This window comes from Paenibacillus sp. fava2 (assembly GCF_058313675.1).
The window spans coordinates 685001-800343 of record NZ_CM177755.1 but is presented as its reverse complement, the minus strand read 5'-3'; the positions used below and the strand labels follow the sequence as shown (position 1 = coordinate 800343).

The following is a 115343-nucleotide window of genomic DNA, read 5'->3' as shown; positions in this document are numbered from 1 at the left end:
TTTCGGCATCGCATAAGCCCTCATTTTTTTATGAAATCAGTTCCGCTTGGCTTCTGTTTCGGCTGATACACAACCTGCTGTAGATTATTCAGGATCAGATTTTACTAAATACTTATTTATTTTCGCAACAAGATAATCCGTTGCTTCTCCAATTGTGAAATCAGTTGTATCAATTTGAATTTCTGGATGTTCTGGTGCCTCATAGGGACTTGATATACCTGTAAAATCTAGAATTTCCCCGTTGCGCGCTTTTTTATAAAGCCCTTTTACATCTCGTTTCTCACATTCGGCAAGTGGTGTACTAACAAATATTTCAATATATTCTTTGCCAATAATCTCTCTGGCATTAGTTCGTTCACTTTCATATGGTGAGATAAAGGCAGCCAAAACAATGAGGCCAGCATCATTCATCAGTTTGGCAACCTCTGCAACCCGACGAATATTTTCTACACGATCACTTTCTTTAAATCCTAAATCTTTATTTAATCCGTGACGAATGTTATCTCCATCAAGTAACATCGTATGATATCCCAATGATGCCAGTCTTTTTTCCACTTCATTGGAAAGTGTTGATTTGCCTGATCCTGAAAAGCCAGTGAACCATAATGTGAGTGGTTTATGCCCTTTCGGCCTTGATCGGCCCTCTCTGGAAAGAGATGTTTCATGCCACACAATATTCGAAGATCTACTAGGTTCACCGTGAAATATTCCAAACCCAGAATTCTCATTGCGATTGCCAATACTTCCGTTTTGTGATTCTGATAAATATCCCATTTCCGTCTCCTCGTCACCAACTTCAAAACTTTTATCGCAGCCTTTCATTTCAGCAATAAAGCAGGCCAATCCCTCCACTATGAATGGAAGATCGACCTGCCCTTTATCGGTTATTTCAACCTTACTCGTTAATTAAGTCAGATTTTTGTAACAGCCGCTGCATTATCATCGCCACTTCCGCCCTTGTGATATAAGCCTTAGGCACCAACAATTCTCCGCTTCTTCCCGTAAAAATCCCTGCACTTACACTGTCTGAAACACCGTTCAGTGCCCAAATGGATACATCGTTCGCATCATTGAAAATATCTAGAACGCTGCTCACGCTTTGATTTGGATTTCTTCCTGGTAATTCGGTAATTGTCATTGCTTTTGATAGAATCAGCATCGCTTGTTCACGTGTGATGTTATCGTTCGGACGAAATGTTCCGTCTTCAAATCCACTAATTAATCCGAATTCAAATGCTGTCTGAATCACACTACTGTACCATTCTGTCTCTTTAACGTCGGTAAATATGCTTTTACTGCTATCCAATCGGATACCTAAACCGCGGACAATAATAGCCGCAAATTCAGCACGGGTAATATTGCGGTCTGGACTGAACACGTCATCCGAAGTACCATTTACAACCATACGTGACCCCATGTCGTTAATCGCTGAACGCGCCCAGTGCTTAGAAACATCTTCAAATTCTAATGGATGCCAAACCACTGAATAGGTGCTGTTTGACAGACTATTAATTTCTGCATAATACGCACCGTCAATCTGTACAATCTTCGTAGGAACATGCCGTACCATGCCGTCCGGGTCTACGACGACACCTGTTGTAATTCGGCTAGGGTCAACGCCTTCAGGAATGGCCACAATACGTTCAACATAAGTTGTAAATCTTGATATTTCCTCCTTGCGGTCTCGATAAACTGCATACACTTTGAAATTGAGTGGCGGAATAACCAATGTAAGTCCTTCACGAACAACTGAATTATTCACTACCCCTATCATTTCCTCGAGAGGCTCTGCAATTTCGATCATCAGCCGGATATCTTGCAAATCCAGGCTTGCCCCAAATTTCTCGGAGATTGATGCAATATTAATTTGAGACGCTGGTAAAGTATAGGTAGCCTTTTTAGTGCGAATGGCTATGTCTGCTTGCTGATTCTCCATATATTGGACCACTCGTCCGTTTAGTTCGCCTATAACAACTGCACTATCCATTGTAACTGGGATTGTGATCACAGCTCCCATACCTTCCATAGCAATTCGTTCTTGGATCTTCTTCTCATCAATAGTAATAGTAGTTATCTTTTGACCATCTAAATAACGGATTGAAGCAGTCCCCGCATTTTCTATCTTGCCATTAACAAGAACATCGACTCCAGAATCGGCTTGAATCGGGGCAAAATACTCTTGGATGGCAGTGATAGTAACTGTGATCATTTGACTATTCGCTAACTCTCCATCGCTCGCGCTCACTTCCACCACGTACGTGTTGTTGGCATCACTGTCGCCTGGCGCTTCGTAGTTCGGCGCGGCCGCGAACGTCAATACACCTGTGGCAGCGTTAATGCTGAATTTCCCCTGATCCGCTCCCCCGATGATGGAATACGTCACAGTATCGCCTTCTGTATCCGTGGAGGTAACCGTGGTCACTGCCGTTGTGTTCTCATTCAAGCTAACCCCGGCGGTAGCCCCTCCTCCATTGGATGTAATCACCGGTGCTTCGTTCACATTCGTTACCGTTACGGTGATCGTCTGTACCGCTGTCCGCGGACTTCCTCCATTATCGGTCGCCGTCACTTCCACCACGTACGTATTGCTGCTGTCACTGTCGCCTGGCGCTTCATAGTCCGGCGCGGCTGCAAACGCCAATGCTCCGGTTGACGCGTTAATGCTGAATTTCCCCTGATCCGTTCCGCCGGTGATGGAGTAGCTCACACTATCACCGTCCGCATCCGTCGCGCTCACCGTTGTCACGGCTGTCGTTCCTTCCGCCACATTCACGCTGGCCGCTGCTCCTCCTGTGATCGCAGGATTGTTGTCATTCACATTGCTTACCGTGACGGTAACCGTCTGAGTGTCACTTAACACTCCATCGCTCGCGCTCACTTCCACCACGTACGTGTTGTTGGCGTCACTGTCGCCTGGCGCTTCGTAGTCCGGCGCAGCCGCGAACGTCAATACACCTGTGGCAGGGTTAATGCTGAATTTCCCCTGATCCGCTCCCCCGATGATGGAATACGTCACCGCATCGCCTTCTGTATCCGTGGAGGTCACCGTGGTCACTGCCGTCGTGTTCTCATTCACGCTAACCCCGGCTGTAGCCCCTGCTCCATTGGATGTAATCACAGGCGCTTCGTTCACATTCGTTACCGTTACCGTGATCGTCTGCACTGCTGTCCGCGGACTTCCTCCATTATCGGTTGCCGTCACTTGCACCACGTACGTATTGCTGCTGTCACTATCGCCTGGCGCTTCATAGTCCGGCGCGGCTACAAACGCCAATGCTCCGGTTGACGCGTTAATGCTGAATTTCCCTTGATCCGTTCCCCCGGTGATGGAGTAGCTCACACTATCACCGTCCGCATCCGTCGCGCTCACCGTTGTAACGGCTGTCGTTCCTTCCGCCACATTCACGCTGGCCGCTGCTCCTCCTGTGATCGCAGGATTATTGTCATTCACATTGGTTACCGTGACGGTAACCGTCTGAGTGTCACTTAACACTCCATCGCTCGCGCTCACTTCCACCACGTACGTGTTGTTGGCATCACTGTCGCCTGGCGCTTCGTAGTTCGGCGCGGCCGCGAACGTCAATACACCTGTGGCAGCGTTAATGCTGAATTTCCCCTGATCCGCTCCCCCGATGATGGAATACGTCACAGTATCGCCTTCTGTATCCGTGGAGGTAACCGTGGTCACTGCCGTTGTGTTCTCATTCAAGCTAACCCCGGCGGTAGCCCCTCCTCCATTGGATGTAATCACCGGTGCTTCGTTCACATTCGTTACCGTTACGGTGATCGTCTGTACCGCTGTCCGCGGACTTCCTCCATTATCGGTCGCCGTCACTTCCACCACGTACGTATTGCTGCTGTCACTGTCGCCTGGCGCTTCATAGTCCGGCGCGGCTGCAAACGCCAATGCTCCGGTTGACGCGTTAATGCTGAATTTCCCCTGATCCGTTCCGCCGGTGATGGAGTAGCTCACACTATCACCGTCCGCATCCGTCGCGCTCACCGTTGTAACGGCTGTCGTTCCTTCCGCTACATTGACGCTTGCCGCTGCTCCTCCTGTGATCGCAGGATTATTGTCATTCACATTGGTTACCGTGACGGTAACCGTCTGAGTGTCACTTAACGCTCCATCGCTCGCGCTCACTTCCACCACGTACGTATTGTTGGCGTCGCTGTCGCCTGGCGCTTCGTAGTTCGGCGCGGCCGCGAACGTCAATACACCTGTGGCAGGGTTAATGCTGAATTTCCCCTGATCCGCTCCCCCGATGATGGAATACGTCACCGCATCGCCTTCTGTATCCGTGGAGGTCACCGTGGTCACTGCCGTCGTGTTCTCATTCACGCTAACCCCGGCTGTAGCCCCTGCTCCATTGGATGTAATCACAGGCGCTTCGTTCACATTCGTTACCGTTACCGTGATCGTCTGCACTGCTGTCCGCGGACTTCCTCCATTATCGGTTGCCGTCACTTGCACCACGTACGTATTGCTGCTGTCACTATCGCCTGGCGCTTCATAGTCCGGCGCGGCTACAAACGCCAATGCTCCGGTTGACGCGTTAATGCTGAATTTCCCTTGATCCGTTCCCCCGGTGATGGAGTAGCTCACACTATCACCGTCCGCATCCGTCGCGCTCACCGTTGTAACGGCTGTCGTTCCTTCCGCCACATTCACGCTGGCCGCTGCTCCTCCTGTGATCGCAGGATTATTGTCATTCACATTGGTTACCGTGACGGTAACCGTCTGAGTGTCACTTAACACTCCATCGCTCGCGCTCACTTCCACCACGTACGTATTGTTGGCGTCACTGTCGCCTGGCGCTTCGTAGTCCGGCGCAGCCGCGAACGTCAATACACCTGTGGCAGCGTTAATGCTGAATTTCCCCTGATCCGCTCCCCCGATGATGGAATACGTCACCGCATCGCCTTCTGTATCCGTGGAGGTAACCGTGGTCACTGCCGTTGTATTCTCATTCACGCTGACCCCAGCGGTAGCCCCTCCTCCATTGGATGTAATCACAGGTACTTCGTTCACATTCGTTACTGTTACCGTGATCGTCTGCACTGCTGTCCGCGGACTTCCTCCATTATCGGTCGCCGTCACTTCCACCACGTACGTATTGCTGCTGTCACTGTCGCCTGGCGCTTCATAGTCCGGCGCGGCTGCAAACGCCAATGCTCCGGTTGACGCGTTAATGCTGAATTTCCCCTGATCCGTTCCGCCGGTGATGGAATAGCTCACACTATCACCGTCCGCATCCGTCGCGCTCACCGTTGTCACGGCTGTCGTTCCTTCCGCCACATTCACGCTGGCCGCTGCTCCTCCTGTGATCGCAGGATTATTGTCATTCACATTGGTTACCGTGACGGTAACCGTCTGAGTGTCACTTAACGCTCCATCGCTCGTGCTCACTTCCACCACGTACGTATTGTTGGCGTCGCTGTCGTCTGGCGCTTCATAGTCCGGTGCAGCCGCGAACGTCAACACGCCGGTTGCAGCGTTAATGCTGAATTTCCCCTGATCCACTCCCCCGGTGATGGAATAGCTCACACTATCACCGTCCGTATCCGTGGAGGTCACCGTGGTCACTGCCGTCGTGTTCTCATTCACGCTAACCCCGGCTGTAGCCCCTGCTCCATTGGATGTAATCACAGGCGCTTCGTTCACATTCGTTACCGTTACCGTGATCGTCTGCACTGCTGTCCGCGGACTTCCTCCATTATCGGTCGCCGTCACTTGCACCACGTACGTATTGCTGCTGTCACTATCGCCTGGCGCTTCATAGTCCGGCGCGGCTGCAAACGCCAATGCTCCGGTTGACGCGTTAATGCTGAATTTCCCTTGATCCGTTCCCCCGGTGATGGAATAGCTCACACTATCACCGTCCGCATCCGTCGCGCTCACCGTTGTAACGGCTGTCGTTCCTTCCGCCACATTCACGCTGGCCGCTGCTCCTCCTGTGATCACAGGATTGTTGTCATTCACATTGGTTACCGTGACGGTAACCGTCTGAGTGTCACTTAACACTCCATCGCTCGCGCTCACTTCCACCACGTACGTGTTGTTGGCGTCACTGTCGCCTGGCGCTTCGTAGTTCGGCGCGGCCGCGAACGTCAATACACCTGTGGCAGGGTTAATGCTGAATTTCCCCTGATCCGCTCCCCCGGTGATGGAATACGTCACCGCATCGCCTTCTGTATCCGTGGAGGTAACCGTGGTCACTGCCGTTGTGTTCTCATTCACGCTAACCCCGGCGGTAGCCCCTCCTCCATTGGATGTTATCACAGGTGCTTCATTCACATTCGTTACTGTTACCGTGATCGTCTGCACTGCTGTCCGCGGACTTCCTCCATTATCGGTTGCCGTCACTTGCACCACGTACGTATTGCTGCTGTCACTATCGCCTGGCGCTTCATAGTCCGGCGCGGCTGCAAACGCCAATGCTCCGGTTGACGCGTTAATGCTGAATTTCCCTTGATCCGTTCCCCCGGTGATGGAATAGCTCACACTATCACCGTCCGCATCCGTCGCGCTCACCGTTGTAACGGCTGTCGTTCCTTCCGCCACATTCACGCTGGCCGCTGCTCCTCCTGTGATCGCAGGATTGTTGTCATTCACATTGGTTACCGTGACGGTAACCGTCTGAGTGTCACTTAACACTCCATCGCTCGCGCTCACTTCCACCACGTACGTGTTGTTGGCGTCACTGTCGCCTGGCGCTTCGTAGTTCGGCGCGGCCGCGAACGTCAATACACCTGTGGCAGGGTTAATGCTGAATTTCCCCTGATCCGCTCCCCCGGTGATGGAATACGTCACCGCATCGCCTTCTGTATCCGTGGAGGTAACCGTGGTCACTGCCGTTGTGTTCTCATTCACGCTAACCCCGGCGGTAGCCCCTCCTCCATTGGATGTAATCACAGGCGCTTCGTTCACATTCGTTACCGTTACCGTAATCGTCTGTACCGCTGTCCGCGGACTTCCTCCATTATCGGTTGCTGTCACTTCCACCACGTACGTATTGTTGGTGTTACTGTCGCCTGGTGCTTCATAGTCCGGCGCGGCTGCAAACGCCAATGCTCCGGTTGACGCGTTAATGCTGAACTTCCCTTGATCCGTTCCCCCGGTGATGGAATAGCTCACACTATCACCGTCCGCATCCGTCGCGATCACCGTTGTAACGGCGGTCGTTCCTTCCGCCACATTGACGCTTGCCGCTGCTCCTCCTGCGATCGCAGGATTGTTGTCATTCACATTGGTTACCGTGACGGTAACCGTCTGAGTGTCACTTAACACTCCATCGCTCGCGCTCACTTCCACCACGTACGTGTTGTTGGCGTCACTGTCGCCCGGCGCTTCGTAGTCCGGTGCGGCCGCAAACGTCAACACGCCGGTTGCAGCGTTAATGCTGAATTTCCCCTGATCCACTCCCCCGGTGATGGAATACGTCACCGCATCGCCTTCTGTATCCGTGGAGGTAACCGTGGTCACTGCCGTTGTATTCTCATTCACGCTAACCCCGGCGGTAGCCCCTCCTCCATTGGATGTAATCACAGGTGCAGTGTTCGAAGGTGCGAATGAGATGATAAGATCATCGATCGCACTAAACTTGACCATGTTGTTAAATCTAACCTCGCTGAGTTCTGTAAATGCAGTTAAGTCACCCGATGTATACTGATGATTACGGACTTGTCGGTTCTCGGGAGCGAACATGCTAACATTTAATGTGGCATCGCTAGCCCCCTTTTCACCTATAACGACAGCATTCAGCTGATTTCCACCAATTATCTCATCAGCATCACTAACACCAATTCTGAAGCCCTCCAAATTAAAGTTGACTGGAACCCCATTTTTTTCGATTGTTAAAACTAACGAACTCCCGCCTGGTGTCATAACTACCGCTTCATAAAAAAGTGACCCGGCGGCATAGGAACCCTGCAAGATCATATCATTATAGCCTGTTGATTGCAGCGTATAAGTATAACCTCCTCCTAAATTACCGCTTAACGGAAGAGGCTGATAGTATTGAAACTCAGAAAAATCAATCGTATAACTCAACGAGCCATTGAATCTTTGTAAGATATCGCGAGATAACCGGGAAACTTCATCCACCGGACCTGTCAAATATTCAAGTTCCCAGTCTCCGCCACCATCTGTATTCCCTGTCAGATTAATAGAAGCTGCAACGTCTGCACTTGTGAGTTCAGCTAATCGCCTGACGAATGCTTTTCCCTGTTCGTCTTTAGCTACATTACAGCCAAATAGATAAATATCTCCATCCTCACTTAAAAGACTTCCTATCCTGCTCCACTGGTCTCCATAGCTCTCCAGGTGTTCAGCAGAAATCTCTTCGTAACCGAAATCGATGCTGCCGTTCGAACCATGCGAAATGATATGCAAGCTGTCGGCTCCACCCATTTCCTCTAACATCGCAGCTATCACGTTTAATGGATCATCTTTCTGTTCTAGAAGAAGAATTTCTCCTCCGGTAATGCTATCTCTTAAGATCTCCCAATCGTCAATAGATGTATCGATTACGGTTAGCGACCGGGTTTCTTTCGTTGTAACAGAAGAGAGATCAGAATCCATATCCATTAGCACATGTCGCTCTGAGATTTCGAACTTATTAGTTGCCAGGAGCTTCTTTGAGAATAGATGAATTGATTTGTCCTTGATTTCAAGCTGTTGTTTGTTTGCCAAGTCATCGAAATCACTCTCATCGTCCATCAAGACATTTGACTCTATCGAATGATTTGCAAATGGGCTGGAAGTTTGAGAGGAAGGTACGAAAGAGGATTCAGCATCTGCCATAACCGGGGTAGATTGCAAAATCATCATAAGCGCAGCAACTGTCATGCAAGAGGCGATTGTCTTATGCCATTCGGTACCTTTAAAAGCATCGACAATTTTCTTAATTAATCTCTCTTCATTCTGCACCTGATTTTTATCCACTTGTTCCAGCAATTCCAGACAAGCACGTTTTTGTCTACTCGTTTGAAGGTAGTTTTCATCAATCTCGTACTTGCTAAACAAGCTTTGCTGATAAGATGTGAAACTCATTCGCTTATTATTTCTTTTCATTTAATTCACTCCCTTATCGTTATTACTGCTGTTCTCTACCCAACTGCAGCCAAATGGCGTTATCAAAGCTCTTTGACGAAGAGATTGTTGAAAATTCAACAGATTGGCTCTATTCACACCATCCAATATGTGCACATCGTATAACTCATCCACATTATTATCATATTTAATTTCTCCAACGATCTCCCCCGTTTCAATATTTACAATAACAACTCCTGCCTGAAGCTTTTTTTGTGAGATTTCCAAATCAGAGAAGGTATGCGTGTTACGTAATTTACTCACTCCAATAAATGCGTATTTCCCTTTAAAACTTAACCCTCTTATGAATCCATCAATACGCGCAATCTCTGTAAAGGTATTATTATTAAGATCTGCTTTGACCAATTGTTCCGTGGCCGAAAGCAATAAATATACTTCTCCCTTATAGATTCGAGGAGAATGAGGCATCGGCAACCCTTCTAAAACGATTTCATTTTTTTGAACATCCAGCAAAATCCCGCCGCTCAGCTTGTTTTTTCTCCAGCCTTCTTTCGAAGTTGTTTTGCCAAATGCAGTAACATATTTAATAGAAGAATGTTCATCTACAGCCATACCGTTCAAATGACATAAATCTTCAGGAACATATTCTTCTATAAAATCGGGTCTCCAAATTGGTTCAAAAGAATATTTTCCGTCCAGTCTGGATAGACAACTATATGCCGTATTTACACCAACCAGCCCTCTATCCGTAAACGCAATATCATGAATATCAACGTAATCCGTTCTATACAGCATGGTAGGATAATAAAACGCATCGTATGTATTCGGTTTATCCGGATAGGTTTTAGCCAAATTCGCATCCGTCTTTAAAACAACAACATTCAATGCACAGGCAATGGCCATCATATCTTCTTCTAACGCGATACCCATCGGTCTAACAAAATCTCTTACAAGCTGATACATTTGGTTGCCATCGCTCGACAAAATAATGACTTTTCCCGCTTGATAAGTCGAAAGTATTATAGATATGCCTAATTCTTTCATAATGCTTAATGTTTCTCCATTGTGTGTGCATTGAAAAGGATTCATTAAAACACGCCCTATTCTGTCCGATTTCAAGAAAGGTGTTGATTGCTATTATAGATAGATATAACATTCGTCACAATAACAGATTTTCCTTCTTTTATTGACACTTCATTGTCGAATAACTTGCACAGTATTTGCGAACATGCGGCTCAATGAGCTGTACACAAAAAAAAGACGCCTATTCGGTTTCTCCGAAGGGACGTCGTCTTTTTCTCACCTATTTTTTTGACTTTGAAGTGTCCAAGCAAATGAAAATCACTTACTCTACAACGTCCCCCGCCGCAGCTCATAAAAATACTGCACCGCCGGATGCTTCAGCTCCATCTTCTCAGCCATGCTTAGAATCCGCTTTTTCCCGACCCGTCTGTCCAGCAGAGCCAGGATGTTCAGCATCATGTCGCTGCTCTCCATACTCTCCTCTATCGGAGTGACCAGAAACTTGTTAGCCACCACGATAAAATTCGACTTCGTTAATGCTGTCTGTGCCGACAAAAGCGCCTTGGCATGCTCGGTGCTTTTTCGGCTGCCGGCCATTACGATCAGGCGGTCCTCCGGCACAGGCCCCTTGACGGTTTGTCTAACCGCTTCAATGTCCTCACTTGTGACTGGAATCCGGATATCCGGATCATTTTTGATGTCCAGCTCTGTCTGATACCATCTGATCGGGTTACTTTTATCGCTCATGCTGAGCACATTCTTTTTATCGACTGAGATGTAACAGATCCCTGATTTATCAGGCAGGTAACGGTAGCCCGGCGCGCGGTATTCTACCCTTCCATTTAACGCAGGACTCAGAAAGCCCTCCAGCTGTTGCTTCAATTTACTCCAGGACATGTAATCCCCCCTATACCAAACAGAGGACAGGCTTGCTGGCTCCGGGGATTGTCCCCTCTCCAATCCGCCTATCCTCCACTTAGCAGCATAATATCTATTCGTTATCCGCCTCTTCAGGCTCCTTACTTGCAAAAGCATCAAGCAGCGCACGCACTTCACTCGTTGACTTAGTGTTCATTAAGGTATTTCTTAATTCACCGGCCCCGCGGAAGCCGCGGACGTAGATTTTGAAGAACCGCTGAAGCGGGCTGAACGAGCGTGGTGCCTGTCCTGAATATTGATCATAGAGGTCCAGATGCAGCCGCAGCAGATCCAGCAGTTCCGCGCTAGTGTGCTCCTTCGGCTCCTGCTCAAACGCAAACGGATTCTGAAAAATCCCCCGCCCGATCATAATCCCGTCCACCCCATACTCTTCAGCAAGCTTCAGACCGGTCTGCCGGTCCGGAATATCCCCGTTAATGGTCAGCAGGGTGTGTGGTGCAATCTCGTCGCGAAGCTTTTTGATCTCCGGAATCAGCTCCCAGTGGGCATCCACCTTGCTCATTTCCTCACGGGTGCGCAGATGAATCGACAGATTCACAATATCCTGCTGCAAAATATGGGTTAACCAGCCGCGCCATTCATCGATCTCGGTGAACCCCAGTCTTGTTTTCACGCTGACCGGCAGTCCCCCGGCCTTCGCCGCCTGAATGATCTCCGCTGCAAGCTCAGGACGGCAGATAAGCCCGCTTCCCTTCCCGTTCTCCGCTACATTCGCTACAGGACAACCCATGTTGATATCGATGCCTTTGAAGCCTTCCTCGGCCATCCCAATACTCATCTGGCGGAAATATTCCGGCTTATCCCCCCAGATATGCGCGACCATCGGCTGTTCATCCTCTGTAAACGTCAACCGCCCGCGCACCGCATGATGCCCCTCCGGGTGACAATAGCTCTCTGTATTCGCAAACTCGGTGAAAAACACATCCGGCCGGCCCGCCTTACTTACAACATGACGAAATACCACATCCGTCACATCCTCCATCGGCGCCAGTATAAAGAAGGGACGCGGCAAATCACGCCAAAAGTTAGTTGTCATATCTATAACCTCTCTATGGATATCAGGACCGAATTCATCCTGCGTATGTTATGGTGCTGCCCAAGTAGAAACGGCTGCGCCGTCCTAAACAGGACGGTATCCGTTTCTGCGAGAAAGATAAGGGTAAAGGATAGCGTGAAATATATACTTTCTTATCTTTTCAAAAAGAAATAGACCGCCCTGTCCAAAGGAAACGGTCTATCGCATGTTTTATTATAACATGGCAAGAGGAAAATTCAATAAATTCAATCCGCATTAATAAATGGCTATTGGACCGTAAGGCCCTTCCAGAATATCTATTTTCGTATCAAAAATAGCGGTCAGGATCTCCGGCTTCATAATCTCTGCTACGGTTCCAAAGGCGGCAATTTGTCCATTCTTCATCGCACAGATCCGGTCTGAATATTTGGCGGCGAAATTAATATCATGCATCACCGTCAGAATGGTTCTTCCAAATTCATTAGCAGCCTGCCGCAGATGCTCCATCATTTGAACCGAGCGGGCAATATCCAGATTGTTCAGCGGTTCATCAAGCAGGACATATTCCGTCTCCTGGCACAAAACCATGGCAACGTATGCTCTTTGCCTCTGTCCGCCCGACAGCTCATCCAGATACCGGTTTTCCAGATCCGTCAGATCCAGAAAGTCGATATATTTTGAGATAATAGCCTCATCTTCATTCGTTAATCTGCCCTTTGAATAAGGAAAACGCCCAAATCCCGCCAGCTGTCTGACAGTGAGCCTGGTTACAAAATGATTTTCTTGCCTCAGGATTGTGATAATCTTGGCCAGGTCCTTTGATTTCGATTCAGAAACATCCATATTAGCCACACTAATCTGACCCTCATCCAGCTCCAGCAGCCTTCCGATCATCATAAGTGTCGTAGACTTCCCTGCACCATTGGGTCCAATTAGAGAGGTAAAGCCTGCCTTGGGAATTTCAATATTGAGCGGTCCTATGGTGACCTGATCTGTGTACAGCTTTCTGGCATTATTTATCTTTATCATAGCGACCTCTTTCTCAGAATCACAACCAGGAAGGTTATTCCGCCAAACAGTTCAATAATAACGGATACTACAGCCCGTGAATCAAATACATGATACATTAAAAAATAGGCTGTCGTCAGAATGAAGAAGCCTATAGCAAGCGCCATGGCAAAAAGATACCGGTGATCATATGTCTGCGCCGCCTGATAACTCAACGTTGCAACTAAAAATCCATAGAACGTAAGGGGCCCCACTAGTGACGTTGAAATAGACATCAGAACGGAAACCAGTATGAGCGTATAAATGATGCTGGACTGATAGTTCACTCCAAATGTTGCAGAGACATCTTTGCCGAGCGACAATACATTCAATTTCTTGGAATAGGCTATAAATAATATGGCTATAAGGATAACCACAGGAATGACAACCGGAAAATATGAAGCATCCGCATTATTAACAGAGCCAAACAACCGGGACTGCAGCAGATCGAACTCAGACGGCGCAAGCAGCCTTCTCATAAAGGAGGATACCGAATTGAGTCCTGCTCCAATGATGATTCCAATCAGCAGCATCAGCTGCAGATTGCCGTATTTTCCGGATAACAGCCAGCCATACAGGATCAGGCTCATCAGGACCATAACCGTAACCTGAAATAAATAGGACCCAATACCGCTAAAGTTAACCAGGGCACCCGCCCCAAAGAAGAACATGGTACTTGTATGAATGGTGGAGTACAGCGATTCAAAGCCTAACAGGGACGGCGTTATAATCCGGTTATTCGTAATGGATTGAAAAGCCACGGTTGATAAGCTATGGCACACCGCAGCAATAATCATTGCAACCAATGCCACCACTCTCCTGGTAACAACAGGAATAAAGGATGGCGAATCTATCCGAACCGGGTTGTTATACATTAACAGTCCGTACGAGGAAAGTGCACCCAAAGCAATCAGCGTGATCAGGATGATCCAATAACGTTTTTCCTCTTTCCGGGAGCGGAAGGCGCTGGCTGATCTCTTGTCATGCTGGAGGCCATTACCGATTCCCGCATTTTCAATTCTCCGGTATTCCAATGCGTTCATCTTGACCTCCTTGGTCTTCTTTGTCTCAATAAAAGAGTAATGAATACGGCCGCTCCCACTGTACCCAGGATTAAGGAGACCGGCACTTCAAAAGGCATAATAATGACGCGGGAAATGATGTCACAAAGCGTTATAGCTCCCATCCCGATCACACAGACCCAGGGCAGATTGCTCCTCAGATCATCGCCTCTGTACATGGAGACAATATTGGGGACAATCAATCCCAGAAAAGGCAGGTTCCCAATAACAGCGGCGACCACTCCAACCGCAACAGTAATAAGACCATTAGCAAGCAGAAGCAGCCTGTTGTAATTCAGACCAAGGCTTGTGGCTACATCTTCCCCCAGCCCGGCTAACGTCAATCTGTTCGCACATATAAAAATAAGAATGCTGACGATAACGATGATCCACAAATATTCATATCTTCCCACTTGAACAGCTGCGAAAGAGCCAACAAACCAGCTTTCAATAATCTGCGACATTTGAAAATGGAGCCCCAGGAAAGTGGATAGTGCCGAAATCACAGCTCCAAGCATCAGGCCGATGATCGGGACAATTAAAGACGAACGCAGCCTGACCCTTCTTAAGAATAAAAAGAAAATCATCGTTCCTATAAAGGAAAAAAGGATTGCCCCCGTCATTCTGGCAAACAAAGTTGGTGCCGGAACAAATAAATAGACAACCAGGAGTCCCAGGCCTGCCCATTCCGTAGTTCCTGTTGTAGTAGGTTCAACAAACCGGTTCTGTGTAATCAGCTGCATGACGAGTCCCGTCATGGCCATCGCAGCCCCGGTAAGCATTAAGGCAACCGTTCTTGGAACACGGGTGATGAAGAACATCTCCATCCCATCCGCCTGCCCGCGTATATCATATACTCCGGTGAACAGCGAGATTATCCCCAAAATGATAACAACGATTACAGCCAGTATAAATGGTATTGTCCATATTCTATTGTAATTATAGAACTGGGGTTGAGAGTAGCTCTCAACCCCGGAAGTAATATGTTTTGACACTATTCCGTACCCCTTTACATTACTTGGCAAATGCTTCTGCAATGCTATTAAATACTTCTATAAAAGTCTGCAATGATTCATTTGTATACGTGTCATTTGGTGCATACACGATGTTGCCTGCAGTAACTGCGGTAGTGTTCTGAAGAGCAGGAGCCTTATCAATTACGTCCTGGGCAGGAACCTTCTCTTCTGTAGAATTGATGGCAGCATCGCGATCCAGTACCATCAGCCAATCAGGATTGCTCTGTGCAATAGCTTCAACGGAAATTTCATCTCCCTGATGATTTGTGGAGGATTCTGCAACCTCTAACGCCGGAGTCCATCCAAAAATATCATAAAGCGGTCCCCAGACGCGTCCGGAGTGAGGAGCTGAGAAGCCGATATCTCCGCCGGATACGATAATGCTCATCACTTTATCCGTTCCGTTATAAGCAGACTTGGCCTTTTCGATGGCTTGATCCAAATCAGCTGTCAGTTGCTTAGCCTCATCATTCTTATCAAAAATCTGTCCCAGCGTAGTCGTAGCCTGCTTCAGTCCGTTCACCAGATTTTCTCCAGGAGCACCGGCTTCTTCGGAGACATCGAAGGTAAGATCAATAACAGCGGCATTCGGTACCAGCTTCTTGATATCTTCATAAAAGCCGGAGAATCTTTGGCCAACAATGACAAGCTCAGGCTCTACCGCTGCGATGATTTCAAGCTTGGGCTCACCGTGGTTCCCGATATCCTGAACATTCTCATCCGCCACATATGGTGAATCCGCAGGCATTACCCCCTTAGGAACAGCAGCTAATTGAATATCCCAGCTCGCCAGCGTTTCAAAGGTTCTATTATCCAGAGCAACAACATTCTTAGGATTTACAGGAACCGTAACCGTTCCATGGGCATCAGTGATTTCAACGGTAGTAGCTTGTGGAGTATTGGTAGCCTCAGCAGCTGCGTTCGCATTCCCATCAGTTGCTGCTGTATTATTTGAGCTTGAGCAAGCCGCCAGCATCACAACCAAAACCACCATTATTACAGATAAATTTAACCTCTTCATTCCTTATACCCCTCTCCCTGTATGTATACTTTGTAGAAAATCTAATCATTTATCCTGCAAAAATATAATGATAATGATTATCAATTTCACTTACACAGTATACCAGCTCGAGAAATATAATCAACCCCTTTATTTCCTGCTTTACAGGGTATTAAGTTGCAAAGTTCCATAGTTTTTAATAAAATGCAATAAAAGGATTGGGATACAGGAGGGAATTATGTCAAATCATTTTCTGTCTACACAAGTTGGATATGTATATCTGCCTACGACCAATATCGAACGCACCACGCTTTGGTATACTCAGAACCTCAGGTTAAAGCTGATCGAAACCTTTGAAGACAGAGGCTCGCTAATCTCTATTCTTCACTTCCCCCATAAGCACGCCATTGCAATTGTCCTTGTCCAGACGACAGAGGATAAACCTCTTTATATCGCCAGAAACGGTTCCCCCTATCCCGTGCTTACTATAAATTGTCCGGACATTGAATATACCCATCAATATCTAAGCGATCATCAAGTCGAGGTTCAGGAAATCCGCACCTTAGGAAACGGCGAGGCCAAATACTTCTATTTTAAAGATGACCAGGGCAATCTCCTTGAAGCTGCGTGGTCCCAATGGGATGCTACGGATGAATTCAAAGATTCTTTTCTGAACTGAGTAGCTGTATCACAGATTAAATTAGGCAGCCAAAAACAAACATAATCAAACTTTACATAATTCCCTTAACAACAGATGTGCTATTGTAATCCCATACATTTGTACGAGGGAGTGACTCAACGTTGAATGAACATTTGAGTATCGCGATGGATGCATTAAATAGCTACTCGATAACCTGCAAATCGATAGAGTTTATAGCGCAAAGCGGAAATACGATCTATAAGGTCACTGACCCGGATAACAACAGTTACAGCCTCCGCCTGCATTTATCTAAAGGGGATGCCCTTGAAGGCTTTTGGAGTAAGCCGGAAGTGATCCGCTCTGAAATGGTCTGGCTTCAAGCCTTGGCCCTGGAAACAGATTTAACCGTGCCGGCGCCTTTTAAGAATAACCACGGGGATTTCATTACGAATGTGAACGATGTTAATTGTACTTTACTAAGATAGATGGGTGGACGGTGAGCAGAAGCCTTTTATTCCTACAGTAGAGGACGCGGCGGCTATAGGGGAAATGACCGGCAAACTACATAGACAAGCCTCGAATTGGAGCATCCCAAGTGTATTCGAACGCCCTTCCTTTGACAGCTCCCGTATATTGCAATCCTTGGACAAGCTTGGGGAGCGATCTGATGCAGGTATGCTTAACGCCGATGATACAGCGCTTCTTCAGCAAGCCGGTCAACGAGTCATTGCAATGATGAACACTATTGAAAGAACCGCCGGCAGTTGGGGAATGATTCATGCGGATTTAATTCCAAGTAACCTTGTGTTTCATGGAAAAGGAGTGCGGCCGATCGACTTTGGCGCTTGCGGGTTTGGTTACTATTTAATTGATCTTGGCTGGACATTTTCCTATATCCATCCTGCATTTAGAGACCAGCTGCTTCAGTCGTATGCACGGTATTATCCGTTGCCGGATAGCTATGTTGAGCTATTGGAGGGCTTTTTTATTGCAGCGCAGCTTGAAACCATGAATTTCTGGCTGGGTCTGCCTGACTGGCAGGAATGGCTGCCTGATCATATTGGTAAATTAGCCGGCAGAGAGGTTAGTGCGTACATGAACGGTCAATCGTTCCTCTTTAGCGGCAGACCTTACTGGGAATAAGCTGCAAAAAAGTTACTGAAGGAGCTGCAGAGCGGGTGAATTATCGTTTCAGCTTATGGCCATCACATAGATTTGGCATGGGTTCTGTTCACCCCACAGCGTCGGAAACACTTCAAGCTCCTTAAAACCAAGGCTTAAATAGAATCTGTTTGTATTATCATATTCTTCATATCGGCCCATCTGGACCGTTTTCACTTGTATAAAAGAATAGTGCTTATCTGCTGCATATTCTTTAGCTGCCTTAAATAATTCCCGCCCAATGCCATGACGATGAAATTCTTCTAGAACACCCATTACGGCAAGTTCTACTGTATCTTTACCTGTTTCTTTTAGACACAGAAATCCTATTGCTTGCCGGCTTTCTTTTGCCACAAAAAACGCTTGATCGACACTTTCTAGAATATAATCCTCCCTTGCTTCCGGAATCCCAAACCAGTCCGGCAGCGCTTCGAGTATTTCACGGGCTATAATCTTTTTATCATTATTATCACAAATCTGAGTGACCCTCTTGTTCCCCATGTTCATTTCACCCCTATGTAAATTATGTACTTGTAATCAGTTCTCCAAGCCCCGATCCGCGGCTATTTTCCCGGCTTCTTCCCTAGTCTGCGTATCGCAAAATCCCTTGTATCCCCGTAGCTGTCATGTACGCATTCTTCCAGTATTTCTTGGGAAAGAATTTTCTGCTTAAACATTTTGAGAATCAGTTTATGACGGCAATAGGAACACAGCGTTTGTCTGTACATATAGGTAAATAATGATGAATTCATTTTAAGCGATCGGTTGTCAAATAACTTCTCAGCGTCCATAAAGACACCATGCCATTCCCCATCCTCATACGTTACTGGGAGGCTTTGAATACCTTCGAGCAGAATCGTTTCATCCTCTGACTTAAAGCAATAGCATAGAAGACTTAGCGCATTTGCGAGCTCTTTCTTTTGCTTAATAAGGTTTATCGCATAGCCGTGAATCCGGTCTGACGGTAAATGCTGCAGCATCTCAAAAGCGGCGTCGCGTATCGCTTCATTATCACTTTCGGTTAGCTCGAAAATAAACTGCTCGTCCAGCGGAAAACGTACCTTTCTAAACGTCCACAACAGTTCCAGCTTTATTTCCAGATCGGTTTCCTGAACAGCGTATTCTGCTAATCTAAGCAGCTCATCTTCTGTAGCGGTCCTTGAAAAACAGAGTGCCAGCCCCCGGCTGCGGAACCCGCCCTGCTTCTCCTTGGCCGCTTCAATTATTTCCTCTAATGCCGGCGGCTCAGTACTTCGTTTCTCTTGAATTCCGGTGTGTGATACGGAGTTAAGAAAGGCTTTTACATAATCAGATTTAGCCGTATTGTTATGCAAAAATGTATCGACACGTTTAGCTCCGAACTTATTTTTCGCGTTTGAGTAGAACCAATCCATATTAGCAGCTTCACTGTTATTGAATGCATACTCTCCAAGCTGTATAACAATGCTCTTAAACGCAGGAAAGCCATCCAGAGAGGTTAGCCATACACATAGACATTCCAAATTTTCCTTTACAACAGGATTGTTATTGCGAGAGAGTGATCCGAGCAGTGCATTATATTTTTCATATAACGCCTCCCTCGCTTTATTGCTGCCATCTGCTGCAAACAGATATTGAAGCTCGCAGAGCTGACTGAATAGCCCTGTATCCAGATTCTTTTGCATAAACTTCCGGATGATTCCCTCTTCAAAATAGCTCTTATCCTCGTAAAGACAAATAGCCTGATATAAAAAGCTTCCACGCCCGCCCTCACTTTGCATATCATAGCAGGTATTACGAAGACAGCACCAAAGGACAATATCCATGTATTTATCACGGTTATTGCTCTCTTTTAACATGAGATATGAACTACCCAGTCCCCGTTTAAAAGCCTCTTTAAATTGAGTTTTGGTCCATTTCCTTCCCATCAATCGCTGACCTCCGGCGGCTGCTCCTCCAGCAAAATAATAGCTTCTCCCCGTTCCTGTCTGATCTGAATATTCTCTTTGCCCCAGGAGCACATCACGTCAATGATTCTATTGGCTGTAACGCCATATTCCGTCAGGCTATATTCGACTTTTGGCGGCATCTGCTGATAGACAAACCGTTTTACCAGCCCGTCCCTTTCAAGCTCACGAAGCTGCTGGATCAGCACCTTTTGCGAAATACCGGGAATACTGTGCTGTAGCTCGCTGGTTCTCTTCGTGCCGGACATCAGTAAACATATGATCAACGCTTTCCATTTGCCGCCGATAATCTCCAGAGTCGCCTCTATTCCCAGATGATATTGCTTCATTAAATCCCCCCGTCCATGCTGATCTACTAAGCCAGTTAAAAGATTTATTATCCCATTACTTGTCTGGTCGAGTCTAGTACACACTTTGAGGTAACCATCTTACTTTATTGTGTGTATTTTCATTTACCAAAGCCTGCAACATAATGTTGATATCAACTATACGGGGTTAAAGGAGATTTCATTATGAAGACACTGGTGATTCTGGCGCATCCCAATCTGGAGGGTTCAAGGGTAAACCTGAGATGGAAAGAAGAGCTGCTGCAATATCCAAACGATGTTACCCTTCACGAGCTTTACAAAGTGTATCCTGACTGGAGCATTGATGTTCCAGCCGAGCAACAACGATTAGAGGCACATGACCATATTGTCTTTCAATTCCCGCTATATTGGTACAGCTATCCGCCTTTATTGAAGAAGTGGTTTGATGATGTCTTCACTCACGGATGGGCCTACGGTTCAAAAGGCGACAGACTTAAAGGGAAGAGGCTGGGCCTCGCCATGTCCATCGGGGATAAGCAGGAAAATTATCTGCCTGAGGGCTCCGTTTCTTTTACCGTAGATCAGGTTACGACGCCTTTCAAAGCCAGCATAAAACATGTAGGTGCAGTAGCATTACCATATTTCGCCGTCTTCGGAGCTTCCTTTCAGGCCAGCGATGCGGAAATAGATCAAAGTGCAAGGGATTATATCAGCTATATTAATAAGTATAGATGGCAGTGACTAAGCGGGAGTAACCTGCTAACGAATGGCTTTGACTTCTTTGCTGTTCCAACTTTGCACAAATTACTCATGCCCCCTGTTCATGATTCATATAGAATAGCTCTTGTAAGCAACGAAAGGAGCTCATCAACTATGATATTAAATGTACAGGACGTATCCATACGTTACCATAAAGCCAACAATAATGCGGTGTCCAAAGCCTCATTCTCCATTGAAGACAACAGCATTGTATCCATTGTAGGGCATAACGGGGCAGGAAAAAGCACCTTGATTCAAGCCATTATGCAAAACTTAAACTATGCAGGCACCATTACATATGGTTTTAATAAAAAGGAGATCTATAAATACATCCGGGTGCAGACTCAGACATCCACGTTCGAAAAAAACGCCAAGGTGAAGGATATTGTACAGCTCTATATTGAACTGCTGGATAGCCGGGAGACGGTGGATGAGCTTCTGCAAAGTGTGCAAATGCTGCCCTTTAAGAATTCCTTTCTTGAGAAGCTGTCCGGCGGGGAAAAGCAAAAAATCGCGGTGCTGCTGGCGACTATCGGCAATCCTAAGCTAATTATTCTCGATGAGCTTACGACAGGACTGGACGTGATGTCCCGCAGAATGATTTGGGATCTCCTGAACAAAATCCGCAAGGAAAAAGGCGTCAGTATGCTGCTGACCAGCCACTTTTTAGATGAGGTGGAGTACTTGTCCGACTATGTGATTGTCCTTGAACAGGGTATGGTCAAGCTGCAGGGGACTGTTCCTGATCTGATCAATGATGCCTTTGCGGGGCATAAACTAGCGACCTGTCTTGTGGATTCCAGCTTCAGCTTCTCCTCCCTGAAATATGCGTATAAGCAGCAAAGCAATAAACTAATGATTGAATACAAAGAAGAAAACGAAAAGGCTGTATTCGATAACCTGAAAATATGCGGGGGATACGATATCCAGCTGCAGAAACGGACGTTTGAGGATGCTTTTCTAAAAATGATTGGCTATGAGCTGGACGAGAAAGGAGAAACCAAATGAAACCCGTAATAAGCTTAACCAAATATAATTTCAAGCTGTTGTTCAGAGATAAATCGTCTGTCCTTATGGCCTTCTTGATGCCGATCGGCTTTTATATTTTATTCGGATATATGCTGCAAAATGTGGAGTTCAGCGGCTCGTCATTATCTGACCTGCTTATCCCGCTGTACATTATCATTATTATAGGCAATGCAGTTATTAGTGTGTTCGGCACGTTTTATGTACAGGCGAGGGAAAGCGGCAACCTGCAAAAATTCAAGTTCATGGGTGTCAGCGAGCTCTGCTTCTCCTTCACTTTATTCGTGGCTACCTTTGCCTTTCAGCTGATCGTCATTGTCGCTTTCATTGTGTTTACTTGTTTCTATAAGGGAACCGTATTCCCGCTGCAAAATACCATCCCGGTCCTTGTTACCCTTGCCGTTATTGAGGTGTTTCATTTCGCCGTTACGTTCCTGTTAACCTCTATTCTCAGAAAGGCTTCGATCTATAATCCGATCTCCTTGGCTTTTTATATGTTCCAGATGTTCCTTGGCGGCTTAACGTTCCCGATTGAAATGTTCCCGCAGTTCCTGCAAAAGCTGGTGTATTATATCAATCCGGTCATCTACGGACGAAATGCTTTGCTGGCGGCTTGGACTGGCAACTCTGCATTCGGTAGTGTGGTTAAAGATAACGTGATCCTGCTCGCCATCTCTGCTCTGCTTGTCATCGCAGCGGTCTGTGTTCAGCGCTTTATTTTCTCCCAAAAGACATCTGCAGCATTGGCGCAATAAATAATAAAGGCATCCACAGCGGATGCCTTTTTCCTTTTCACCGATTGTTCGACAGCTTAATCACGCCCAGCTCGATCCCCTTCACAATAGCAGCAACGGTGGAGTTCACCATCAGCTTATCGTTGATCGACATCAGATGATTGTTTACTGTGCGCCTGCTGATAAACAGCTTATCGGCAATCACCTGCTGCGTATCCCCGTTGCTTGCATACTGCAAAATCTCCTTTTCGCGCGGGGTCAGCTCCTCAATCACATCATCATCCTTATTTTCCATAAAGATGGTGCCGCCCTGCTCGAGCTGCTTGATGCTGTCGATCAGATGTTCAACGGACATATTTTTATCTAAAAAGCCCTTGGCCCCCATGCGCTTCGCTTCCAGATTGTATTCATGCAGATTGTATCCGGATAAAAAGGCGACCTTCTGCTCAGGAAAATGGTATAGCACCTCCCGGCACACATCGAGTCCGCTATAAGTGCCCATATGAATATCCAGCAGAATCAAATCGGGCTTTTCCTGCTGCACAATTTCCGTTATGTTGTCCGGTGTCTGGAAGCACAGAAATTCATCGATATGGTTCGCCATGACAATTTCCAGGCTTTTTGCAAACAGCTTATGATCATCAAATAAGAGTACCTTCATGTGTTCTCCTTGGAAGTCGTAGTGTGAACAACTTATAATCCTCGTGCTGGGCCCATTCAAAAGCGCCTCCAAGCGAGCCCGCCTGCTGCTTCAAGCTGGATATCCCCAAATGCTTAATTTTACCCTCCATGTCCTCCTGCACGAGTGGCTTGCCATCCTCTTTCACTTCCATAATCCAGTGGTCCGCGGTATACAAATGAATCCAGATCTGATTGGCCTCCGCATATTTACAGGTGTTCGTCAGGAGTTCCTGCAACGTACGGTACAATAAATACGCAGACTGCTCATCCATCCGCTCGAAAATTTCATACTGAATATGGGGATTTGGAATGCTGCCATACCGCTTACGCATCTCATCAAGCAGGATATGAATATTCCGCTCAAAAGACAGATCAGCAAGGGTAGACGGATAAATCTCATGCATTTGCGAGCGTATCGACGTATTCAGTTCACCCAAGGTTTCTACCGCCAGTTCCTTCAGCGCAGACTGCTCTGTTGGTAAAGTGGCTACGATATTTTTGGTCGCAATGATGTTTTGCAGAATGTTATCGTGCAGATAATACGTGACCTCTTTGCGGAATCTAAGCTCCTCACTGAAATTCTCGCCTTGTTCAGCATCCGGCAGCTTCATCCTGCCCATCTCTTCCCATTGGCTAAGCTTGTCCTGCATATACCGGGTTAAGGCGTATGCCGTATAGTAGTGCCTGGGCGTGAAGGACTGGTGTGTATGGGTTTCGTGAATCAACAGCTGGACTTCTCCTGCATAAAGCGACTTGCCTGACTTAAACTCAGGTTCAAGAAAGACGCCGCTGGTGTACATGACCTCGTCCTGATATAAGACTTTGATGCCGTCATTCGGAAACATAGGGGCCAGCTTGGAATCAAAACCAGACCAGGACAATCCCTTCTCCTGCTGGCTAAGTGCATCCTCCCATTGCTTCACGAACCAGTCACCCAGCCCGTCCTGGAGTGTTGCATACTTAGCTTGGATTACCCGCTGTATATGGAAGCATACTGCAAAGGCGATCACTAATAACATCAGGCTGCCTGCTAAATAAACTGCGAACGGGCTGCTGTCACCTGAATAAACCCGCTTATAGCTGGCTATGGAGTAGCCAAACAACATACCTGTCATACATAGGAAAATAATAGCTTCAGAGTAAAGTATGCGGAATAACACCTGTTGTATTGTCGCTGACACCACATACATAACAAAGATCAGAAAGCTCACCGGCAATGTGAAAATGGTATTTTCCTGATAAGGAAAAAGAACCGGGGACACGCAGGCTGCAATCGCTAAGCTATGTAGTAACCCTAATATAATCACGTTCCATTTTTGCATCGTATTCAGCTCTGCATGCAGCACCATCACAATGGCATATAGAGTGCAGACCGTAAATAATAGGACCGGATTTAGCGCAAATGCCGCCACTATGCTGGCTAACAGGGCGATATAATGTAGCATTTTAATCCAAGGCTGAATGGCCTTTCGCCTCATATAATAAATAGACACTGTGATAAAAATAAAAGCTGAGCTATAAATTAAATAAGGGTGGCTCTCATAAAACAAAAACATCCATAAAAAAAGATGAATGGGAATATAGTATTCCGGCTTTGCACCATTGGCAAAAAACAAATAGATGCACAGCAGTACGTTACCGATCACAAACACAAACAGGTAATGCGCCGGAAGAACGATCACTTTATTTTGAAATAGGCAAATTAACACTAAAACAACGGAGTAAATAAAAAATAGCATTTTGGTGCTGGCGTGCATGTGGGTTCCGGATATTTTATGCGGCATTGGATGGCTCCTGCTCTTCTGGCTGTGCTTTCTTCATTATTTTACATAGTCTGCTTTTAAAATACTGTATATTTCTAAATCGATAATACCTTTACCCGCCCATAGTGCGGCTTGCCTCAATGTTCCTTCCTTGATGAATCCATTCTTTAACAATACCTTCTTTGAAGCCTCATTTAAAGGCATCACTTCTGCCTGAATTCTATTGATGCTGCCATCCTTAAACAAATAATCGATCAGAATACGCACTGCTTCAGCAGCAATCCCTTTTCCCCAGTGCAATTCGGACAAAAAGTATCCAATAGTCACTCCGTTCACCTTTTGATTAAAGTCGAACGCTTCGATAATTCCCAGTAACCGTTCGGGTTCAGCATATGCAAAGATCCCCCACTTGACCTTTGACCTTTTATTGTAGTCTCTCTCAAAATGGCCAATCATATTGTTAACAGTGTCTTTATTGTGTTTGGGTATAATACCACAGTATTTAAATACCTTGTCATTGTTATAGATTTCAAAAACCTCTTCAAGATGATGATTTTCAATCTTCTTCAATAGCAAACGATCTGATTTCAGGCCAGGAAGCTGCCCAAAAACGGCTTCAATGTTCATTCCGCCACCACCCCATATTATTCTGTTACTAGCAGTTCATTATAAGAGCTCATTTCTCTGTTTCTATTGTAACCCTGCATCGGTGCTGACGCTGCTTGCATCTTGCTGAAAGGTAATGAGAAATTGCTTTTTCCCTTAATATATCGAAAAAAAATTGGGAGCATTAGCGTTCATATTCTCCCCGCTCGCAGTAACAAAACAATGCCCTTCCCTTCCAGAAAATAGATCACTTCTCATTCATACCTATTACATGGCAATCCTTATGATGATTATTTGTTATTCAGGTATTCATCCGCTATCTTTCTGCATATATCCTTCGAATCGTAATCAGTATCTATCAAATATTTAATAAATATATCTTCAACTTCCGTACTGTCTATAGATGCCAAATAACGAAAAGCGTCCTCAATCAGCACCTTCCAATTCATATCGTTGATGATTTTCTTAGATAACCCGAACGCTTTTTCAGGCTCCTGCAACTGCAGTTTCTTGAAAATCATCTCCAACTCAAATTCAGCATCATCATCCCGCCTGGCCATGATTTCAATGATTCGTTCATCTGAAATATCTCCCGCCATATCAGAAAATGCAATTGACAAATAGTCAGGATAAATTCTTGTGCCACAATCCATACTTTTGGAAGGCGCACTATGTACCCAAGCGTTCTGACAACCCTTTAGCAGCTCCTCAACCTCATCAATCTCAAGCTTTGAATTTCGCGATTCGAATACCTTTTTAAGATATTTATGAATTCTCTCAGGTTTGCTAAATAAGCTAAAATCATATATTTCGCCGCCAGCATACATTTTATCCGGCTTTTTGTCTTGGTTGAATCCGAATCCTGTAACTTTTATTATTGTTAAACAATCGAAATTTTTATTTTCTATATAAGCTGCAGTAGCCCTATGGTGTCCATCTAATAAGGTACTCATAAACCCCTCGTAATAATAAGCAAGTCCTGTCATAGTTGTACCATTCTTCATCTGATTCAAGTAATAATTAACCCTGTCCTCATTAAAACAATTAACACTCTGGGAAGGAAGTATGAATTTTGGAGTCCCCGAGCTAACATGAAACTTATAATATACATCTGCGGTTGCTTTATAAAGCTTCTTAAATTCGGGTAAATTCCAAAAAAAATGTCCGTCACCATCAGTTGGAATCATTTCTATACGTGTAAGCAAGTAATATCCGTCTTCCAAGATAGAAAGCATAGGTTTAACATTTTTAAAAGCATCGGTTATATCATTATTTAGTTCTTGTGAATACTTAATTGTATCAATTAAGCCCGGATCAACGTGCTCTCTGCCTAATCCAATACTTAAAATCTTAGCGCATGTAGGACAGTACAGCTCTTCTCCGTAGTTATTTATCAGTGGTTTATTATCTAGCAACAAAAATCCGTATGTCTCACCGCTTTTATCCGTTCCATACTTAGCAGACAATTTCGCCGTCCCTTTATTTACTCTAAATAGAAGGGCATCATTTCCCCATCTATTATGACTACCAGGAATCAAATCCTCAAATTCAACCGGCTCCGAAAAATTCAAAAGCTTCACTCTATCCCCCCTACAGACTTGCTATACTTATATTGTAAGTTATAACACCTTATTGGGGGACACTAAAAATGAGTTATCGTATACAGTTCACCATTACGGACGACGAGCACGCGGATCTAAAAGAGCAGGCATTTGCAGCTGGTTATCCGAATGTCCATGAATTTTGTAAATCAAGAGCATTAAACGGTTGAAGAGCTGAAGCCTGACGAAAAAATTAACGAACAGCTAAATGCGGGGGGAATCCTATGAAAAAAGCAGAAGCAACACTTGTGGACTGGGCAATCGTTTTATACCCCGATGTTTACAAGGCAACAGAAAATCTTAACACAGTCTTTGCTGCATTAAATTGCGGGCATACGGTTGCTCTTTTCGGGAGGGCTAAGGATGATCCGAGATTCAATGCAGAAACTGGTGAGCTTAAGAATGGCCACCGCCTAATCACAAGTCCTATTATCGCGGTCCAGGACGGAAAATATCACACTGAAAACACTATTTATACCCTCAAGGAAGAAGAGAAAAACAAAGAATTCAAAAAGTGGTGCGAGGAAAACCAGTACAGAGAAATTCCTTTAGCCGAAGTGCGTGATAAGAATGAAAACCAAAGCGGTATAATTCTCCGCCACATCTGTGAATGCTGCGGGAAAGAGCAAACCATCAGTTCCGAAGAAGCCCATGCTCAAGGGTGGGATTACCCTCCAAAAATGGGTTCGTTCAAAATCGTATCGCCGAGGACCTGCGGGGAGTGCGTAATACAAAATACTTTATGGTTTGAGATAACCTGCAATAAGACTCCTCTAGGCCAATTAAGCGAACGGCATCAGCAGACGCTTGAACGAATTTTGACTGAACCGGAAAGCATAATGCCCTAACCCTACATACAAACGCAAACAGTTAGCGATGCTCAAGCTGTCTTATTAGCATAGACATCTGTACGGTTCATAAGAAAAGCCGATTGATCGAAACATTTCGGCTTTCTTGCGAACCTATTCAATGAAGATGTGTACTGTCCGATATTGATAATAGAGACATAGTGATAGGTAGTAATAGAAGGGCACGAATACATAATGGAATGTTCCAGGCTAAGGGTAGTCAAAGAAGCGAATGTCACAGGGATCATTCATGTTATTTATTTAAAATTTTAATTATTACTATTTAAGGAGAAATTTATGAAGAAAAATTTTAAAACGAAATCAATTTCGATCCTATCTACAGCTGCTTTGCTTGGTGCCCTGGTACCGCATACATCTGCAGCGGAGTCTTTGACCGATATCTCAAACAGCTATGCCAAAGATGCCATTATTGAGCTAGTCGAAAAAGGAATTATCAATGGTACTGGTGACGGTAAATTCAATCCGACAAGTAATATTAAACGACAGGACTTTGCTATTATACTGGCAAAGGCTCTCAATTTGAACCTTAGCAACCCTCCACAATCATCTACTTTCACAGACGTCCCGGTAAATAGTTATGCCTTTTCTGCTGTAGAAGCTGCTGTTAAAGCAGGCCTTCTTAAAGGTATGGGTCATGGAATATTTGGTATCAATCAAAACCTCACCCGTGAACAAATGGCTGTAATCTTTGTGAATGCACTAGGCGTTAACAGTGCCGGAAAAGGACAGAATTTAACATTATCAGACGCTAATTCAATTGCCAGCTGGGCTAAAGATGCAGTTGGTGCTGCCGTTGAATTGGGACTTATGAAGGGAAATCCCGATGGCACCTTCAACCCTGTTAATAATGCAAGCCGTCAGGATGTAGCTATTGTCGCTTCTAAGTTTTTAACCGAAAAGACTAAGATTGATGAACAAAAGTCTGTGACACCGACACCAACGCCGACGATTACACCAACAACAACGCCGACGCCGACAACTACACCTATATCTACACCAACAACAACGACAGCACCGACATCGGTAGCGACACCAATACCTACATCTACACCAATACCTACATCTACACCTATACCAACACCAACGCCGACACCTATATCTACACCAACAACAACGCCGGCACCTACTCCAACCCCGACACCACAAAATACAGTAGATCTAGAAGCAGCAACCCTTGTGAAGGACCAAATCGCTGCCTTGCCTGTAAAAGCAGAAGTCATTCTAGCCAACAAAACAGCTATCGTTAAAGCACGTACGGATTTGGAGGCTTTAACACCAGCCCAGAAGACGCTGGTAGGAGACATTTCTAGATTGACGGATGCGGAGGCCGCTATTGCTGAGCTGGAAGCTCAAGCTGCTTTTGATCTGGCTGCAGCAACCCTTGTGAAGGACCAAATCGCTGCCTTGCCTGCAAAAGCAGAACTTACTCTAGCCAACAAAACAGCTGTCGTTAAAGCACGTACAGATTTGGAGGCTTTAACACCAGCTCAGAAGACGCTGGTAGGAGACATTTCTAGATTGACAGATGCTGAGTCAGCTATTGCTGAGCTGGAAGCTCAAGCTGCTCTTGACCTGGCTGCAGCAACTCAGGTGAAAGAACAAATCGCTGCCCTGCCTGCAAAAGCTGAAGTCACTCTAGCCAACAAAACAGCTGTCGTTAAAGCACGTACAGATTTGGAGGCTTTAACACCAGCCCAGAAGACGCTGGTAGGTGATATTACTAGATTGACGGATGCGGAGGCCGCTATTGCTGATTTGGAAGCTCAAGCTGCTCTTGACCTGGCTGCAGCAACTCAGGTGAAAGAACAAATCGCTGCCCTGCCTGCAAAAGCTGAAGTCACTCTGGCCAACAAAACAGCTGTCGTTAAAGCACGTACGGATTTGGAGGCTTTAACACCAGCGCAGAAGACGCTGGTAGGAGACATTTCTAGATTGACAGATGCTGAGTCAGCTATTGCTGAGCTGGAAGCTCAAGCTGCTCTTGACCTGGCTGCAGCAACTCAGGTGAAAGAACAAATCGCAGCCCTGCCTGCAAAAGCTGAAGTCATTCTGGCCAACAAAACAGCTGTCGTTAAAGCACGTACGGATTTGGAGGCTTTAACACCAGCCCAGAAGACGCTGGTAGGTGATATTGCTAGATTGACGGATGCGGAGGCCGCTATTGCTGAGCTGGAAGCTCAAGCTGCTCTTGATCTGGCTGCAGCAACCCTTGTGAAGGACCAAATCGCTGCCTTGCCTGTAAAAGCAGAAGTCATTCTAGCCAACAAAACAGCTATCGTTAAAGCACGTACGGATTTGGAGGCTTTAACACCAGCCCAGAAGACGCTGGTAGGTGATATTACTAGATTGACGGATGCGGAGGCCGCTATTGCTGAGCTGGAAGCTCAAGCTGCTCTTGATCTGGCTGCAGCAACCCTTGTGAAGGACCAAATCGCTGCCTTGCCTGTAAAAGCAGAACTTACTCTAGCCAACAAAACAGCTGTCGTTAAAGCACGTACAGATTTGGAGGCTTTAACACCAGCCCAGAAGACGCTGGTAGGTGATATTACTAGATTGACGGATACGGAGGCCGCTATTGCTGATCTGGAAGCTCAAGCTGCTCTTGATCTGGCTGCAGCAACCCTTGTGAAGGACCAAATCGCTGCCTTGCCTGTAAAAGCAGAACTTACTCTAGCCAACAAAACAGCTGTCGTTAAAGCACGTACAGATTTGGAGGCTTTAACACCAGCCCAGAAGACGCTGGTAGGAGACATTTCTAGATTGACAGATGCTGAGTCAGCTATTGCTGAGCTGGAAGCTCAAGCTGCTCTTGACCTGGCTGCAGCAACTCAGGTGAAAGAACAAATCGCTGCCCTGCCTGCAAAAGCTGAAGTCACTCTAGCTAACAAAACAGCTGTAGTTAAAGCACGTATGGATTTTAATCACTTAACACCCGCCCAGAAGACGCTGGTTGGAGATATTGCTAGATTGACGGATGCGGAGGCAGCGATTGCTGAACTCGAAGCTCAAGCTGCTCTTGACCTGGCTGCAGCAACTCAGGTGAAAGAACAAATCGCTGCCCTGCCTGCAAAAGCTGAAGTCACTCTAGCCAACAAAACAGCTGTCGTTAAAGCACGTACGGATTTGGATGCCTTAACACCTGCCCAGAAGACGCTGGTAGGAAATATTGCTAGATTGACAGATGCTGAGGCCGCTATTGCTGAGCTGGAAGCTCAAGCTGCTCTTGACCTGGCTGCAGCAACCCAGGTGAAAGAGCAAATCGCAGCCCTGCCTGCAAAAGCTGAAGTCACTCTGGCCAACAAAACAGCTGTCGTTAAAGCACGTACGGATTTGGAGGCTTTAACACCAGCCCAGAAGACGCTGGTAGGAGATATTTCTAGATTGACGGATGCGGAGGCCGCTATTGCTGAGCTGGAATTAGTAGCAATGGCTAAACAGAATTTAAATGTAACGTACAATGGAACCGATGATAAAGTTACATTGCCAAGTATTCAAAGTGGCGCCGCTGTTACTTGGATATTAAAAGATTCAGTGCAATCATCAATTGTAAATATTTCTACGGGAAGTATTAACCGAGTAGGATTACCAGCTGATACTGATGTAGTGCTCATAGCGACAATTACCTCAGGAGCTGTTTCTGACACAAAAGAATTTACAATCAATGTTCAAGCTGAGAATATTGAACCCGTGAGTATTACAAGTAAAGCCATAACAAATTTTGACTTCTCATTGGAGTATGCTACACAAGCGAGGAAAGAAAGCAAAAAGATAACCTCAACGGATTTCCAAAGTAATCCAAAACATTTCACTATAAGTGATGGAACGGTTACTATTCCCGTTGACCTAACCTGGAATATTCCTTTAAATGGATTTAGCTCAGGACAGGTATTGGGCTCTGCGGTAGATAGTTTTATCCAAGACTATTATAATGCACATGGAATCAATTTAGGGAACCGGACATTAGCTGGAATGGGGTTCGGAGACACGTTCTTTATAACCACCTTTAAAACTGGATCAGATGCTTCTGTTACATTAGGCGGGAATGACTGGTCATTTTTCTTTGATAATAACCATTACACCGGTACTGACGAAGATAGCTCCAAAAACCGTACATTTAACGTCAGTGACGGCACCAACACAGCAACTATTTTGTTAGAATGGGAGTATATCGATATGGACGACTTGGTTAGTGATCTAAATTATCAACTAGCTTCAGTATCCGTCACAGCAAAAAAAGTAAATGACACCCAATTCCAACTTGTTGCAAACTCTCCAGAGATAACATTAACCATTACTGGAGCAGATAAAGGCCAGTTCTTCGAAAATTAGGCCACGAACAGACAATTCCTCCAATTGCCGCTGTCTCCAATTTTCCGGTTTAAACCGCTAAGCGATCGAAATTCGGAGACAGCATATCTTTTCGAAGTTGATTTCTATCTACCCTGAAAGTAATGCCCCTGCAACCATTAGTTGCAGGGGCATATTAATTATCCGTACAGAAACGCGTTACCATTTTGTCAACAAAGCCACAGACTCCACATGTGTGGAGTAAGCAACGTCAACAAATCTTGCCTAAAATGGAATCCCTGATGGTCAATAATAGTAAAAAATTATGCAACATTACAAAGCGGCAATTAGGGATTGTGTATATATATGGAAGTGTATTGGCAATATTTGTTTCTTGTTGAGCAACTCGGGGGTAATATATAGAGCGGCATCCGCATACATAACGTTTTGTTGTTGGCATAAAGGACAATACCGTTGTCCTCCTGTGGATGATACGTGCAATTATTACAGAATAGGAGAACAAAAATGAATAATCAAACCCAGGATACATATCGTTTTCAGGTCAACTTAAGCGGTATGATCAACATTTTGTCTAACCATTTGTATAGCAGCCCGAAGGTATTCTTGAGGGAGCTGCTGCAAAATGGCATAGACGCGATTACTGCACGGCAGGCTTATTCCCAGGGTGGATACGATGGCAGGATTCATATCGAGGTAAGCGAGACTTCAACCGGGGCGACCTTATTAGTTGAAGATAACGGGATCGGGTTAGACGAGTCGGAAATTCATGAGTTCCTGGCAATGATCGGACAATCCTCCAAGCGGGGCGAGGACTTTCTCCAGACCAACACCTCTTTTATCGGGCGGTTTGGCATCGGACTCTTGTCTTGCTTTATGGTGAGTGACGATATCGTCATGGTTACCCAATCCGCCAAGGGCGGACCTGCACTGGAATGGCGCGGGAAGCCGGATGGAACCTATACGATCCGCAAGCTCGAAGGGATACATGCTCCGGGAACCAAAGTTTTTTTGCGTTGCAAAGAAGGCTCTGAGCCGTACTTCAAGGAAGGCAATCTGCAAGAATGGCTGTTCCATTATGGAGCCCTGCTGCCTTATCCCATCCAACTGGTGTCTAATCAAACCACTCGCTTGATTAATCCGCCCTCCCCGCCTTGGGTCAAAGATCCACAGCTGGCCCGGAAGCATCGCAGTGAGGTGCTGGCCTTTGGTAAGCAGGTGCTTGGGGAGACGTTCCGCGATTTCATTCCCCTGCACACCTCCTCGGGCCGGACGGGAGGCATCGCCTTCATCCTGCCGCAGGCAGTGAACCTGGGCGCCAAACGCAATCACCGGGTGTACTTGAAGCACATGCTGGTCTCCGAAGCTGCCGACAATGTCCTGCCGGACTGGGCGTTCTTCGTCAAATGTATGATCTGGACCGATGAACTGCAGCCGACCGCTTCCCGGGAGCATTTCTATGAGAACGTCGAGCTGGAGCAGGTGCGGGAAGAACTGGGGAGCACCATTCGTCAAGAATTGATGAGGATGGCGGAGTATGATCCGGACCGCCTGCAATCCATCATCTCGCTGCATGCCTTATCCATGAAGGCCCTCGCCGTGGAAGATTCGTCCTTCTACTCCATTATTCACGAGTGGCTCCCGTTTGAGAGCACCTTTGGCACGAAGCCGCTTGGCGAGCTGAAGCAGCAGCCCCCCCTTTACTTTACTGCTACTCTGGACGAGTACCGCCAGATTACCCATGTGGCTTCGGCCCAATCCATGCTGGTGGTGAATGGCGGATATATTTATGATGCCGAGCTGCTGTCCCTGCTGCCCCTAATTGACCCGGATGTGCAGACGGAACGGCTGCTGCCGGAGGAGGTGTCGTTATCCTTTACCGATATTACACCCCAAGAGCGGCTTGATTACTATGAATCCGTAAGATTGGCAGATAGTGTGCTGCAGAAATTCCGCTGCCAGGTGCAGCTTCGCCGCTTCAAGCCGGAGGAGATTCCTGTTCTCTACACGCTGTCCCAAGAGTCCGCTCAGTGGCGTGTTATGGAGGCGACCAAAGAAGTGAGCACCGATGCTCTGTCCTCCGTTCTGGGCAGCCTGGGCGCTACGTTAAAAGATGCAGCATACGCAACGCTTTATTTTAACCTGAACAATCCCGTCATTGAGCGGGCCTTTCATCCGGCACACAAGGCAATGCTGCCTTCCATTATCGAGATGCTGTACTGTAATGCGCTGATGATGGGACATTATCCGATGAACCGCCAAGAGACAGCGCTTTTGAACAAAGGCATCATTCAATTTATTGATTGGGGTATGACGGCCAGTCATACGACAGGAGGAGACGAATAGATGAACCTTACCGGGATGAGTTTTGAAGAGCTGATGGACGAAGCCTATGACATGCCAGGCGGAAAAGCCAAGCTGGAACTGCTGGAGCAGGCGGTACGGGTGGCAGATGCCGCAGGAGATATCGATCAGGGCTTTGAGGCACGCAGCGAAATCGTAGAAACGGGTAGCTTCCACGGCTATCCGATGAAGGCGCTGGTCGCCTTTTCCTGGCAATTGGGACAGTATGACAAGAATCCGGACCGGTTCGATAGCTTCACTCTGATGTGGTCCTACAAGTGGGTTCTGGATCGCATCACCTCTTTTCCGGAGATTAGTCGTGTTCAGATCGAGAATCTGCTGGAGGACATGAAGATACGTTTTGCGGCCGAAGGCTATAGCAGCCGTTCCTATCACTACTACCGGGCGCACATCTTCGTGGAGTTTGGAGAGCTGGACAATTCTCAGGCTGAGTGGGATATTGTACAAGCCATGGATCTGGATGACATGAGCGATTGTCCGGCCTGTGAGCAGAACCGCCTTGTCGAGTTTCTAGCAAAGCGGGGAGACGACGAAGGAACCGTGAAGGCGGCCGAGCCGATTCTCAAAGGTAAAATGAGCTGCGGTGAGGTGCCTCATGTGACCATCTCGAAGGTGCTGTTCCCCCTCCTGCGGCTGGGCCGTCAGCAGGAAGCGGATAAGCTTCAGAAGAAAGGCTTCAAATTGGTAAAGGGTAACCGCGATTATCTGTATCATCAGGGAGAGCACATCGGTTACCTTACCTTGACTGATCCCATTAAGGCGCTGGAGGTCTTTGAAGAGTATATCGCCTCCTCTCTTGATCATGAGAACCCGGTCGACCGGATGATATTCAACGCCTATTCGGCCAAGCTGTTCCGCAAGCTCGCGGAAGAATCCATCCGGTTCCAGGTTAAGCTTCCGGCAGGACATCCGTGTGAGCACCGGTCCGGGGAAGTAACGTTACTTGCGAAGCACTTCCAGCAAGACGCTCTCGCCACAGCGGAAAAGCTGGATAAGCGAAACGGTAATGATTACTATACCGTGCTATTGCAGCGATTGTAGAGTGTATTCCCTTTCTAGTTTGACATCTGTTATATAGGAACAATGTCCAACTCAATGTTATATTAACCTTTAATGCGCTTATCGTAGTGCTCCTGCTACCCAATTCAATCAAATAGACCGCCCTGCCAGCAAAGGCATGCGGTCTATTTGTTATGTTGTGTTTGTTGAAGCCCAACTCCGAGTCCGGTACTCGAAAACCCTTATAAACCAAGGAACAAACCGACTCCACATGTGTGGGTTGCGTAAAATAGACAAGCTTGATGTGGCAGTATTCGCTACTTTTAAATACAGTTTCAAAATTCCAATAATCCACTATCCAAAACCACCTAAAAATGTAGCATATGTCGCTCAAATCCCAATGCGTTCTTTGTCTTATATCTCAATAGTTATGAGAATAAAAATCCAATATTGGCACTTTGTTATTTATCAGATAATTACCAATTCCTTTTTCAATATCGTGTCTGGTTAAACCATCAGGAATATTCCTAAGGGGGTATATTAACACGAAAGACTCATCCCATTCTTGATCTACAGAATGAACTATAATTCCTGAAGTGTTATACCTCCAGCTATTTCCGTCCTTATCATGATAAACATCTTTGGATTTCGGAATATTAAAATTTACATCATCACTTGTTGCTACAACACCTATGAACCCATCTTTGGTAAATTTCAGCCAGACAATATCCCTTTTATCTTTAAGATTGTTAATATCCTTTATCTTCTTGTAGTTAATCTCCGTCGCTCGAACTATCGGTGACTCGATCTGGTTCATACTAATAGCAGTAAGAAAAGCATTTATATATTCGATCACCTGTTCCACAGCTACTGGCTCAAGCTTGGCTTGCTCCATCGCTTTTCTTAGTCTGAAATCGTCGAAATGAACAGAACTCCTATAACTTCTAGGCGTCCCTTCATATGTTTTGAAGTATTTATCATATTCACACATGTTAAGCCTCCACAAGCACCAATTCCAAATTTCATAATATCAATTTAACTTTACCTTTAACTAAATCAATTACTGTACATTATGAATGTCACGATATGTTTCTGAGAATTGTGGAACACGCTTTTTGCCCTTACTCAAAATGAGCATATCCGCAAAGCCACTTGTATCAAGGCTTTTGGCGATAAATCAACACGGTGGTTTCCACATGTGTGGGTTGCTTAAATTAGAATTTTGATGTGGCAGTATTCGCTTATTACCTATTTTTTCGTTTTTGCTTTTTTATCATTTTCATCACTTTTTTCTCGCTTTTATGTTTACTTCGTTTCTCCTTTTTCTTTAATGTCTCTTGCTTAAGGTAATTCATATTAAATACATTTGGATTTACCGACTTCATACCTTGACTCCCGTATAAGTTTTTTCTGTTTGGTAAATAAAAAGAGGGGTTCGCCGCCCCTCTTTTTATTATTTATTACGCCAATACATCTCTGATTTAATTGTCCTTCTGTTCAGAATGAATAAACCCCTGCTAAAAAAGAGCCCTCAAACCCGCATTCCACCGTTGCCCTCATAAATAAACTCATGCTACAAAACCGTGATTCCCCCGATTTTTCCCTCACCTTTTTATATCACGACTTTATTAAAATCTGAATTATGTCCTGATAAAAAACAGAGGAAAGGCTTGATGGTTAAGGATTTCCACCTCTTCCCTCATGCCTTTCCCCAATGTGTATCACGTCTTTATTCGATTTTTGTCACGGGTTTATTTGTTATAGCACGGGTTTATTATGGGGTTACACCTTCCGCACTAACAGTGAGCAACATTCCACATGCACCGTATGCGGGATAATATCCCGCTTCGGTGCTTTATGCTGAAGTCCGAGAATGCCTGCTGTTACTGCATTCAATGACGTGCCTATATGCTCTCTGCGGCAGATATATGCAACTTCATGCTGAGTTTAGTCCCCAATTTGTCCCCAAAATAAACTTGCATCTATCTGTATATTTGCTAAGCGTGATTAATCTTCTCCTCAAAATCCCAATGCTTAATTCACTTATATAGAACGTAATTAATAAATTTATGAAGCGAATCAACAAACAGCCGTTAGAAACGATAGATCGTCTCCTTGTCAGGTTATAAACTTAAATGCTGTCTATATAGGTTAAAAGTAATCTTAAAAATCTTTTCTCCTATCTCTCTAGTTCTAAAACGAATCTAGAAGGTGTCTGTCGCTTTTTCCCCCAAGGTGTCTCTTTGACCAATGGATATGTTAAATAACAGAGCCTTTTTGAACGTGTTATTGCAACAAACATGTTATGTCGTTCCTCGATAATCTGTTTATTATCTTTTGAACTATTGTATGCGCTAATTGCTCTATAGTCAGGAAAAACCCCATCATTTAATCCCATAATAAATACAACATCATACTCTAATCCCTTAGACATATGCACTGTGCTTAATACTATACCTTTATCATTAGTACTCTGTGCACTACCTAATGAAACGGTCCTCACAAAGTTCCCCAATGTTCTTTCTCCAGATGTGGAATTTTTAATATAACTCTTCCAATTTATTTCCCATGCTTTTATGTCTTCATTAATGAGTATTTTTTCATGTTCATCTATTTTAGTTTCTACATCTTCAATAAAAGTTCTTAGAAGTTTTATTGCTGTATGAAATTTTACCTCCCTGTCATTTTTCAGCAAAAGATCCCAAGCATTATTTAAAACAAGCATTAAGGTCTTCCAATGATCCGAAATGTTATTGTCCCATCTTAGTTCTTCAAATGTTCCATTCTTTATTTCAGTATTAATGAGTTTTTCCAGTTCAACGAAATGCAATCTATCCCGACTGTTTACTAATAATCTTATACCCAGCTCAAAAGCTTTAATAAAATCCGATTCGCTTGTAAAAGAGCCTTTTGCAGATACCTTTAGTGTATATTCTAAATTATTTACTTTTAGTAATTCCTCTACTCGACTAAATACATATCTGTTTCTTGCAATAATAGCAATTTGCTCAAGTGAGATAGAACAATTTTCAACATCTGGATGACCATTTTTTAACAGAAATAAAATTTTAGATATTATATATTCTGCTTCTTTAAATTCATCTTGAAACTCATGTATTTCAAATTCTCCTTGATACTTACATGTTCCATAAACCTGAAAAGATGGTTCAATAATATGGGCTGCTTCTATAACTAACTGTGATGAGCGATAATTCTCATGGAGTTGCATTTTATGAGCATTAAACTCATCTAAGAATGTCTTGTTTAGATATTCATTTGAAGCTCCACTAAAACCATAAATTGATTGGTTAGGATCTCCTACCATTGTAATTCCTATCTGCTCACCAGCCAGCGCCTTAATTACCTCATACTGGGCTTTATTTAAATCCTGCGCCTCATCAACACAAATATACTTGTAAACTTTTCTATACAAACGAGATATACTCTCTCTCTCAGTGAGTATTTGATATGTGTATCTAAGAATATCATCAAAATCAATGACTCCCTGTTGCAATAGAAGATTGTTATATTCTTCGAATAATGTCTGGATTAGAGGATCATTAGAATAATCGTCTGAAAACTTCAGATTCCTTTTTGCATTACTTAAATCATCAAGGAAATTCTTTATTACTTTTTGATTCTCCTTTGAATCCCCACTTAAATACTTTGTCTTAAAAGAAGGGACATTCTCAATTGCTTCTTTAAAAATATGAAGTCTGTCGTTGTAAGACTCACAAATGTGCAATTCATCTGGCAATCCAATTGCACTTCCTCTCGAAGTAACAATATCCAAACAAAAGCTGTGTATCGTTCCAACATATGTGTAATCGTAGAACTTCTTTTCCCCCAATGAGGATATAAGCCTCTCTTTCAATTCTTCTGTAGCTTTATTACTAAAAGTAATTGCCAGTATTTTCTCGCCTCTTTTTAAATTCAAGATTAGTTTGTTTATCCGTTCAGTAAGAACTCTTGTTTTCCCACTCCCAGCTCCAGCTATCACTAATAAGTTTTTACCTGAATAATTAACAACTGCCTCTTGATCTCTCGATAAAGAAATGCTCATCATATCCCACCCTCTTTCATATCATTTTCAACTTTAATAAATAAATCTTTAAGTTTTTGTGGAACTCTCTTAGATTTCAATTTTGATTTACAGATCTCTTCTGCTATTGCTGTAGGGTACTTGGTTTTATCGGACATAATGCAATCTCGTATAGCACGATAATATCCTCCATCGGCATCAGCTTTATAGTTTCTAATAACTCCACCTTTAGCTTTTTGCTCGTTATAATGTTCAATATAGTATTTCATATAGTTAGGGTCACTTTCAATTTGACAAATAGCCTTTGTTATTTCTTTAACATAACCTTGAGATAGACAATAGGTCTCAAAACATTCACCATTATCAATTACAAAAACATTATCAAATTCATCAAGGTTAGGTAGTACTTGTGTATCTTTTAATTTTTTCAAACAAGTCTTCAAATCATTTAGTGGTTGAGGTTCACCGTCACTAAATACATACCATTTTATATGTAATCGATCCAAAATCCTCATGAAAGGAGTGTAGTTATTTCCTCCTACTCCAATAACATTAATACCCAACTCAAACGGTTCTTTTTTAAAAAACTCTCTTAAAAAAACACTCAATGCTTGCTCCTCGGTTTCTCCTTCTGCCAAGATAACTGCGTTAGCATATAATATTTCACCTCTAGTGTTCATAACTGTCCGTTTTATTTTCCGCACATCATCTTCACTTAACCCATCAATTAATAAAGGCAAAACTTCAGAAGTAGCACCGATTTTTCTAACATACCTTATTTTATCTAAATCAATTTGTGATAAAATGTAAGGCGAATGTGTTGTAATAATTTTTTGTCCGTTCATTTCGTTTATGTTCGAAAAGAGTTGACGCTGTGCCTGAGGATGGATGTGAACTTCTGGCTCCTCTACTAATATTAATGGTAGATAGGCTAAATCATCGAGTTGCCTCTTTTTCATCTTACTGTTGATTTCTGCCTTAACAGTTGAAAATACCGCCCAACTACGAACGCCTAATCCTAAATTTTCAATAGAAGTAGGCATAGAGCTTTTATTACTATAGTAGATATTCATTCCTCTATAAAGAGATTCTATATCCTTTGTAATAGGGCTAATATCTACAACGCTTTCTTTATCGGAAGTAGTAACTTTTAATTCCTGACTAATTGATTTTAATATTTCACTTTCACGAATTATTTTTTTGTTTAGCCGCTGCAATTGAAGTTCAATATTTCCACGTACGTTCTCAGAAACCTGTATTTTAGATGCTAACTTCCCCCATATTGATTTCCTATCTCTTATGTCCAATGATATGTCTCTTTGAGCATTGACAAGAATATTTTCAATACTTTCTAGGGTTTCTCTCCTAATAGTATTACCAACTATGGATTGACCATTATCCTGCCAGTTGTCAATTTTATATTTAATGTTTGTATAAATTTCTTTATCTTGATCAAAAGATATTTCTGTTCTAAATGCAAAATATTCTTTATCAGTTGCAATATCTAAAGCAACACTATCACCAAATGCTCTTGACCAACTATCATCAAATCCCTCTTGCACATTTCCTTTAATATCACTAGGCAATATTCTAATATCAATCCATATTTTTCTACTTGCATCAAATGGTTCTTCAGCAGAAACATAAATATCTTCTCTGAAGACTGAGGAAAATTCAAATGCCAAGTTCATAGCTTGTACAATATTAGACTTACCTGAATTATTTTTACCAACAATAACTGTATAATCATCAAGAATTATCGATACGTCCTTTAAGGATCGGAAATTATTTATATAAATATCTCTTATAAGTATACCCATATTTATCCACCTCATAATTTCAAGATATTTGAATAAGTATAAACTTCGACGTTTTCTTCTGCCTACCTCTATACATTTGCATAAAATTATCCGAGACGAATTGTCCCGGATAATTTTAAAAATGAATTAGTTAATTACAATGGAAATGGATCTATCAACGTAACAACTCTATAATTTCAATCTCTATTTTCAATTCTAAACAACTTATCTTGATCTGAAAGACGAAGAACAATATGTTCACTACTATCAAGTTCACTTGGCAATTTATCTTTTAAAATTGAAAATACTAGTTGTATTTTATTATCTTTTGCAAATTTGCTCACCTTTTTTAATTGATTACCATGCATTAATTCCTTTTTATCATTCAGAATAAAGTTTAAGAAAGGCAGGGCTTCTTTTCTAGCAAACAAAATGTAGGCGATATCAAAGCATATTATTTCTCCCTGCTTCTTTCCAGAACTTGTATTTGCATTAAAACTCTCAAAATGATAATAATTCTGCTTAGTTTTATTATCTTCTTTTATGGTAAAAGTGATACCATATTGCTCACCATATAGTTCGCTAGAAACATCAGCAAAAATACTATTAAATTCTTTTAACTTACTCTTCAATTTTTCTTGGAATTCTTCAGAAAATCTATCTCCATCTAATAATTCTATTTCTTCACTTAAATTTTTGATGTTTTTTTCTACAGATTCTAGTTGTTCAATCCCGTTCTCTAACTCACCTACACGCTGGTATGATTTTGTGAGGTCTCCAATGATGTCCTCTAAATCTTGAAAGGTATCGCTTCCCGCAATTTTTTTGGACAACTTATTTTCATCATTTAATAAGCCTGTAAGAATTTTTTTATATTCCTCTATTGAAGAACGTATTCTAGGAATATCCTGCGTAACAAACCTAATCTTCTCCAAAATCATTTTATTATGATATTCAACAAGCTGATCAAAGGTACTCTGGATATTAGAAATATCTTTTTTCGCTGTTCTATATATTTCTCGTAATTCAGGTAGATTGATATCGGACATATCTGACTGCAGTTCTTCTTCTGTCTCAATTAACAATTGTTCCCGCAATTTCAACTCACCAATTCTTGAGCTCACACTACTCACTCTATATTTTAAATCATTTAATTCTTCAAGCTCTTGCTTATAGTTTTCATTAATATTTAAGTTATTTTTCCTTTTTTTTAAAGCAACAATGTTATTTTTAACAATATCTAATTGTAGCTCTAATTCGTTTTTAGAGTGTTTTTTTTCCAGGCGCTTTTTATATTCTTGTTCTCCTTTCAATTTAGTGTTTAATTGTGATCGATCTGAAACAGGTAAGCCAAACATAAATAGATTTAATGTTTCATATTCAAAATTCGTAGTAAAAGTGTTCAATACTCGTAGTGTATTATTTATTCTATTATTTTGATATCTAACATAATGCGCTAATAACTGGCGAAGCGTAGGCTTAAGCACTTCTCTTTCGCCAATTAATAGAAGATCTATCTTTTTCTCGAAATCTTTTCCGTTATTCTTCGGATAATTTACTCCATTAACAGACATGATTTTTTTGTTTCTTTGCAAAAAGTTACGCTTAATTACAACTTCTTGTGATGACTCATCCATAAGATTCGCTTTAAGAATTAAAGTAATTAGAACTTGTTGGTCCACCAAGTGATTCTTAACATAGTCTATTTCCTTTTTAGTTTCAGGGTCAATATAGATCAGTTCCGCATCTCCGCCCAAACAGTAGTCAATCAGCGCAAGAACAGTTGTTTTCCCAATATTATTACCCGTCTCTAAATCACTTTTCCCTGTAGTTTCATCAACTACTAGGTTTGCACCAAGATGAAAATTGATTTTTCGAACTATTTCCGTAACAGAGGATATTATCATTTCTTTTAAGTACATATAGAAATTTGTCCTTCCTCATTTACTTTAACTGCTTCGATAAGATATAACCAATCTAAACAGTATGAGAATACTTTTAAAGAAATATCATATTTTTGCTTCAACAATTGATAAATAGCAACTATTTCTTTATCTTCAGTTCCATGAAGTTCTTTTAAAACTAATGCTGCATAATAGAAAACACTTGATTCAGGTTTTATATCGTTAGGAAGCAACATGATTATACCCCTTAGGATTCTTAAAAATTTTGCATCTAATAAAAGCATCCACTGTAATGATTCTTACACACATTTCGACAACATCTTCTTCAATATCATTTAGATTATTGCTATTAGTTATATACTCTTCAACATTGCTTACAACATTGAAGAACTTTTCAACATTACTCATGTCATTTCTACATAATTCTTTTTCATAGAAAGAGGTTAGTTTCCTCAGTACGGATACTCTTTTATTCTTTCCTTCATGTTCGAACTCCTTGTAAATCCTATCCAGTTTTGAATAGTAAGGAATATATTCGTTAATAGTGGTTTCTTTAATAATATCCAGTTCATTATAAACAATTTTTTCATCAATGTTGAAATGGTTAAGATTAGTAGGTAAACCGCCTTCTTCTAAATCTTCTTCTGACAATAAATTTACGATTGTAGCTAAATTGGAAGTGATTTTTAACGGACTTGGAGCGCCGCCAAATTCCTTTATAAACATGTCATATACGAGACTGTAAGCACCAATAGTTAATTGTGAGATAGAAGTTAGTAAACTTACCCTATCAATAATGTCTTCTTGCGGTGAAAAAGTAATATTATGAGGATTAGTATACTTTTTACATCGTAAACTTTGCGCTTCATCTGCAATGAAAATAAATTTGATACTATAGTTCTCTAGGGCGTAGTCAGATGTCTTCTTTTTTTTCAACGTACTCTCAATTTTTTGCTTAGTTGCAGTTGAAGAAACTTGAATAACAAGTTTATTATCAGAATCTATTAAATCAATAGCTGCCATATTGGCACTTGATACATTTGCAGATTCAAGTTTATAGCCATATACATTGTTTAATAAATCTCTATAGAACGTTTCAGCGTGAATATTCAGGTCTAAAACATTTAATTTACCATTGGTTTTTATTCTATGAGATAGTATCTCAAGCCGCTCTGAAATTTCATTATAGTATCGTTGTCTTTTCATTTTCGAAGCCTCACCTCTCGTTTTTCATAGGTATTAAAACCTTTTATTCCGAAGTCAAATGCTGTTGTAATTATTATAATAGTAAGAACGTTCAGACGATAGAAAAATCTCAATAAGAATTCGTAAGCCTTTTCTCTACAACAAGTTCCGAATTTCGAAGAAAAATAATAGTTAATGCAAAATAGAGTAATTATCAAACAAAAATTCACGGCAAGCTTTTTCATACTTAACTTTCCAAAATATGTACTCCCACGACAAAAAACTCTTATTGTTGTCGTGGGAGTCCGTTTCTTCGTAAATACTAAAAAATTTGATTATAGTCGATTTGATCTATAACGCTAACTTCCTCTTGAGCATAAACATCATAACCAATCTTGTAATCAGAGTAAGGATTATCAGGCCATTTCGCTAAGCAATCTGAAAAGGTAATGTCATCCATATACGGCACTCTAAATGCTGCATCTGTACCAAGTCCTGAAGCTATGAAGATTCCGGCATAACCTTGATCGGGTATTCGTTGGTTAGCCCGATCATCCCCGTAAATGAGTGTGGAAGCCTGTGTACTGAGATAAGAAGACATTTTGACCGCTATATTATCTCTTATCCCGGTACTGCCTAAGGAACGGGCATCCGGGCGCTGTGTGCTGAGAACCATGTGAATCCCCGATGCACGAGCTTTCTGTAGCAACAGTTCAGTGTTCTGAATGCTAGGTTTCTGAATATTAGGGTCGCTATGTCCCATAACTGTCGCCACTTCATCGATGAAGCAGACGATGCGCGGCAGTGTTGGCAACCCTCTCTGATCACGCAGAGCCTCGTATCCCTCAAAGTTCTTAAAACCATGTTTCTTTAAGAATTCAGCGCGAGCGGACATTTCTTTGACAAGATTTGTACTGAAATCAGGGTATTGGTCCACTTCTTCAATCACACTGTAGCCTTTAGAATAGTATGGAGCGTACTCAAGCCCGTTCTTAAAATCAACGAATAACATTAGAACATCTTTTTCTTTCATCTGTCGAATAATATTATTGACGGTTGCTGATTTGCCGCTCTTTGTAATACCGACTACCAATAAATGAGGCTGGTCATAATAATCCCAGTAAATTTTTTGTTTTACATCTCTCCCCAGTATTATAAGGTTCCTTTCTTTTGGTGTTGGCGTTTCCTCGTAGGTGACAAATGAAGGTAACTGAGTTGTAATAAGCTCAACCGCTGTAACTCCGACTTCTTGATAATTAGAATGGATACGGTAGATTCTCTTTCTGACTAAGCTTTCTATAATAGCCTCACGTTTACCGAACTCACCTGCTGGGATTCCAGCGATACGAAACACATGCAGTTCTGTAGATTCCTGTTTAATGTATTCAGGTGTAACATAGGACGCTTTTGAAAAATGCTGTTCAATAAACTTCTTCCAAACGGCATCAAGGTAATTAGCAGATGTGGTTTTTATATATTCAGCAGGAGCATCATTAGCCTCAAAAAACTCACGATTGGCTTGGACTTGATTATCACTGCGTTCCGCTTGATACTTTTGGTAACTAATGGAATGAAGAACAGTTTGAATCCGGGGAATTTTTTTCAAGTGTTTACTGAATAGTAAAGCTTTGGCCTGTTGGTGAAGTTGTGCGAGATTCGCATAATAGAGGTGTTCAGCGGCAGTAGGATTAGCAATAACAGTACGAATAATTGGAAGCAGCTTATAGTAGCCCTTAAATGAGCAAAAAATTATAAAGAACGTAATCGCAAGCAAGCCTATCGAGAACCGATTGAAAGGGAACCAGCTAAATACATATAGCAGTAACGCAGCCAAGGAAGCCGCTGTAACTGAACCCAAGAGCCACAAGAACCGCTGTCGAAGCAATGGCGCTTTCAGACCGAGCCGAAAGGCTAGATGAAGACCTAACGGTGTATGAGGGAGCTTGACGGTATCATATCTGAGTATCAATTTTATGGCCTGATCAATACTCCCTTGAGGGATATCTTGTTCGAAGAATGCCTTTCCTGCAATTTCACTAAGTAAATTATAGGCGCTTTGTAAATCATCTTTCGTTTTCTCTAGCCAGACAGCGATTGTGGCCTTTCGCAAACGTTCTTGATCTTCATAACACCACCAAGCAGTAACGTTCTTAATAAGCGGTGAAATGAATACATAGCCACTACAAGCGACACGAAAGATGCTCTTAGTTTTGGTTACTTCTTTTTTAAGTAGTCGCATTTACTTACCTCCTGTTAGAATAGGGGCTTGCACGGTTACCCAGCTCTATCCCTTTGCATTTTAACGGAACAGTTCTTTCAGTAAATAACACCCCATTTCTTCAGCCTATACTTTAATTGGTTGGACTTCTCGTAGACAGAGTTTTCGATAAAATGTACATCCGTCTTTGGGATTGACAGACGCTGTGTTTTAGAGATGAGAAGACGAAGAAGAAACCTTACATACTTCTCCTAATACATAATGTTGTGAATTCATTTATACTTGAATTTCGTTTTACAAAGTACGAATAACAGTATAATCTTCAAAACAAAAAAAGGATGCGTAGGATACGAAAAAGATATCCCTGCTTCCTTCATGGACAATCTAGTGTATGAAATGAGTTTATCTGTAATACCCGGGTCGCCTCAAAATCCTCTGAGGTACAGTTGGGATAAGCTGCATACCCATTAGCATCCGAAGGAGCTAGCGGACACCCAGAACTTGTGAGAGTCTTACCGTCGTAGGATGAATTCCGTATGTTACTGTTTTATGTCTGTCCCAATAGTATATGGATCCTCCGTGAGTATTTCCTACGGATCCGATAGCTATTCTAGTACCTGTAAAAGTCTCGGTACCATTAAAAGAAGTTTTGCTAACATAGTCCCCGATTACATTACGTAAGAAATTCCCCTGTTTGTCGTATATTTTTAATGACTTGATAATTTTACCTGTAGGTGCGTTAACATTAAGTGAATAAGTTGTTTTTTGTGTTTGAGCGGAATACAAACCCCGACTGTACTCATAGTTCACTTCCATTTTCCATAAAATTGATCGGAACTAAAGTTCCAGCAGGAGCTGCGTAAGTCTGACTTCCAAATAAGAGAAAACTCCCCAGCATAAATAATGCTAGAGAGATGTAAAATCTAAATTTATTAAATATCCTCATACTCTTCCTCCAAACTTTATCTCGACTTAAAGCTACCTATAACCATGTCTTTGTATACAGGGAGAGAATCTAATTTAATAGCCAGACCCCAAGACGTATTCTCAGTCGCAAGACCAGACTTAGGTATTAAATCAGCTGCAAGAATCCTTTTTATTGGTGCGTTTGGATCGTAAATGGTGTTAGGATCTCTAATCACCTGAATAGATTTAAATCCGGAAGCTCCCTTATAAGTTATACCTAAGTCCTTAGTAAATCTGTCATTACCTCCGTTAGCTAATATTGTTGATTGAAGTACAATAGCATAGTAGTTCTCTTTATCGAACTGTGTTAGTTTGGTATACCCTGCTTTCGGATAGTTAGCTACTTGGAGTGTACTTAAGTCAGGTAGATATTTAAGCATAGGGTCTTTAGGATCTGCCATATCAATCGCTATCAAAGCATCTACCCTACCGATATATTTCCCGCCCTCTGCAGAAATTGTTAAATTACTCTCATTCCATGATTTCCGTCCTAAATTAGAACCAGTATTCGCATAGTTGCTAGGTAGATCAAAAATTTCTGGCGCAACAGTAAATATATTAGTTTTATGCCAATACAACTCAGCTGCTGATACCGCATACTTATCATTCGCCAGAGTTTTACCAGATTTGACCTGAAGCACACGTTCAATTACAGTGATTGCCTGTGCTCTAGTCGTAGTACCATCAGGTGCGATATCCCCAGGAGCAACACCACCGATAATTCCCGAAAGAGTTGCTTCATACATATTTCGTTTCACATCGTAGTCAGCTTTATAACCGGTAATTCCAGCCCGTACTGCCAACATTGCCATCTCTTTACGAGGCAATGTTTTATTCCAGTCAGCGGATTTAAAATCATTTGCGTAGATACCTACCGATGTAGCAGTGACCACAGAACCTTGGTACCAAGGTGTAGTATTAGTATTAACTTCAAACTTCAGCGCTCCGACAAGCATCTTCAAAAACTCTGCTTTCGTTATTGTCGCGTTAGGCTTGAATGTACCGTCCTGATATCCGCTCACATAGCCAGCAGTCACAGCAGAGTTAATTGCACTTTCAGCCCAATGACCTTTAATGTCCTTGAGGAATACTGCCTCAGCACTAGCTACCGGAACTGTATTTCCAGTGATAGTGATCGTCATCGCAGCAGTAACAACTAGTGTAACTAAACGTTTGATTTTATTTACCATTTGAAGGACCCTCCATTATTCTATGTAAGGTTATTACCAACGACCTTTTGTTTGACACATAGGACAGTTTGACTCATTGACGTAAATTTCTTCTCGTGGCCCTGGTAACTTATCGAAAGAATAAACCTTTTTATATATACGGCACCCATGCCCGTGAATACATTCGCCTGTTTCCACTAGTACAGGTTCAGCATCTTCTGAATAATCAGAGTGACCACAAAATTTGTTAACCTTAACAATCTGAAAACCTTTTTTTGATTTGAACACTTCCCATACACTCCGTATAAGTTTTATACCTACTACCATTGACCATACCGTAACCTTTAGGCTGGACATATACTTTTAAGATTAGTAAGATAATTTGAATCAATATTCAAGTTCAATAAATCAGTTATGCCAGAAAAATCATTGAGGAAAACTCCTGTCCAACGGGATATTGAGGCTTCTGTTGATAATTTAGTCTCAGTGTTCAATTTCACTGTATAGTGGAACAGCCCATCAGACCACCCTCCGACATTTCTAAATGCCCGTCTTACCGTGTAATCTTTTGTTGTTGTGAAGGGAATTTCACCTATAGCAGTAGTCATAATCGCATTGGCTACCTTATTCGCCGCGGTGTTTTGATTATGGGTTACTCCGGCTCTTGTTTTAAGCCAACTCGCCTGCGCGTCTTTGTCACTAGCAGCTTCGGCTACACTACCACTAAAAAGATAAGCTAGGTACCATTAATGACAGAGATCAGCCGCAACCCATTTCTTGTGTAGCTTCATCTAGCGACTCACCACCTATTTAATTATTTATTAATCCCGAGAGCTGTATAAACTGCATCAAGTGTCACGGTTACTTTTTCGTCGTCATATACAACGAGCTCATCGTCAATTGTTCCCTTATACCCGTAATTCTTAGCCGCGTATGATTTAGACATGATAAAGTATGAGTCCAGCATTTTTCCCTGAGAAGATGCATCGAAATATATAGAAACCATAAATTCATCTGATAAACCACTAATTGTATGCAGTACACCTGCCTCAAGTCCTTTATCAGCTTTTCCTTTATCTCGAAGTCCTGTAATTACCTTGAATGTTGTACCCTTATAAGTTGTTGTAGCTGGCAGCTTGAAACTCAATGTACGTGTAGATGCATCCCAAGTCAGCGGTTTAAATACAGCATTACCTGTTACAACCTGACCCGCATCCGGAGTCCAAGTATCATACTGACCCGTACCAGTCGAAGGTTTAGTAGTAGGAGCAGGCTTCTGAGTTTGAGTTTCCCAAGGAGTATTCACTTCAACGACAGCGTTCTTTCCGTTACCACTAGGTGTAAATTTAGCTTCAGCCCCCAATCCTTCAGAGATTACACGAAGTGGCACCATTGCACGTCCGTTCTGTAAAACCGGCGCTCCATCTATAGTACCGTTCCTTCCATCAATAGTAACTTTCTTACTATTTAATGTAATCGATACTTCGTGGTGCGTAGGCTCACCAATTGAAGCTTTGATAGGCTTTGTATTGGAAACATAATCAAGCTCTGCACCCAGTGCTTCGGAAACGAATCGTAAGGGTACATAAGTCAAATTTGTATTCGTATCCACATACGCTGGAGCCCTCATACATTTGAATAATCGAACCGTTTACCTGGACTACGATGTTACTTTTCTGTTCAGCGGACAGCTTAGCCAGCGTATCTTTATCACTTGCCGCCTGTGCTACACTGCCGTTAAACGGTACGCTAGGTAATAATAGCGTCATAGATAGGATAGCGACAGTTAATTTCTTACTCAACTTCATTCAGTAACTCACCGCCTATTAAATTATTCTTTAATGAATTGAACTACTTATTAATACCTAGTGCTTTATATACTGCATCTAGTGTTGCAAGATTTTTATGCGCATCATAAACAACTAGTTCGTTGTCATTACTCCCCTTATACCCGTAATGATCAGCAGCATAAGATTTAGTCATGATATAATATGAATCCATCTGCTTTCCTGCATCGTAATTAGTGAAAGCTATAGCTAACATAAAACTATCAGATAGTCCTTTTAGTGTCTGAGCCTCTCCTGTTTTAAGCCCCGAGGAAGATTTGTTCCCATCTTTATACCCAACTTCAACCGTATAAGTATCCCCATCAAACTTAGTAGTCTTAGGCAGATTGAATGTCAGTGTCCGTGTAGAAGCATCCCAAGTCAGCGGTTTAAATACGATTGGACCGGAAACCTGCTGATTTTCGTTTGGCTTCCAAGTATCATACTGACCCGTACCAGTCGAAGGTTTAGTAGTAGGAGCAGGCTTCTGAGTTTGAGTTTCCCAAGGAGTATTCACTTCAACGACAGCGTTCTTTCCGTTACCACTAGGTGTAAATTTAACTTCAGCCCCCAATCCTTCAGAGATTACACGAAGCGGAACCATTGCACGCCCGTTCTGTAAAACCGGCGCTCCATCTATAGTACCGTTCCTTCCATCAATAGTAACTTTCTTACTATTTAATGTAATCGATACTTCGTGGTGCGTAGGCTCACCAATTGAAGCTTTGATAGGCTTTGCATTGGAAACATAATCAATCTCTGCACCCAGTGCTTCAGAAACGAATCTCAGGGGTACATAAGTCATATTTGCTTTCGTATCTACGTACGCTCGAGCCTCATACATCTGAATAATCGAACCGTTCACCTTGACTGTGACGTTACTTTTCTGTTCACCGAATAGCTTAGCCAGTGCATCTTTATCACTTGCTGCCTGTGCAACACTCCCACTAAACGGAACACTGGGCAATAGAAGTGTTGTAGATAAAATAATGGCAGTCAACTTCTTACTTAAATTCATTAAATAACTCACCGCCTATTCAATTATTATTCTTCATGGTTTCCGGCAAATTACTTGTTGATTCCAAGAGCCTTATACACAGCATCAAGAGTAACAATATTCTTATCAGAATCATAAACAACTAGTTCGTTATCCACGGATCCTTTATATCCATATCGGTCAGCGGCGTAAGATTTAGACATAATAAAATATGAATCCATCTGCTTACCCACACTAATGGCATTGAAATAGATAGCTACGATAAACTTATCGGAGAGTCCCTTCAAAGTTTGAGTCTCACCAGTCTTGATAACTGCTTCTTTACTTCCATCACCGTAAGCACCTTCAACCGTATAAGTATCCCCATCAAACTTAGTAGTCTTAGGCAGATTGAATGTCAGTGTCCGTGTAGAAGCATCCCAAGTCAGCGGTTTAAATACGATTGGACCGGAAACCCGCTGATTTTCGTTTGGCTTCCAAGTATCATACTGACCTGTACCAGTCAAAGGTTTACTAGTAGGAGCAGGCGTTTGAGTAGGAGTCTCCCAAGGAGTATTCACTTCAACGACAGCGTTCTTTCCGTTACCGCCAGGTGTAAATTTAACTTCAGCCCCCAATCCTTCAGAGATTACACGAAGCGGAACCATTGCACGCCCGTTCTGTAAAACTGGTGCTCCGTCTATAGTATCGCTTTTTCCATCAATAGTAACTTTCTTACTATTTAATGTAATCGATACTTCGTGGTGCGTAGGCTCATCAATTGAAGCTTTGATAGGCTTTGCATTGGAAACATAATCAATCTCTGCACCCAGTGCTTCAGAAACGAATCTCAGGGGTACATAAGTCATATTCGTTTTCGTATCCACATACGCTGGAGCCTCATACATCTGAATAATCGAACCGTTTACCTTGACGGAAACACTGTGATTCTCAGTTGCAAAGGCATTGGATGAAAATCCGACTAGAGATGGAGCGAGTAGTGTTCCGATCATCAGACCTTTTACCGCGCCTTTCACGCGATTGCTGAAGTTGTTATCTGCCACAATGAACACCTACCTTTCGTTAGATTTTAAAAATATCTTATCTTCATTCTCCCCTTCACCATTCACTACGATTTATATTACACGATTTATATTACACGATATATATATCGTTATAAAGAGGAGATTAATTCGATAACATAGGGGTAAAATAGTTAGGAGCCTCCCCTTGAAATTAAGTGAAGCGAGAAACAATATAAATAAAACCCAAGAGGATTTTTCGCATATGATAAATGTTTCTTTGAGGTACTATCAGCGATTAGAGACTGGGAAATCTATTCCAAGCGTAAAAATCGCATTGCGTATATGTAAGATACTAGAGGTCAACCCCTTTGATATTGCTGAATGGCAAGACCAACCCAACAATTAATGTAGACCGTCAAGCTTGTAGTTGGCGGTTTTTTATTATTCATTTTAGTGTATTTGAGAATAACTAATATCTACACGGACTATAAGTAACATTTTTCCACAAAACGTGACAAAATCTGCAACCATTGAATCATGTAGTAGATTTAATAAGGAAGCTTATAATTATCTTTGCGAGGATGATCCTGAACATTCAGGCTGATTTGGAGTAAGAATACATGAGCTTCGTGCTCGCCGTAGGGGATTACAGGAGCTGTTAACTATCATGAAGTGCTGGATCGGTGCTATCTTAGCAGTAGGGAGTATGGGAATCGGAGAATTGGAATTGTAAACATCGAAAAGATGACCCATACGCTCTATTTTTCTATTGATTACGTGTACTTGTTGGATCATCGCGAGATGAAAGAGAGCTGATGAGAGCCAGCCGTGTATCATTTGGAAAATAGCCGAACGCAGAGATTTGTTCATGCAGAAGATTTCCCTCCCATATCAAGCAAGCTGTCGTTATGTGCAACTCCGAGATTATTGTGCATCAACTGAATGGCGAAACACTAACCAGCGAGATATGCAACAGGGCCGCTATCCTGTTTGGTATGACTAAGACATGACCGGGAAAGCCTATCTATTACTTAATATTCATGAAAATCAACCCAATGAAGTTCAAAAAAGAACCGTCAGGAGCTGAATAACGGTTCTTTTTTTGTATAAAATTCACTTTCGAAGGAATTAGTATGTAATATTATTCATTTTAAATTGTCAGGTGAGGCTAAAATACAAGGTAAGCATTGAAAGATAAGTACTATCATTTAACATAAGAAGGTAACGGGAGGGTTTTATTATTTTTTTATTAAAGAAGAGTTATCGGATTAGTTAGTATCTTATATACGTGAACTTACGGTAGGTAGGCAGAATAAACCATCAGCAATCTCGCCTGGATTATTGCATAGGTTTAATTAGTTCATTTCCGTTAACATCTAATAATTCGTAAGCGTGATCTAACATTTCTTTATCCCTGTCGTATAAAGGCGTGGTTTTATGCCATACCCCACTTCTGATTGTCATATAATTTAGTTGATGTACCATGAATTCTGAATTACATAATACTATAGCCTTTTTGCTGCACGCTATCACGCTCTGTTGAAGCAAAACCGCCTTCTCAATCACTTCAGGAAAAAAGACAACTGGCCCCCCGTCCCCTGCTTTCATGTTTCTATGATCAACGAAAACACTTAATTCCCCCTCCGCAAAGTTAGAAACAATCCCTTTCCATATTTTTGATACATAATCCACGTTTTCACTGGTTACTACTCCTTGTATCTGAATAGTAAGTAATTTTCGGTCACAGTCCAAATGATACTTGAATCTCTCAGAAATCGGGACTTCAACATTTTTCTTTTTGAAAATAGGGTTGCTTGAAAACCGCTCACTTGAAAACAAGTATTCCATTGGAACGCTCAGTGCGTCTGCAATCTTTTCAATATTAACTAAGCTGATGTTACGCATACCACGTTCCACTCCACTTATATATGTTCGATCCAATTCGGAGCGATACGCCAGCAGTTCTTGCGAGATTCCGCTACGCACACGTAGTTCCTTAACCCTATTTCCAAACTCAGAAAGTATATCCATAAAATAACCTCCAACAACCTCTTCTATAAATAGATCCAGTTAAATGATATATTCTTGAAATACTTTAGGACAATTAGAAGGAATACATTTCCCCATAATAAATTACGATCTTTACCAATTTCAGATGAATATACGAGTATACACCATCATAACCTTACCATTTTGATGAAGGTTTAGTTTTTTGAAAATGTGACTTATAGTCCGTGGAATAAGAGATAGTAATATTCTATAGTTGAATATAGAGATCAAACTATTGGTCTTGCAGGATATGAAACAAAGTAACTCACAGTTATGGAAAAGATAAACTCATGGATCAACAACTTACCATTTAATTAATATCTACGGAAAAGAACTCAAAAAGGCTGCAAAAGAAAACCGCCAGGAGCTAATCGGCGGTTTTTCTTTATATAAAATAAATCCTTCACATTAAGATATCAGTTACTCAGATATTCATCAGCCTCATCATAAGATTCAAAGTATGCAACAAAATCACCAAACATCCGTTTCATCTGCATTTTGAAAACAGGAGAGTCAGTAATGTAAGCCCATTTCTTCGTGGTAGAAAATCCAGCTTTAATTGCAAGCTCGTTAGTTGGACTCAACTCTTTAACTACTTCTTGGGTCAGCACACGGCATCCCGTAAGGTCTGTTAGTCCTGTAAAACCTGGGCGCACTTGTTTAAGAATTTCCGTAAGTTCGCTGATGTAAGGTGCTACATCCTCCATAGCCATTCTATCCCCTACGAAGTGGACCCTGTTCTTTTTAGCATCATATCCAAGAGTAAACATAATTAATTCCTCCTAATACTTTCATGTCATTGTTGTATTAATTACACTACAACAATGGGAATTGAAGTAACTACTTCTGAGTATAAGTATATATAATTTGATATGAATCTCCACGGACTATAAGTAACATATTTCCACAAAATGTGACAAAAAATCTATGACTACTATGGATGCACTAACTGTCTCTATTGAGCATTTTATTTACAAGTGAGAGATTTATATCAAATACAATATATCTCTAAGATAAAACTGCCATGTTCCAATCGGCGATTATTTTTTCTGTTAAAGCTACATTTTAGATCAAAATAGTACTGGAGAATAATAGGGATATACACTTTTATTGTATATCCCTATTATCCGTTTATACATGGTCAGTTGAGGCTGTAATACAGAGTAAATATTAAAATAACATATATTTGAAACAAGAGCTATCGTTCAAATATAGAATTACTATCAAATTGGAAAAAAGTGTGTAACGGCAGGATTTTTACTGTAGATGAATTCAAGAGGAGGTATCAAGTCAATGAGTATCTGATATAGCTGAGGTTTGTACTAAATATCTATCGTTTGAAGTTGCACAGAGAAATGATAACCATTTGAGTTCACATAGCGTTGTAGCTCTGCTGCACGACTTTCAGATAAAGTGATAATATCCAATGGTGCATTGTTTGACGTTGCTATGACAAGATCCTCTATTCGTTGAAATGTATTAGCAATATGGACGTTTGGGTTATCTACGATTAAAGCTCTAGCCACTTGTCCTTTGCTTACAGCATCAAGCGACTTAGTAGAAAGTTGCGACTCTAATCCAAGCGTTTCAATATAACCATTTTGTTCTAATGCCCATTCTAACCGTGCTAAATCACTTTGTAAGGAGCCCCTTCCTCTAACCGAAACCCCATTCATATCTAACTCTTCAACGCCACGCTGCGTGAGTCTAAAGATCTTATTTTTACGCTTATCTACTACGGCTTCGATATATCCCCATTCCGAAAGCACCTTTGTACGCTGATAAAGAGTATTTTTGGGCCTCTTATCTAACATCAGCTTAGTCATATTAGTAACTGTAATGTGACCGTATTTAGCAACAGTCAGCATAATTGCATGATCAAGTGCCAGTAGTTGCCTTTTAATAGAATTCAGAGTTTTATTCGGCATCTTTCGAGCCTCCTATTTAGTTTGGTCTTTAGTTTGGGCGCTTGTCTGTTATTTTCATGAACAGAGGCATATACTCGCACTTATTTTCACCCAGTCCCCTCTAATCATTATTCAGGATAACTTTACATAATTGAATAATTTAATATTAAAGAATGCCTAATTTCCATGCATCACCAATAACATTAGCACTCTTATTTTTTTTCAGAAAATTGATTAAAAGTTGATTGGTATCTTTATCCTCAATTTGTTTCTGACTCGGTCTAAACGTCACAACTCGATATTGTCCAAGTCGCAATTCGACAACCGCATACTCACCAGTTTCTCTTTGAAAAACGTCTCCGACATAAATCTCAGTACCATTGCAATCGCGTTTGCCGGTATTGCTCAGTAATACAACTTCTTTATAATTGAATTCAAATCCATTCTCGTCTTCAACACTGTACTTGTTGCTGGTTCCGTACTCAAACACCCTTCCATTCCATAAAAATCGGAACGGGGTTGTTAAATAAAGAAAAGACATTTTTTTATGTTTATGTTTTTTCATAGGTAACTCCTTTATAATTTTTAATTATGTTGTAGAATATGTTTAAATCGTACATTATGGTAATTGCACTAAAAGTAAACTAATGCAAATCTACGAATTTCCCGAATTGCTTCAAATATCCCATCTCTATAACTCCTACACCTGTGTTCCTCCCCTTGGCGATAATAATTTCAGTAATATTCTTTTTCTCACTATCGGGAGTGTAATAATCTTCTCGGTATAAGAAGTCAACCTCATCTGCATCAAATTCAATCTGTCCTGATTCTCTTAAATCCGAAAGCATCGGACGCTTATCCTGCCGTTTTTCGCTGTTACGGTTAATGGCACTTATCGCTATAACTGGACAGTCATTTTCTAAAGCTATTTGCTTCAAAGAACGGCTAATGTAACCAAGCTCCGCCTCCCGAGTAGGAAATCGTTGACCTCCATGTACTAGTTGCAAATAGTCAATGTAAATAACTAAATTGTTATGTTCTCTTTTCAACCATTTCACTTGGTTTCGAATGCTTTGAATCGATTGCCCTTGCTTAGCGGCAATATAAATAGGTAATTGAGATAGAAGAGAACGAGCCATAGTATACCTATACCAATCTTCATCATCTAATAGTCCACTGCGAAGTTTTAACCTGTCGATATGTCCGATCATTGAGACTAATCGATCTGTTAGCATTACTCCAGGCATCTCCAGACTAAATATCCCCGCTGCTGTGCCGCTTTTCGCTGCATTTAACGCTTCATTTAACATATAATCGCTCTTTCCGATTGAAGGGCGTGCAGCAACAACAATCAATTCTCCTTTCTGCCTGCCTCCGGTGAACATATCTAATGCGGAGCCTGCCGTTTTAACTCCGGTTAATCCTTTGTGTTGAACCCGGTCTTCCATAATATTTTCATGGCCTTCAGCACTTTTCGCGACATGGGTAAAACCCTCGTCCGGTACTAACTGGTCTGAAAGTTTTGAAACATCTTCAGCGATCTCAGAAAGTACCTCTTCAAAATCATCTCCGTCTGCTATGGCAGACAAACTTTTCCCAAGCGCTTGCTTCAAATTTCGGAGACGATGCTTTTCCAATAAGATGTCAACATAGTATAAAATATTTGAAGCTGTGGGAACGGATCTAACTAGCTGTGACATATAAGATACGCCGCCAGTTTCATCAATTTTCTGTTTCTTCTGTAATGTTTCTGTCAGTTGAACAAGGTCAATCGGTATGTTTTGATCTGCGACCTCAAGCATTGCCTCATAGATCGTTCGGTGAGCCTTCAGATAAAAGGCTTGTTTCGGCATTTTTTCACGAACAGTATCAATCGATTTCGGCTCCAGTAAGATTGCTCCAATGACAGCTTGTTCGGCATCTTGATTGAATAACGGAATATCAGTCATCTCCTGCCTCCCCCTTTATCACCGCTCTATGGTGCCATTGTTCCATCATATTAAGACGGTGTTGCGTTGCCTCTTTTAATTGAATGTAACTTGTGAATTCTACATCCAGAGGCGATTTTCTGATATCCGCAATTGTCGGAGGGTATTTCTCAGTATAAATATGCTGACGCAGATTGTTCATGGCAATTTCAAACGAAAAATCTTCTAACAGTTTGCTCCAGAATTCCATTTTAACTTTATCGATTGAGAAACTTTGATAGGCATTGTTGATGATTAAGAAAATTTTGCTAAGCTCAGTCTTTGTCATCTGATCCCTCCCTAATCACCCGAAGCAACATATCATTTTGTCTTTCCTGACGGCTCTGATACCTGTTTGGCTGTTCCTTCATAGCTGAGATTACCTTAGCAGTGTTTGATCTTCGCCAGGAATTCAAAATAGGTCGCTCATAGTATGCAAAACTATTAACGGTTTCACCGCGCTCATTTTTTTTGGCATAGGCTTCTTTCATGCGCTGGATAATAAAGTGAGTAGGGATGCCGTTTAAGGAGAACATTTCCATGACCTCTCTATCCTTTGCACTCAGGCTCTTTTTGCCATGTAAAGAGCAATATTCACGTTCAACAGTTTCATACGAAGTTACTCCATAAACAGCAATTTCTGTATTTATTTCTTTATTACTTTCTTTAGGGATATCCTCTCCCTTAGAGCCATATGGCTTCGCTGGGCTTTCTAGTAATTGATTCGATAACTCTTCGTCATTTTCAGTAATCATTTCGATAATCTCGCAGTTCTCGTTTTGATTACTCTTCAATTCAAGTTGGTTATTGTTTTGAGAACCTTTTTTAAGATTCTCTCGGAGCAGTTGTTGTAAACCTTCATCCTCCCAGCCGCTAACCACTTCAATCTCCCACTCATGAACATCTTGATTTATTGCAAAGGTGCTTTCAATCTTGTCCCAGTGAAGTACCTTATGTTTAACCAAGCTATTCAGAACATTAGTGATATTAGTCTTGCCTACTCCACATAACTCAAAACTTATGAGCTTTGGGATATAGGCATTCGAACGTTGGCACCCGTAAGATAAGCGCAGAATCATTAGAAGTACGCTTAGCTGACGCTTACTAAAATCCCGTTGGATAAGTTGCTGATAGATGTTGTTACTGATAGCAGTAAAGCCATTAGTTTTTATTGTATTCAGATATTTATGGAAAGCATCCATCTATACTTCCTTAACAATCATTCTGCATGAGCATTATCCTCCACTGAACAAGTGACCTGATTCAGTATCCACTCGTCAAGAAAGGACTTTCGAGTAAAGATTCGATTGCCGACACGATAGTTAGGCAACTGTTTCCTTTGTACCATTCGACGAATAGTGTCTACGGAGCAACGCAAGTACCTGCTCATTCCGTAAATATCAAGCACTTCATCATTTTCCATCTGATATGTCCTCCACTTTTTGAACATTAATATTCAACTAATTCAACTTCACATTGTTTGCAGAGCACAACAATACCTTTTTTCGAAGCCCATAAAGTAATTCTGCAATTTGGGCATTCAAGTTTAATGGTATTGCCTTTTCCTTTTTGGCTAATGGGTACAAAACGTGCAATTTGAAACGTTTCAGCATCAATTTTTAAAGAATTAATCAACTTAAATGTATCGGGTTTTAACTTTGCTCTACTCCATCCAATTCTCTTATCTACTGGTTCGACAAAATAATCCATGGGCTTCACAAGCTGTTTTGAATCGTTTGTTATGGTATTGTCCGCCACGAGAACAATCTTGAATACCATTAATCGCATTATACAGATGCACCAATTCATGTAATAAAATTCTCATTACTTCTGCTACATCACGATTAATATATTCAGGAGGTTGCAACATGAATGTTGGACAATCCTTCTTCATCCCCCTCATCATTTCAAAATAACATCCTTAGGAACTCGATATTCTAAGCAAGTCTACTCATATCACTGCAAGAGACAGCTAAATATCGATAAGTCAAGTATAAATACATAATTAACATTTAGCAAACGTTAATTTATCAGCTAACAAAACGATAATAAATTGACTATGCTAATTTTTAAGGTATAATTAATATAGAGAGGTGGTGAAAATGTGGGAAGACAACCTGAAATTTCAAAAGACTTAAAACTAGGACCTGTAATCAGAAAACTTAGATTGCAGCGAAAATTAAAATTAGGGGAATTAGCTGATCGCTCACGTATTTCACATGCTTATTTAAGCCAGATTGAGAAGGGTAATCGCCAAACTCCATCGTGGGAAGTGCTACAAAGAATTGCATCAAATCTTAAAGTACCATTCACAGAAATGATGGAAGCAGCAGGCTACGAATTTCCCGATGATAGTGAGTATCATGAGGATGAACCTATTGATATGTCATTTGATGTTCAAGATTTAATCGACTTACTAACTTTACCGTTTATTACAGTCGATAAAATTGAACTTACTCCTGAAGAGATTAATCAAATAAAGAACTTTTCAAGATTTTTGATCACTCAAAGAAGGGACAAAGTATAGTTTCACCAATGAAAAATAGGGAGGTAGCTTTGATAATGGCCAGCATCGAGAAACGCGGAGAAAACTCTTGGCGGCTTGTCATAGAAATCGGTACAACGGCTCAAGGGAGACGTCTTAAAAAGACCAAAACCATTAAAGTCGAGGACAAGGCCATATTAAAAACGAAGAAGAGGCTAAGTGATTATCTAAACGATGAATTAATAAAGTTCAGAATAGAAGTTGAGGCTGGGGAATACATTGCACCAGAGAAAATGCGCTTCTCGGCTTTTGTCGAAGAGTGGGAAAAGAAATATGCTGTAAAACAGCTTGAAGTAACCACACTAAACACATACAAGCGTTGTTTAAACAAGAGAATTCTCCCCGTATTCGGTCATCATAGGCTTGATCAAATCAAACCTATTCATATCCTGAATTACTTGGATTCACTTGAACAGGATGGAAGTCGATTGGATGGAAAAGAGGGGAGACTATCATCTGGCAGTGTATTTATGATGTATCGAATTTTGAAGAATATCTTTAGCCGCGCTGTAGAATGGCGAATTATCAAGAGCAACCCCGTAGCCGATATCGCGCGGCCCCGCGTCAAACATAAGGAAACTAAAGTATACACCGAAGAGGAAGTTGGCAAATTATTTGAGATTCTTCAGACTGAGCCGTATCACTGGAGAATGATGATTACATTGGCACTTACCACAGGGCTGCGCCGTGGGGAATTGTTAGGTTTGGAATGGAAACATATTGATCTAAAAACCGGAGTTATTGACATTAGACAGAGCATTACAGCATACAGGGACGGTGAGCCCATCATTAAAGAACCTAAGACAAAGCATAGTTTACGAAAAGTAGCGCTCCCATCCACTGTTACTGCTGAATTGAACGATTATTATCTTCATTGTCGCAAAGAACGGATGAAGCTTAAGTCAATTTGGAAACGAGATGAACACTTTTTCTTATTTTTCAATGAAGAAGGCAAGCCGTTCTATCCAGAAACGCCTTACCTTCATTTTAGAAATCTATTATTGAAACACAAGCTGCCTTATATTACTTTCCACAGCCTCCGTCATACATCAGCAACCCTACTATTAAATCAAGGTGTTCATGCAAAAATCATTTCTGAACGACTAGGCCATGCTAACATCGGCACAACCATGAATATCTATGGACACGTACTGAGATCAGCCGACCACGAAGCTGCTAATAAGTTTGACTCCATTTTACCAAATTTCAAGGTGAAATAACCCCCTCAAAACCATTCCGTCACCAATTCGTCCCCAATCTACAAAAAAATCACTCAGAACCCTTATAGATCAAGGAACAAACAGCCTCCACATGCACCGTATGCGGGAACATATCCACCGGCGTTACCTCCACCGTCTTGTACCCGCCATCCTCCAGCAATCTTAAATCCCGTGCCAATGTCGATGGATTACACGACACATACACTACCCGCTCCGGCTTCATCTGCAGGATCGTATCCAGCAGACGCGGATCGCAGCCCTTGCGCGGCGGATCTACGACGATAACATCTGGAGTAACGCCTTGCTCTTTCCAGTTCGGAATGACGTCCTCGGACGCCCCTACCTCGAACACTACATTGTTCATATTGTTAAGCTTCGCGTTTCCACGCGCATCTTCGATAGCTTCGGGCACAATCTCTACGCCGTATACCTTAGCCGCATGCTGGGCCAGGAACAAAGAGATTGTTCCGATGCCGCAGTAGGCATCGATGACGGTTTCGTTGCCGGTCAGTCCGGCGTATTCTACGGTTTTGCCGTACAGCACCTCGGTCTGTGCCGGGTTCACCTGATAGAAGGAACGCGCTGAGATCGCGAACTGTACATCGCCGATGTAATCATAGATCACGTCTCTGCCCCACAGGACGCGTGTTTCGTTACCGAAGATAACGTTTGTGCGCTGAGTATTCACGTTCTGGCAGATGCTGACTACATCCGGCAGCTGTTCGCGGATACTGCCGAGCCAGGCGTCCAGATGTGGGATATCACGTCCATTGGTTACGAGGACGAGCATCATCTCGCCGGTGCGGAAGGCTTTCTTCACGACGACGTGGCGGAGCAGGCCGCGGCCGGTTTCTTCATTATAGGCGGAGATGCCGAGCTCTCTGCCGATGCCCTTCACAGCAGCTACAACGCTGTCGTTATGCTCGTGCTGAATCAGGCACGTCTCCATGTCGACGATCCGGTGGCTGCCGCGGGCGTAGAAGCCGCCAACCAGGCCGCCTTCGGTGACGCCGATCGGCACCTGAGCCTTGTTGCGGTAGCGCCAAGGCTCGTCCATGCCCAGCGTTGGGCGGACGATGATGCCGTCAGCTGAAGAATTCTCTTCAGCCCCCGCAACCTGCAGCTTCCCGATCCGCTGCAGATTGTCCACCACCAGCTGGCGTTTCCAAGCCAGCTGCGCGGTGTAGTCCATGTGCTGCAGCTGGCAGCCGCCGCACTGGTCATAGATGTCGCAGGGCGGCGCGATGCGGTCGCTGCTAGGCTGTACGAGCTTCAGCAGCTTGGCATAGCCGTATTGCTTCTTGGTCTTAAGCACCTTGGCCTGCACCTTCTCACCGGGCAGGGCGCCCTGCACAAAGAGGGTAAAGCCATCCACCCGGCCTACCCCTTCGCCTTCATGGGTCATGCCGATGATATCGAGCATAACCTCGTCATTCTTGTTCACTGGCAGATCGGCGGCAGGCGCCGAAGCTTCCCGGCTGCCACCCCGGCGTCCGCTGCGGTGTTTACTCATTGTTATACACTCACTTCTTTCATGATCTTCACTATTAATGCTGCTAATAATTAACCTTATTCCGGTCTAGGCTATATCAATCATCGGTTCGCACCGTGTCTTCCACACTACAAAAGCTCCAGCTGACCCGGCGGGCCACCGCACGAATCAAGTGGAGCTTTATCTTCTCTCGCTCTTTAACAATCTCTTGCCTTAGTGATTCTGGGCAAAGATCCGCAGATGCTGCGGCAGAATCTCGAACCTGCCCGGCAGGGTGCCGCCAAGCTCACCATCCAGGTTCAGCTGAACGTAGCCCGGGGAGGTAACCTCCATCGCGTCGGTACGGAAGTACACGACTTTCTTGTCCTGCAGATGCTCGCCGCGGATGGCCAGAGTGACCAGGCGGATGAACTCGGCAAGGTTACACTTCTTGACTGCAATAACGTCGAACAGGCCGTCGTCGATCCGGGCATCCGGAGCAAGCTTCTCGAAGCCGCCGACGGAGTTGGTGTTGGCGATCAGGAACAGCATGAACTCGTCATGAATCAGCTCCTGGCCGTTCGCACGGATGTAGAGCTCTTGCGGCGACAGGCTGGCCATTTTTTCGATACCCTTCAGGTAGTATGCCAGCTGGCCCATCATCGTCTTCAGTCTGCTCGGAACCTCGTATGTCAGCTCGGTCAGGCGTCCGCCGCCGGCTATATTAATGAAATAACGGTCGTTGGCTTTGCCGAGGTCAATCAGGCGCGACTCCTGGCGCAGAATCAGATCGCAGGAATCCTCCCAGTTCTTTGGAATGCCCATCGCCCGGGCAAAATCATTGGTCGTGCCCAGCGGCATTACACCGAGCGGAGGCCGGTTAGGCTTCTCTGCCATCCCGTTGATGACCTCGTTTAAGGTGCCGTCGCCGCCGGCCGCTATGATCAGATCATAGGTGCCGCGTTCAACGGCCTCAGCCGCTGCTGCCGTAGCATCGCCTTCCCCGGTTGTGGCATGGCAGGAGGCTTCAATGCCGCCAATATCCAGCCGCTCCAAAATGTCGGCGAGTCGTCTTTTCATTTCTTCCCGTCCAGAAGTGGGATTATAAATCAATCTCGCAGTTTTCATTACCGGAACGCCACCTGTGTATTAGAAATAGATAACCTTACTGATTATACCCAATTCCGCACCCTACAAGCAATGTTGGAGGCGAAGCAGCCAAACTTTTTTGCTATATCAATCATCTTCATCAGCAGGCTATCTAAATATATCTATGCGGCAGCACCCGGTTTTATTCCAATAAAAGTGTTGCTTTACTGCCCGCGCACCTGCTCCAGCAGCATACGCACCTGCTGCTCAATCCAGTGCGGCAGCAGCGGATGCGGCAGCAGCGTCCGGCCGTTATAGGCATACGCAAGTCCTTGAAGCTGTCCCGGAAGAACTACCTTGGTGAAATACCCCTCACTTAAAAAGAGCGGAGCCACCAGCACATCGTAGCCCTGCCCTATCCAGTATTCCGCCCGCTCTCGCACCGTCCCGACGCTCAGCAGGCCGTAATCTGCCGCTGCTACACCGCTGACAGAGCGCACCCGCTCAGCCAGGGAGGAGATGCCCGCTTCCCAGCGCTGGCGGAATCCGTCGTGCTTGCTGCCGTGGCCGACGAGCAGGATCATCTCCCGCTCCGGGCGGACTGACAGCCCGCGCAGTTTGTCCCAGAGCATGACGGCAATGTCCGGGTCGTCGTCAACCGGATAGCCGAAGTGGATGTTCGCCTGCACGGCGAACGGCTCAAGATCGGTCTCGCGCTCCGGCGCAGGCTTTGCGCCAATTGCATATGCTATTTCATCAATATGCGTACTGCCTGATGAAACAAACAAGGGGACCACAACAATGTCTGTGACCCCTGCATGTTCAAGCTCATTTATTCCGTCCTGAATCAGGAGGCCTTCCACCAGCTCCAGAAAAGACACTGCCACCGGCAGCGCCTCTCCAAGCGATAACTGGTTCACTGCTTCATCGACAATCTTGACCCAGGCTGTATCCCGGGAGCCGTGACTGATGATTAGAACGCCCGGCTTCATAATATTAGCGCCCCAGACGTTCCAGCGTCATTTTGTAGCCGTCGTTGCCGTAATTGAGGCAGCGCTTCACCCGGGAGATGGTAGCTGTGCTTGCTCCGGTCTCCGCTTCAATCTGATTGTATGTAGAACCCTTGCCCAGCATACGCGCAACCTCTAGACGCTGAGACAGCGACTGAATCTCGTTCACGGTGCACAGATCGTCGAAGAAGACATAGCATTCTTCCATATTTTTAAGTGTCAAAATGGCTTCGAATAATTGGTCAATACTTTTATCGTTTAGCTTCTTAAGCTGCATCGTAAATCATCCCCTAAAAAGTTTGGTCAGCATCATCTTCACGGATTAAGCATTATCCAAAACTGGCTTTAAAGCATTAAAGCTGTAAAATCAACAAGACTATCTTGCCTCTACTATATTGCACTGGGGCAGTTTTTTCAAGCATTAACGATTTCACGCTGTAAAGAACGAAAATGACGGACAACTGTCCACCCCATACGCACATCTTATATTCAATTTGGATTATACTCTATCTGCATCTGATAGGATTTACCGCCTTAATTATAGTACTACATAACCTCTGAAAATCAAGCATGGACACGGTTTCTTCACTTCCGCCCCATCCCTCTGGGCATCCGCCCTTTTCCGCTCGTATCCCGGTTATCCGGGCGTTTGACTATACCCTATGTTCGCCCATGACATACAGTATAGCAAACCAATAACGAAGGAATGTGATGTTATGCCTCATCATTACTATAATCATTCCCGCCGGGACGGGCGCTCATTAGCCGGTTCATATGGTCCGTCAGGCTATCCCGGCATCGGTTCCTACGTCCAGCCGCCTCCCCCGATTGAAGGCGGATTGCTGCCCGCACTCGGGACAGAGGCTGCAGATACGGCACTTGCCGTGCCTGTTGCCGCCGCTGAAGCAGCTCCCAAAGCCGGCGGACTGCTGGGCAATCTCGGGAATCTCGGAAACCTGGCCAACATGGAGCAGATCAAGGGGATTATTGACCGGATGGGCGGGATCGACGGGATTGTAAGCTCCATGGGCAAGGTGCAGAAGGTGGTCGAGGGCTTTCAGCAAATGGCACCGATGGTGAAGCTGGTTATGGGCACTTTCGGCAAAAAGAAAGCCGGCTCCTTTGCTGCCGAGGAGGATGCCGCCATGTATCAGCCCAAACGCAAAAAAAGACGCCCCGCCAAGCAGCGCCGTAAAGCTCCCGCTAAACCCAAAAACCGCCGGAAGTCCTCTCCATCCTCTGCTAAACGCCGCCGCTCTTAGCGGTGGCGTTTAGCTTTTTTTCATTATATAGACCGGGGTCACCGCAAAGTACCTGAGTCAGCTTTTATGTATAGACCCCGCTTTGGGGTAAAACCGCTACTTAAACCACCCGCTCCGCCGGAACCAGAGGAACATGCTTCCTCCGAGCGCCAGCATCACCAGCAGAATGACCGGATACCCGTACGTCCAGTCCAGCTCCGGCATGACCCGGAAGTTCATCCCGTAGATGCCGGCGATCAGCGTCAGCGGCATGAAGACAGTGGTAATAACAGTCAGCGTCTTCATAATCGAATTCATCCGGTTGGAGTTGAGCGAGATGTAGCTGTCCCGCAGATCGGCGGTCATTTCGCGGTCTACCTCGATCATGTCGGTCAGCTTCAGCAGATGGTCATGGATATCGCCGAAGTAGATCCGCTCCTCCCCGTTGCTCTGCACATGCTGGGAGTTGACGATCCGGTACATCAGATCGCGCATCGGCACAATGGTCCGCCGCAGCTTCAGCAGCCGCCCGCGCACCCGGAAGACCTGGCTCATCAGCTCCTCCACGGATTCTTTTTCACCCATGCCCTCCAGATCTGCCAGCTCGTCCTCCAGATTGTACAGGCTCGGGAAATAACGGTCGACCAGCTTGTCCATCACCGTATAGGCCGCAGCCACCGGGCCGCCCGACCAGCCTTTGCGGCTGTGGATTTCCGCCTGCACCAGCTCCCAGGCCTCGTCCATCTCCGGCTTCTGCTGATGGTGGTAGGAGACGAGAAAGCCTGGACTCAGAAACAGGTCTACCTCCTCCGCCTCCAGCGTCTGCTCATTGAGTGCATGCAGCACAAAAAACTGCACGTCCTCATAATAATCCAGCTTCGGCCGCTGCAGGGTATGCATACAGTCCTCAATTGCCAGAGGATGAAAGTGAAAATAGCTGTCCAGCAGCCGTGTCTCCTCCGGCGTCGGTGCGTTGAAGTCTGCCCAGATCCAGGCATATTCAGCCATAACAATGTTCTGAAGCGCCAGCCCCGTCAGCACCTCCCCCTGACGGGTTACCGCGAGTGTACGTATCATGAATGAGACCTCCGTTTGTTCCTGCTCCCAAATACTGCAGCGCTCTAATGCTACTATTGTACATTATGAGACGGCCTCCGCCCAAATCACAGATTAATCTAAACTTATTCGCACAAAAAATAACCCCCGGCCCGCTTCAGCGGTTCCGAGGGTGATCGACTAGCCTGTTGCAGCGAAGGATAGCTGTGCCACACATACGCTTCGCAGAAGAGTTAATTGTAAGGCGAGCTGTTCCATTACTTTATCGTATGCTTATGCAAGGTATCCAGAGCAGCTAGTTGGATTTTCGTCACTTCATTTCAGCATTCCTCAGCCTTTACGTCAGTTAGGTGGAAAAACGCTAACTAATTCCGGCTGTTTACCGCTCTGGAGGCCATTTCGGCGAAATTAAGTGATGTTTTTCCAATTCGTTTCCTGATTACGGACTTCATCGGGAATTTAGATGGCAAATTTCCACTGCTATGAACGAATTTGTCAATTCTCCTGTTTTCACCCTTTAAACCAAAGGGGTTCAATCCCTTGGGCGTAGAGACAAAATGCGAGTCGTCGGCTGGCACACTGCTATCCGTGGGTTGGTTACCACATGTTATGCCTACGTCGAAGGAGCTGCCGTAAACTTAGTTTCGCACGTCAGATCCGCAGATCCTGTGCAGTGGAAAATCACGGTTTCTCCTCGAACCTTTCTCTTTGTCTCCACGCCCTAAGGATTCAATTTTCGGGAACCTGCCTTTCTACGCTACGCCATTCTTTGTTCTGCATTTCGGGCAATCGACCAGATGAATCCCACTAATTCCCGCCCTACAGCTGCCATCGCCAGATTTCGGTGTTTCCCTCGTTTGACCATTTTCAGATATTTGCGGTGTAACCGTTCCTGTGCTTTCCACGAGGTTTCCTGGACATGCGCACACTGGCCTTCCAGACGCTTTTCTAACTCCCCTTTGACGGCTGGCCGGTGACGGTAACTCCAGGCTGATTCGACAAGTGTACGCCGTACTGCTGCATTGCCGGTTTTGGTTAAACGTCCACGTTTCGTGCTGGCTCCCGAGGAATATTCCCTTGGGACCAGACCTAAATAACTCATAAGCTGAGCTGGCGAACGGAACCGCTCAAAATTCCCAATCTCGACGACCAGCGTCATGGCGGTAAGCAGCGCGATTCCCCGCAGGCCCTGGAGGGCTTGAATCACGGGGGCGTACGGACAGATTTCCGCTTCCTCCCGCATGGCGGCTTCAAACCGTTTGATTCGCTCCTCCACTTCCCGCAGCTCCTGCAGAAGCTCGGCGAATACCCGTTCTTGAGCTGAAAACGCAAACGTCAGGGTGGTTAGCCACTGCCGGTATCTCTTCGTCCAGCGCCGTTTCATTCCTTCCGGTGTGTGAATCTGGTGCCTGAGCAGGAAGTGGATGAGCCGCTGCCGGGTTCGGTGTAACTCGCCACGGGCAGCCTCCCGGGCCCGGATGAGGTCTCGCAAGGCTTCGATTTCTGGAGTTGGCACATGGATCGCAGTCAATTCCCCGGCACGATGGAGCTGGGCCAATCGCTCGGCATCCCGCCGGTCGGTTTTTATCGCATCGCCTGGGCGCTGTGGAATGCGTGAAGGGGCGATAACGGTGCAGGAAATCCCCATTTTCGTCAGCCAATGATACAAGTCATACCCGGTAGGTCCCGCCTCATAGCAGACCTCTAGCGTGACTTCTTGGCTTTGGAGTTTGCGAATTAAACGTCCCACCGCATCGGGCGTGTGGGCAATGGCACTATGATACCGGGCAGGTTCCCGGCCCTCGTCTGCAATCGCCACCACAATTTTTTCTTTAGACACATCCAAACCGACGTATTTTATGGTATTCTTCATAGTAACAGCTCCTTTCGCATGTAGCTCTGAAATGGTGGTTTCTCACTTCCATTTTAACCTACGGTGTGCGAACAGGAGCTGCCTTTCGTTCATCATAACTTAGTCCGTTGGATAAGCCACCCAGTCGCCCTAATTCAGCGGTTTTACACATAACGGTGCCCAACAAGCTGCTCTCTGACATATCCGCCACCCCAATAGCAATAGCACACATATCATCCGTCTTTTACCGCCCCAAGCCCTCCAGCAGCTCCAGATGCAGCACCTGCAGGAACTTCTTGATGTTGACCTTCACCTTGCCGGAATCCCGGCCCAGCTCGATCTCCTTCATCTTCAGCCGGACCTCCTCGAAGTCGAAATAGAGCGGCGCGTAGTGCTCGAACTTCGGGTTTCCGTAATCGGTCAGGCCGATCGAAGCCAGGTTGGCCAGCCCCGCGGACAGGGCGCGGCGCAGCCGCTGCTCAATCGCCTTCACTTCCTTGGCAGCCTCAGCCGGTGAGGGTTTATAGGTGGCTGCGGCCATCTCGTACAGCTCTTTGAGCGGCGGAAGCGTACGGTTATCCTCTCTGGCCGCCACCAGCTCCATCATCAGGATGATGTCACGGCTCCCGCCCTCGGAGATCATCCCCATGTTCATCAGAATGGGCTGGACAATCTCCTTCACGGTCCGTCTATTCACCGCCGTCTGCGCCATGCCGAACTGCAGTCCTTCCAGCTTGCCGAGGCTTGATTTGATCTCATCCAGATAGCGGTTGATCGCATAGCGCTCATTCACCTTATGCAGCACTGATTCGACCTCGATTTTGTTGATCGGCTTGCGGATGAAGAACTCAATGCCGCTGCGGTAGGCACGGCCGACCAAATCTCCGTTCTCAATCTGCGAGATCATCACGAACTTGGAGCGGCAGCCCTGGGCCTGCAGGGAATCGATCGTCTCAATGCCGTCCTGATCCGGCATAAGCAGATCCATCAGCACGATGTCGGGACGCTCCTCCAGAATCAGGCGTACGCCCTCCTGGCCGCCTTCGGCTGTGCCAACCACTTCACCCAGGCCGCTGTCTTCGATGATATGCTGCAGCATTCTTCTGGCCGTTGCATCGTCATCCACAATACAAAAAGATAATGGCATCCCCTACTCCTCCTTCCGCAGCCCGCTTGCCGGCAATTTAATCTGGAACCTGGCCCCTCCAAGCTCCGAGACTGGCTCAACGGTGATCTGCCCGGCGAATAAATCGACAATATCCTGCACATGCGACAGCCCGATTCCCGTAGCCGCCACGCCCTCCTGATCGAACTTGGTCGTAAAGCCCGGTTCGAACAGCAGCTCACGGTCACGTTCCTTAATCCCGCCGCCGCTGTCAGTCACAGTAAAGACGGTATAATTCCCTTCCTCATGCACATCCAGGTTGATGCTGCCTTTTCCTTTTATTACTTCAACCGCATTAGCTGTAAGGTTACCAAGCAGATTCAACAGGGGAGTATAGCTGGCGGTAGTATAGTCAGAGGTCATATTCAGCGTGAACTGAATCTGTTTGCCCAGCATTTCTGCGTATTTGGCATTGCTTTTCATAGTGAACTTCATGATGACAGACAGCGGGAGATCACCGGTCACCTCACGGTCCACCAGCTTCACCAGCCCCGCCAGAATGCGCTGCGAATCCTTCTTCACTTCATGGATCTGCTGCGTAATATCAAGCACCTGCCGGCTGTACGGCTGCAGCACTTCCTCCGCTTTAAGGCTGCGGTACAGATCGTAGCTGCTTAACGTAACACGCTCCAGGGTACCAATTGATTTTTCGAGATAAAAGACCTCACCATACAGCCCTGAGCTGAAGCTAAGCATCTGCTCCATCCGCCGGTTCTGCTCGCGCTGCTTAATCCGCAGCTGGCTGACGGAGATACTGCTGTATACCCCGGTTGTAAAATAGGTGCGCATGACGGCGATTGCCATCAAAAACGTCCATTCATTCAGCCGGAAGGAGGCCGAGTCCAGCACAATCAGCCGGGTCAGCAGCTCCATTTCGTTCGACAGGAGATCAATTACGGCTGCAGCCCCGCCCAATACGAGCGGATGGAATGTATCGATCCGGCTCTTGATCAGATTCATCAGCAAAGCAAACATAATATAATAAACCATGGCCGAGAAATGGCTGGTCAGGCTCTCAATAGCCGAAGCCCCGCTGCTTCCTATAGCATCCATCCCGGTGCGGAACAGCAGGACCACTATTCCTGTGACAATCCCCGTCGTAATATAAGGCAGACGCCTCATTAAAAGCAAAAACAGCAGAAACGCGCTGCTGCCTAATGCAATCCGGAAAACATCGCCGTCAAACGGATTGATTTTGAATTCGCCGGCTATCGCTGTACCAAAAGCTGCCATGAATATCTGTATAGCTCTGTTTTTGAGTATAGATTGTCCCATCAACACTACTCCTGCTTATGATGTTGTCAACTATACTACCATAACCTTGATTTCTTTTATATACCTGACATGCTTTTTCCGGAAATTATGCTGTTTTATGCTCCAGCCGTTTGGAAATCAGCGACAGCAGGTAATTGACAACGAAATACATCAGGGCCACCATGATCAGAATCGGAATGGTATAGCTCTCCTTCTGACCCATAACAATCTTCGCATTATGCATCAGCTCCGGCAGCGCGACGATCGTCGCCAGCGACGTATCCTTAAGCAGCGAGATGAACTGGCTGACCAGCGGCGGCACCATATGCCGCAGCCCCTGCGGAAGCACGATATGCCACAGGGTCTGGAAGCTGCTGAGACCGGACGAGCGTGCGGCTTCAATCTGGCCTTTATCAACTGCGTTCAATCCCCCGCGCACAATCTCGGCAATCATCGCAGCTTCGAACACTGTAAGGGCGGCGATCGCGGCGGCGGTCAGCCCCATTTTGATCCCTACCTCCGGCAGCGCAAAGCGCACGAAGAATATGATCAGCAGCAGCGGCAGGTTACGGATCAGCTCCACCAGAAAGAACATGACCGGTGAGAGCACCGGAACCTCCGCGTAGCGGATCACACCGACAACAACACCGATGACAAAGCTCAGAATAATCGACACAAACGCCACAATCAGCGTGATATACAGGCCGTCCATCAAAAAGCCTAAATTAGCGGGCGAAAATGCACCGGCAAAATCCATACTATCCCTCCTCAGGTGCTTTCGTTCTAGTACTTACGCTGCAATCTGCGTTCCCATACCCGTACGCCATAGCTCAGCGGCACAGTGAGCACCAGATAGAATACCGCTACAAAAATATAAGTATCGAACGTGCGGTACGTCTCCGTGGAAATGCTGTCTGCGAAGTACATCAGGTCAAATCCGGCGACAATCGTCAATACGGACGAGTTTTTAATCAGGTTAATGAACTGGTTGCCCAGCGGCGGTATTACAAGCTTGATGGCCTGAGGCAGAATCACATTCGTCATGGTCTGGATATAGCTCAGGCCGGATGAACGCGCCGCCTCCATCTGGCCCTTGGGGACAGCCATAATACCGGCACGGATGGCTTCGGCAATGAATGCCGAGGTATATACCGCGAGCCCGATTGTCCCTGCCGTGAAGCCATCGAGTGTGAAGCCGATTGCCGATGGCCCGTAATAGAACACGTACACTACGAGCAGCAGAGGAATATTGCGCACAAACTCAACATAACCCGTTCCGAACCAGCGCAGCCCCTTGACCGGGGTGATGCGGAAGACGGCGATAATGGCCCCGAGCACAAAGCTGCCGATCAGCGCCAGCACACTGGACAGCACAGTTCCCCAGAAGCCCTCCAGATACAGGCTGAAATAATCCGTTAATATCGAAAAATCCATCACTCTCACCTACCCTTGCCTGCAAAATAATAGTTAGTGCTTATCCGTTCCGTACCTGATGCCTCTCCCTTTTTACAAGAAGAAACGGCAGAGCCGTCCTTGTCCAGGCCGGGTACCGTTTCGCTGATTCCTATAGGCAGAACGCTGTCAGACTTATTTCGCCGGAGCTTTACCGATCCACTTCGTATAAATGGCATCATATTCGCCGTTAGCCTTCAGTTCAGTCAGTGTATCATTGATAGCCTGAACGACATCGGTGTTCCCTTTTTGAACGGCAATGCCGTATGGCTCATCGGTGAACGGCTCGCCTACAACCTCATAGCCTTCATCCTGGGCAGCCATCCCGTAGAGGATCGCATCATCCGTAGTCAGCGCATCCCCCTGGCCGGCTTTCAGGGCTGCGAATGCATCCTGGTAGTTATCGAATTCCAGCACGGTTACGCCCGGAACCTTTTCTTTAATATTCTTGATCGAAGTGGCACCCTTGGAGCCGAGAATCTTCGTATCCTTCGTTACACTTTCAAGTCCGGTGATCGGGCTGCCCTTTTTAACCAGGAGAGACTGGCCGGCCTGGAAGTATACGTCGGAGAAGTCTACTTCCTTCTTGCGCTCTTCTGTGATGGTCATTGTAGCAACAACCATATCAATCTCGCCGTTGTTCAGCATCGGAATGCGCGTCTTGGACGTTACTTCCTTCAGCTCAATCGCATTTTCGTCACCCAGGATGTGCCTCGCAATCGCCTTGGAAATATCGATATCGAAGCCTTCCACATTGCCGGAAGCAGGGTCTTTAAGCCCGAACAGCCGGGTATCGTACTTCACACCGACCAGCAGCTTGCCGCGTTCCTTGATTTTGGCGATTGCTGCGGAATCTGCGGATTCCCCGGCAGCATTGCCGCCCGCCGCAGCGGAATTTCCGGCATTGTTGTTATTGCCGCAGCCGGCAATAACGAATAGTGCAGCAACCAGCAGCAGGCTTACCCATTTGATGCTCTTGATCTTGATCATTTCTCTTCCTCCCCGTAATCTGTATATTTGGTTAATGGCTTAACACACGGCTAAGAAACGTACGCGTCCGTTCTTCCTTGGGACTGGCAAAGAATTCTGCGGGTGCCGCTTCCTCCACAATCTGCCCCTGATCCATAAAGATCACCCGGTCAGCAACCTCTTTGGCAAAGCCCATTTCATGTGTCACGACCACCATCGTCATCCCCTCACGGGCCAGCGTACGCATAACATCCAGCACCTCGCCGACCATTTCCGGATCAAGCGCCGAGGTCGGTTCATCGAACAGCATAATCTTCGGCTTCATCGCCAGCCCCCGGGCAATAGCGACGCGCTGCTGCTGTCCGCCGGACAGCTGGGACGGATACGATTGCGCCTTATCAGCAATCCCGACCTTCTCCAGATAATACATGGCGGTTTTCTCCGCCTCAGCCTTCGATTGGCCAAGTACCTTTACTGGTGCCAGGGTAATGTTGTCGATCACTTTTTTGTGCGGATACAGATTGAAATGCTGGAACACCATCCCGATCTCCTTGCGCAGCTTGTTGATATCCGTTTTGCGCTCATTTACCGTTATTCCGTCAACAGTCAGCCCGCCGCTGGTTATCGTCTCCAGCCGGTTGATGCAGCGCAGCATCGTGCTTTTACCGGACCCGGAAGGGCCGACCACAACGACTACTTCCCCCTCACTAACATGCAGGTCAATATTCTTCAGCACATGGAAATGCCCGTAATGCTTCTCTACCTGATGAAAATCAATCAACGACAGTCCTCCTTTACAAGCTTCTCAAGTTACAAGATTCTGAAAGCCGTTCTTTGTCAGCTATGGTAACACTTAAAACACACCTTACTGCGGAGACTACCAAATCCTACATTATCCTACGAATTACTGTAAAATTTCATGTCACTTTCTTTTCTGAAAGTGAAATATTTCATTTTCTTTTTGCCCCAATTAATGTTTTTTATCGAAATGGTGTGACTTTTTGTGACCTTTTCTCTTGTAAAGCGAAAAAGACACCTCACGGTGTCTTCTCCTTGCTCCCATATACAAAAATCTTTACAACAAAAAAAGATGTCAGCAGCCGTTCGTGGCCTCCATGACATCTTCAGTACCGTTCTTTTTAGAAGAAAAGCTTGCAGATAACTCCGGCCAGCACTGCGCTGATCGGAATGGTGATGAACCAGGTCACTACAATCCGTCCCGCAACTCCCCATTTAACGGCAGAGAAACGCTTGGCCGAGCCTACCCCGAGAATCGCTGAGGTAATGGCATGCGTGGAACTGACAGGCAGATGCAGCAGTGTAGCAGTGAAGATGACGGATGCGGCAGACATGTCCGCAGCGAAGCCGTTAATCGGCTCGATTTTGAAAATCTTCGTACCCATCGTCTTAATGATCTTCCAGCCGCCGATCGAGGTACCGAGGGCCATGGACGTTGCAGCTGCAATTTTAACCCACAGCGGAACCTCCATCGTATCCAGGCGTCCCGAGGTTACGAGTGCAAAGGTGATAATCCCCATCGCTTTCTGGGCATCATTCGTACCATGTGTAAAGGACTGCAGCGCAGCCGTTATGACCTGCATCGAGCGGAAGCCTTTGTTGACGGTATGCGGGCTGCGCTTGGCAAAGATCCATTTCAGGATCGTCATTACAATATAACCGATCACAAAAGCGATCAGCGGGGAGAAAATAAGCCCCTCTACAATTTCAATAAAGCCTTCCCACTTGATATGGTCAGAGCCTGCTCCGACATACACCGCACCGGCCAAAGCACCGATTAGAGCGTGTGAGGAAGAGGAAGGAATCCCGAACCACCAGGTGACCAGGTTCCAGATAATGGCCGCAATCAGCGTCGCAGCTACTATATTGATCCCGTTATCCAGCAGGGTTGGATCGGTAATGCTTCCGCCGATTTTTTTGGCTACCCCTGTAAACATCAGCGCCCCGACAAAGTTCATGACTGCTGCAAGGATGATAGCGGTACGCGGTTTAAGCGCACGGGTCGAGACGGAAGTGGCGATTGCATTCGCTGTATCATGGAAGCCGTTGATGAAGTCAAAGGCCAGTGCAAGAAAGATTACAAAACCCAGCATGAATAATGATGTTTCCATATCTTAGAGCCCCTTATGAGTTGCGCATGATGATCGATTCCAGCATGTTGGCTACGTCCTCGCATTTATCCGTGGTCGTCTCCAGACGCTCGTACAGCTCTTTGCGCTTGATCAGCTCAATAGGGTCCTTGACCGTTTCGAAAAGATGTTTGGTGCAGATCCGCAGCACTTCATCACCCTGGTTCTCCAGGTCGTTCAGGCGGATGGTATATTCGCGGATCGCCAGCAGCTTCTTCTGGGAAAGCAAATGAACCGCTTTTTGAATCTCATAGGCAGACTGGCGGAGAATTTCGGCAAACTGCACGATATATTCATCAGCATCCAGCAGGTTGTACATATAGAAACGTGAAGCAGAAGCCTCCAGACCGTCCATCACATCATCCATGCTGGTGATCAAATCCATAATATCGTCACGCTCAAGCGGAGTGATGAACGTCTTGTTCAGCTCCTTGATGACTGTATGCGTGTAGGTGTCGCACTGGGATTCGTATTTCTTCATCACCGAAGCAAACGTATCGATATTTTCCCGGAGACTGCTGATGTTCTGAGCGAAGTAATCAGCTGACTGAACGATTGTATCCGCCATATTTTCCAATGTCTCAAAGAAAATATCCTTCTTTTTCAACTTCATTTCCTTTAAACCCCTTTACATAAAATTGCCGTGAGAGTCCGGAATGCCATCCAAAATGTAAGCAGCATGAAAATGGATGACAACCCTTGTTATCTTATCATATCCGAACTGGGGATAGAAGAAAAAAAGCGAACTTTTTTACGCTATATTAACATTTTCCTCGAACTTAGATGACATTTCTTTGAACCGACATTTTTCGTTCACATTCATTCCGGAGTTGATGATGCCGTGTATTCTACATGACTTGCAAAAGACGGGCTGTTCGGCACGATCAGCACGTGGGTGATTCCCGGATACATCAAGGCTTCGGTTCCATCGTTTTTCACAAAACGGATCATATCGTCCGGCTTCCGCGCCCACTTGCCTGAAATGACGGTTCCGCGCTGGAACAGCAGTGCCTCTCCGCCCAGCTCGACATCAATCTGCAGCCGGCCGACATCGTCCAATACCTTATGGTCTGCCCCAATCACCATAATATTAGCCGCTTCCACCGGATTATTATTATTCAGATCCAGATGTGCCTTACCGTTGACCAGGCGCGCATAGGTCCGGCGCTCTGTGTCGTAGTTATAGCCTACCTTATAGCTCTGCAGCAGAAAATGAATATCCAGCTTCGCAGCCGCCTGTCCCTCCGTAGGCAGGTAGTCCGGATCGGTGAACATGTAGGACGGAACCTCGATGCTGCTTGAATAGCCCAGCTTCTCAGCCCCCTCCAGCAGCTTTGCTGCATTGCTGTAGAGGTTATGCGGCGCCTTCCGCTCCTTATCACGCCAGAAATAAGCGCCGGCGTTTCCGATCTCGTCCATATCCGCCTTCTTCTGCCGCTGGAGAATGGCATATGCCGCGGGACTTCCTCCGGCATGCACCGTTACTGCGCCGTAGCTCTCGCCGAGATCGATCAGATACGGGCGGATGCTGCGGACCGGGCCGATTTTGACTACGCCGGTGTGGCTCTGAAAAATCCCGATCAGCCGCGTAATCCCGCCCTCCGCAAGAACCTCATAGAGGACGTCCGCTTCACTGATGCCCGACTGCGGCCGGGCGGCCGGCGCGTTGTTAATCATCACCGCGAGCGGCCGCGCCAGGCTGCCTTCCTGCACCGGCAGCCCGGTTAATCCGGACAGCTGCCGCACCGGGGGAGCCGTAGTCGGCGAAGGTTCGGGCAGTTCACTCGGCTGCGGCGATGCCGTCACCACTGCCGTCGGAGCCGCCTCCGGCGCTGTATTTCCGCCTCCGCAGGCGGAGAGCAGCATTGAAGCAAGCATAAGCCCGGTGAGTAACCGGGTTGAGTTGCGGTTTACTTTCATATACTTCTTACCTCCTAAGGTTTGAGCTGCATTTTTTAATACTCATACTAGATAAATACAGGGATAGGGGCGGAGGGGAATTTTGGATATCTTCTTCCATTTAAGCACAGCCCGTCCCCTTTGTCTTGAAGGAGACACAAAAAAGGATACAGCCTCTATATCGGCTGTATCCTAAGCGGATTTTATTTAACGTTAATCGACCATCCAGCAATTCAGGCTTAAGGTTCCGTACTGATAGGCCTGAATCATCAGCTGCGCCTGCCTGCCGGTATCAGCCGTTCCCATGATATAGAACAGCGGGACGAAATGCTCCTTGCCATAGGACGGAACGGCGGCCCGCACATGCGGCGCCTTCGTCTCATAGGCGAACAGTGAAGGCAGATCCCAATTCTGCAGCCCATCAGCCAGCCAGGCGTCAAACTCCAGTGCCCACGCCTCAGGCTGGTCATCCTGCTTCAGCATTCGCAGATTATGGACGAGTCCGCCGCTGCCCAGCAGCAGAATCCCTTCCTCGCGCAGCGGAGCAAGCATTTGTCCGATCTTATATTGCTCCTTGGGTGAACGCAGAGAATCAACGGATAAGGCCACGACCGGAATGTCGGCCAGCGGGAACATTTTGCTGAGGATGACCCATACGCCATGGTCGAGCCCCCGGCCCAGAACCGGCTGGTGCGGAAGATTTCCTTCACTGAAAAGCTCAGAAATCCGGCTGCTTAACGCAGGATCACCAGGGGCCGGATAGGTTAGCGAATACATCTCTTCCGGAAATCCATAGAAATCATGCTGCGCTTCATGCTGTGCATCTACTGTAATCAGTTGTTCGGGACTATCCCAATGTGCAGAGAAAACTACGATGCCCCGGGGCTTCCCCAGATCCTGGCCAAGGCGCTCCAGAAAACGGGTGTATTCGTTATCCTCCAGTGCAAGGAGCGGTGAGCCGTGCGCAATGAAAAATGCCGGTAATTTCATAGGAGCCTACCTCCATAACCCAGTATATGGTCTGCCCCTTTATTCTACCGCTAATTGGCACGGAATGCGAACAGCATACTAGATCATCCAGTTCTGCCATTCCTGCTGCAAATGCTCCTGCTGGTTCATCCATTCCTTGGTCCGCTTCAGCACCTGCTCCTGCGCCGGTCCGGACGAGAAGGTATGGTCAGCCTGGAAAATAATCTCCTTGTCGCAGCGCCCCTCCGGGCGGGTCCAGAACAGCTTCTGGTATAGGAATGCATAATCTACAGGAATGACATCATCAGAGGTTCCGTGGATAACCAGCACATCCCCGCTGAATTTACCCGCCTCCTGGAACGGCTGGAAGGCCGCCAGGGAATTGAAATACACCGGTGTAAAGGAATAGCCGGCATAATCTGCAGCGCCTTCCTTGACAGAGCGGTCATAGGCTTCCCTGCCTACGATCTTTACAATATCATTGAACGGATACCCGACCGCGGCCCATAACACCAGATTCTTCACCCGGCGGTCACGGACAGCCGTCAGAAGCGCTACTGCCCCGCCCAGGCTGTGGCCGATCAGTGTAACGCGCTGCGGGTCAATATCTGCAGAACCGATCCCGTAATCCAGCACTGCGCGGGTCTGGGCTATCAGCGACTCGATGTCCTGGCTGCCGTAATTCCCGCTGCTCTCGCCGCAGCCTGCATAGTCAAAGCGGATAACCATGTAACCGTCCCGGGCCAGCTCACGCGCAGCCTTAACAAAGATCCGGTCCACACCGATCCGGTTGCCGACGAACCCGTGGCAGATAACGGCCAGCGGTACCCGGTCCTTGCAGCGTCCCGTGGCTCCCTTTTCCCGTGATGGATAATGTATGCTCGCTGTAAGCTCTTCCTGTTCATACCGGATTACAATATTCCGCTCCATTGCTGTATCCTCCTCTTAAAGAAACGCCGCTCCAATGTATTATAATTCCGATTAACTTAGTATGATTAATATCTTTATTATACTTTCCCAAGTCCTTTTGTCAACAGTATTACACTAATGCAGCCGCCAGACAAGAATAGATTCAGTGAAGCTGGGGGGGCGCCGGCCTACACTAAAAAAACCTCTTCCGCTCTATTGAGCACAAAGAGGCTGAAGCATTACGCTGCTATACTCAATCGTAGCTGCTGTGAAACATATCGTGGGTCTCCTGACGTCCTTCCCAATCCTCGAAGCCTGTTACTGTATCCTGACCTGCAGCATCCCACAAGCTATAGCCGTCAGAGGCTCCCCAATCGCCGACTCCGCTGTTCTCTGCAGGCGCGAAGCCGTCACCGCTAAATGTCCCTGCCTGTTTTTTGTCCTCATAACCCATAACGTTACCTGCCCCTTCCTTGTAGCCCGATTTGTGAAGCTAATCACAAGCTTAGTGTTTACTCTTCCAAAATAGATTATTCATACCAGGCAGAGGGTTGTCCTTGCACACAGCAGCCGGGCAAACGTATACTCTAGGTTGAAGGCTTTTGTGCTTACCCGATACCTGGAGGTTTATAACTCGGCTATGAAAGTTAAAGCTATGATGAAGGAAAATAATGCCTTACGCGAGCAGATGACACCGTTTAACCGTTCTTATTTTGAGGATATGATTCTGGCCATGCGGGACAGCCGCGTGGAACGGGTCCGGGCGGAGGAGCACCTGCTTGAAGCTGCCCGTCTGCTGCTGCAGGGCCAGAGTAAAGGCAGAAACGCCAAACAGATCTTCGGGGAGAACCCGGAGGAATATTTCAAAGACATTATGGACAGCGTTCCTGCACGGCCTGAACGCAGCAAACTGAACTATTATCTGATGATTGCCTGGACGGCATTAACCCTGATGTTCTCCGTGCTGGCCGTCGGCGGGCTTATTGTGAAATGGAGCGGAAGCTCTGCGGACCTGTTCAGCAAGATCAGTGTATTTACGCTGATTCTCGTAGGCTTGGGCTCCATTGTGCTGATGGAGCTGCTGATGCGCTGGATGTCTTCCCTGTCCGAGAATGACACACCGGGGTTCAAAACCTTTAATATCAAGGCACTTGGGATCTACATTGCTATAGCCGTTGTCGTCATCTTTGCCGGCGCCTTGCTTGATAATCTGTTTCCTGTCATTACGGTCTCGCCTTGGGTTAGCCTTGCTTTAGGCGCAGCCGGAGGGCTTGGGCTGAAATTCATATTTCTCAGATCATAGATTTCTTATTCTACTCCGACAATTACAGGGGGTTCTTCCATGAAGAAGCATAACATTCTACTGACAGCACTGGCTTTCATTATCGGACTCCAGGGAGCCGCCTTATCCGCTTATGCTTCAGGTGCACCGGCTGCCGCCTCTAATACAGCAGCCACAGGCATCAGCCATGCCCAGGCAGTTTACCAGTCTGCCCTGCCGCTGCTGGCAGACTCCGCCAAGCTGCCCCAGGCGATTAAATATTTGAACAGCAGCATCTATGCGGTTACCCCATATCAGGCTACCGTTCTGATTCTGAAGCTGGAAAATGTCCACAAGGCCGGGCTGAAGGTATGGGAGAGCCGGTTCAGCAACAGCACTGTACAGCGCAAGCTTGGCACCATATACACAACCGGCGCCAGCATGGCTAAGCTGGCCGAGAGCACGAATGACAGCACTCTCCGAGCCTTGCTCAAGAGTGCCGGGGAGAGCGGATATAAACTGGAGACAGCAGAGGGCACTTATTTTCCGGTGATCGATTATGCCGCCTACCGCAAATATAAGCTGTACGTGACAAGCGATATCCGGGAGTATATTACGATTATGGCTACCGAATCCGATCTGCCCTCGTCCAAGGATAACGGGCTGGTCATCGGCTGGTCCGAGGTAGCCGGACGGGCGCTGAGCCAGGAGCAATTCATCAGGAACCACCCCAAGTCCAACCGGATAGCCGCGGTCAAACAGCTGTATGCCATGTATGAAACCGACACCTTCTACGGCCAGAATAACACCCCCCTGTTCCACTATGACAATCAGGAGATGGATCTGGAAGCCCAAAAGGCCTACAGCAGTTTCCTCACCCGGAATACCGGCAGCAGCCCCTTCCTGGAGAAGCTTGAGGGCTTTATGAAGCTGCTGAAGGAGAACAGCTATAAGCTGAATGACGCCGTCGAGAACTACCGGAAGGCAGAGGTTCCGCTGTCTTAGACCTGTGAGAATTGCAAGATTCATAGACTGACTGCATTAATCCGTGAGCGCTTAAGGGCTGCAGCAAGCATAGCGCCCATGCAAATTCCAAGCTAAAAAGGCCCGCACTGCGAAGAGCTCTCCGCAGGCGGGCCTTTTTAGCTGTTTCAAATTAAACGTTAGATCAGCATATTGAACAGGTTCGGCTCCTTGTTGATTTCCGTATAATCAACGCCCTTCTGCTTCATCCGCTCAATCAGCGGCTCATAATCCTCCCGCTGGAACAGCTCAATGCCGACAAGGGCCGGACCGTTTTCCTTATCATTCTTCTTGGTATATTCGAAGCGGGTAATATCATCATCCGGACCGAGCACCTCAGCCAGGAATTCCTTCAGTGCACCGGCACGCTGCGGGAAGTTAATCATGAAGTAATGCTTCAGCCCCTCATAAATCAGCGACCGCTCCTTGATCTCCTGCATCCGGTCGATGTCGTTGTTACCACCGCTGACGATGCAGACCACCGTCTTGCCGCGGATCTGATCCCGGTACATGTCCAGTGCCGCAATCGGCAGCGAGCCGGCCGGCTCAACCACAATCGCGTTCTCGTTGTACAGCTCCAGTATAGTCGTACATGCCTTACCCTCAGGCACCTTGACCACATCATCCAGATGACGGGCACAGATATCATAGGTCAGGCCGCCGACACGCTTGACGGCAGCGCCGTCCACAAATTTGTTGATCTCATTGAGAGTAACCACTTCACCGCGCTCTATGGCTTCACTCATGGAAGCAGCTCCTGAAGGCTCTACGCCGATAACCTTGGTTGCGGGGCTTACGGTTTTGATATAAGTGGCTACACCAGCAGCGAGACCGCCTCCGCCGATGGTAACGAACACAAAGTCCGCGGGCTTGTCCAGGTTCTCCATAACCTCCATGGCTATTGTCCCGTTGCCGGCAATAATCCGCGGCTCATCGAACGGGTGTATCAGCGTCATACTATAATCAATGCAGGCCTGCAGCGCTTCGTCATAGGCATCATCAAAGGTGTCCCCTTTGAGAATGACCTCGACAAATTCGCCGCCAAAGCGCCGGACCTGCTTAATCTTCTGATTGGGGGTCGTGCTTGGCATAAAGACCTTGCCTTTAATGCCGAGCGCTTTGCAGGAATAAGCCACACCCTGCGCATGGTTGCCTGCACTCGCACAGACAATGCCCTTGGCCCGGTCCTCGGCAGACAGGCTTCGGATCATATTATAGGCTCCCCGAATCTTGAAGGAGCGGACAATCTGCAAATCCTCGCGTTTCAAATATACATTACAGCCGTATTTGGCCGACAGCACCGCGTCCAGCTGAAGCGGTGTACGGACGATTACCTCCCGCAGCACATGGTGGGCCCGCACAATATCTTCCATTCCTACGATCCGGTCTTCGCCGTCTCTCATCAAGTTCCTCGCCTCACTGTTTCTATCTAAAATTTATGCTTCTTGTAACATACTCTTCAAATGCCATTTTATCAAGTACTGTCTCCTCCGGGCAATACTCCGTCTAACTTCTAGCAGAAACGGCTGCGTAAGTAGTAGTGGTAAAGCATATCATTTCATATTATTCACAAAAAAAACCAGCCTCGCGCCCCAGGCAGCAAAGCTGGTTACAACTATTCCTAAGCCTTAAACCGGGACACGGCCTCCTGCAGCCGTGCCGAGCTGTTCTTGATATCTTCCATCTCGGCTACAATGCCGCCTGATTTGCTGATAATCTGCTCCGCCTGGACAGCAATGCTGCCCGCTCCCGCAGCTCCCTCATTCGTTGCGATGCTGGTCTCCCCAATGGCCGTGAGCATGCTCTGGATGGAGGCAAGCAGCTCCTCGGAGGTTGCGCTGAAATCAGTCACCAGCTCCTCAATATACCGGGCATCCTCGCTGTACCGCTGACCTGTCTCCTGCATGGAATCGTAGTCCCTGAGAACCTGGTTATCCATGAAGCGCAGCATCCTCTCAGCGCCTTCCACGAGCCCTTCGACAGCTCCGACTACCGATTCTGTAACATTCTGAATCTCTGAAACCGTCTCGCGCGAGGTATCTGCCAGCTTGCGGATTTCCTCGGCGACCACAGCGAATCCCCGTCCTGCCTCCCCCGCTCTCGCTGCCTCAATCGATGCATTCAGCGACAGCAGATTGGTCTGTGCAGCAATTTCCAGAATAGCTCCCGACAGGAGCCGGATCTGCTGAATGGACCCGGATTGCTCGATTGCGCTGCGCAGCTTCTCTTCACTCTCCCCGTATACCCTATCTGCCTGCATCCGTGAAGCGATAGCAGCCTGCTTCAGCCTGTCAGCACGTTCATTTATCCGGCTGGCCGCCTCGGCGCCTTCCTGGGCTTTGCGGGCAATCCCGTTCACCGCATGCTCGATTTCATTCGTACTGGCATTCATCTCCTGCATGGAAGCCGCTGTCTGCTGCAAACCAGCTGACAATTCCTCCGTAATCGCCGAAACCTCCGAAATGCCGCCGTCGAGCGCAAATATATTTTGCTCTGTATTGTCGAGCGCCTTGGAGATACTGCCGGAGCTCACTTTAATATCCTGAATCAGCTTCTGCTGGGATGAAATCATCTCATTAAAGCCATCGGCCAGCACACCAATCTCGCCTTTTGCCGTTACTCTCGCCCGCACCGACATATCACCGGCCATCGCCGTCCTGAACGCCGCAGTCAGAACAGGGATCTGCTTCAGAATACTATTAGAGACAAAATAGAGCAGAGCGGACATTACAGCAATTGCAGCCATAACCGAGATAAAAAAGATCAGCTTGAACGTCTGCAGAACCTTTTCTGCATCCGCCCGGGGAACAATCAGCGCGACCGACCACTGGTTCTGAACGGCAGGAGCATATGACACATAACTGTCCGTACCATCAATACCGGTTGTAATCACGTTAGCGCCCCACTGGACCATTTTGTCGCCGACCGTTTTCCAATCCGGGCCCAGATCACTCATTTTCTTCAGCAGAATATTATCAGAATCCGGGTGATAGATGAACGTTCCTGTCTTATCAATCAGAATGGCAAACCCGCTGCCCTTATAATTAAAAGCGCTCAGCGCCTGCGTAATTTGCTCTGTCGAAATATCTACGCCTGCAACCCCGATCAGCTGGCCCGAGTCGTTCTGAATCGGCGCTGTCACACTTACGACCATTTTGCCGGAGCCTGCATCAATATAAGGATCGGTTACCGTTACCCTGTTGTTGCGGGCTGTAGAGGTATACCAGGTGCGCTCCTTCATATTAAAGTCCGCCGGGGGCTCAAACTCAGCCTGTGTAATGACCTTATTCACCGCATCCAGCCCGATATATACGTTAAGCAGATTCTTGTTGCTGTCCTTAATGAGGTTAAGGGTTTCGATGAGCTCAGTGTAGCCCTCGGTAGTTTTAACCGTGTCAGCCGACTTCACCATACCGATAAAATTCCGGATGTAGCTGTTGGCATTCAGCAGCTCAACACTGGCAGACGCCGGCTGGAGCAGATCATTGACCTTAACATTGATCTCCTCCTTCTCGTACGACAGCGCACTGCTCAAATCCTCTACGATGATCTGCTTGGCATTGCTATAGATAACTAGAGCCACAGCAACAATAATAGCAACAACAGAAGCAATAACGGACAAAAACAGCTTGCCCCTGATGCCCATATTGCGGACCGGTTCAATCCATGCCTGAAACACAGAGACCGGCTTCGCTGCCTTCTTTAAATGATCTGCGGTGAAGTCCCCCTGCTCCTCCACAGCTTTGAGTGCCAGCCTCTGCCCGTCCCCGCTCTTTTCTTCTTTCTTTTTTCTTAGTGCCATAGGGCTCCCCACCTTTAATCAATATGAGCCGACAGTACTCTCTTCTGAATAAACCAGCTGTTTTCGACTTATTTCAGCTTATTTCTGCAAAAAAACTCTTTATCCCTTTACCGTTTTACATTGAGCTGTGAAATAACTGTGTCCATGTCAGGTTTTTTCAGAAAAACGCAGCATTAAATAAACAATTTCATGTAGAAAATGTCCAGTATTAGCTGAATTGTCGGCAAAAACGGATATATCAGCGAATGTCATGTGAGGTTTAATGTCAGGAGGGTATTGGTGTTATAGTACTGAGGATCATTGATTAATCAGATTGGGGAGTGAAACGCAGAAAAAGAGGATGCAGCTGCGGCAGTGGCTAATCTAAAGGTTGTGCATGACATTTTGCCGCAACTAACCAAAGAAATCTTAAAATTCTGGAGATGCCGCTTAGCTGTAGCTCAACTGCCGTGGCTGTTCCGTCCAGCTGCCTTCGCTGGTATGGGATTTGCTGCGCAAAGCTTCCATCGCCCGTCTGAAGCAATAGCGGTTATATTCATTTATAAGTTCATCGAGTACCATCGACTGATGGAGCACCACGGGATGTAAGAGATCAAATTGCTGTTCAAGCTTATTCAGCTTATAACGCGCTTGCTCAATGCTGTGTTTCATACACTCTGAATCCTTCACCTTTTATCCCTCCTTTTTATAGTATTGTAAAATAATATGCGTTACTCTATGTGAAACTTTTTTCAGATAAATAATAAAATTTTCAGACAAAAAAAGGACCAGCCGGTGGCTGGTCCTTAGGCAACTCCAATTACAAACAGCCATGGATATTGTTCGGAGTTATTGGGCTTGCCTGAGATATACCGGGAACGACTACTGCCAATAACAAACTACTTACTACTAATAACCCTGCTAATTTTCTTTTCATCCTGATCAAACCCCTTCTTCATTGAATTTTGGTATTGCCGCTGTATATCAAATGATGCGTAATCCCGGAATTGTTCAAACAACCGCACAAATGATAGTATGCGGGCTTCGTTATTGATAAACCTCGCCTTTTCCAAACCAACCAGCACATATCGGAAACCCTCACAATATAGCTCATTCCATAGATAGTAATAGGCTAATTGATAGCAGCACTCTGCAGATTCTTCATCTATAATTTGTGGTGTATATATGCCCGCAGGATCCGACTGCAGCGAGAAATAGGACGTGAGCCGGGACTTAAACTTCTCCAGAATAATATTTATATCAAAATCGAATCTATTTGCAGCCTTTGTAATATTCAGAATTCCTATCAGTATTTCTTCTTCATCACTCTCAATTAATTCTGCATATTCATGTAGGACACTCTCATTTCCAATCATAAGCTTACCTACGAATATATTCGCTTTAGCCCAGCCCTCGAATAGCTGGACCCATCTCAACGTTTCTTCATCTCTGTCCTTCACCCAGCTCAAATCGGCATATCTATAGGCGTATTCAAGCGCCTCTTCATATGCTCCCCTTGCATCACAGACACCGCCGCGCAGCAGGTCTGAAAACGCCGAATATGCAAACAGGGGCCGCTTGAGCTTATTATAAGCCTCTCTCTCAACCTCTGCCTGAGAGGCAAATCTAAGCTGTATTTTAGCCTTATTGCCAAGCTCTGCAGCAATTTCATCAACCTTATCCCAGCGTTGTAACGACTTGTATGTATTAGCCAACTCCCTGAGGGCATCCAGCTGATCCAGCTCATCGAGCCTTTCCACAAAGGGCTCAAATTGAATTGCCGCCTGAAGGTTATTCTCCTGATTATCTCCCAGCCGGAGCATATACAACCGGTACTGGCAGAAGGCCAGACGTTCCGAATGCTGTCTCCGTTCACTTGCGGCAACACACTCATAGAGAATAGCAGCGGCCTTACACTTACCGGTAGTAAAGAATTCTTCTGCAACCTCAAACAAAAGCGGTGAGTAGGTCAGATTGTCCAATAACAGCTGTACTGACTGGCGAATGCAATTCAGGCAGTCCAGCTCTGCACATCGGAACAGAAAGGGTCTGATTCTGCGCCAGTTCGGTACGGTCTCTACGATACATTCCTGAATATAATGCTCGTAGTAATACCCTTCCGGCAAGCCCAGCACCCTTGTTATCCTGTCCAGCTGGTCAACCGCAAGCACCCTGCTCCCCTTCATCAAGGAGCTGACCGTTCCGGCATTAAGGCCTGCTCTCCTGCCCAGCTGACTGAGATTCAAGCCCTCACGTTCAATATAATCTTCCAGCTCGCTGCGAATCGTGGTTGTATAGATCAATTAACCACCTCCTGAAGGAACACCGGCAATGCCTGAAAACTCCTCAACTTCATCGCTGAAAACTGATAACTTTTTCTAATATATTACAAATATACCCACCTCCTCAGTATTGGTCAACCCTTTTTTTTCTTGATTTCTACATTTTTTTGCAGGAAGTTATATAATGAAATTTTCGTATTTGTTTTCATCCTCAAGGCCGGGCTTTTCATTAACCTCCAATGTCATGTCACATCAAAAAAGCCGCCGGAATCGTTCCGGCAGCTTTCACTCTTACAGCAATTATATCCTTTTCTATTGTTGCTTCAGCATCCACTTCAGCAAGTCCGGCAGGCTTGCCCATAAACGGGAATGCATAATGACGTATTCGACTGCTTCATTGGAATCGCCCATTCCGACGAAATCCGGAAGATTATGCGGCAGACGCTTCACGCCCAGCAGATAATCAGGCACATGCTTATTCACACCGCGCGCTACACGGTACAGCATTTTGAGCTGGGAGGTAATGCCGTTCTTCTTATATTCCAGAACGATCCGGTCATAGGCAAAAGCAGCAGCTGCATCATCCTCGCCGTATTTCTTCAAGAACTGCTCCGCTTCTTTCAACTGGTTGCTGTACAAATAGACAGCGGCCAGCAGATACCGGGCACCCGTATTGTCGTCCGGATTAAGCTCCAGAATGTGCTCCAGAATCTCTGCGGCTTCCTCCGCTTTGCCGCCGAACCAGCAGGACTCCGCATAGCTCTTGCAGATCCGGATGTATGGACGGGTTTCGGTCAGACCCCAGAAATAACCTTTATTCTTGGCAAAGAAGGCTTCGCCCAGCTCCCGTTCACCGGCCGCGATACCTGCCTTAAGAAAAGCACGCGCCGCTTGCTCGTTCTCCGATTCCTCAGCCAAAACCAGATAAGCATCTGAGCTGTCCGGATAGATTTCCAGAGCCGCTTCCGCCAGCTGAATACGGCGCTTACCGGAGGCGGACTCCATCGCTTTATGCAGCAGCAGCTGAGCCTTTTCCCTGGCAGTTCCAGGTCCGCTTAGCACAGACAGCTCGTCAGAATCGCCTTCTCTGCCGTACTCTTCAATATAATTCAGTATTTCCTTCACTTTGCGCGAAATAGTGGCCGTCGTTACTTCATACTTATCGGCCAGAGCGGCTAGGGAAAGATTGAACCCGTATTCCTCAGACAGAATGTACTCAATTGCCGCGCAGAATGACCCTGCTTTCTTCACTGCAGGCTTGTTCTGGCCGGAGAAGCCGTTCCAGAGCACCAGTGCTTCAAAAATCAGCTCGCGCTCATACTCGCCGCGCATGCTCTCGATCAGCTGCATGGCCAGCTGCTCATGGGCCGGATGCTCCCATTTCAATTCACGCGCCACCATTTTTTTCAGTTTGGTCAGTGTAAGCTTGCCTTCAGGTCGGACACCCGTTTCAGGTGAAGCAGCGGCTTGTGCTGCAACTGCATCCGCCTCCTCAGTTGTGACGAGCCGCAGGATCGACTCTACTGCAGAGGTTTCTTTTCCCAGACAGCATTTTTTGTATTTTTTACCGCTTCCGCATGGACACAAGTCGTTTCTTCCAACCTTACTCAAAGCTAATTCCTCCTATACTTAAAAAACCGATTTCAAATGACCCCACAAAGCGGGGCCTTTACATGTGCTGACTCAGATACTTTGCGGGGACCCCGAAAACTTATAAATTCCTTATGATTAAAAAAGGCCTTTCCATGAAAGGAAAGACCCTTTATCTGTATATATCCGAACATTTTCCCCCGTACGAGTTGTATTATAGCACTTCTTATATCACTTGTCAGTCCTTTTTGGGACTTTCTACGAGAAAATTAGGAATAAAGTAGCTGTTTCTTACCCTTAGACCAGCGCCTTCATGGCTATGTCACTGCGGTTTTGCTTGCCTTCAAAATGGATCTTCTCCGCACTGGCATAGGCTGCTGCGCGCGCTTCGGCAATATCCGCACCTTTACCTACTACCCCCAGCACACGTCCGCCGTTTGTAAGCCAGCTTCCGTCCTCTCCCCGCGCAGTTCCCGCATGGAAGACCAGCCCGTCCCCTGCTTCCTCCAGCCCGGTAATCGGCACGCCTTTTGGATAATTACCCGGATAGCCCTGAGACGCCAGCACTACACATACAGCCGCCTCGTCGCTCCACTCAATAGAGGTATCAGCCAGTCTGCCTTCTGCCACAGCCAGGAAGATTTCCAAGAGATCACTCTTCAGCCGCGGCAGCACCACCTGGGTCTCCGGATCACCGAAGCGGGCATTGAATTCGATCGTCTTGGGCTTACCATCCGGCGAGATCATCAGTCCCGCGAACAGCACGCCGCTAAAGGAACGGCCTTCAGATACCATAGCTTTGGCCGTAGGCTCAATAATGGTCTTAACCGCCTCATGGATAATAGACTCATCAATATGCGGTAGAGGGGAATATGTGCCCATTCCGCCAGTATTAGGCCCCTTGTCTCCGTCGAACACCGGCTTGTGATCCTGCGCAGCCGCCATAGGACGTACGGTCTCCCCGTCGACAAAAGCGAGAATCGACATCTCCTGCCCGGCCAGGAACTCCTCAATGACGACCTGGGCGCCGGCTTCACCGAACACCTTGGTGACCATGATGTCACGCAGCGCCAGCTCTGCTTCCTCGCGCGAATACGCAACCGTTACCCCTTTGCCTGCAGCAAGACCATCTGCCTTAATTACAATCGGCAATCCCTGTCCGCGCAAATACGCAAGCGCCGCTTCATAATCGCTGAACTTCTCATAGGCCGCTGTCGGAATATTGTATTTATGCAGCAGGTCCTTCATAAAGGTTTTGCTGCCTTCAATTTCAGCTGCATTTTTACGGGGTCCGAATACCGGAATGTCCTGCGCTTCAAAAGCATCAACAATGCCTGCCGCCAGCGGATCATCAGGTCCGATAACGACAAGGCCTACCTCTTTCTCCTTGGCGAACGCCGTCAGCTTATCGAACTCAAACACGCCGATCGGCACACACTCCGCCAGCTGGGCAATCCCGGCGTTGCCGGGTGCACAGTAGATTTTACCGGCTGACGGGCTTTGGGACAGCTTCCAGATAATCGCATGCTCCCGGCCCCCGCCGCCGACCACTAAAATATCCATTGAACTGAAATCCTCCCCAGGTAGTCTAGTGTTTGAAATGGCGGACGCCGGTGAAGACCATAGCGATTCCGTATTCGTTGGCAACCTTGATCGACTCCTCGTCCTTGATCGAGCCGCCCGGCTGAATAACAGCGGTAATGCCTGCTTTCGCCGCGAGTTCAAGGGTATCGCCCATCGGGAAGAACGCGTCAGATGCGAGAATAGCACCTTTAGCCTTGTCTGCTGCCTGTTCGATGGCAATCTTCGCTGCGCCGACCCGGTTCATCTGGCCTGCGCCAACGCCGACGGTCATATCATCCGCTGCCAGCACGATCGCATTGGACTTCACATGCTTAACGACCTTCCAGCCAAACAGCAGCTGCTTCAGCTCTTCCTCGGTAGGCTTGCGGTCGGTAACAACCTGCAGTTCATCCGCATTTACGGAGTGCACATCGCTCTCCTGCACAACCATGCCGCCCTCGATTGAAGTCACAACAAAGCTGCTCTTGCGCGCCGCGCCGCTGCTCAGATTGCCGATTTTGAGCAGGCGGATGTTCTTTTTCTGTGTCAGAATGTCCAGTGCTTCTTCAGTGAAGCCCGGAGCCAATACGATTTCCAGGAAGATATCCTTCAGCAGATTCGCGGTATCTGCATCAATAATCCGGTTAGCAGCGACGATTCCGCCGAAGATGGAGGTCGGATCGGCGTTGTACGCTTTTTGATAAGCTTCAAACACACTGGTTCCCACGCCTACTCCGCAAGGATTCATATGCTTAACAGCTACGACTGCCGGCTCTTCGAACTCCTTCACGATCTGCAGCGCCGCGTTGGCATCGTTGATATTATTGTAGGACAGCTCTTTGCCGTGCAGCTGCTCGGCTGCTGTCAGCGTGTCCTGCGCCGCCAGCGGCTTGCGGTAGAATGCCGCCTTCTGGTGCGGGTTCTCCCCGTAGCGGAGATCCTGGATTTTCTCGTAAGTAACAGTATAGCGCTCCGGCAACGGTTCACCGGTCACATTGGCCAGATAATCGGCGATCAGGGCGTCGTAAGCCGCCGTATGGCGGAACACTTTTGCCGCAAGACGTTTGCGGGTTTCAAGAGTCGTATCTCCGCCTGCACGCACCTCTTCAAGCACACTCTCGTAATCAGCCGCATCCACAACCACGCTGACAAAAGCATGGTTTTTCGCCGCAGAACGCAGCATCGTCGGTCCGCCGATATCGATATTCTCGATCGCTTCCTCGTAGGACACATCCGGCTTGGCAATCGTCTCCGCGAACGGATACAGATTCACCACCACCAGGTCGATGTAACCGAGACCCAGCTCCGTCATCTGACGCGTATGCTCCTCGTTGTCACGAACAGCCAGCAGGCCGCTGTGTACGGCAGGATGAAGGGTTTTGACCCGTCCGTCCATAATTTCCGGGAAGCCCGTTACATCGGAGATGCCGATAACCGGTACGCCTTCTTTAGCCAAAAGTGTGCTAGTGCCGCCTGTGGAGATAATTTCTACGCCCAATGCAGACAACTCGCGGCAAAAATCCACGATGCCCTGTTTGTCCGATACGCTGACCAGCGCTCTTTTGATACTCACTTGAATAGTCCTCCTCCGGATGATGCAAGATTAGTGTTGTTAACTTAATAGTTACGGTGAAGCTTCGCTAAGAATTGCTGCAATCTAGGTAAAAGAGGATCTACTGTACTTTGTACAACAGATGATAGGTATATCCGTCTGAAAACAGAATCTGTTGCATTTTGTGCAGCAGATTCTCAGCTTTATGCTGCTTTGGCCTCATTTTCTAAAAATCAATTGTACGGAATACAACCAGATCTTCCCCGTGAACCCTGTCACTTTAAGCGGACTGCATTCGTCAAGTAAACCGGCGGTACAGCCGTAAAACGACACCCTCTAAACTTTGTGCAATATTTCCCGAGAAATATCAAAACCTGCAGATGGTGATGGAATGCAGAATGTCGAATGGCAGCTTACTGCCGGACAACAACATGCCTGCCGTTCAGCTCAACTTTTCCGTCTGCAAAAGCACGGACAACCTCCGGATAGAGCTCATATTCTATCTGGTGAATCCGCTGTGCCAGTGACTCAGCCGTATCCCCTGCTTCCACCGTAACGCTGCGTTGGGCAATGACCGGCCCGGTATCCATCCCGCCATCGACGAAGTGCACCGTTACTCCGGTCAGCTTCACGCCGTAATCCAGCGCCTGTCCGATCGCGTCCTTCCCGGCAAAAGCAGGCAGCAGCGACGGATGGATGTTGATAATTCTCCCCGCAAAAGGCTCCAGCAGCACCGGACTGATCAGCCGCATGTAACCGGCAAGTACAATCAGCCCGATGTCCCGGCGCTTCAGCTCGGCCACAATCTCCGCCTCATACAGCTCACGGCTGGCGAAATCCTTCGGCCGCAGCAGAAGGGCGGGTACGCCCGCAGCCTCCGCCCGCTGTGCTACAGGCGCTTCCGGCCGGTCAGAGACCAGCAGCTCAATGCTTCCCTCACCAAGCTGCCCAGCTCTCTGCGCTTCAATGAGTGCGGCAAAATTGCTGCCCTGACCGGAAGCAAATACAGCGATCCGGCTGGTGCTCATCAGACCTCAGCTCCCGTAAAGGTAACGATGCGCTCCCCTTCAGTCACCGTTCCGATCAGATAAGCCTCTTCTCCGCTTGCTTTCAGCAGCTCAAGCGCACGCTCGCTGTCTGCAGCAGGTACTACCAGCACCAGGCCGATCCCCATGTTAAAGGTGGTGAACATATCACGGTTCGTTACACGGCCCTTCTCCTGCATCAGGCCGAAGACCGGCTGGATCGGCCAGGAGCCGTAGTTAATCTCAACATTCACATTATCCGGCAGCATCCGCGGAATATTTTCGATAAAGCCTCCGCCGGTAATATGCGCCATGCCTTTAACGGTCAGCTGCTCAAGCAGGGCCAGCAGCGGTTTTACGTAGATTTTGGTCGGTGCGAGCAGCACGTCCACTAGCGGAGCGCCCAGTTCAGGAACAACATCGTTCAGACCATAACCAGCCTGCTCCAGCAAAAGCTTGCGCACCAGCGAGAAGCCGTTGCTGTGAATACCGCTGGAGGCAAGACCGATTACAGCATCTCCAGGAGCAATGTCTGCCCCGGTAACCAGCTTGGCCTTATCCGCTACGCCCACTGTGAATCCAGCAATATCGTATTCGCCGGCAGCGTACATGCCCGGCATTTCAGCCGTTTCGCCGCCGATCAGCGCGCAGCCTGCCTGGTGGCAGCCTTCAGCGATTCCGGCAACAATGGCTTCGATCTTCTCGGGCACAACTTTATCGCATGCGAGGTAGTCCAGGAAGAACAGCGGCTCTGCGCCCTGCACCACGATGTCGTTAACACACATAGCAACCGCATCAATACCGATTGTATCGTGGCGGTCTGCCGCGAACGCAAGCTTGAGCTTTGTGCCAACGCCGTCAGTACCGGATACAAGTACAGGTTCGTCGTATTTATCTTTGTTGAGACCGAACAGTGCGCCGAATCCGCCGAGCTCAGTCATGACCTCCGGACGGTAAGTGCGTTTTACATGCTTTTTCATGCGTTCTACCGCTTCATTGCCAGCCGCAATATCCACTCCGGCGTTTTTATAAGCTTCCGACACTTTTGGACACCTCATTTAAATTAGTTTAGAGCGCTGTTTCGGGGCGGCCTGGTTATTGGTGGTCATAGTCGTCTTTACGGGGAATGTTTGGACTTCCGGTCGCTGTTAATTTGGATTTCCTGATTTGAACCGCTGGCCGCGGTAGAAATCCAAATATAGCTTATGCTTCCGTTGCGAGCTTTCCTGCGGAAAGCTTTCAGGCGAACGCTACGCTCCTACAGTTCCAAACTTCCCCTCCATGACTCAGACCACCCGGGTAAACCCGGCCGCAAGCCGAAGTTTGCGCCTTGCACAGGGGCACTGGCTCGGCGCTCTTGGCGAAGCCAAGCGCCTCGCTTAGCGAGAGCCAACCCGCTTTTGCGAAGCAAACAGCCGGGGGCGCGAGCCTCGTGCGCGGGGCGAAGCCGCGCGCACCCTCAGCGAGTGAACCCCCGCTTTTGCGGAGCAAACAGCCGGGTTTACGAGCCAACGGCCCGGCGGGGCCGCAGGCCGCCAGGGCGCGCAGCGCCGTAGAGCGTGTCCGCACAAGTAGAAACGACTTTGCCGTCCTAAACAGGACGGTATCCGTTTCTGCGAGAAATATAAGGATGATTTATAGTGTGGAACATATACATCCTTATATTTGGACAAAGCGGGCACCCGCACCCACGCCATCTTAGCAAGTTTAGAGCAAACTCCTACCGCCGAGCTTTCGGGTGGCCGGAGGGCCGAGCCCTCCGGAATCCCCCTTCGCAAGGGGGACTTAGGGGGATGTCAACAAGAGCATCCATCTTTTTCTTCCCCGCCGAAATCCACCTGCGTCGGGTAATCATTATCGAAGCAGGAGAGGCACAGGCCTCCCTTGTACTCATTGCTGCTGTAGCCGCCGATGGACTGGATCAGTCCTTCCGGCGACAGGAACGCCAGGGAATCGGCGTTGATCTCCTCGCACATCTCCTGAATGGTCTTGTACGACGCAATCAGCTCGCGGCGGTCCGGGGTATCAATCCCGTAGAAGCACGGGTTCTTGAACGGCGGCGATGTAATCCGCACATGCACCTCAAGCGCTCCGGCTTCGCGCAGCAGATTGACGATCCGGCGCGAGGTCGTGCCGCGCACGATCGAGTCATCAATCATGACGACGCGCTGGCCTTCGACAACGCGGCGCACGGCGCTGAGCTTCATCTTCACGCCCTGCTCGCGCAGCTCCTGGCTCGGCTGGATGAACGTCCGGCCGGTGTACTTGTTCTTGATCAGCCCAAGCTCATACGGGATGCCGGTCTGCTCGGCATAACCGATAGCTGCCGAGATACTGGAATCCGGTACGCCGGTGACGATATCGGCATCAACGAACGATTCCAGCGCCATCCGGCTGCCCATCCGCTTGCGGGCGGAATGGAGGTTAGAGCCGTTGAGGTCACTGTCCGGACGGGCGAAATAGATATATTCCATCGCACACAGCGCTTTGCGTTTCGGTTCAGTGAATCTGTCTTCCAGGAAGCCGTTCTTGTCCAGCACCAGCAGCTCGCCCGGCTCGATGTCACGGACCAGAGTGGCTCCGATAACTTCGAGGGCACAGGACTCGGAAGCGAAGACATACGCTTCACCGACCCGGCCCATCACCAGCGGGCGCAGCCCGTGCGGATCAGAGGCGACGATCAGCTTGTCATTGGTCATCAGCAGGAAGGCGAAGCCGCCGACCAGCTGGCGCAGCGCATCCTTGGCTGCTTCGACAAAATCCTTCGGCGATCGCGCAATCAGATGCGCCAGCACCTCAGTGTCGCTCGTCGTCTGGAAGATCGACCCGCTCATCTCAAGCGTCTTGCGGATCAGCGGCTCGTTGACGATGTTGCCGTTGGTGGCAATCGCCAGGTCGCCGTCGCGGTATTTGAAGACCAGCGGCTGGGCATTCGTCAGCCGGCTGTCCCCGCTGGTGGAATATCGAACATGTCCGATGGACATGTCGCCGACCAGCGAGGCGATTTTGTCCTTGTCAAAGACTTCTTTGACAAGGCCCATGCCGCGGTGGTAGTTGAAATCGCGGCCGTCTGCTACGCAGATGCCCGCGCTCTCTTCCCCCCGGTGCTGCAGGGCATGCAGCCCGTAATAAGACATGGAGGCGGCCTCCGGGTGTCCGAAGACCCCGAAGACGCCGCATTCTTCTTTTAACGTATCAAAAATATCTCCCGAGCCCGTTCCTTCATTGTAAAAGTCGCCGGTCCACAGGATGGGGGTCTCCTGCTTGTTCCCGGTCTTTATTTCATAAGACATGGAATAGCATCCTCCCACACGGATTTAAGTTCGGATACAGCCTCATCAAGTGCGGATGCACTGTCAAGGGACACGCGCAATCTGTCGCCGCCGACCGTTCCGATGATTTCAACCGGTACACCGTAAGCAGCAACAGCTGCTTTGAGCTCCTCTGCACGGTCAGGTGCCGAGGTCAGCACAATACGGGACTGGGTTTCGCTGAACAGTGCCACATCACGGCGCAGTCCGCCAGCCGACAGCTCAATGTTCGCACCGATTCCGCCGCTGATACAGCTCTCAGCCAGCGCAGCAGCCAATCCGCCTTCAGACAGGTCATGCGCCGAACGGACCAGGCCGCCACGGATCGCGGATAGTACAGCATCCAGCAGTTTTTGTTCTGTAGCCAGCTCAAGCTCCGGCGGACGTCCTTCGGTTACACCGTGAACGGCGTACTGGAACTCACTGCCGCCAAGCTCAGCTTTGGTTACACCCAGCAGCAGAATAGCATCGCCCTCCTGCTTGAACGCCTGAGTCGTAATGTGATCCGTATCTTCAACCAGACCCACCATGCCCACAACCGGGGTCGGATAGATGGCTCCGGCAGCATTTTCGTTGTACAAGCTGACGTTACCGCCGATAACCGGCGTATCCAGCACACGGCAGGCCTCAGCCATGCCGTCAACAGCACGCTCCATCTGCCAAAAAATCTCCGGCTTCTCCGGGCTGCCAAAGTTCAGGTTGTCCGTAATCGCCAGCGGCTTCGCGCCGGAGCAGACAATGTTGCGGGCCGCTTCACTTACCGCGATGCGTCCGCCAACTTCAGGATCGAGATAGACATAACGGCCGTTGCAGTCTGTAGTCATGGCCAGGCCTTTGCGTGTACCGTTAATGGTAACCACAGCCGCATCGGAACCCGGACGAACCGCTGTGCTGGTGCGGACCATATAATCGTATTGGTTATAAACCCATGCTTTGCTCGCAACTGTCGGCGAAGCCAGTACAGTACGCAGAGCGCCGCCCAGATCCGTAACTTCTTCATAACGCAAAGTATCTACATTGGCATTCTCTTCATAGTAAGCCGGAACTGAGGAAGGTTTTTTATAGATCGGACACTCATCTACCAGCGCTGTTACCGGCATGTCGCCGACAACCTCACCGTGATGGAACAGCTTCAGGCGGCCGTCATCTGTTACCTTGCCCACTTTGCGGCAGATCACGCCCCAGCGGTCAAAAATCTCCTGCGCCTGCGCCTCATTCTTAGGCTCAACCACGAACAGCATGCGCTCCTGGGATTCGGACAGCATCATTTCATAAGGCGTCATGCCTTCCTCACGCTGCGGAACCTGATCCAGATACAGCTCCAGGCCGTTGCCTGCTTTGCTGGCCATCTCTGCACTGGAACAGGTAAGGCCTGCTGCGCCCATATCCTGAATACCCAATACGATGCCGCTGTCGATCAGCTCAAGGCAGGATTCCATAACCAGCTTTTCCATGAACGGATCGCCGACCTGTACCGCTGTTTTCTTGGCTTCGGATTCCTCACTCAACTCAACGGAAGCAAAGGTTGCGCCGTGAATACCGTCACGTCCGGTAGGAGGGCCTACGTAGAACACAGGGTTACCTACACCTTTAGCGACACCGCGCTGGATTTTATCATGATCAATAAGGCCCACGCACATTGCGTTAACCAGCGGATTGCCGTCATAGCTGTTGTCGAACATAATTTCGCCGCCGACAGTCGGAATGCCGATACAGTTACCGTAGCCTGCGATCCCGGACACGACATGCTCGAACAGATATTTTACCCGGTCGCTCTCAAGCTTCCCGAAACGTAGGGAGTTCAGCAGCGCCACCGGTCTTGCACCCATGGAGAAAATATCGCGGATAATCCCGCCCACCCCGGTCGCCGCGCCCTGATAAGGCTCAACCGCTGACGGATGGTTATGGCTTTCAATTTTGAAAACAACGGCCTGGTTGTCACCGATATCTACGATCCCCGCACCTTCACCCGGTCCCATAAGGACACGCGGTCCGCTTGTCGGGAAACGTCCGAGTAACGGCTTGGAGTTTTTGTAGGCACAATGCTCGGACCACATTACGCTGAATACACCGATTTCGGTATAGTTAGGCTTACGGCCCATAAAAGAGGTGATCAGCTCATATTCGCTGTCCGACACACCGAACTGGCTGTAGATTTTCTGCTCCGCAATCTGCTCTGCGGTCGGCTCCTTAGCGGATACTTGCTGCGTCATAACGTTCCCTCCAAGTCTTGAGAATGGATGTAAACATCCGTTTGCCGTCTTCCGAGCCGAGCAGGCTATTAGCTGCACGTTCCGGGTGAGGCATCATGCCTACCACATTGCCTGCCACGTTGCTGATCCCCGCAATATCGGCTACCGAGCCGTTCGGGTTATCGCTGTATGTGAACACGATCTGATTGTTCGCCTGCAAAGAAGCAAGCGTTTCTTCATCACAGTAATAATTGCCTTCGCCATGTGCGATCGGAATGACGATCTCCTCATCCTTCGCATAATCAACCGTAAACGGAGTGTTGTTGTTAACGACCTTAAGCACCGTGTCATGACAGCGGAACTTCATCGACATGTTGCGGCGCAGCGCCCCCGGCAGGAGGCCCGCTTCGGTCAGAATCTGGAACCCGTTGCAGATGCCAAGCACGAATTTGCCCTGCTCTGCCGCTTTGGCCACCTCAGCCATAACCGGAGCGAAGCGGGAAATTGCGCCGCAGCGCAGATAGTCACCATAGGAGAAGCCTCCCGGCACGAGAATGCAGTCATACGCCGACAGGTCGGTTGCCGTATGCCACACATAATCGACTGGTTCACCGAGACTTTCTTCTACAGCCTTATAGCAGTCAATGTCACAATTGGAGCCCGGAAAGACAAGTACAGCAAATTTCATGACTTTTAGTCCTCCAATTCGTAGCGGTAATCCTCGATCACCGTGTTGGCCAGCAGCTTTTCACACATTTCCTTGAGGCGTCCTTCCGCTTCAGCACGGTTGTCCGTGTCGAGCGTCAGCTCCATATATTTGCCGATACGCAAACTTTCAACTTCCTGAAAACCTACCGAATGAAGAGCTCCCTGCACGGCAACACCTTGGGGATCGAGCACGCTTTTCTTGATGGTGACATAGACTGTCGCTTTTAACATACGCTTGTAGTTCCTCCTAAATTTTAATGAGCTGACTTATCTTGATCATAAAAAAGAGAGTTGTCTTACAAATCCTTGCCGGTAAGCCGGTGATAGATATCCCGGTAGCGGCGGCTGGTCTCCTCTACCACTTCCTGCGGCAGCGGGTCAGGCGTGCTGTTCTTGTCCCAGGACGATGCGGAAAGATAGGTCCGGACCGGCTCCTTGTCCATGCTGTCAATCTCGATATCAAGCGCATATTTATCTTTAGCCCAGAAGCGGGAGGCATCCGGTGTAAAAATCTCATCAATCAGAATCACCTTGCCGTCCAGCAGCCCGAACTCGAACTTGCAGTCTGCGAGAATGATCCCGCGCTCCTCACAATACGCTCTGGCAAAAGCGAACAGCTTCAGGCTTTTCTCCTTCAGCTCCAGCGCCAGCTCGGCACCGATTTGCTCCTGCATTTGCTCAAACGGAATGTCCTCATCGTGACCGACATCATTCTTAGCGGCAGGCGTGAAAATCGGCTGAGCCAGCACGGCGTTCTTGCGCAGGCCCTGGGGAAGCTCGATGCCGTTGACCTTGCCGGTCTCCTGATACTGCCGCCAGCCTCCGCCGGTAATGCAGCCGCGTACGACACATTCAATATCGATTCTCTCGGCCTTGCGTACGACCATGATGCGGTTTTTGAGCGCTTCACGGTCCTTCACAACGCCGCCGAGCTGATCGACATCAATGTGGACGACGTGGTTTTCGATCAGGTTCTTCGTCAGTCCGAACCAGAAGGCGCTTAGCCGGTTCAGCACATTGCCTTTGTCCGGCACAGCCGGATCGAGCACATAATCAAACGCAGAGATCCGGTCCGTAACAACGATCAGTACCTCTTGCCCCAAATCGTACAATTCGCGGACCTTTCCTTTATAGAGCAGCGGTGCATTTACGAGCTCCACAGCCGTGGATACGGCAGGGTGTGTCATGACCTTTCCTCCCTCAACTTTTTATTGCTTCGTTTCTTCTAAATCAGCTCCAGCTTGCGGAAGATGGTATCCACATGCTTCAGGTGCCAGGAAGGGTTGAAGGCATCCTCAATCTCTTCCGGACTGAGCACGGCAGTGATCTCAGGAGTAGCTTCGACGATATCACGGAACTGGGTCTGCTCTTCCCAGGCCTGCATTGCACGCGGCTGCACGGTATCATAGGCCTGCTCGCGGCTGAAGCCTTTGTCGATCAGCTTGGTCAGGATGCGGCCGGAGAACGGAACACCGAAGGTACGGTTCATGTTGCGCTTCATATTTTCCGGGAACACGGTCAGGTTCTTCACGATGTTGCCGAAGCGGTTCAGCATATAGTTGAGCAGCATGGTCGCATCCGGCAGGATGATCCGTTCTACCGACGAGTGCGAGATATCGCGTTCATGCCAGAGCGGCACGTTCTCATACGCTGTAACCATGTGACCGCGGATCACGCGGGACAGGCCGGAGATATTTTCGCAGCCGATCGGGTTGCGTTTGTGCGGCATAGCAGAGGAACCCTTTTGACCCTTGGCAAAAGCTTCTTCCACCTCGCGGATTTCGCTCTTTTGCAGCGCGCGGATTTCAGTAGCGAACTTGTCCAGCGATGTGGCTACCAGCGCCAGTGCAGCCATGTATTCCGCGTGGCGGTCACGCTGCAGGGTCTGGGTGGAGATTGGTGCAGGGCTCGTACCCAGCTTTTTGCAGACGAATTCTTCTACGAACGGATCAATGTTGGCATAGGTGCCGACTGCGCCGGAGATTTTGCCGAACTGAACGCCGCTGGCCGCGTGCCGGAAGCGCTCCAGGTTACGTTTCATTTCCTCGTACCAGAGTGCCATCTTGAGCCCAAAGGTTGTAGGCTCGGCATGTACGCCATGTGTGCGGCCCATCATCGGAGTGTCCTTGTAGGCAATTGCTTTGTCTTTAAGAATTCCGATGAAGTTGATGATGTCCTTCTCCAGAATCTCGTTCGCCTGACGCAGCAGGTAACCGAGCGCTGTATCCACAACGTCAGTGGAAGTCAGTCCGTAGTGCACCCATTTACGTTCGGCTCCCAGGCTCTCGGACACGGCACGCGTAAAGGCAATTACGTCATGACGGGTCTCAAGCTCAATTTCATTGATCCGGTCAATGTCGAATTTCGCATCCTTGCGCAGCTTAGCGGCGTCTTCCTGCGGAATGACTCCCAGCTCGGCCCAGGCTTCACATGCACACAGTTCTACTTCAAGCCAGGCGTTGAATTTATTTTCTTCGGTCCAGATGGCCCGCATTTCAGGTCTGCTGTAACGTTCGATCATAGCTTTCAGTTCCTCCAAAGGTTAGTTTGCTCTACCCAGGACAGCCCGTCGCCGGTATCCTTGCAGAGCAGGTTGACATGGCCCATCTTGCGGCCGGTTTTGCTCTCGGTCTTGCCATATATGTGAAGCTTGGGGGCAACCCCCAGCTTACCTGCTGCTTCATCAGCCTGTCCCGTCCGTTCGATCACTCCATCCAGATGCTGCCCCAGCAGATTCACCATAACTACCGGAGTCAGCAGTGAAGTATCGCCCAGAGGGAGATTGCAGATTGCGCGGATATGCTGCTCGAACTGTGAAGTCGCGCAGGCATCCATTGTATAGTGCCCCGAATTATGCGGCCGCGGCGCCAGCTCGTTGACGAATAATTCCCCGTCCTCCGTAACGAACATCTCCACAGCCAGCAGTCCGACGGCATCCAGTCCTGTAACCAGCCGCTCGGCAAGCTCACAGGCGCGCTGCCGGATCTCCTCAGGGACACGGGCAGGCACAATGGACAGATGCAGAATGTTGTTTACATGGATGTTCTCCGCCGGGGGAAAGCTCTTCACTTCCCCGGAGGCGCTGCGTGCGGCAATGACGGAAATTTCGCACTGGAACTTCACAAATTTCTCCAGCACCAGCTCCGGTACTTCAGCTCCTTCAGCAGCGCCAGGTGCCACCTGCCGGAACGCGGCTTCCAGCTCATCCTTCTGGCGGATGACGGCTTGTCCCTTGCCGTCATACCCCCCTGTGGCTGTCTTCAGCACACAGGGCAGGCCCAGCTCGGCAGCCGCGGCGGTAAGCTCCGCCAGGCTGCCGACCTTGCGGTACGGGGCGACGGGTACGCCCGCCGCCTCGATCGCCGCCTTCTCGCGCAGCCGGTGCTGCGTCGTATACAGCAGCGCGCTGCCCTGCGGCACGTACGATTCCTCTGTCAGCAAGGCCGCTACGCCGGCATCGACATTCTCGAACTCGTACGTGATCACGTCCGCGCGCTGCGCCAGCTCCCGCGCCGCGTCCCGGTCATTGTACGCCGCGGTGATCTGCGGCGTTACCTGCCCGCACGGCGCATCCGCCGCCGGGTCCAGCGCCACGAAGCGGTAGCCCATGGCGATGCCGTCAAGCGCCATCATCCGGCCGAGCTGGCCGCCGCCAAGCACGCCGATCGTTGTCTGCCCCGGCAGCAGCGTGCGGGCCGTCCCCGGGCTCTTGTCCTCCCCGGCTTGAACCTGCGCCTCGCTCATCTGCCCCGCCGCCTTCAGCTCCTCCTGGCTCATAAGCTCTCGCTGCTTTCCAGCACTTCGCGCTCGATTCTTTGGCGCCGCTCCAGCACCCGGCCCTGCACTTCAGGATCAAACGCGCCGATGATCTGAGCCGCCAGCAGTCCCGCATTGGTTGCGCCGGCCCGGCCGATCGCTACCGTTGCCACCGGAATGCCGCCCGGCATCTGCACGATCGACAGCAGCGAATCTAGCCCGTTCAGCGCTTTGGTCTGAACCGGCACGCCGATTACAGGCAGGATCGTCTTCGCAGCCACCATCCCCGGCAGATGCGCCGCTCCGCCCGCTCCGGCAATAATGACCTTCAGTCCGCGGCCCGCCGCCTCTTCCGCATAACGGAACATCAGATCCGGCGTACGGTGCGCAGAGACTACCTTTTTCTCATACGGTACGTTCAGCTCCTCCAGCACGGCACAGGCATGCTCCATCGTCTCCCAGTCTGACTTGCTGCCCATGATCACTCCAACCTGCACTGACATGTTTCAACCTTCCCCTCCGCTCGATATAGAAGCTCTTTTGTCGTATGCTCTCTAAGTTTGTCCTATTTCAGACCCATTTTCCATAATTCCGAAAAAAAAAGCCCGGATTCCAGACGCATGCTGCTGCGGGTGGACCCAGACTACTGGAGGAAGCAGGGGAAGACTCCTCCGGCACGGAGGCATTACGAACAGCTCAGCCGCAAAAGCCAGCCACTCCTGTACGGAGCGGTGCTGAGGGCTGTCCCAGTCATCCTATTTCCTCGTAGTCCGGCAATTTACGGTTACCGGGTAGAAACTTCCGGGCCCTATTCCCGGTTTTATACGAGCTCTTCATAGGTTCAGTTTAACAATGCCCTACACTTCATGTCAACTTAAACACGAACATTAATATATTGACACATGAAATCGTTCGCTTTTGGCTACAAAAAAAGGGAGAGACATCGGAATGCCCCGCCCTTTTTTCATCTATTATTTTACAACCAGCACCGGTATCCGGGCGCTCTGCACCACGTTGTGGCTGACACTGCCCAGTACAAATTCACGTATCCCGCCGAGTCCGCGGCTGCCGATTACAATAACGTCCATTCCCTGTTCCTTGGCATAATTCAGAATCACTTCAGCCGGGGAACCCTGCAGCAGCTCAACCGTCGCATTCAGGCCTTCGGCTTCCAGACGTCCTCTGACCTCATCGGTAGTCTGCACCGCCAGATCATAATAATCCTTGTTCACTGAAGCCGGCAGAGGCGCGAGAGCTTCCCCAATGAAGAACCGGGGGAATTCGAATGCGTGTACGACGTAAATGGAAGATCCGGGAGTTACCTTAGCCAGTTCGATCGCCCGCTCAAGCGCTTGATTGGAAGCTTTGGAACCGTCATAGGCGAGCAAAATTTTAGAGAATAACATGTACGCCACCTCTTTTTCATTTTGATTAACCAGCAGTCCAAGTACAAACCGCTATCTTAAAAAATACCCGTACAGCAAAATATTAAGCAGCAGCAGCAGCGGAATGCCGATCCGGAAGGAAGTATGTCTGGTTTTATGCCGTTTGCGGTACATGGCAATAAGGATGCCCAGCGCGCCGCCCATGAACGCCAGCAGAAACAGCGTCTTCTCCGGCACACGGTCCCGTCTTGCCCGGGCTTTGTTCTTGTCCTCGGACATCACCACATAGGCGATAATATTAATCAGCACAAACCACACCAGTACCCCTTTGACCATCGTTCCGGCCCCTCCTCCTTGCATCCTGCCCTATCATCTATTATATTCTCCTTGCTGCAAAAAACCAATAACCTCACATAAGCTGCCAAGGTACTAACCTGCTCTGTTAAGCTTTTTCGCAGAGACACCGGACTCCCTGAGCCATACCCACGACAATACCGCAGCCAGCGCAGCAGCAATGCCACCCAGCCAAAAGCCGCCTCTCAGCCCGTAAGCAGCACTCATCCAGCCCGCTACAAACGGACCGCCCGACATCCCTACTGCATAGACGGCCTGATAAAAGCCCATAGCAGTCGCCCGTTTAAACGGCGCCACATCCGAGACCGATTTGCCCAGCAGCAGCGGAAAAATCAGCCCTTGCATAAACCCGTTCCCTATCTGGGTCGCACAGAGCGCAGCCAGCGTCGGCATGGACGGAATCAGCAAAGTGAATACAGCACTGCCTGCAAAGCCCAGCATCAATGTCCCCCTCTCACCCAGCAGCCTGCCGAACAGCCGTGATCCGTACAGCGTAGCTGCAGCATGCGGCACCATAAAAGCAAGCGTCAGCCAGCCCAGGCTCTCCTTGCTTGCCCCGATATCCAGCGCCTGATTGGGCGTGTACCCGAACATTGTAATAAACAGTACACAGTGCGCCAGCACCGATAAAAGCGAGACCTTGACCAGCAGCGGCTCCTTCATTACGCCTGCAAGATCTTTCAGCCGGATTCCGCCTTCGCGTTTCTCCTGCCGCTGCTCCGGCAAGCGCAGGACGAGCAGCATAGCGAGCACCGCCACAATGCTGCCGACGATAAAGGGCATATTCCAGCCCCAGTGCTCCACCATATAACCGCTGATCATCATGCTCGACAGCTGGGCAATTACCGTGGTGAACTGCAGCATGCCCATCGCTTTTCCGGTTTCCTCTTTAGGAAAATATCCCGCGAACATCACCGAGTATACGACCCATGCAGATGCCGCAATCCCCGAAACCGCGCGTGCCACCAAAGCCCATACCGGATCTGCCCCCGCCATAAAAATCAGGCAGCTTGCTCCGCTCGCGATCAGCCCCAGATAAATGAACGGCCGCCGCCGGTTCAGAACATCCGACCCGATGCCGATCGGCAGCCGGAACAGAATCTGCATCAGCCCGTACACGCCAAGCACTGCGCCAACCATAACATAAGATGCACCCAGATGCTCCACATATGGCGAAAGCACCGGCACATAAATATAAGATGAGAACCAGAACATGAAGACGATTATCAAAAAGAAAACTCGGCTGCTTCCCCTCCCGCCCGGGGATTGTGCCGCTTGTACCTGCTTCTGTTTCCCTTCCGCCAGTGCCATTTCTGTTATCCGCTCCATTCCTGTGCAGGAAGCCTGCCCTTAGTCTTCTCTCCTGCTACCTGTCTTAAGAATTAATCTTACCTCATACAGTACAATATATCTCGATATAGATGTAACAGTAACATTATGCAATCTTTTCTGATATCACGTAAGTAAACGTAACAGGATCATCCCGCAGCCATGGCTGGTATAAACATCCGAATCAAAACAAGACTGCGGGGATGCTCCGCAGTCTTGTTCAATTCCGGAAATATGCAGCGGCCCCTGCCAAACGTCTGAAGGCTCTGCTTTATTCATACGCATGTTCGGATTCCTGTAAGGATTCCTGTACGTATTCTTTAACAGATTACTTCTCCTAACACAGACGTTCGGTGCACTACATTATTTTCCCTTCGCCTTGGCCTCCATAGCCGCTTTCAGCAGATCGCCAAGATTTGAGCCGGCGCTTTCCTGCTTGCTGTACTGCTGCACAAGCTTCTGCTGCTCCCGTTTGTTGATATGCTTGTGGTCTTTATCCATCGTCTCCGTTATCCCGCAGCCGAGACACTGCACATACAAGCCGGCTTTGCCTTCTTTAAGCTCCATTTTCTTATGGCATTGCGGGCAGCGGCGGTTTGACAGCCGCTTCTCGCCTGCCCGGGTATAACCGCAGTCGTCTGCCGGACAGACCAGCAGCTTGCCGCGCTTCGTCTTCTTCTCCAGCATTCTCGTCCCGCACTCGGGACAATGGCTGGCCGAGACATTATGCGGCTTGTATTCCGCTCCGCTGCTCTTGACGCCGGAGACCAGCTCCTGCGCCATGCTGCGGATGCCCTGCAGGAACGGCTCCGGCTTGCCCTGGCCGCGGGCGATCCGCTCCAGCTCCCCTTCCCAGCGTGCGGTCAGCTCAGGCGTGCGCAGCTCCGCTGACACCAGCCCGATCAGCTGCTTGCCTTTACCTGTCGGATGAAGTAAATTACCCTGACGCTCGATCGTATCTGAGCTGACCAGCTTCTCAATGATATCCGCGCGGGTTGCCGGCGTACCAAGCCCATGCTTCTCCATCTGGGTCAGCAGGGATGCTTCATTATAGCGCTTAGGCGGCTGTGTCCGTCCGGGGCGAACAATACAGCGCTCAACCTTAACATTCTCCCCCTCACGTAGCTCCGGCAGCTTCACGCTCCCTGCCGCAGGTTCATCTGCAGCATTCTCTTCCTCGTCATCATTGGTCATATCTCCGCCATAAACCTCACGCCAGCCGGCATCCTTAACTGTCGTACCTTTGACATGGAAGCTCTCGGCTTCAACGCTCACTGTCACCGCTACAGCATCATAACGCGCCGGCGGATAGAACAGGCTGATGAACCGGCGGACAATCAGATCATAGAGCTTCCGCTCTTCCGTGCTAAGCTGATTTAAGAGTACAGTCTGCTCCGTTGGAATAATCGCATGGTGATCGCTCACCTTGCTGTCATCCACAATTCGTTTGGTGATCGGCAGCGGCTTACGCAGCAGCGGACGAGCCAGTGCAGCATATGGCCCTACAGCAACACTATCCAGACGTTCCTTCAGTGTACCTGTCATATCCGAAGTCAGATACCGGCTGTCGGTACGCGGATAAGTGACCAGCTTATGCTGCTCGTATAGCTTTTGCAGCACACTTGAGGTCTGTTTGGCCGAGAAGCCAAACTTGCGGTTGGCATCGCGCTGCAGCTCTGTAAGATCATAGGCCAGCGGATGCGGCTCGCTTTTTTCACTTTTCTGAACCTTGGCTATCCGGCCTAATCGTCCGGTCAGCTTATCTTTAAGTACAGCCGTCTTCTCCTTATCAAAAATCCGCCCGTCCCCTCCCTGGGCACGCCAGCCCGCCTGAAAGCTGCCAAAGTCAGCGGTCAAAAGCTCATACTCCTGGGAACGAAACCCGGTAATCTCGTTTTCCCGGTCCATGATCATACCAAGCGAAGGTGTCTGCACCCGGCCCGCCGACAGTGGTGCACCGAACTTACAGGTCAGTGCCCGGGTTACATTCAGCCCGATCATCCAGTCTGCCTCGGCACGGCAGCGCGCCGATTCATAGAGCCGGTCAAAATCCCGCCCGGGACGCAAGGAGGCGAATCCCTCCTTGATCGCTTTATCCGTCTGCGAGGAGATCCACAGCCGCTTAAACGGCTTTTTCCAGCCTGCCATATTCATAATCCACCGCGCCAAAAGCTCTCCTTCACGCGCGGCATCCGTAGCGACGATCAGCTCCTCAATATCCTGCCGCTTCATCAGCTGCTGTACCGCTTTATACTGCTGGCTGGTCTCCCGCAGCACCTTAAGCTTCGCTTTCTCGGGCAGGATCGGCAGATCCTCCAGGGCCCAATTCGCAAACTTACTATTATAATCCTCCGGCTCCGCCAGGCCGACCAAATGCCCGAGCGCCCAGGTTACTATATATTTAGGACCTTCAATATAGCTTTTCTGTTTATTTCCGCAGCCCATTACGCGTGCAATTTCACGCGCTACCGAGGGCTTTTCTGCAAGCACCAGTGTCTTCATAGTTCTCTCCTTTCCCTTTCAACAACTCATTATACCATTATTCAAAAGACCGCAAATATCGTCAGGCGAAAATCCCTTCATCTAATATAAACTAAATTTATGCTAAAATGTTTGTCAGCCGAAAGGAGTCACAGCCAATGTCCGCTTCAGAAATGTATAATGTATTTCCCGTAGGTACAGTCTCCGGAACTCAGCATAACCTGCAGATCGAGATTAAACCTGAGTATAGAGCTGCACTCAAGGGATTGGAGGCGTTCAGCCATTGCCAGCTTCTCTGGTGGATTCATGAGTTTGCTGATGATATGTTCCGGGCAACCACACAGATCGAGCCTCCTTATGATGCGCCGGTAACAGGTGTATTTGCTTCCCGTTCCCCAGTACGTCCAAACCCTATAGGTCTTAGTGTAGCAGAGATTATCTCTGTTGATGCGGTTGAAGGGATTATTGTGGTTGGCGGACTGGACGCTTATCCGGGAACACCAGTGTTAGATATAAAAGCTTACTTTCCAACTACAGACCGTGTCCGATATGTGAAGGTTCCAGCTTGGGCATCTTCATGGGGCGAGTGGGTAGTTGAATAAAATTAGGGCAGGGGGAGAATGAATGGATAACCGGCAGCTAATTATGACAGCAATTGATCATATCGAGGATAATCTTCATCAGCCGCTATCCGTCCGCTCACTCTCCCTGTTCACTGGCTATTCCATATATCATTTTATTAGGCTGTTTCAAGGGGTAACCGGCCTTACACCCGGCGATTATATCGCCAGACGCAAGATTACCGAAGCAGTACGGGATATCCTCTGCGAGCCCGGCCGTTCCTTGCTGGATATTTCGCTGGATTACTCATTTAAAGACTACGAAACCTTTGTCCGTTCCTTCAAAAGGATGCTGTATACCACACCAACCCAGATTCGCCAAAAAAGAAATCCTGTCCTTCCCCTGCTGCTTCACCGTCTCTATAATCATGATCTTCAGCGATGGACCAATGAGCATACTATCCCGCCTCAAACAGTGGATCTCGGTGAAATCAAGCTGCAGGGTGTACAAGTCACTCTTAATGATGACCCGTCCGTTATCAGCACTGCCTGGAAGGAGTTGTGGAGCAGAATAACGGAGATTCCTGAGCGAAAGCTTCCGGAGAAATACTATCAGCTGGGCCAATGGACTGAAGACTATGAGGATAACGGAATCCGTTTTTTATGCGGGTGCGAGCTGGAGAGCTTTAATACGATATCCGTTGTTGCTAACACTCCTCTACACCCATACCAAGCGTCCCCCACCCTGCCTGTCCTTACCCTGCCTCCGGCACGTTATCTGAAGTTTCTGCACAAAGGGCGCTCTGCTGATATCTCAGCTACATATAAATATATTTATGGCGTATTTTTGCCTAAGACTGCCCATCAGCTCACGCTCTCTTATGAATTTGAGTATTATGGCAAGGATTATCTGGGACCGGACAATCCCGAATCCATCAGTGAGATCTATATTCCTTTATCCCTGCTTTAATTGTTATTAAAATAAGAAAAGCCCCTATCTGGATAGCAGACACAGGCTCTATAGCTACGATTTATTTATTTACCGCGCAAACTTTAGGCAGGCTTCAAAAAATATCTTATCCACGCTCTGCCCCCGCACATATATTCTGTCCTCCGTAAGTGCGGACCTTAAAATACTTAATTCCTCACCATATTTAGATTCCTGTGCATAAGTGATCTGTAAACCGGCAAGCTCCAGCTCTGTCCACTCCCCCAGTGTCAAGGTATCACAGCAGATATCCACATACCGTGCATTGTTCAGATGGCCATTGTTATCCAGACCGCTGTACCTTACCTGATAACGATAAGCCTCCTGCAAAAGAACATCCGCTGGTATAGTTACCTTTTGGGGTAATGGCCCTACGGAGTCCTCAAGGTAATGCTCCACAGCAACCGGCAAAGCCGACGGGCGGAGAATCTTGCGTTTATCGATATCTACTAAAGCCCAAATAGAGCGTGCTGAGGCGATTTCCAGCTTGTTCTCGTCAAAAATTCTGTAGTCCCGCTGCCATAGCGCCCCTTTAGTCCCTTTACTCCACGTATGTACAGTAAGCATCTCATTCGGCAAAGGCAAACGATTGATGTCCAGATCCATTGTAATGACCATCCAGCCCATTCCCGCCTCCAGCATTTTATCCATGCTTAACCCCAAATTATGCACAGCCGAGTCAGCAGCCCGCTGCATGATATCAAGCATAAAGGACACTTTACCTTTTGAACGGAAATCTGTATCACTTGCCTGTACAAAAAAATCTTCTATCCACAATAATTTGTCCAACTGGTTCATTTTTTGCGCTCCTTTGCAATTTCATGCACATTATTTACTGCTGTATCCACAAAAGTTAACACTATATCCACATAAACTGGGGAGAATTCTTCATCATTGCTCAAATCTAAGGCAGCTATCCACATGTGTATAAGTTTTCTTTCCCATGAAGTTTTCCACCGGTTATCCAAATCATTTAGAATAACCCTTGGTCTCCTCCTGTCTTAAACTTATTTATCCCCATAATACCATCAGACAACAAAAAAACCACTGTCGATTACTCAACAATGGCTTCATGTGCTTGGCGGCGTCCTACTCTCCCAGGACCCTTCGGTCCAAGTACCATCGGCGCTGGAAGGCTTAACGGTCGTGTTCGGGATGGGTACGCGTGGAACCCTTCCGCTATCGCCACCAAACATGCGTCTGTGAAACAGACGCTGCCGCTAGACATTTGGTTCATCACCCGAAGTGCGAATAAATGTCGTTGCGTTACAGGCTTGATCACCTGAAAACTGAATCCGAAACGAATCTGCGTCTTAATTATTGGATAAGCCCTCGACCGATTAGTATTGGTCAGCTCCATGCATTACTGCACTTCCACCTCCAACCTATCTACCTCGTCGTCTTCAAGGGGTCTTACTAATTGGGAAATCTCATCTTGAGGGGGGCTTCACGCTTAGATGCTTTCAGCGCTTATCCCGTCCGTACGTAGCTACCCAGCCATGCTCCTGGCGGAACAACTGGTGCACCAGCGGTACGTCCATCCCGGTCCTCTCGTACTAAGGACAGCTCCTCTCAAATTTCCTGCGCCCACGACAGATAGGGACCGAACTGTCTCACGACGTTCTGAACCCAGCTCGCGTACCGCTTTAATGGGCGAACAGCCCAACCCTTGGGACCTACTTCAGCCCCAGGATGCGATGAGCCGACATCGAGGTGCCAAACCTCCCCGTCGATGTGGACTCTTGGGGGAGATAAGCCTGTTATCCCCAGGGTAGCTTTTATCCGTTGAGCGATGGCCCTTCCATGCGGTACCACCGGATCACTAAGTCCGACTTTCGTCCCTGCTCGACTTGTAGGTCTCGCAGTCAAGCTCCCTTATGCCTTTGCACTCTTCGAATGATTTCCAACCATTCTGAGGGAACCTTTGAACGCCTCCGTTACTCTTTAGGAGGCGACCGCCCCAGTCAAACTGCCCGCCTGACACGGTCCCCGTACCCGTTTAGGGTACCAGGTTAGAACCTAGATACGATCAGGGTGGTATCCCAACGGCGCCTCCACAGAAGCTTGCGCTCCTGCTTCTACGGCTCCCACCTATCCTGTACAGATCGTACCCAAATTCAATATCAAGCTGCAGTAAAGCTCCATGGGGTCTTTCCGTCTTGTCGCGGGTAACCTGCATCTTCACAGGTATTAAAATTTCACCGGATCTCTCGTTGAGACAGCGCCCAAGTCGTTACGCCATTCGTGCGGGTCAGAATTTACCTGACAAGGAATTTCGCTACCTTAGGACCGTTATAGTTACGGCCGCCGTTTACTGGGGCTTCGGTTCATAGCTTCGGGTTACCCCTAACCACTCCCCTTAACCTTCCAGCACCGGGCAGGCGTCAGCCCGTATACTTCGCCTTGCGGCTTCGCACAGACCTGTGTTTTTGCTAAACAGTCGCTTGGGCCTTTTCACTGCGGCCCCCTCGGGCTATTCACCCTACCGAGGCACCCCTTCTCCCGAAGTTACGGGGTCATTTTGCCGAGTTCCTTAACGAGAGTTCTTCCGCGCGCCTTAGAATTCTCTTCTCGCCTACCTGTGTCGGTTTGCGGTACGGGCACCTTCTCCTGACTAGAGGCTTTTCTTGGCAGTGTGAGATCATGACCTTCGCTACTATAATTTTCGCTCCCCATCACAGCCCAGCCTTACGATGTGCGGATTTGCCTACACACCAGCCTCACTGCTTAGACGGACATCCATCAGTCCGCGTCACTACCCTCCTGCGTCACCCCATCGCTCATAACGGATTACGGTGGTACAGTAATTTCAAACTGTTGTCCTTCGACTACGCCTATCGGCCTCGCCTTAGGTCCCGACTTACCCTGAGCGGACGAGCCTTCCTCAGGAAACCTTGGGCTTTCGGCGGATCAGATTCTCACTGATCTTTTCGTTACTCATACCGGCATTCTCACTTGTATGCTGTCCAGCGCTCCTTACGGTACACCTTCAACCTGCATACA

General features: G+C 47.2%; 96 protein-coding genes, 2 rRNA genes, 1 pseudogene and 1 riboswitch (2 of these 100 running past the window's edge). Of the genes and pseudogenes, 19 read left to right on the top strand and 80 right to left on the bottom strand.

The annotated features are described in order from the left end of the window. The 11 genes and pseudogenes from AC4G46_RS03625 to AC4G46_RS03575 form a co-directional block, all read right to left on the bottom strand. A protein-coding gene (locus AC4G46_RS03625; RefSeq protein WP_491126729.1) for a helix-turn-helix transcriptional regulator crosses the window boundary here: on the bottom strand, positions 1-9 show its 5' end (the start). It extends 954 nt beyond the left edge of the window; only the first 9 of its 963 coding nucleotides appear in the window; it begins with the start codon at positions 7-9; its stop codon lies beyond the left edge, outside the window. 75 nt (positions 10-84) lie between these two features. Then, the gene (gene cysC / locus AC4G46_RS03620; protein ID WP_491126728.1) at positions 85-852 is read right to left on the bottom strand and encodes an adenylyl-sulfate kinase; all 768 of its coding nucleotides are present in this window, start codon (positions 850-852) and stop codon (positions 85-87) included. 43 nt (positions 853-895) lie between these two features. Then, positions 896-7612, bottom strand: coding sequence for a cadherin domain-containing protein (locus tag AC4G46_RS03615; protein ID WP_491128780.1), 6717 nt, complete (start codon positions 7610-7612; stop codon positions 896-898). A gap of 450 nt (positions 7613-8062) precedes the next feature. Continuing rightward, positions 8063-8584, bottom strand: a pseudogene (locus AC4G46_RS03610) (DUF4347 domain-containing protein); the annotation flags it as partial. Positions 8585-9076: 492 nt separating this feature from the next. Further along, a complete protein-coding gene (locus AC4G46_RS03605) occupies positions 9077-10144 on the bottom strand; it encodes a TIGR03032 family protein (protein ID WP_491126727.1) in 1068 nt (355 codons plus the stop codon). A 261-nt stretch (positions 10145-10405) separates the two neighbouring features. Continuing rightward, on the bottom strand, positions 10406-10975 hold the full coding sequence (locus AC4G46_RS03600; RefSeq protein ID WP_491126726.1) for an SF0329 family protein: 570 nt from the start codon (positions 10973-10975) through the stop codon (positions 10406-10408). A gap of 94 nt (positions 10976-11069) precedes the next feature. Next, entirely contained in the window at positions 11070-12053 is a 984-nt protein-coding gene (locus AC4G46_RS03595; protein WP_491126725.1) for a tRNA dihydrouridine synthase, read from the bottom strand. 255 nt (positions 12054-12308) lie between these two features. Next, a complete protein-coding gene (locus AC4G46_RS03590; protein WP_491126724.1) occupies positions 12309-13061 on the bottom strand; it encodes an iron ABC transporter ATP-binding protein in 753 nt (250 codons plus the stop codon). Further along, positions 13058-14122, bottom strand: a complete 1065-nt coding sequence (locus AC4G46_RS03585; protein ID WP_491126723.1) for an iron chelate uptake ABC transporter family permease subunit — start codon at positions 14120-14122, stop codon at positions 13058-13060. Before AC4G46_RS03585 ends, AC4G46_RS03590 begins: the two co-directional genes overlap by 4 nt. Further along, a complete protein-coding gene (locus AC4G46_RS03580; RefSeq protein WP_491126722.1) occupies positions 14119-15135 on the bottom strand; it encodes an ABC transporter permease in 1017 nt (338 codons plus the stop codon). The genes AC4G46_RS03585 and AC4G46_RS03580 overlap by 4 nt, the downstream gene beginning before the upstream one ends. Before the next feature lie 19 nt (positions 15136-15154). After that, positions 15155-16177 carry a siderophore ABC transporter substrate-binding protein gene (locus AC4G46_RS03575; RefSeq protein ID WP_491126721.1) on the bottom strand — a complete coding sequence of 341 codons (1023 nt, stop codon included), beginning with the start codon at positions 16175-16177 and terminating at the stop codon, positions 15155-15157. Between the two features lie 217 nt (positions 16178-16394). Here AC4G46_RS03575 and AC4G46_RS03570 point away from each other — a divergent pair, with 217 nt between their 5' ends. The 3 genes from AC4G46_RS03570 (at position 16395) to AC4G46_RS03560 (ending at position 17939) form a co-directional block, all read left to right on the top strand. Further along, positions 16395-16835, top strand: coding sequence for a VOC family protein (locus tag AC4G46_RS03570; protein WP_491126720.1), 441 nt, complete (start codon positions 16395-16397; stop codon positions 16833-16835). 122 nt (positions 16836-16957) lie between these two features. Continuing rightward, the gene (locus AC4G46_RS03565; RefSeq protein ID WP_491126719.1) at positions 16958-17281 is read left to right on the top strand and encodes a hypothetical protein; all 324 of its coding nucleotides are present in this window, start codon (positions 16958-16960) and stop codon (positions 17279-17281) included. 4 nt (positions 17282-17285) lie between these two features. Next, positions 17286-17939, top strand: a complete 654-nt coding sequence (locus tag AC4G46_RS03560; RefSeq protein WP_491126718.1) for a phosphotransferase enzyme family protein — start codon at positions 17286-17288, stop codon at positions 17937-17939. A gap of 48 nt (positions 17940-17987) precedes the next feature. On the opposite strand, the gene AC4G46_RS03555 is transcribed toward AC4G46_RS03560, so the two are convergent. From AC4G46_RS03555 to AC4G46_RS03545, 3 genes are all read right to left on the bottom strand, one after another. Beyond that, positions 17988-18458, bottom strand: coding sequence for a GNAT family N-acetyltransferase (locus tag AC4G46_RS03555; protein ID WP_491126717.1), 471 nt, complete (start codon positions 18456-18458; stop codon positions 17988-17990). Between the two features lie 62 nt (positions 18459-18520). Beyond that, positions 18521-19864: a hypothetical protein gene (locus AC4G46_RS03550; RefSeq protein ID WP_491126716.1), complete on the bottom strand. Its 1344-nt coding sequence runs from the start codon at positions 19862-19864 to the stop codon at positions 18521-18523. Then, positions 19864-20232 (bottom strand): winged helix-turn-helix transcriptional regulator, encoded by a 369-nt coding sequence (locus AC4G46_RS03545; RefSeq protein WP_491126715.1) that lies wholly within the window; start codon positions 20230-20232, stop codon positions 19864-19866. The genes AC4G46_RS03550 and AC4G46_RS03545 overlap by 1 nt, the downstream gene beginning before the upstream one ends. A gap of 183 nt (positions 20233-20415) precedes the next feature. On the opposite strand from AC4G46_RS03545, the gene AC4G46_RS03540 reads away from it, so the two are divergent. From AC4G46_RS03540 to AC4G46_RS03530, 3 genes are all read left to right on the top strand, one after another. Then, positions 20416-20952: an NAD(P)H-dependent oxidoreductase gene (locus tag AC4G46_RS03540; RefSeq protein ID WP_491126714.1), complete on the top strand. Its 537-nt coding sequence runs from the start codon at positions 20416-20418 to the stop codon at positions 20950-20952. 132 nt (positions 20953-21084) lie between these two features. Next, complete coding sequence (locus AC4G46_RS03535) at positions 21085-21978, top strand: ATP-binding cassette domain-containing protein (protein WP_491126713.1); 894 nt, start codon at positions 21085-21087, stop codon at positions 21976-21978. After that, positions 21975-22751 (top strand): ABC transporter permease, encoded by a 777-nt coding sequence (locus AC4G46_RS03530; RefSeq protein WP_491126712.1) that lies wholly within the window; start codon positions 21975-21977, stop codon positions 22749-22751. Before AC4G46_RS03535 ends, AC4G46_RS03530 begins: the two co-directional genes overlap by 4 nt. Before the next feature lie 37 nt (positions 22752-22788). Here the strand turns inward: AC4G46_RS03530 and AC4G46_RS03525 are convergent, their stop codons facing one another. The 4 genes from AC4G46_RS03525 to AC4G46_RS03510 all read right to left on the bottom strand — a co-directional run bounded on the left by AC4G46_RS03525 (position 22789) and on the right by AC4G46_RS03510 (position 27360). After that, positions 22789-23391 (bottom strand): response regulator transcription factor, encoded by a 603-nt coding sequence (locus AC4G46_RS03525; RefSeq protein ID WP_491126711.1) that lies wholly within the window; start codon positions 23389-23391, stop codon positions 22789-22791. Further along, positions 23372-25195 carry a sensor histidine kinase gene (locus tag AC4G46_RS03520; protein WP_491126710.1) on the bottom strand — a complete coding sequence of 608 codons (1824 nt, stop codon included), beginning with the start codon at positions 25193-25195 and terminating at the stop codon, positions 23372-23374. Before AC4G46_RS03520 ends, AC4G46_RS03525 begins: the two co-directional genes overlap by 20 nt. Positions 25196-25231: 36 nt before the next feature. Beyond that, positions 25232-25801: a GNAT family N-acetyltransferase gene (locus tag AC4G46_RS03515; RefSeq protein ID WP_491126709.1), complete on the bottom strand. Its 570-nt coding sequence runs from the start codon at positions 25799-25801 to the stop codon at positions 25232-25234. 269 nt (positions 25802-26070) lie between these two features. Beyond that, positions 26071-27360 carry a hypothetical protein gene (locus AC4G46_RS03510; protein ID WP_491126708.1) on the bottom strand — a complete coding sequence of 430 codons (1290 nt, stop codon included), beginning with the start codon at positions 27358-27360 and terminating at the stop codon, positions 26071-26073. Between the two features lie 68 nt (positions 27361-27428). Between AC4G46_RS03510 and AC4G46_RS03505 the strand changes: the two genes are divergently transcribed. From AC4G46_RS03505 to AC4G46_RS03485, 5 genes are all read left to right on the top strand, one after another. After that, on the top strand, positions 27429-27551 hold the full coding sequence (locus AC4G46_RS03505) for a hypothetical protein (protein ID WP_491126707.1): 123 nt from the start codon (positions 27429-27431) through the stop codon (positions 27549-27551). A gap of 54 nt (positions 27552-27605) precedes the next feature. Beyond that, complete coding sequence (locus tag AC4G46_RS03500; RefSeq protein WP_491126706.1) at positions 27606-28229, top strand: hypothetical protein; 624 nt, start codon at positions 27606-27608, stop codon at positions 28227-28229. Positions 28230-28526: 297 nt separating this feature from the next. Beyond that, complete coding sequence (locus AC4G46_RS03495) at positions 28527-32579, top strand: S-layer homology domain-containing protein (protein WP_491126705.1); 4053 nt, start codon at positions 28527-28529, stop codon at positions 32577-32579. Positions 32580-33062: 483 nt separating this feature from the next. After that, on the top strand, positions 33063-34901 hold the full coding sequence (locus tag AC4G46_RS03490; RefSeq protein WP_491126704.1) for an HSP90 family protein: 1839 nt from the start codon (positions 33063-33065) through the stop codon (positions 34899-34901). Then, on the top strand, positions 34902-35960 hold the full coding sequence (locus AC4G46_RS03485; protein ID WP_491126703.1) for a hypothetical protein: 1059 nt from the start codon (positions 34902-34904) through the stop codon (positions 35958-35960). It begins immediately after the preceding gene. Between the two features lie 379 nt (positions 35961-36339). On the opposite strand, the gene AC4G46_RS03480 is transcribed toward AC4G46_RS03485, so the two are convergent. The 11 genes from AC4G46_RS03480 to AC4G46_RS03430 all read right to left on the bottom strand — a co-directional run bounded on the left by AC4G46_RS03480 (position 36340) and on the right by AC4G46_RS03430 (position 53067). Next, positions 36340-36909 carry a hypothetical protein gene (locus AC4G46_RS03480; RefSeq protein ID WP_491126702.1) on the bottom strand — a complete coding sequence of 190 codons (570 nt, stop codon included), beginning with the start codon at positions 36907-36909 and terminating at the stop codon, positions 36340-36342. A gap of 1188 nt (positions 36910-38097) precedes the next feature. Further along, positions 38098-39984: an ATP-dependent helicase gene (locus AC4G46_RS03475; RefSeq protein WP_491126701.1), complete on the bottom strand. Its 1887-nt coding sequence runs from the start codon at positions 39982-39984 to the stop codon at positions 38098-38100. Further along, the gene (locus AC4G46_RS03470) at positions 39981-41780 is read right to left on the bottom strand and encodes an ATP-dependent nuclease (protein WP_491126700.1); all 1800 of its coding nucleotides are present in this window, start codon (positions 41778-41780) and stop codon (positions 39981-39983) included. The genes AC4G46_RS03475 and AC4G46_RS03470 overlap by 4 nt, the downstream gene beginning before the upstream one ends. A 176-nt stretch (positions 41781-41956) precedes the next feature. After that, a complete protein-coding gene (locus AC4G46_RS03465) occupies positions 41957-43681 on the bottom strand; it encodes a DUF2326 domain-containing protein (protein ID WP_491126699.1) in 1725 nt (574 codons plus the stop codon). After that, entirely contained in the window at positions 43672-43899 is a 228-nt protein-coding gene (locus AC4G46_RS03460) for an ABC-three component system middle component 6 (protein WP_491126698.1), read from the bottom strand. The genes AC4G46_RS03465 and AC4G46_RS03460 overlap by 10 nt, the downstream gene beginning before the upstream one ends. Continuing rightward, positions 43886-44869, bottom strand: coding sequence for an ABC-three component system protein (locus tag AC4G46_RS03455; protein WP_491126697.1), 984 nt, complete (start codon positions 44867-44869; stop codon positions 43886-43888). The genes AC4G46_RS03460 and AC4G46_RS03455 overlap by 14 nt, the downstream gene beginning before the upstream one ends. 301 nt (positions 44870-45170) lie before the next feature. Further along, positions 45171-47087 carry an FtsK/SpoIIIE domain-containing protein gene (locus AC4G46_RS03450; protein WP_491126696.1) on the bottom strand — a complete coding sequence of 639 codons (1917 nt, stop codon included), beginning with the start codon at positions 47085-47087 and terminating at the stop codon, positions 45171-45173. Between the two features lie 941 nt (positions 47088-48028). Then, complete coding sequence (locus tag AC4G46_RS03445; RefSeq protein WP_491126695.1) at positions 48029-49222, bottom strand: S-layer homology domain-containing protein; 1194 nt, start codon at positions 49220-49222, stop codon at positions 48029-48031. 793 nt (positions 49223-50015) lie between these two features. Continuing rightward, the gene (locus AC4G46_RS03440; RefSeq protein ID WP_491126694.1) at positions 50016-50831 is read right to left on the bottom strand and encodes a copper amine oxidase N-terminal domain-containing protein; all 816 of its coding nucleotides are present in this window, start codon (positions 50829-50831) and stop codon (positions 50016-50018) included. A gap of 221 nt (positions 50832-51052) precedes the next feature. Beyond that, complete coding sequence (locus AC4G46_RS03435; protein WP_491126693.1) at positions 51053-52045, bottom strand: copper amine oxidase N-terminal domain-containing protein; 993 nt, start codon at positions 52043-52045, stop codon at positions 51053-51055. 50 nt (positions 52046-52095) lie between these two features. Then, on the bottom strand, positions 52096-53067 hold the full coding sequence (locus AC4G46_RS03430) for a copper amine oxidase N-terminal domain-containing protein (protein WP_491126692.1): 972 nt from the start codon (positions 53065-53067) through the stop codon (positions 52096-52098). A 166-nt stretch (positions 53068-53233) separates the two neighbouring features. On the opposite strand from AC4G46_RS03430, the gene AC4G46_RS03425 reads away from it, so the two are divergent. After that, entirely contained in the window at positions 53234-53434 is a 201-nt protein-coding gene (locus AC4G46_RS03425; RefSeq protein ID WP_491126691.1) for a helix-turn-helix transcriptional regulator, read from the top strand. Positions 53435-54366: 932 nt separating this feature from the next. On the opposite strand, the gene AC4G46_RS03420 is transcribed toward AC4G46_RS03425, so the two are convergent. The 9 genes from AC4G46_RS03420 to AC4G46_RS03380 form a co-directional block, all read right to left on the bottom strand. After that, positions 54367-55059: a helix-turn-helix domain-containing protein gene (locus tag AC4G46_RS03420; RefSeq protein ID WP_491126690.1), complete on the bottom strand. Its 693-nt coding sequence runs from the start codon at positions 55057-55059 to the stop codon at positions 54367-54369. A gap of 434 nt (positions 55060-55493) precedes the next feature. Continuing rightward, positions 55494-55847 carry a hypothetical protein gene (locus AC4G46_RS03415; RefSeq protein ID WP_491126689.1) on the bottom strand — a complete coding sequence of 118 codons (354 nt, stop codon included), beginning with the start codon at positions 55845-55847 and terminating at the stop codon, positions 55494-55496. A gap of 552 nt (positions 55848-56399) precedes the next feature. Further along, entirely contained in the window at positions 56400-57005 is a 606-nt protein-coding gene (locus AC4G46_RS03410; protein WP_491126688.1) for a hypothetical protein, read from the bottom strand. 145 nt (positions 57006-57150) lie between these two features. Further along, positions 57151-57549: a YopX family protein gene (locus tag AC4G46_RS03405; RefSeq protein ID WP_491126687.1), complete on the bottom strand. Its 399-nt coding sequence runs from the start codon at positions 57547-57549 to the stop codon at positions 57151-57153. Positions 57550-57628: 79 nt separating this feature from the next. Beyond that, positions 57629-58933, bottom strand: a complete 1305-nt coding sequence (dnaB, locus tag AC4G46_RS03400) for a replicative DNA helicase (protein WP_491126686.1) — start codon at positions 58931-58933, stop codon at positions 57629-57631. Beyond that, positions 58926-59240 carry a replicative helicase loader/inhibitor gene (locus tag AC4G46_RS03395; protein WP_491126685.1) on the bottom strand — a complete coding sequence of 105 codons (315 nt, stop codon included), beginning with the start codon at positions 59238-59240 and terminating at the stop codon, positions 58926-58928. Before AC4G46_RS03395 ends, dnaB begins: the two co-directional genes overlap by 8 nt. Beyond that, complete coding sequence (locus tag AC4G46_RS03390; RefSeq protein WP_491126684.1) at positions 59227-60153, bottom strand: replication protein; 927 nt, start codon at positions 60151-60153, stop codon at positions 59227-59229. The genes AC4G46_RS03395 and AC4G46_RS03390 overlap by 14 nt, the downstream gene beginning before the upstream one ends. A gap of 17 nt (positions 60154-60170) precedes the next feature. Further along, positions 60171-60341, bottom strand: coding sequence for an excisionase family DNA-binding protein (locus AC4G46_RS03385; RefSeq protein ID WP_491128779.1), 171 nt, complete (start codon positions 60339-60341; stop codon positions 60171-60173). Positions 60342-60400: 59 nt separating this feature from the next. Continuing rightward, positions 60401-60709, bottom strand: coding sequence for a hypothetical protein (locus tag AC4G46_RS03380; protein ID WP_491126683.1), 309 nt, complete (start codon positions 60707-60709; stop codon positions 60401-60403). Between the two features lie 346 nt (positions 60710-61055). Here AC4G46_RS03380 and AC4G46_RS03375 point away from each other — a divergent pair, with 346 nt between their 5' ends. After that, positions 61056-61478, top strand: coding sequence for a helix-turn-helix domain-containing protein (locus tag AC4G46_RS03375; protein WP_491126682.1), 423 nt, complete (start codon positions 61056-61058; stop codon positions 61476-61478). Positions 61479-61513: 35 nt separating this feature from the next. Then, entirely contained in the window at positions 61514-62716 is a 1203-nt protein-coding gene (locus AC4G46_RS03370; protein WP_491126681.1) for a site-specific integrase, read from the top strand. Positions 62717-62765: 49 nt separating this feature from the next. Here the strand turns inward: AC4G46_RS03370 and rlmD are convergent, their stop codons facing one another. The 4 genes from rlmD to AC4G46_RS03350 all read right to left on the bottom strand — a co-directional run bounded on the left by rlmD (position 62766) and on the right by AC4G46_RS03350 (position 66563). Next, on the bottom strand, positions 62766-64229 hold the full coding sequence (gene rlmD, locus AC4G46_RS03365) for a 23S rRNA (uracil(1939)-C(5))-methyltransferase RlmD (RefSeq protein WP_491126680.1): 1464 nt from the start codon (positions 64227-64229) through the stop codon (positions 62766-62768). A 192-nt stretch (positions 64230-64421) separates the two neighbouring features. Then, positions 64422-65315, bottom strand: a complete 894-nt coding sequence (locus AC4G46_RS03360) for a diacylglycerol kinase (protein ID WP_068725980.1) — start codon at positions 65313-65315, stop codon at positions 64422-64424. A 185-nt stretch (positions 65316-65500) separates the two neighbouring features. After that, entirely contained in the window at positions 65501-66271 is a 771-nt protein-coding gene (locus tag AC4G46_RS03355; protein WP_491128778.1) for a sirohydrochlorin chelatase, read from the bottom strand. A 1-nt stretch (position 66272) separates the two neighbouring features. After that, positions 66273-66563, bottom strand: a complete 291-nt coding sequence (locus AC4G46_RS03350) for a YerC/YecD family TrpR-related protein (protein WP_039869680.1) — start codon at positions 66561-66563, stop codon at positions 66273-66275. A gap of 439 nt (positions 66564-67002) precedes the next feature. Here AC4G46_RS03350 and AC4G46_RS03345 point away from each other — a divergent pair, with 439 nt between their 5' ends. Further along, entirely contained in the window at positions 67003-67548 is a 546-nt protein-coding gene (locus AC4G46_RS03345) for a tyrosine protein kinase (RefSeq protein WP_491126679.1), read from the top strand. Between the two features lie 96 nt (positions 67549-67644). On the opposite strand, the gene corA is transcribed toward AC4G46_RS03345, so the two are convergent. The 14 genes from corA to AC4G46_RS03275 form a co-directional block, all read right to left on the bottom strand. After that, positions 67645-68604, bottom strand: coding sequence for a magnesium/cobalt transporter CorA (gene corA / locus AC4G46_RS03340; protein WP_491126678.1), 960 nt, complete (start codon positions 68602-68604; stop codon positions 67645-67647). 736 nt (positions 68605-69340) lie between these two features. Then, on the bottom strand, positions 69341-70456 hold the full coding sequence (locus AC4G46_RS03335) for an IS110 family RNA-guided transposase (RefSeq protein ID WP_491125419.1): 1116 nt from the start codon (positions 70454-70456) through the stop codon (positions 69341-69343). A 223-nt stretch (positions 70457-70679) separates the two neighbouring features. Next, complete coding sequence (locus AC4G46_RS03330; protein ID WP_491126677.1) at positions 70680-71582, bottom strand: response regulator; 903 nt, start codon at positions 71580-71582, stop codon at positions 70680-70682. Positions 71583-71585: 3 nt separating this feature from the next. Further along, positions 71586-72833 carry a sensor histidine kinase gene (locus AC4G46_RS03325; protein WP_491126676.1) on the bottom strand — a complete coding sequence of 416 codons (1248 nt, stop codon included), beginning with the start codon at positions 72831-72833 and terminating at the stop codon, positions 71586-71588. Positions 72834-72960: 127 nt separating this feature from the next. Continuing rightward, positions 72961-73611, bottom strand: coding sequence for an amino acid ABC transporter permease (locus AC4G46_RS03320; protein WP_068725991.1), 651 nt, complete (start codon positions 73609-73611; stop codon positions 72961-72963). 26 nt (positions 73612-73637) lie between these two features. Next, positions 73638-74291: an amino acid ABC transporter permease gene (locus AC4G46_RS03315; protein ID WP_491126675.1), complete on the bottom strand. Its 654-nt coding sequence runs from the start codon at positions 74289-74291 to the stop codon at positions 73638-73640. Positions 74292-74441: 150 nt separating this feature from the next. After that, the gene (locus AC4G46_RS03310; RefSeq protein ID WP_491126674.1) at positions 74442-75296 is read right to left on the bottom strand and encodes a glutamate ABC transporter substrate-binding protein; all 855 of its coding nucleotides are present in this window, start codon (positions 75294-75296) and stop codon (positions 74442-74444) included. Positions 75297-75327: 31 nt separating this feature from the next. Further along, positions 75328-76056, bottom strand: a complete 729-nt coding sequence (locus AC4G46_RS03305) for an amino acid ABC transporter ATP-binding protein (protein ID WP_221803929.1) — start codon at positions 76054-76056, stop codon at positions 75328-75330. Positions 76057-76414: 358 nt separating this feature from the next. After that, a complete protein-coding gene (locus AC4G46_RS03300; protein WP_491126673.1) occupies positions 76415-77404 on the bottom strand; it encodes an inorganic phosphate transporter in 990 nt (329 codons plus the stop codon). Positions 77405-77417: 13 nt separating this feature from the next. Further along, positions 77418-78035, bottom strand: coding sequence for a DUF47 domain-containing protein (locus AC4G46_RS03295; RefSeq protein WP_491126672.1), 618 nt, complete (start codon positions 78033-78035; stop codon positions 77418-77420). A gap of 206 nt (positions 78036-78241) precedes the next feature. Beyond that, positions 78242-79342, bottom strand: coding sequence for a DUF3048 domain-containing protein (locus AC4G46_RS03290; protein ID WP_491126671.1), 1101 nt, complete (start codon positions 79340-79342; stop codon positions 78242-78244). A 192-nt stretch (positions 79343-79534) separates the two neighbouring features. Continuing rightward, complete coding sequence (locus tag AC4G46_RS03285; protein WP_491126670.1) at positions 79535-80311, bottom strand: DODA-type extradiol aromatic ring-opening family dioxygenase; 777 nt, start codon at positions 80309-80311, stop codon at positions 79535-79537. Between the two features lie 78 nt (positions 80312-80389). Next, positions 80390-81220: an alpha/beta hydrolase family protein gene (locus AC4G46_RS03280; RefSeq protein ID WP_491126669.1), complete on the bottom strand. Its 831-nt coding sequence runs from the start codon at positions 81218-81220 to the stop codon at positions 80390-80392. Positions 81221-81452: 232 nt separating this feature from the next. Beyond that, positions 81453-81653: a hypothetical protein gene (locus tag AC4G46_RS03275; protein WP_491126668.1), complete on the bottom strand. Its 201-nt coding sequence runs from the start codon at positions 81651-81653 to the stop codon at positions 81453-81455. 186 nt (positions 81654-81839) lie between these two features. Here AC4G46_RS03275 and AC4G46_RS03270 point away from each other — a divergent pair, with 186 nt between their 5' ends. Beyond that, on the top strand, positions 81840-82502 hold the full coding sequence (locus tag AC4G46_RS03270; protein WP_491126667.1) for a DUF1129 family protein: 663 nt from the start codon (positions 81840-81842) through the stop codon (positions 82500-82502). 39 nt (positions 82503-82541) lie between these two features. After that, positions 82542-83465: a hypothetical protein gene (locus AC4G46_RS03265; protein WP_491126666.1), complete on the top strand. Its 924-nt coding sequence runs from the start codon at positions 82542-82544 to the stop codon at positions 83463-83465. A gap of 158 nt (positions 83466-83623) precedes the next feature. Here the strand turns inward: AC4G46_RS03265 and ilvA are convergent, their stop codons facing one another. The 21 genes from ilvA to AC4G46_RS03160 form a co-directional block, all read right to left on the bottom strand. Further along, positions 83624-84886, bottom strand: coding sequence for a threonine ammonia-lyase IlvA (gene ilvA, locus AC4G46_RS03260; RefSeq protein WP_491126665.1), 1263 nt, complete (start codon positions 84884-84886; stop codon positions 83624-83626). 218 nt (positions 84887-85104) lie between these two features. Then, positions 85105-87285, bottom strand: coding sequence for a methyl-accepting chemotaxis protein (locus AC4G46_RS03255; protein ID WP_491126664.1), 2181 nt, complete (start codon positions 87283-87285; stop codon positions 85105-85107). Positions 87286-87714: 429 nt separating this feature from the next. Continuing rightward, the gene (locus AC4G46_RS03250) at positions 87715-87954 is read right to left on the bottom strand and encodes an aspartyl-phosphate phosphatase Spo0E family protein (protein ID WP_491126663.1); all 240 of its coding nucleotides are present in this window, start codon (positions 87952-87954) and stop codon (positions 87715-87717) included. A 209-nt stretch (positions 87955-88163) separates the two neighbouring features. After that, positions 88164-89510, bottom strand: a complete 1347-nt coding sequence (locus tag AC4G46_RS03245) for a transcriptional regulator (RefSeq protein WP_491126662.1) — start codon at positions 89508-89510, stop codon at positions 88164-88166. Positions 89511-89858: 348 nt separating this feature from the next. Further along, positions 89859-91157 (bottom strand): tetratricopeptide repeat protein, encoded by a 1299-nt coding sequence (locus AC4G46_RS03240; RefSeq protein WP_491126661.1) that lies wholly within the window; start codon positions 91155-91157, stop codon positions 89859-89861. Between the two features lie 276 nt (positions 91158-91433). Then, on the bottom strand, positions 91434-92699 hold the full coding sequence (purD, locus tag AC4G46_RS03235; RefSeq protein ID WP_491126660.1) for a phosphoribosylamine--glycine ligase: 1266 nt from the start codon (positions 92697-92699) through the stop codon (positions 91434-91436). 25 nt (positions 92700-92724) lie between these two features. Further along, complete coding sequence (gene purH, locus AC4G46_RS03230) at positions 92725-94272, bottom strand: bifunctional phosphoribosylaminoimidazolecarboxamide formyltransferase/IMP cyclohydrolase (protein ID WP_491126659.1); 1548 nt, start codon at positions 94270-94272, stop codon at positions 92725-92727. Between the two features lie 392 nt (positions 94273-94664). Next, positions 94665-95279, bottom strand: a complete 615-nt coding sequence (gene purN, locus AC4G46_RS03225) for a phosphoribosylglycinamide formyltransferase (protein ID WP_491126658.1) — start codon at positions 95277-95279, stop codon at positions 94665-94667. After that, entirely contained in the window at positions 95279-96319 is a 1041-nt protein-coding gene (gene purM / locus AC4G46_RS03220) for a phosphoribosylformylglycinamidine cyclo-ligase (RefSeq protein WP_491126657.1), read from the bottom strand. Before purM ends, purN begins: the two co-directional genes overlap by 1 nt. A 753-nt stretch (positions 96320-97072) precedes the next feature. Beyond that, positions 97073-98569, bottom strand: a complete 1497-nt coding sequence (gene purF, locus AC4G46_RS03215) for an amidophosphoribosyltransferase (protein WP_277472454.1) — start codon at positions 98567-98569, stop codon at positions 97073-97075. Continuing rightward, positions 98554-100800: a phosphoribosylformylglycinamidine synthase subunit PurL gene (gene purL, locus AC4G46_RS03210; protein WP_491126656.1), complete on the bottom strand. Its 2247-nt coding sequence runs from the start codon at positions 100798-100800 to the stop codon at positions 98554-98556. Before purL ends, purF begins: the two co-directional genes overlap by 16 nt. Beyond that, a complete protein-coding gene (gene purQ, locus AC4G46_RS03205; RefSeq protein WP_491126655.1) occupies positions 100778-101467 on the bottom strand; it encodes a phosphoribosylformylglycinamidine synthase subunit PurQ in 690 nt (229 codons plus the stop codon). The genes purL and purQ overlap by 23 nt, the downstream gene beginning before the upstream one ends. Positions 101468-101472: 5 nt before the next feature. After that, entirely contained in the window at positions 101473-101718 is a 246-nt protein-coding gene (gene purS, locus AC4G46_RS03200) for a phosphoribosylformylglycinamidine synthase subunit PurS (protein ID WP_019913657.1), read from the bottom strand. A gap of 65 nt (positions 101719-101783) precedes the next feature. Then, positions 101784-102674: a phosphoribosylaminoimidazolesuccinocarboxamide synthase gene (locus AC4G46_RS03195; RefSeq protein ID WP_491126654.1), complete on the bottom strand. Its 891-nt coding sequence runs from the start codon at positions 102672-102674 to the stop codon at positions 101784-101786. A 38-nt stretch (positions 102675-102712) separates the two neighbouring features. Further along, a complete protein-coding gene (purB, locus tag AC4G46_RS03190) occupies positions 102713-104008 on the bottom strand; it encodes an adenylosuccinate lyase (protein ID WP_491126653.1) in 1296 nt (431 codons plus the stop codon). Between the two features lie 5 nt (positions 104009-104013). Then, entirely contained in the window at positions 104014-105231 is a 1218-nt protein-coding gene (gene purK, locus AC4G46_RS03185) for a 5-(carboxyamino)imidazole ribonucleotide synthase (protein WP_491128777.1), read from the bottom strand. Positions 105232-105260: 29 nt separating this feature from the next. Continuing rightward, complete coding sequence (purE, locus tag AC4G46_RS03180) at positions 105261-105746, bottom strand: 5-(carboxyamino)imidazole ribonucleotide mutase (protein ID WP_491126652.1); 486 nt, start codon at positions 105744-105746, stop codon at positions 105261-105263. 243 nt (positions 105747-105989) lie between these two features. Then, positions 105990-106091: riboswitch (purine riboswitch) on the bottom strand. A 123-nt stretch (positions 106092-106214) separates the two neighbouring features. After that, positions 106215-106649, bottom strand: coding sequence for a universal stress protein (locus AC4G46_RS03175; RefSeq protein WP_068726033.1), 435 nt, complete (start codon positions 106647-106649; stop codon positions 106215-106217). A 51-nt stretch (positions 106650-106700) separates the two neighbouring features. After that, positions 106701-106964 carry a DUF1294 domain-containing protein gene (locus tag AC4G46_RS03170; RefSeq protein WP_068726035.1) on the bottom strand — a complete coding sequence of 88 codons (264 nt, stop codon included), beginning with the start codon at positions 106962-106964 and terminating at the stop codon, positions 106701-106703. 93 nt (positions 106965-107057) lie between these two features. Beyond that, entirely contained in the window at positions 107058-108311 is a 1254-nt protein-coding gene (locus AC4G46_RS03165) for an MFS transporter (RefSeq protein WP_491126651.1), read from the bottom strand. Between the two features lie 363 nt (positions 108312-108674). Next, positions 108675-110813, bottom strand: a complete 2139-nt coding sequence (locus AC4G46_RS03160) for a DNA topoisomerase III (RefSeq protein WP_491126650.1) — start codon at positions 110811-110813, stop codon at positions 108675-108677. Between the two features lie 137 nt (positions 110814-110950). Here AC4G46_RS03160 and tsaA point away from each other — a divergent pair, with 137 nt between their 5' ends. Both tsaA and AC4G46_RS03150 read left to right on the top strand, forming a co-directional pair. Further along, positions 110951-111394, top strand: a complete 444-nt coding sequence (tsaA, locus tag AC4G46_RS03155) for a tRNA (N6-threonylcarbamoyladenosine(37)-N6)-methyltransferase TrmO (protein WP_491126649.1) — start codon at positions 110951-110953, stop codon at positions 111392-111394. A gap of 22 nt (positions 111395-111416) precedes the next feature. After that, on the top strand, positions 111417-112322 hold the full coding sequence (locus AC4G46_RS03150; protein ID WP_491126648.1) for a helix-turn-helix domain-containing protein: 906 nt from the start codon (positions 111417-111419) through the stop codon (positions 112320-112322). Between the two features lie 69 nt (positions 112323-112391). Here AC4G46_RS03150 and AC4G46_RS03145 read toward each other — a convergent pair whose 3' ends face one another. From AC4G46_RS03145 to AC4G46_RS03135, 3 genes are all read right to left on the bottom strand, one after another. Next, entirely contained in the window at positions 112392-113138 is a 747-nt protein-coding gene (locus tag AC4G46_RS03145) for an acyl-[acyl-carrier-protein] thioesterase (protein WP_491126647.1), read from the bottom strand. 278 nt (positions 113139-113416) lie between these two features. Next, a 5S ribosomal RNA gene (rrf, locus tag AC4G46_RS03140) occupies positions 113417-113533 on the bottom strand. 127 nt (positions 113534-113660) lie between these two features. Next, a 23S ribosomal RNA gene (locus AC4G46_RS03135) occupies positions 113661-115343 on the bottom strand; it runs 1243 nt beyond the window's last position.

What these genes read in the sequence shown, in the direction of transcription:
- purQ (WP_491126655.1), bottom strand. Translation starts at nt 101,467, where the DNA reads ATGAAATTTGCTGTACTTGTCTTTCCGGGCTCCAATTGTGACATTGAC.
- AC4G46_RS03440 (WP_491126694.1), bottom strand. Translation starts at nt 50,831, where the DNA reads ATGAGGGCTCCAGCGTATGTGGATACGAATACAAATTTGACTTATGTA.
- AC4G46_RS03255 (WP_491126664.1), bottom strand. Translation starts at nt 87,285, where the DNA reads ATGGCACTAAGAAAAAAGAAAGAAGAAAAGAGCGGGGACGGGCAGAGG.
- AC4G46_RS03280 (WP_491126669.1), bottom strand. Translation starts at nt 81,220, where the DNA reads ATGGAGCGGAATATTGTAATCCGGTATGAACAGGAAGAGCTTACAGCG.
- AC4G46_RS03615 (WP_491128780.1), bottom strand. Translation starts at nt 7,612, where the DNA reads ATGGTCAAGTTTAGTGCGATCGATGATCTTATCATCTCATTCGCACCT.
- AC4G46_RS03600 (WP_491126726.1), bottom strand. Translation starts at nt 10,975, where the DNA reads ATGTCCTGGAGTAAATTGAAGCAACAGCTGGAGGGCTTTCTGAGTCCT.
- AC4G46_RS03525 (WP_491126711.1), bottom strand. Translation starts at nt 23,391, where the DNA reads ATGAAGGTACTCTTATTTGATGATCATAAGCTGTTTGCAAAAAGCCTG.
- AC4G46_RS03265 (WP_491126666.1), top strand. Translation starts at nt 82,542, where the DNA reads ATGAAGAAGCATAACATTCTACTGACAGCACTGGCTTTCATTATCGGA.
- AC4G46_RS03555 (WP_491126717.1), bottom strand. Translation starts at nt 18,458, where the DNA reads ATGGGGAACAAGAGGGTCACTCAGATTTGTGATAATAATGATAAAAAG.
- AC4G46_RS03345 (WP_491126679.1), top strand. Translation starts at nt 67,003, where the DNA reads ATGCCTCATCATTACTATAATCATTCCCGCCGGGACGGGCGCTCATTA.
- AC4G46_RS03460 (WP_491126698.1), bottom strand. Translation starts at nt 43,899, where the DNA reads ATGTTGCTTCCTAACGATATAAAACCTGAATCAAGTGTTTTCTATTAT.
- AC4G46_RS03295 (WP_491126672.1), bottom strand. Translation starts at nt 78,035, where the DNA reads ATGAAGTTGAAAAAGAAGGATATTTTCTTTGAGACATTGGAAAATATG.
- purF (WP_277472454.1), bottom strand. Translation starts at nt 98,569, where the DNA reads ATGTCTTATGAAATAAAGACCGGGAACAAGCAGGAGACCCCCATCCTG.
- AC4G46_RS03145 (WP_491126647.1), bottom strand. Translation starts at nt 113,138, where the DNA reads ATGAACCAGTTGGACAAATTATTGTGGATAGAAGATTTTTTTGTACAG.
- AC4G46_RS03270 (WP_491126667.1), top strand. Translation starts at nt 81,840, where the DNA reads ATGAAAGTTAAAGCTATGATGAAGGAAAATAATGCCTTACGCGAGCAG.
- purN (WP_491126658.1), bottom strand. Translation starts at nt 95,279, where the DNA reads ATGAGCACCAGCCGGATCGCTGTATTTGCTTCCGGTCAGGGCAGCAAT.
- purS (WP_019913657.1), bottom strand. Translation starts at nt 101,718, where the DNA reads ATGTTAAAAGCGACAGTCTATGTCACCATCAAGAAAAGCGTGCTCGAT.
- AC4G46_RS03320 (WP_068725991.1), bottom strand. Translation starts at nt 73,611, where the DNA reads ATGGATTTTGCCGGTGCATTTTCGCCCGCTAATTTAGGCTTTTTGATG.
- AC4G46_RS03480 (WP_491126702.1), bottom strand. Translation starts at nt 36,909, where the DNA reads ATGTGTGAATATGATAAATACTTCAAAACATATGAAGGGACGCCTAGA.
- AC4G46_RS03410 (WP_491126688.1), bottom strand. Translation starts at nt 57,005, where the DNA reads ATGCCGAATAAAACTCTGAATTCTATTAAAAGGCAACTACTGGCACTT.
- AC4G46_RS03605 (WP_491126727.1), bottom strand. Translation starts at nt 10,144, where the DNA reads ATGAATCCTTTTCAATGCACACACAATGGAGAAACATTAAGCATTATG.
- AC4G46_RS03495 (WP_491126705.1), top strand. Translation starts at nt 28,527, where the DNA reads ATGAAGAAAAATTTTAAAACGAAATCAATTTCGATCCTATCTACAGCT.
- AC4G46_RS03540 (WP_491126714.1), top strand. Translation starts at nt 20,416, where the DNA reads ATGAAGACACTGGTGATTCTGGCGCATCCCAATCTGGAGGGTTCAAGG.
- AC4G46_RS03505 (WP_491126707.1), top strand. Translation starts at nt 27,429, where the DNA reads ATGAGTTATCGTATACAGTTCACCATTACGGACGACGAGCACGCGGAT.
- AC4G46_RS03545 (WP_491126715.1), bottom strand. Translation starts at nt 20,232, where the DNA reads ATGAAGCAATATCATCTGGGAATAGAGGCGACTCTGGAGATTATCGGC.
- AC4G46_RS03175 (WP_068726033.1), bottom strand. Translation starts at nt 106,649, where the DNA reads ATGTTATTCTCTAAAATTTTGCTCGCCTATGACGGTTCCAAAGCTTCC.
- AC4G46_RS03290 (WP_491126671.1), bottom strand. Translation starts at nt 79,342, where the DNA reads ATGAAAGTAAACCGCAACTCAACCCGGTTACTCACCGGGCTTATGCTT.
- AC4G46_RS03465 (WP_491126699.1), bottom strand. Translation starts at nt 43,681, where the DNA reads ATGTACTTAAAAGAAATGATAATATCCTCTGTTACGGAAATAGTTCGA.
- AC4G46_RS03435 (WP_491126693.1), bottom strand. Translation starts at nt 52,045, where the DNA reads ATGAATTTAAGTAAGAAGTTGACTGCCATTATTTTATCTACAACACTT.
- AC4G46_RS03395 (WP_491126685.1), bottom strand. Translation starts at nt 59,240, where the DNA reads ATGACAAAGACTGAGCTTAGCAAAATTTTCTTAATCATCAACAATGCC.
- AC4G46_RS03535 (WP_491126713.1), top strand. Translation starts at nt 21,085, where the DNA reads ATGATATTAAATGTACAGGACGTATCCATACGTTACCATAAAGCCAAC.
- AC4G46_RS03310 (WP_491126674.1), bottom strand. Translation starts at nt 75,296, where the DNA reads ATGATCAAGATCAAGAGCATCAAATGGGTAAGCCTGCTGCTGGTTGCT.
- rlmD (WP_491126680.1), bottom strand. Translation starts at nt 64,229, where the DNA reads ATGAGTAAACACCGCAGCGGACGCCGGGGTGGCAGCCGGGAAGCTTCG.
- AC4G46_RS03275 (WP_491126668.1), bottom strand. Translation starts at nt 81,653, where the DNA reads ATGGGTTATGAGGACAAAAAACAGGCAGGGACATTTAGCGGTGACGGC.
- AC4G46_RS03450 (WP_491126696.1), bottom strand. Translation starts at nt 47,087, where the DNA reads ATGCGACTACTTAAAAAAGAAGTAACCAAAACTAAGAGCATCTTTCGT.
- AC4G46_RS03390 (WP_491126684.1), bottom strand. Translation starts at nt 60,153, where the DNA reads ATGGATGCTTTCCATAAATATCTGAATACAATAAAAACTAATGGCTTT.
- purB (WP_491126653.1), bottom strand. Translation starts at nt 104,008, where the DNA reads ATGATCGAACGTTACAGCAGACCTGAAATGCGGGCCATCTGGACCGAA.
- AC4G46_RS03485 (WP_491126703.1), top strand. Translation starts at nt 34,902, where the DNA reads ATGAACCTTACCGGGATGAGTTTTGAAGAGCTGATGGACGAAGCCTAT.
- AC4G46_RS03300 (WP_491126673.1), bottom strand. Translation starts at nt 77,404, where the DNA reads ATGGAAACATCATTATTCATGCTGGGTTTTGTAATCTTTCTTGCACTG.
- AC4G46_RS03150 (WP_491126648.1), top strand. Translation starts at nt 111,417, where the DNA reads ATGGATAACCGGCAGCTAATTATGACAGCAATTGATCATATCGAGGAT.
- purL (WP_491126656.1), bottom strand. Translation starts at nt 100,800, where the DNA reads ATGACGCAGCAAGTATCCGCTAAGGAGCCGACCGCAGAGCAGATTGCG.
- AC4G46_RS03285 (WP_491126670.1), bottom strand. Translation starts at nt 80,311, where the DNA reads ATGAAATTACCGGCATTTTTCATTGCGCACGGCTCACCGCTCCTTGCA.
- AC4G46_RS03520 (WP_491126710.1), bottom strand. Translation starts at nt 25,195, where the DNA reads ATGCCGCATAAAATATCCGGAACCCACATGCACGCCAGCACCAAAATG.
- AC4G46_RS03170 (WP_068726035.1), bottom strand. Translation starts at nt 106,964, where the DNA reads ATGGTCAAAGGGGTACTGGTGTGGTTTGTGCTGATTAATATTATCGCC.
- AC4G46_RS03585 (WP_491126723.1), bottom strand. Translation starts at nt 14,122, where the DNA reads ATGAACGCATTGGAATACCGGAGAATTGAAAATGCGGGAATCGGTAAT.
- dnaB (WP_491126686.1), bottom strand. Translation starts at nt 58,933, where the DNA reads ATGACTGATATTCCGTTATTCAATCAAGATGCCGAACAAGCTGTCATT.
- AC4G46_RS03325 (WP_491126676.1), bottom strand. Translation starts at nt 72,833, where the DNA reads ATGGCAGCTTTTGGTACAGCGATAGCCGGCGAATTCAAAATCAATCCG.
- AC4G46_RS03335 (WP_491125419.1), bottom strand. Translation starts at nt 70,456, where the DNA reads ATGAAGAATACCATAAAATACGTCGGTTTGGATGTGTCTAAAGAAAAA.
- AC4G46_RS03470 (WP_491126700.1), bottom strand. Translation starts at nt 41,780, where the DNA reads ATGGGTATACTTATAAGAGATATTTATATAAATAATTTCCGATCCTTA.
- AC4G46_RS03455 (WP_491126697.1), bottom strand. Translation starts at nt 44,869, where the DNA reads ATGAAAAGACAACGATACTATAATGAAATTTCAGAGCGGCTTGAGATA.
- AC4G46_RS03370 (WP_491126681.1), top strand. Translation starts at nt 61,514, where the DNA reads ATGGCCAGCATCGAGAAACGCGGAGAAAACTCTTGGCGGCTTGTCATA.
- AC4G46_RS03550 (WP_491126716.1), bottom strand. Translation starts at nt 19,864, where the DNA reads ATGGGAAGGAAATGGACCAAAACTCAATTTAAAGAGGCTTTTAAACGG.
- purD (WP_491126660.1), bottom strand. Translation starts at nt 92,699, where the DNA reads ATGGATATTTTAGTGGTCGGCGGCGGGGGCCGGGAGCATGCGATTATC.
- AC4G46_RS03445 (WP_491126695.1), bottom strand. Translation starts at nt 49,222, where the DNA reads ATGGTAAATAAAATCAAACGTTTAGTTACACTAGTTGTTACTGCTGCG.
- purE (WP_491126652.1), bottom strand. Translation starts at nt 105,746, where the DNA reads ATGTCAGTGCAGGTTGGAGTGATCATGGGCAGCAAGTCAGACTGGGAG.
- AC4G46_RS03160 (WP_491126650.1), bottom strand. Translation starts at nt 110,813, where the DNA reads ATGAAGACACTGGTGCTTGCAGAAAAGCCCTCGGTAGCGCGTGAAATT.
- AC4G46_RS03590 (WP_491126724.1), bottom strand. Translation starts at nt 13,061, where the DNA reads ATGATAAAGATAAATAATGCCAGAAAGCTGTACACAGATCAGGTCACC.
- AC4G46_RS03475 (WP_491126701.1), bottom strand. Translation starts at nt 39,984, where the DNA reads ATGATGAGCATTTCTTTATCGAGAGATCAAGAGGCAGTTGTTAATTAT.
- corA (WP_491126678.1), bottom strand. Translation starts at nt 68,604, where the DNA reads ATGATACGTACACTCGCGGTAACCCGTCAGGGGGAGGTGCTGACGGGG.
- AC4G46_RS03595 (WP_491126725.1), bottom strand. Translation starts at nt 12,053, where the DNA reads ATGACAACTAACTTTTGGCGTGATTTGCCGCGTCCCTTCTTTATACTG.
- AC4G46_RS03575 (WP_491126721.1), bottom strand. Translation starts at nt 16,177, where the DNA reads ATGAAGAGGTTAAATTTATCTGTAATAATGGTGGTTTTGGTTGTGATG.
- AC4G46_RS03530 (WP_491126712.1), top strand. Translation starts at nt 21,975, where the DNA reads ATGAAACCCGTAATAAGCTTAACCAAATATAATTTCAAGCTGTTGTTC.
- AC4G46_RS03195 (WP_491126654.1), bottom strand. Translation starts at nt 102,674, where the DNA reads ATGACACACCCTGCCGTATCCACGGCTGTGGAGCTCGTAAATGCACCG.
- AC4G46_RS03165 (WP_491126651.1), bottom strand. Translation starts at nt 108,311, where the DNA reads ATGGAGCGGATAACAGAAATGGCACTGGCGGAAGGGAAACAGAAGCAG.
- tsaA (WP_491126649.1), top strand. Translation starts at nt 110,951, where the DNA reads ATGTCCGCTTCAGAAATGTATAATGTATTTCCCGTAGGTACAGTCTCC.
- AC4G46_RS03415 (WP_491126689.1), bottom strand. Translation starts at nt 55,847, where the DNA reads ATGTTTACTCTTGGATATGATGCTAAAAAGAACAGGGTCCACTTCGTA.
- purK (WP_491128777.1), bottom strand. Translation starts at nt 105,231, where the DNA reads ATGAGCGAGGCGCAGGTTCAAGCCGGGGAGGACAAGAGCCCGGGGACG.
- AC4G46_RS03360 (WP_068725980.1), bottom strand. Translation starts at nt 65,315, where the DNA reads ATGAAAACTGCGAGATTGATTTATAATCCCACTTCTGGACGGGAAGAA.
- AC4G46_RS03500 (WP_491126706.1), top strand. Translation starts at nt 27,606, where the DNA reads ATGAAAAAAGCAGAAGCAACACTTGTGGACTGGGCAATCGTTTTATAC.
- AC4G46_RS03420 (WP_491126690.1), bottom strand. Translation starts at nt 55,059, where the DNA reads ATGGATATACTTTCTGAGTTTGGAAATAGGGTTAAGGAACTACGTGTG.
- AC4G46_RS03405 (WP_491126687.1), bottom strand. Translation starts at nt 57,549, where the DNA reads ATGAAAAAACATAAACATAAAAAAATGTCTTTTCTTTATTTAACAACC.
- ilvA (WP_491126665.1), bottom strand. Translation starts at nt 84,886, where the DNA reads ATGAGAGACGGCGAAGACCGGATCGTAGGAATGGAAGATATTGTGCGG.
- AC4G46_RS03350 (WP_039869680.1), bottom strand. Translation starts at nt 66,563, where the DNA reads ATGCAGCTTAAGAAGCTAAACGATAAAAGTATTGACCAATTATTCGAA.
- AC4G46_RS03490 (WP_491126704.1), top strand. Translation starts at nt 33,063, where the DNA reads ATGAATAATCAAACCCAGGATACATATCGTTTTCAGGTCAACTTAAGC.
- AC4G46_RS03570 (WP_491126720.1), top strand. Translation starts at nt 16,395, where the DNA reads ATGTCAAATCATTTTCTGTCTACACAAGTTGGATATGTATATCTGCCT.
- AC4G46_RS03515 (WP_491126709.1), bottom strand. Translation starts at nt 25,801, where the DNA reads ATGAACATTGAAGCCGTTTTTGGGCAGCTTCCTGGCCTGAAATCAGAT.
- AC4G46_RS03385 (WP_491128779.1), bottom strand. Translation starts at nt 60,341, where the DNA reads ATGAGCAGGTACTTGCGTTGCTCCGTAGACACTATTCGTCGAATGGTA.
- AC4G46_RS03330 (WP_491126677.1), bottom strand. Translation starts at nt 71,582, where the DNA reads ATGCCATTATCTTTTTGTATTGTGGATGACGATGCAACGGCCAGAAGA.